This is a genomic window from Halomonas sp., from assembly GCF_029263665.1.
Lineage (GTDB): Bacteria > Pseudomonadota > Gammaproteobacteria > Pseudomonadales > Halomonadaceae > Halomonas.
Window position 1 is genome coordinate 115,344 of sequence record NZ_JAJUFQ010000006.1, and the last position, 114,561, is coordinate 229,904.

100 protein-coding genes (1 of these 100 cut by a window edge) are annotated in these 114,561 nt (G+C 57.7%); 56 read left to right on the forward strand and 44 right to left on the reverse strand.

Annotation, left to right across the window (positions count from 1 at the left end; genetic code table 11):
• Positions 1 to 823, reverse strand: the 5' portion of a protein-coding gene (locus Q1K07_RS08300) for a YeiH family protein (protein ID WP_300309712.1). Its footprint begins 191 nt before the window's first position; 823 of the gene's 1,014 nt are visible here — the first part of the coding sequence; the start codon lies at positions 821 to 823; its stop codon lies off the left edge, out of view.
• Between the two features lie 96 nt (positions 824 to 919).
• Between Q1K07_RS08300 and Q1K07_RS08305 the strand changes: the two genes are divergently transcribed.
• A complete protein-coding gene (locus Q1K07_RS08305) occupies positions 920 to 1,876 on the forward strand; it encodes a LysR substrate-binding domain-containing protein (protein WP_300309714.1) in 957 nt (318 codons plus the stop codon).
• A 48-nt stretch (positions 1,877 to 1,924) separates the two neighbouring features.
• On the opposite strand, the gene Q1K07_RS08310 is transcribed toward Q1K07_RS08305, so the two are convergent.
• Positions 1,925 to 2,725, reverse strand: a complete 801-nt coding sequence (locus Q1K07_RS08310; RefSeq protein WP_300309716.1) for a TraX family protein — start codon at positions 2,723 to 2,725, stop codon at positions 1,925 to 1,927.
• A 143-nt stretch (positions 2,726 to 2,868) separates the two neighbouring features.
• The gene (locus Q1K07_RS08315) at positions 2,869 to 5,043 is read right to left on the reverse strand and encodes a cation-translocating P-type ATPase (protein WP_300309718.1); all 2,175 of its coding nucleotides are present in this window, start codon (positions 5,041 to 5,043) and stop codon (positions 2,869 to 2,871) included.
• A 136-nt stretch (positions 5,044 to 5,179) separates the two neighbouring features.
• Between Q1K07_RS08315 and cadR the strand changes: the two genes are divergently transcribed.
• On the forward strand, positions 5,180 to 5,629 hold the full coding sequence (cadR, locus tag Q1K07_RS08320; protein WP_300309720.1) for a Cd(II)/Pb(II)-responsive transcriptional regulator: 450 nt from the start codon (positions 5,180 to 5,182) through the stop codon (positions 5,627 to 5,629).
• A 43-nt stretch (positions 5,630 to 5,672) separates the two neighbouring features.
• Here cadR and msrA read toward each other — a convergent pair whose 3' ends face one another.
• The 9 genes from msrA to Q1K07_RS08365 all read right to left on the reverse strand — a co-directional run bounded on the left by msrA (position 5,673) and on the right by Q1K07_RS08365 (position 13,313).
• Positions 5,673 to 6,173, reverse strand: a complete 501-nt coding sequence (gene msrA / locus Q1K07_RS08325; RefSeq protein WP_300309722.1) for a peptide-methionine (S)-S-oxide reductase MsrA — start codon at positions 6,171 to 6,173, stop codon at positions 5,673 to 5,675.
• A 2-nt stretch (positions 6,174 to 6,175) separates the two neighbouring features.
• Positions 6,176 to 6,622, reverse strand: a complete 447-nt coding sequence (gene msrB / locus Q1K07_RS08330) for a peptide-methionine (R)-S-oxide reductase MsrB (RefSeq protein ID WP_300309724.1) — start codon at positions 6,620 to 6,622, stop codon at positions 6,176 to 6,178.
• A gap of 335 nt (positions 6,623 to 6,957) precedes the next feature.
• A complete protein-coding gene (locus Q1K07_RS08335; protein ID WP_300309726.1) occupies positions 6,958 to 7,731 on the reverse strand; it encodes a transporter substrate-binding domain-containing protein in 774 nt (257 codons plus the stop codon).
• A 171-nt stretch (positions 7,732 to 7,902) separates the two neighbouring features.
• Positions 7,903 to 8,631 carry an ABC transporter permease gene (locus Q1K07_RS08340; RefSeq protein ID WP_300309728.1) on the reverse strand — a complete coding sequence of 243 codons (729 nt, stop codon included), beginning with the start codon at positions 8,629 to 8,631 and terminating at the stop codon, positions 7,903 to 7,905.
• Positions 8,631 to 9,338 carry an ABC transporter permease gene (locus Q1K07_RS08345; RefSeq protein ID WP_300309730.1) on the reverse strand — a complete coding sequence of 236 codons (708 nt, stop codon included), beginning with the start codon at positions 9,336 to 9,338 and terminating at the stop codon, positions 8,631 to 8,633. The genes Q1K07_RS08340 and Q1K07_RS08345 overlap by 1 nt, the downstream gene beginning before the upstream one ends.
• Positions 9,339 to 9,358: 20 nt before the next feature.
• The gene (locus tag Q1K07_RS08350) at positions 9,359 to 10,129 is read right to left on the reverse strand and encodes an ATP-binding cassette domain-containing protein (protein WP_300309732.1); all 771 of its coding nucleotides are present in this window, start codon (positions 10,127 to 10,129) and stop codon (positions 9,359 to 9,361) included.
• A 259-nt stretch (positions 10,130 to 10,388) separates the two neighbouring features.
• Entirely contained in the window at positions 10,389 to 11,378 is a 990-nt protein-coding gene (locus Q1K07_RS08355) for a succinylglutamate desuccinylase (protein WP_300309734.1), read from the reverse strand.
• 231 nt (positions 11,379 to 11,609) lie between these two features.
• A complete protein-coding gene (locus tag Q1K07_RS08360; RefSeq protein WP_300309736.1) occupies positions 11,610 to 12,629 on the reverse strand; it encodes an SMP-30/gluconolactonase/LRE family protein in 1,020 nt (339 codons plus the stop codon).
• A gap of 99 nt (positions 12,630 to 12,728) precedes the next feature.
• Complete coding sequence (locus Q1K07_RS08365) at positions 12,729 to 13,313, reverse strand: lipocalin family protein (RefSeq protein ID WP_300309737.1); 585 nt, start codon at positions 13,311 to 13,313, stop codon at positions 12,729 to 12,731.
• Positions 13,314 to 13,447: 134 nt separating this feature from the next.
• Here Q1K07_RS08365 and Q1K07_RS08370 point away from each other — a divergent pair, with 134 nt between their 5' ends.
• The gene (locus Q1K07_RS08370) at positions 13,448 to 14,323 is read left to right on the forward strand and encodes a class I SAM-dependent methyltransferase (RefSeq protein WP_300309738.1); all 876 of its coding nucleotides are present in this window, start codon (positions 13,448 to 13,450) and stop codon (positions 14,321 to 14,323) included.
• A gap of 233 nt (positions 14,324 to 14,556) precedes the next feature.
• Here the strand turns inward: Q1K07_RS08370 and Q1K07_RS08375 are convergent, their stop codons facing one another.
• Positions 14,557 to 15,639 carry a tartrate dehydrogenase gene (locus tag Q1K07_RS08375; RefSeq protein ID WP_300309739.1) on the reverse strand — a complete coding sequence of 361 codons (1,083 nt, stop codon included), beginning with the start codon at positions 15,637 to 15,639 and terminating at the stop codon, positions 14,557 to 14,559.
• Between the two features lie 101 nt (positions 15,640 to 15,740).
• Between Q1K07_RS08375 and Q1K07_RS08380 the strand changes: the two genes are divergently transcribed.
• From Q1K07_RS08380 to Q1K07_RS08390, 3 genes are all read left to right on the forward strand, one after another.
• Positions 15,741 to 16,652: a LysR family transcriptional regulator gene (locus Q1K07_RS08380; protein WP_300309741.1), complete on the forward strand. Its 912-nt coding sequence runs from the start codon at positions 15,741 to 15,743 to the stop codon at positions 16,650 to 16,652.
• Between the two features lie 228 nt (positions 16,653 to 16,880).
• The gene (locus Q1K07_RS08385) at positions 16,881 to 18,206 is read left to right on the forward strand and encodes a glycosyltransferase (protein ID WP_300309742.1); all 1,326 of its coding nucleotides are present in this window, start codon (positions 16,881 to 16,883) and stop codon (positions 18,204 to 18,206) included.
• 347 nt (positions 18,207 to 18,553) lie between these two features.
• Positions 18,554 to 19,582 carry a sensor domain-containing diguanylate cyclase gene (locus tag Q1K07_RS08390; protein WP_300309745.1) on the forward strand — a complete coding sequence of 343 codons (1,029 nt, stop codon included), beginning with the start codon at positions 18,554 to 18,556 and terminating at the stop codon, positions 19,580 to 19,582.
• Between the two features lie 15 nt (positions 19,583 to 19,597).
• Here the strand turns inward: Q1K07_RS08390 and Q1K07_RS08395 are convergent, their stop codons facing one another.
• The 8 genes from Q1K07_RS08395 to Q1K07_RS08430 all read right to left on the reverse strand — a co-directional run bounded on the left by Q1K07_RS08395 (position 19,598) and on the right by Q1K07_RS08430 (position 27,441).
• Positions 19,598 to 20,287: a VTT domain-containing protein gene (locus tag Q1K07_RS08395; protein WP_366945051.1), complete on the reverse strand. Its 690-nt coding sequence runs from the start codon at positions 20,285 to 20,287 to the stop codon at positions 19,598 to 19,600.
• A complete protein-coding gene (locus Q1K07_RS08400) occupies positions 20,284 to 21,102 on the reverse strand; it encodes a M90 family metallopeptidase (RefSeq protein ID WP_300309746.1) in 819 nt (272 codons plus the stop codon). The genes Q1K07_RS08395 and Q1K07_RS08400 overlap by 4 nt, the downstream gene beginning before the upstream one ends.
• Positions 21,099 to 22,040 carry a DMT family transporter gene (locus tag Q1K07_RS08405; RefSeq protein WP_300309748.1) on the reverse strand — a complete coding sequence of 314 codons (942 nt, stop codon included), beginning with the start codon at positions 22,038 to 22,040 and terminating at the stop codon, positions 21,099 to 21,101. Before Q1K07_RS08405 ends, Q1K07_RS08400 begins: the two co-directional genes overlap by 4 nt.
• Before the next feature lie 78 nt (positions 22,041 to 22,118).
• The gene (locus Q1K07_RS08410; RefSeq protein WP_300309751.1) at positions 22,119 to 22,544 is read right to left on the reverse strand and encodes a heme-binding protein; all 426 of its coding nucleotides are present in this window, start codon (positions 22,542 to 22,544) and stop codon (positions 22,119 to 22,121) included.
• 108 nt (positions 22,545 to 22,652) lie between these two features.
• Entirely contained in the window at positions 22,653 to 23,897 is a 1,245-nt protein-coding gene (gene glcF, locus Q1K07_RS08415) for a glycolate oxidase subunit GlcF (protein ID WP_300309753.1), read from the reverse strand.
• Positions 23,898 to 23,911: 14 nt separating this feature from the next.
• Entirely contained in the window at positions 23,912 to 25,006 is a 1,095-nt protein-coding gene (gene glcE / locus Q1K07_RS08420; RefSeq protein WP_300309755.1) for a glycolate oxidase subunit GlcE, read from the reverse strand.
• Positions 25,007 to 25,014: 8 nt separating this feature from the next.
• On the reverse strand, positions 25,015 to 26,514 hold the full coding sequence (glcD, locus tag Q1K07_RS08425) for a glycolate oxidase subunit GlcD (RefSeq protein ID WP_300309757.1): 1,500 nt from the start codon (positions 26,512 to 26,514) through the stop codon (positions 25,015 to 25,017).
• A gap of 270 nt (positions 26,515 to 26,784) precedes the next feature.
• Entirely contained in the window at positions 26,785 to 27,441 is a 657-nt protein-coding gene (locus tag Q1K07_RS08430; RefSeq protein WP_300309759.1) for a GntR family transcriptional regulator, read from the reverse strand.
• Between the two features lie 346 nt (positions 27,442 to 27,787).
• Here Q1K07_RS08430 and Q1K07_RS08435 point away from each other — a divergent pair, with 346 nt between their 5' ends.
• The 8 genes from Q1K07_RS08435 (at position 27,788) to Q1K07_RS08470 (ending at position 37,996) form a co-directional block, all read left to right on the forward strand.
• Entirely contained in the window at positions 27,788 to 28,249 is a 462-nt protein-coding gene (locus Q1K07_RS08435) for a heme-binding protein (RefSeq protein ID WP_300309761.1), read from the forward strand.
• 261 nt (positions 28,250 to 28,510) lie between these two features.
• Entirely contained in the window at positions 28,511 to 29,491 is a 981-nt protein-coding gene (locus Q1K07_RS08440) for a TRAP transporter substrate-binding protein (RefSeq protein WP_300309763.1), read from the forward strand.
• 118 nt (positions 29,492 to 29,609) lie between these two features.
• Positions 29,610 to 30,152 (forward strand): TRAP transporter small permease, encoded by a 543-nt coding sequence (locus Q1K07_RS08445; RefSeq protein ID WP_300309765.1) that lies wholly within the window; start codon positions 29,610 to 29,612, stop codon positions 30,150 to 30,152.
• Positions 30,153 to 30,167: 15 nt separating this feature from the next.
• Entirely contained in the window at positions 30,168 to 31,454 is a 1,287-nt protein-coding gene (locus Q1K07_RS08450) for a TRAP transporter large permease (RefSeq protein ID WP_300309766.1), read from the forward strand.
• A gap of 69 nt (positions 31,455 to 31,523) precedes the next feature.
• Positions 31,524 to 32,318 carry an enoyl-CoA hydratase/isomerase family protein gene (locus Q1K07_RS08455; protein ID WP_300309768.1) on the forward strand — a complete coding sequence of 265 codons (795 nt, stop codon included), beginning with the start codon at positions 31,524 to 31,526 and terminating at the stop codon, positions 32,316 to 32,318.
• A 26-nt stretch (positions 32,319 to 32,344) separates the two neighbouring features.
• On the forward strand, positions 32,345 to 33,532 hold the full coding sequence (locus Q1K07_RS08460; RefSeq protein ID WP_300309770.1) for a CoA transferase: 1,188 nt from the start codon (positions 32,345 to 32,347) through the stop codon (positions 33,530 to 33,532).
• Positions 33,533 to 33,728: 196 nt separating this feature from the next.
• Positions 33,729 to 34,943 (forward strand): aminotransferase class V-fold PLP-dependent enzyme, encoded by a 1,215-nt coding sequence (locus Q1K07_RS08465; RefSeq protein WP_300309772.1) that lies wholly within the window; start codon positions 33,729 to 33,731, stop codon positions 34,941 to 34,943.
• An 11-nt stretch (positions 34,944 to 34,954) separates the two neighbouring features.
• On the forward strand, positions 34,955 to 37,996 hold the full coding sequence (locus tag Q1K07_RS08470; protein WP_300309774.1) for an FAD-binding and (Fe-S)-binding domain-containing protein: 3,042 nt from the start codon (positions 34,955 to 34,957) through the stop codon (positions 37,994 to 37,996).
• An 88-nt stretch (positions 37,997 to 38,084) separates the two neighbouring features.
• Here the strand turns inward: Q1K07_RS08470 and Q1K07_RS08475 are convergent, their stop codons facing one another.
• The gene (locus tag Q1K07_RS08475; protein ID WP_300309776.1) at positions 38,085 to 38,909 is read right to left on the reverse strand and encodes a helix-turn-helix domain-containing protein; all 825 of its coding nucleotides are present in this window, start codon (positions 38,907 to 38,909) and stop codon (positions 38,085 to 38,087) included.
• A 154-nt stretch (positions 38,910 to 39,063) separates the two neighbouring features.
• On the opposite strand from Q1K07_RS08475, the gene Q1K07_RS08480 reads away from it, so the two are divergent.
• Together Q1K07_RS08480 and Q1K07_RS08485 are read left to right on the forward strand one after the other, a co-directional pair.
• Positions 39,064 to 40,533 (forward strand): sodium:alanine symporter family protein, encoded by a 1,470-nt coding sequence (locus tag Q1K07_RS08480; RefSeq protein WP_300309778.1) that lies wholly within the window; start codon positions 39,064 to 39,066, stop codon positions 40,531 to 40,533.
• Positions 40,534 to 40,706: 173 nt separating this feature from the next.
• Positions 40,707 to 41,231 carry a gamma carbonic anhydrase family protein gene (locus Q1K07_RS08485; RefSeq protein ID WP_149285966.1) on the forward strand — a complete coding sequence of 175 codons (525 nt, stop codon included), beginning with the start codon at positions 40,707 to 40,709 and terminating at the stop codon, positions 41,229 to 41,231.
• An 89-nt stretch (positions 41,232 to 41,320) separates the two neighbouring features.
• On the opposite strand, the gene Q1K07_RS08490 is transcribed toward Q1K07_RS08485, so the two are convergent.
• Positions 41,321 to 43,024: an L-lactate permease gene (locus Q1K07_RS08490; protein ID WP_300309781.1), complete on the reverse strand. Its 1,704-nt coding sequence runs from the start codon at positions 43,022 to 43,024 to the stop codon at positions 41,321 to 41,323.
• 413 nt (positions 43,025 to 43,437) lie between these two features.
• On the opposite strand from Q1K07_RS08490, the gene Q1K07_RS08495 reads away from it, so the two are divergent.
• Positions 43,438 to 44,148: a glutathione S-transferase N-terminal domain-containing protein gene (locus Q1K07_RS08495; protein ID WP_300309783.1), complete on the forward strand. Its 711-nt coding sequence runs from the start codon at positions 43,438 to 43,440 to the stop codon at positions 44,146 to 44,148.
• Positions 44,149 to 44,253: 105 nt separating this feature from the next.
• Here the strand turns inward: Q1K07_RS08495 and Q1K07_RS08500 are convergent, their stop codons facing one another.
• Together Q1K07_RS08500 and uraD are read right to left on the reverse strand one after the other, a co-directional pair.
• Positions 44,254 to 44,736 carry a PepSY domain-containing protein gene (locus Q1K07_RS08500; protein ID WP_300309786.1) on the reverse strand — a complete coding sequence of 161 codons (483 nt, stop codon included), beginning with the start codon at positions 44,734 to 44,736 and terminating at the stop codon, positions 44,254 to 44,256.
• Positions 44,737 to 45,065: 329 nt separating this feature from the next.
• Positions 45,066 to 45,590, reverse strand: a complete 525-nt coding sequence (gene uraD / locus Q1K07_RS08505) for a 2-oxo-4-hydroxy-4-carboxy-5-ureidoimidazoline decarboxylase (protein WP_300309788.1) — start codon at positions 45,588 to 45,590, stop codon at positions 45,066 to 45,068.
• 181 nt (positions 45,591 to 45,771) lie between these two features.
• Between uraD and uraH the strand changes: the two genes are divergently transcribed.
• From uraH to Q1K07_RS08520, 3 genes are all read left to right on the forward strand, one after another.
• Entirely contained in the window at positions 45,772 to 46,125 is a 354-nt protein-coding gene (uraH, locus tag Q1K07_RS08510; RefSeq protein WP_300309790.1) for a hydroxyisourate hydrolase, read from the forward strand.
• A gap of 63 nt (positions 46,126 to 46,188) precedes the next feature.
• Positions 46,189 to 47,475, forward strand: a complete 1,287-nt coding sequence (locus tag Q1K07_RS08515; protein ID WP_300309792.1) for a urate hydroxylase PuuD — start codon at positions 46,189 to 46,191, stop codon at positions 47,473 to 47,475.
• A 144-nt stretch (positions 47,476 to 47,619) separates the two neighbouring features.
• Positions 47,620 to 48,351 (forward strand): GntR family transcriptional regulator, encoded by a 732-nt coding sequence (locus Q1K07_RS08520; RefSeq protein WP_300309794.1) that lies wholly within the window; start codon positions 47,620 to 47,622, stop codon positions 48,349 to 48,351.
• 190 nt (positions 48,352 to 48,541) lie between these two features.
• On the opposite strand, the gene Q1K07_RS08525 is transcribed toward Q1K07_RS08520, so the two are convergent.
• From Q1K07_RS08525 to Q1K07_RS08535, 3 genes are all read right to left on the reverse strand, one after another.
• Positions 48,542 to 49,996: an NCS1 family nucleobase:cation symporter-1 gene (locus tag Q1K07_RS08525; protein WP_300309796.1), complete on the reverse strand. Its 1,455-nt coding sequence runs from the start codon at positions 49,994 to 49,996 to the stop codon at positions 48,542 to 48,544.
• A gap of 83 nt (positions 49,997 to 50,079) precedes the next feature.
• On the reverse strand, positions 50,080 to 51,438 hold the full coding sequence (locus tag Q1K07_RS08530; protein WP_300309798.1) for an NCS1 family transporter: 1,359 nt from the start codon (positions 51,436 to 51,438) through the stop codon (positions 50,080 to 50,082).
• Between the two features lie 83 nt (positions 51,439 to 51,521).
• A complete protein-coding gene (locus Q1K07_RS08535) occupies positions 51,522 to 52,283 on the reverse strand; it encodes an aspartate/glutamate racemase family protein (protein ID WP_300309800.1) in 762 nt (253 codons plus the stop codon).
• Positions 52,284 to 52,733: 450 nt separating this feature from the next.
• Here Q1K07_RS08535 and puuE point away from each other — a divergent pair, with 450 nt between their 5' ends.
• Positions 52,734 to 53,666, forward strand: a complete 933-nt coding sequence (puuE, locus tag Q1K07_RS08540; RefSeq protein WP_300309802.1) for an allantoinase PuuE — start codon at positions 52,734 to 52,736, stop codon at positions 53,664 to 53,666.
• A gap of 98 nt (positions 53,667 to 53,764) precedes the next feature.
• Here the strand turns inward: puuE and Q1K07_RS08545 are convergent, their stop codons facing one another.
• A complete protein-coding gene (locus Q1K07_RS08545) occupies positions 53,765 to 55,198 on the reverse strand; it encodes a YfcC family protein (protein ID WP_300309804.1) in 1,434 nt (477 codons plus the stop codon).
• A gap of 268 nt (positions 55,199 to 55,466) precedes the next feature.
• On the opposite strand from Q1K07_RS08545, the gene Q1K07_RS08550 reads away from it, so the two are divergent.
• From Q1K07_RS08550 to Q1K07_RS08600, 11 genes are all read left to right on the forward strand, one after another.
• The gene (locus Q1K07_RS08550) at positions 55,467 to 55,955 is read left to right on the forward strand and encodes an ureidoglycolate lyase (protein ID WP_300309806.1); all 489 of its coding nucleotides are present in this window, start codon (positions 55,467 to 55,469) and stop codon (positions 55,953 to 55,955) included.
• Positions 55,956 to 56,068: 113 nt separating this feature from the next.
• On the forward strand, positions 56,069 to 56,917 hold the full coding sequence (locus tag Q1K07_RS08555; RefSeq protein ID WP_300309807.1) for a bifunctional allantoicase/(S)-ureidoglycine aminohydrolase: 849 nt from the start codon (positions 56,069 to 56,071) through the stop codon (positions 56,915 to 56,917).
• Between the two features lie 627 nt (positions 56,918 to 57,544).
• Positions 57,545 to 59,320: a glyoxylate carboligase gene (gene gcl / locus Q1K07_RS08560; protein WP_300309808.1), complete on the forward strand. Its 1,776-nt coding sequence runs from the start codon at positions 57,545 to 57,547 to the stop codon at positions 59,318 to 59,320.
• 258 nt (positions 59,321 to 59,578) lie between these two features.
• Positions 59,579 to 60,355, forward strand: coding sequence for a hydroxypyruvate isomerase (gene hyi, locus Q1K07_RS08565; protein ID WP_300309810.1), 777 nt, complete (start codon positions 59,579 to 59,581; stop codon positions 60,353 to 60,355).
• Between the two features lie 63 nt (positions 60,356 to 60,418).
• A complete protein-coding gene (locus Q1K07_RS08570) occupies positions 60,419 to 61,306 on the forward strand; it encodes a 2-hydroxy-3-oxopropionate reductase (RefSeq protein ID WP_300309812.1) in 888 nt (295 codons plus the stop codon).
• 578 nt (positions 61,307 to 61,884) lie between these two features.
• Positions 61,885 to 63,366 (forward strand): pyruvate kinase, encoded by a 1,482-nt coding sequence (gene pyk / locus Q1K07_RS08575; protein WP_300309814.1) that lies wholly within the window; start codon positions 61,885 to 61,887, stop codon positions 63,364 to 63,366.
• A gap of 165 nt (positions 63,367 to 63,531) precedes the next feature.
• Positions 63,532 to 64,284 carry a GntR family transcriptional regulator gene (locus tag Q1K07_RS08580; protein ID WP_366945053.1) on the forward strand — a complete coding sequence of 251 codons (753 nt, stop codon included), beginning with the start codon at positions 63,532 to 63,534 and terminating at the stop codon, positions 64,282 to 64,284.
• Positions 64,284 to 65,117 (forward strand): molybdate ABC transporter substrate-binding protein, encoded by an 834-nt coding sequence (modA, locus tag Q1K07_RS08585; protein WP_300309816.1) that lies wholly within the window; start codon positions 64,284 to 64,286, stop codon positions 65,115 to 65,117. The genes Q1K07_RS08580 and modA overlap by 1 nt, the downstream gene beginning before the upstream one ends.
• Positions 65,118 to 65,127: 10 nt before the next feature.
• Positions 65,128 to 65,799 carry a molybdate ABC transporter permease subunit gene (gene modB, locus Q1K07_RS08590; protein ID WP_300309818.1) on the forward strand — a complete coding sequence of 224 codons (672 nt, stop codon included), beginning with the start codon at positions 65,128 to 65,130 and terminating at the stop codon, positions 65,797 to 65,799.
• A 2-nt stretch (positions 65,800 to 65,801) separates the two neighbouring features.
• Entirely contained in the window at positions 65,802 to 66,938 is a 1,137-nt protein-coding gene (locus tag Q1K07_RS08595) for an ABC transporter ATP-binding protein (protein ID WP_300309820.1), read from the forward strand.
• Entirely contained in the window at positions 66,929 to 67,444 is a 516-nt protein-coding gene (locus Q1K07_RS08600; protein ID WP_300309822.1) for a DUF192 domain-containing protein, read from the forward strand. Before Q1K07_RS08595 ends, Q1K07_RS08600 begins: the two co-directional genes overlap by 10 nt.
• A gap of 175 nt (positions 67,445 to 67,619) precedes the next feature.
• On the opposite strand, the gene Q1K07_RS08605 is transcribed toward Q1K07_RS08600, so the two are convergent.
• Entirely contained in the window at positions 67,620 to 68,375 is a 756-nt protein-coding gene (locus Q1K07_RS08605) for an outer membrane protein OmpK (RefSeq protein WP_300309824.1), read from the reverse strand.
• A 300-nt stretch (positions 68,376 to 68,675) separates the two neighbouring features.
• On the opposite strand from Q1K07_RS08605, the gene lysM reads away from it, so the two are divergent.
• The 4 genes from lysM to Q1K07_RS08625 all read left to right on the forward strand — a co-directional run bounded on the left by lysM (position 68,676) and on the right by Q1K07_RS08625 (position 72,164).
• Positions 68,676 to 69,134, forward strand: a complete 459-nt coding sequence (gene lysM / locus Q1K07_RS08610) for a peptidoglycan-binding protein LysM (protein ID WP_300309826.1) — start codon at positions 68,676 to 68,678, stop codon at positions 69,132 to 69,134.
• Between the two features lie 242 nt (positions 69,135 to 69,376).
• The gene (locus tag Q1K07_RS08615) at positions 69,377 to 70,399 is read left to right on the forward strand and encodes a DctP family TRAP transporter solute-binding subunit (protein WP_300309828.1); all 1,023 of its coding nucleotides are present in this window, start codon (positions 69,377 to 69,379) and stop codon (positions 70,397 to 70,399) included.
• 3 nt (positions 70,400 to 70,402) lie between these two features.
• Positions 70,403 to 70,879: a TRAP transporter small permease gene (locus Q1K07_RS08620; protein WP_300309830.1), complete on the forward strand. Its 477-nt coding sequence runs from the start codon at positions 70,403 to 70,405 to the stop codon at positions 70,877 to 70,879.
• Complete coding sequence (locus Q1K07_RS08625) at positions 70,869 to 72,164, forward strand: TRAP transporter large permease (RefSeq protein WP_300309832.1); 1,296 nt, start codon at positions 70,869 to 70,871, stop codon at positions 72,162 to 72,164. Before Q1K07_RS08620 ends, Q1K07_RS08625 begins: the two co-directional genes overlap by 11 nt.
• Positions 72,165 to 72,228: 64 nt before the next feature.
• On the opposite strand, the gene Q1K07_RS08630 is transcribed toward Q1K07_RS08625, so the two are convergent.
• Positions 72,229 to 72,759 (reverse strand): macro domain-containing protein, encoded by a 531-nt coding sequence (locus Q1K07_RS08630; RefSeq protein ID WP_300309834.1) that lies wholly within the window; start codon positions 72,757 to 72,759, stop codon positions 72,229 to 72,231.
• A 428-nt stretch (positions 72,760 to 73,187) separates the two neighbouring features.
• Between Q1K07_RS08630 and Q1K07_RS08635 the strand changes: the two genes are divergently transcribed.
• From Q1K07_RS08635 to Q1K07_RS08655, 5 genes are all read left to right on the forward strand, one after another.
• A complete protein-coding gene (locus tag Q1K07_RS08635) occupies positions 73,188 to 74,171 on the forward strand; it encodes a TAXI family TRAP transporter solute-binding subunit (RefSeq protein WP_300309836.1) in 984 nt (327 codons plus the stop codon).
• Between the two features lie 104 nt (positions 74,172 to 74,275).
• A complete protein-coding gene (locus tag Q1K07_RS08640) occupies positions 74,276 to 76,873 on the forward strand; it encodes a TRAP transporter permease (RefSeq protein WP_300309838.1) in 2,598 nt (865 codons plus the stop codon).
• A 12-nt stretch (positions 76,874 to 76,885) separates the two neighbouring features.
• Positions 76,886 to 77,314 carry a universal stress protein gene (locus Q1K07_RS08645; protein ID WP_300309840.1) on the forward strand — a complete coding sequence of 143 codons (429 nt, stop codon included), beginning with the start codon at positions 76,886 to 76,888 and terminating at the stop codon, positions 77,312 to 77,314.
• Between the two features lie 212 nt (positions 77,315 to 77,526).
• Entirely contained in the window at positions 77,527 to 78,069 is a 543-nt protein-coding gene (locus Q1K07_RS08650) for a molybdopterin-dependent oxidoreductase (RefSeq protein WP_300309841.1), read from the forward strand.
• 85 nt (positions 78,070 to 78,154) lie between these two features.
• Positions 78,155 to 80,578: an ATP-binding protein gene (locus Q1K07_RS08655; protein ID WP_300309842.1), complete on the forward strand. Its 2,424-nt coding sequence runs from the start codon at positions 78,155 to 78,157 to the stop codon at positions 80,576 to 80,578.
• Between the two features lie 81 nt (positions 80,579 to 80,659).
• On the opposite strand, the gene cra is transcribed toward Q1K07_RS08655, so the two are convergent.
• Positions 80,660 to 81,664, reverse strand: coding sequence for a catabolite repressor/activator (gene cra, locus Q1K07_RS08660; RefSeq protein WP_300309843.1), 1,005 nt, complete (start codon positions 81,662 to 81,664; stop codon positions 80,660 to 80,662).
• Between the two features lie 289 nt (positions 81,665 to 81,953).
• On the opposite strand from cra, the gene ptsP reads away from it, so the two are divergent.
• The 6 genes from ptsP (at position 81,954) to Q1K07_RS08690 (ending at position 91,133) form a co-directional block, all read left to right on the forward strand.
• The gene (gene ptsP / locus Q1K07_RS08665; protein ID WP_300309844.1) at positions 81,954 to 84,821 is read left to right on the forward strand and encodes a phosphoenolpyruvate--protein phosphotransferase; all 2,868 of its coding nucleotides are present in this window, start codon (positions 81,954 to 81,956) and stop codon (positions 84,819 to 84,821) included.
• Entirely contained in the window at positions 84,818 to 85,783 is a 966-nt protein-coding gene (gene pfkB / locus Q1K07_RS08670; protein WP_300309845.1) for a 1-phosphofructokinase, read from the forward strand. Before ptsP ends, pfkB begins: the two co-directional genes overlap by 4 nt.
• A complete protein-coding gene (locus Q1K07_RS08675) occupies positions 85,780 to 87,555 on the forward strand; it encodes a PTS fructose-like transporter subunit IIB (protein WP_300309846.1) in 1,776 nt (591 codons plus the stop codon). The genes pfkB and Q1K07_RS08675 overlap by 4 nt, the downstream gene beginning before the upstream one ends.
• Before the next feature lie 353 nt (positions 87,556 to 87,908).
• A complete protein-coding gene (locus Q1K07_RS08680) occupies positions 87,909 to 88,475 on the forward strand; it encodes an antibiotic biosynthesis monooxygenase (RefSeq protein WP_300309847.1) in 567 nt (188 codons plus the stop codon).
• A 101-nt stretch (positions 88,476 to 88,576) separates the two neighbouring features.
• Positions 88,577 to 89,749, forward strand: coding sequence for a nitric oxide-sensing protein NosP (gene nosP / locus Q1K07_RS08685; RefSeq protein WP_300309848.1), 1,173 nt, complete (start codon positions 88,577 to 88,579; stop codon positions 89,747 to 89,749).
• Positions 89,733 to 91,133 carry a hybrid sensor histidine kinase/response regulator gene (locus Q1K07_RS08690; RefSeq protein WP_300309849.1) on the forward strand — a complete coding sequence of 467 codons (1,401 nt, stop codon included), beginning with the start codon at positions 89,733 to 89,735 and terminating at the stop codon, positions 91,131 to 91,133. The genes nosP and Q1K07_RS08690 overlap by 17 nt, the downstream gene beginning before the upstream one ends.
• A 35-nt stretch (positions 91,134 to 91,168) precedes the next feature.
• Here the strand turns inward: Q1K07_RS08690 and Q1K07_RS08695 are convergent, their stop codons facing one another.
• A complete protein-coding gene (locus Q1K07_RS08695; RefSeq protein WP_300309851.1) occupies positions 91,169 to 91,480 on the reverse strand; it encodes a DUF2798 domain-containing protein in 312 nt (103 codons plus the stop codon).
• A gap of 223 nt (positions 91,481 to 91,703) precedes the next feature.
• Between Q1K07_RS08695 and Q1K07_RS08700 the strand changes: the two genes are divergently transcribed.
• Entirely contained in the window at positions 91,704 to 92,630 is a 927-nt protein-coding gene (locus tag Q1K07_RS08700) for a LysR family transcriptional regulator (RefSeq protein WP_300309853.1), read from the forward strand.
• A 49-nt stretch (positions 92,631 to 92,679) separates the two neighbouring features.
• On the opposite strand, the gene Q1K07_RS08705 is transcribed toward Q1K07_RS08700, so the two are convergent.
• Positions 92,680 to 93,366 (reverse strand): response regulator transcription factor, encoded by a 687-nt coding sequence (locus Q1K07_RS08705; protein ID WP_300309855.1) that lies wholly within the window; start codon positions 93,364 to 93,366, stop codon positions 92,680 to 92,682.
• Positions 93,367 to 93,569: 203 nt separating this feature from the next.
• On the opposite strand from Q1K07_RS08705, the gene Q1K07_RS08710 reads away from it, so the two are divergent.
• Both Q1K07_RS08710 and adhP read left to right on the forward strand, forming a co-directional pair.
• Positions 93,570 to 95,090 carry an aldehyde dehydrogenase family protein gene (locus tag Q1K07_RS08710; RefSeq protein WP_300309857.1) on the forward strand — a complete coding sequence of 507 codons (1,521 nt, stop codon included), beginning with the start codon at positions 93,570 to 93,572 and terminating at the stop codon, positions 95,088 to 95,090.
• Positions 95,091 to 95,222: 132 nt separating this feature from the next.
• A complete protein-coding gene (gene adhP, locus Q1K07_RS08715; protein WP_300309859.1) occupies positions 95,223 to 96,251 on the forward strand; it encodes an alcohol dehydrogenase AdhP in 1,029 nt (342 codons plus the stop codon).
• An 84-nt stretch (positions 96,252 to 96,335) separates the two neighbouring features.
• Here adhP and ycaC read toward each other — a convergent pair whose 3' ends face one another.
• Complete coding sequence (gene ycaC, locus Q1K07_RS08720; RefSeq protein WP_300309860.1) at positions 96,336 to 96,962, reverse strand: isochorismate family cysteine hydrolase YcaC; 627 nt, start codon at positions 96,960 to 96,962, stop codon at positions 96,336 to 96,338.
• Positions 96,963 to 97,096: 134 nt separating this feature from the next.
• Positions 97,097 to 97,972, reverse strand: coding sequence for a pirin family protein (locus Q1K07_RS08725; protein WP_300309862.1), 876 nt, complete (start codon positions 97,970 to 97,972; stop codon positions 97,097 to 97,099).
• A 129-nt stretch (positions 97,973 to 98,101) separates the two neighbouring features.
• Between Q1K07_RS08725 and Q1K07_RS08730 the strand changes: the two genes are divergently transcribed.
• The gene (locus Q1K07_RS08730) at positions 98,102 to 99,007 is read left to right on the forward strand and encodes a LysR family transcriptional regulator (protein ID WP_300309864.1); all 906 of its coding nucleotides are present in this window, start codon (positions 98,102 to 98,104) and stop codon (positions 99,005 to 99,007) included.
• A gap of 14 nt (positions 99,008 to 99,021) precedes the next feature.
• On the opposite strand, the gene Q1K07_RS08735 is transcribed toward Q1K07_RS08730, so the two are convergent.
• The 7 genes from Q1K07_RS08735 to Q1K07_RS08765 all read right to left on the reverse strand — a co-directional run bounded on the left by Q1K07_RS08735 (position 99,022) and on the right by Q1K07_RS08765 (position 106,962).
• Positions 99,022 to 99,387, reverse strand: coding sequence for a DOPA 4,5-dioxygenase family protein (locus Q1K07_RS08735; RefSeq protein ID WP_300310026.1), 366 nt, complete (start codon positions 99,385 to 99,387; stop codon positions 99,022 to 99,024).
• Positions 99,388 to 99,489: 102 nt separating this feature from the next.
• The gene (locus Q1K07_RS08740) at positions 99,490 to 100,785 is read right to left on the reverse strand and encodes an ABC transporter substrate-binding protein (RefSeq protein WP_300309866.1); all 1,296 of its coding nucleotides are present in this window, start codon (positions 100,783 to 100,785) and stop codon (positions 99,490 to 99,492) included.
• A gap of 111 nt (positions 100,786 to 100,896) precedes the next feature.
• Complete coding sequence (gene ugpC, locus Q1K07_RS08745; protein ID WP_300309868.1) at positions 100,897 to 102,003, reverse strand: sn-glycerol-3-phosphate ABC transporter ATP-binding protein UgpC; 1,107 nt, start codon at positions 102,001 to 102,003, stop codon at positions 100,897 to 100,899.
• A 100-nt stretch (positions 102,004 to 102,103) separates the two neighbouring features.
• The gene (locus tag Q1K07_RS08750; RefSeq protein ID WP_300309870.1) at positions 102,104 to 103,759 is read right to left on the reverse strand and encodes an alpha-glucosidase; all 1,656 of its coding nucleotides are present in this window, start codon (positions 103,757 to 103,759) and stop codon (positions 102,104 to 102,106) included.
• Between the two features lie 34 nt (positions 103,760 to 103,793).
• The gene (locus tag Q1K07_RS08755; protein ID WP_300310028.1) at positions 103,794 to 104,636 is read right to left on the reverse strand and encodes a carbohydrate ABC transporter permease; all 843 of its coding nucleotides are present in this window, start codon (positions 104,634 to 104,636) and stop codon (positions 103,794 to 103,796) included.
• Between the two features lie 41 nt (positions 104,637 to 104,677).
• Positions 104,678 to 105,679, reverse strand: a complete 1,002-nt coding sequence (locus tag Q1K07_RS08760; RefSeq protein WP_300309872.1) for a carbohydrate ABC transporter permease — start codon at positions 105,677 to 105,679, stop codon at positions 104,678 to 104,680.
• A 14-nt stretch (positions 105,680 to 105,693) separates the two neighbouring features.
• Positions 105,694 to 106,962: an ABC transporter substrate-binding protein gene (locus Q1K07_RS08765; protein ID WP_300309874.1), complete on the reverse strand. Its 1,269-nt coding sequence runs from the start codon at positions 106,960 to 106,962 to the stop codon at positions 105,694 to 105,696.
• 511 nt (positions 106,963 to 107,473) lie between these two features.
• Here Q1K07_RS08765 and Q1K07_RS08770 point away from each other — a divergent pair.
• Positions 107,474 to 109,003: a carbohydrate porin gene (locus Q1K07_RS08770; RefSeq protein WP_300309876.1), complete on the forward strand. Its 1,530-nt coding sequence runs from the start codon at positions 107,474 to 107,476 to the stop codon at positions 109,001 to 109,003.
• Positions 109,004 to 109,118: 115 nt separating this feature from the next.
• On the opposite strand, the gene Q1K07_RS08775 is transcribed toward Q1K07_RS08770, so the two are convergent.
• The gene (locus tag Q1K07_RS08775) at positions 109,119 to 110,300 is read right to left on the reverse strand and encodes an alpha-hydroxy acid oxidase (RefSeq protein WP_300309878.1); all 1,182 of its coding nucleotides are present in this window, start codon (positions 110,298 to 110,300) and stop codon (positions 109,119 to 109,121) included.
• A 144-nt stretch (positions 110,301 to 110,444) separates the two neighbouring features.
• Here Q1K07_RS08775 and Q1K07_RS08780 point away from each other — a divergent pair, with 144 nt between their 5' ends.
• The 4 genes from Q1K07_RS08780 (at position 110,445) to Q1K07_RS08795 (ending at position 114,551) form a co-directional block, all read left to right on the forward strand.
• Complete coding sequence (locus Q1K07_RS08780; protein ID WP_300309880.1) at positions 110,445 to 111,182, forward strand: GntR family transcriptional regulator; 738 nt, start codon at positions 110,445 to 110,447, stop codon at positions 111,180 to 111,182.
• A complete protein-coding gene (gene manD, locus Q1K07_RS08785; protein ID WP_300309882.1) occupies positions 111,179 to 112,390 on the forward strand; it encodes a D-mannonate dehydratase ManD in 1,212 nt (403 codons plus the stop codon). The genes Q1K07_RS08780 and manD overlap by 4 nt, the downstream gene beginning before the upstream one ends.
• Before the next feature lie 84 nt (positions 112,391 to 112,474).
• Positions 112,475 to 113,497: a Zn-dependent oxidoreductase gene (locus Q1K07_RS08790; protein ID WP_300309884.1), complete on the forward strand. Its 1,023-nt coding sequence runs from the start codon at positions 112,475 to 112,477 to the stop codon at positions 113,495 to 113,497.
• Positions 113,498 to 113,570: 73 nt separating this feature from the next.
• Positions 113,571 to 114,551: a TRAP transporter substrate-binding protein gene (locus Q1K07_RS08795; RefSeq protein WP_300309886.1), complete on the forward strand. Its 981-nt coding sequence runs from the start codon at positions 113,571 to 113,573 to the stop codon at positions 114,549 to 114,551.
• Positions 114,552 to 114,561: the final 10 nt, after the last annotated feature.

A 114,561-nucleotide genomic window follows, 5' to 3' on the forward strand; every position in this document is an offset into this window, starting at 1 on the left:
GAATCACCTCCAGGCTGTTGACGCCGACCATGACGATGAAGCCCAGGGCAAACCAGGGAATCACCAGTTTTCCCTTCTCGGCTACCTGACCGGCATCTGCAGACGCGCTTGCCGCAGCATGATGACGTAACCACCATTGACCTACGATCAACAGGAAGGGGACCAGCAGCATCACCCGGACCAGCTTGACGATGACGGCATTGGCCAGTGCGGTGGGGCCTACGGCATCACCTGCGGCGACGACCTGGGCAACTTCATGGATGGTGGCACCGATATAGACACCGAACAGGCCTTCATTCATGCCCAGCCACGGGTACATCATCGGGTACAGCAGCATGGCCAGTGAGCCGAACAGAACGACGGTAGCCACTGCCATGGAAGCGGCGGCAGGGCGGGAGCGAATGGTGGATTCTGTGGCCAGGACGGCTGCGGCACCGCAGATGGCGCTGCCGGCACAGGTCAAGAGTGTCGTTTCGCGATCCATGCCCAGCAGACGAGTGCCAATCATGTAACCGGCGATCAGGATGCTGGTGATCACCAGTGCATCGAGCAGCAAGACCTTGGGGCCAAGGTCCAGCACTTGAGTAAAGGTCAGTGACAGACCAAACAGCACGATGCCACCGCGCAATAGCCAGCGAGTGGCAAAGGCCAGTCCTGGCTGCGCGACCTCGAGTGTCTGCTTGAGAGGCAGGTTGCCGACGATGATCCCGAGCAGCAAGGCAAAGACCAGAGGGCTGACACCGCTGGCGGCAATGAACGGCACTTTGGCCAGCCCGAAGCCGAGCAAGGTGAGCAGTGCACAGAACAGCAGCCCTTTTGACATGTTGGTAGCCCCTCGATGATGGATGAGCTCAGTCTAGGGTTGCTTATGCCAAATTATTATCAGTAAATAACGAATCCACTCTTCGGTAAAACCGATATGCGATCTCACATCACTCTGCGTCAACTCGAGATCTTTGTTGCTGTCGCCCGGCTAGGAACCGTCAGCGCCGCGTCTCAACGTCTCAGCCTGTCCCAATCGGCCACCAGCCAGGGGTTATCCGACCTTGAGCATCAACTGGGAGTACCGCTGTTCGAACGTCCAGGGAGACGCTTGTCCCTGAATGACATGGGGCATCGCCTACTGCCTCGTGCCGAGCAACTACTGGATGGACTGGCGGACTTTGTTGCGGCTGCCGAGGAGCCAGGGGATAACCTGCACGGTACCTTGGTGATTTCGGCCAGTGCCACCATCGGCACTTATCTGTTGCCGCCACTGGCAGGTGAGTTCGGTTCTCTGCACCCGGGGGTGGATTTGCGCCTGCGCCTGCGCAATACCGGAGAAGTGATTTCCGATGTGCAGCGTTTCGATGCGGATCTGGGATTGATCGAAGGGCGCTGCCATGAGCCAGGACTGATCAGCGAGCCCTGGTGCGAGGATAGGATGGAAATCGTCTGTGCCCCGGGGCATCCTCTGGCCGGCAAGATGCTTGTCGAAGAGGATGACCTGGCCGCAGAGCAGTGGATTCTGCGTGAACCGGGATCGGGATCCCGCGAGGTACTGGAAGCGGCGGTCCTGCCCAGGCTGATACGTCTCAGGGTGCGTATGGAATTGGGACAGCATGAGGCAATAAAGCAAGCGGTGGCAGCGGGATTGGGGCTGGGGTGTCTGTCGCGCTTGAGTGTACGTGGCGAGCTGGAGAGAGGAGAGCTCAAGGCGCTGCCTCATGATCTGCCCCTGACACGTCATTTTTCCCTAGTGTGGCACTCGGATCGCTATCGCAGTCCGGCGTGGCAGGCGTTCAAGGTGTTTCTGGGAGAACGGCGACCAGGGGCATCTTGTCCAGACGAGGAGCAGGAAGGGAGCAAGAGAAAAGAGAAGGGGAGTGAGGCATGATCCTCACTCCCCTTGCTGGCGTCGTGTCTTGTCTTCTAGAGGCTAGACTCAGGGATACGCAGCGTTGCCGGTCCACAGCAGAATGGCGGCGATGACGGCAAAGTGCCCTGGATACCAGGCCAGCCATAGACGACGGGGCATCTTTATTGTTGCTTCTGGCACCATGCGATGAACGCCGGACGCCATCAGCAGTACACAGAAGGTGGTGGCAACGGTAATGGATTTGGCCATGTCAGAACTGTTCATCATTCCGGCAATGGCAAGTATCGGCAGGCAGGCAGCAACCGCTTCCAGACGTTCCAGCATGCTGTTTCCACCACGGTGAAGCTGGCGCACAGCAAGCATGAAGAATGGCACCAGCAGCAGCCCTTCATGTCCATACTCCACCCAGAAGCCTGCAATATACCAGGCGCAGGCCACGCCCAGGGTTTCCAGTGCCAGGCGTGGATAGCCCAACTGTTGGGCCTCCATGCGACGAGTCAACTGCATCAACCAGGCCCCGGCCAACAAGCCAAGGGTGAGGGTGAAGCAGATATTGAGCTGGAACAATGCTTCCCGTGGCATCAACTGATAGGGCAACTGAGCGATCAGGCCGATCACCAGGGTGCGACGTGCATAGCGAACCGGGTCCCGGGTGTTGAACAGGCCGTGCCAGGCGACCATGCCGGCAAACAGAGGGAAGGCAATGCGTCCGACGCTGCTGTCGACCCACCCCAGACCCCAGCTGTCGGTTGCCAGGTAGCGGGCCACATGGTCCAGGGTCATGGTGATCAATGCCAGCCACTGTCCCCAGCCTGTCCAGGCGGATGAAGGGCGAGCCAGAGAAGAGGCAGCAGCAGTATGGGGCATGAAGGATTCCCTGTAATGGAAGCGGTATTTCTGGAACAAGGTCTTGAGACTACTGTTCGATAGCCAAGTTCCGACTCGGTCAGGAGCCTGCCAGGCCAAGTTCCAATCCACCATTATACGGGAGCTTCTTGCTTTGCGGCGCGCTATGGCACAATACGCAGAATCCTTAGCCCGTTTGCGACCACCAGCAGGCTGGCGCCCATATCGGCGAAGACTGCCATCCACAGCGTAGCGTGGCCGGTGAGAGCGAGGGCCAGGAACACAACCTTGATGCCGATGGCCAGGCTGATGTTCTGTACCAACAGGCGCCGGGTCTCGCGTGACAGCTCCACCAGCCTTGCCAGCTTGCCGAGGTCATCGTCCATCAAGGCCACGTCGGCGGTCTCGATGGCGACATCGCTGCCAGCAACCCCCATGGCGATGCCGAGATCGGCGCGCGCCAGCGCCGGTGCGTCGTTGATGCCATCACCGACCATGGCGGTGGGAGCCTGGCGCGTCAGGTGCTCGAGATGCTGCAGCTTGTCCTCGGGCAGCAGCTCACCATAGGCCTCATCGATGCTCAGCTGTTCGGCGATGGCCTGCACTCGTGGCTTGCTGTCGCCACTCAAGATGCTGACCTTGAGCCCCAGTTCATGCAGACGGTCAATGGCTGCCTGACTGGTGGAACGCAGGCTATCGCTGACCTGGAAGGTGGCCAGTACTTGCTCGCCGCAGCCCAGCCAGAGCGGCGCCTGAGTGGTTTGTTCATCCACCTGTGCGCCATACTCGCGAGCCATACGGGCATTACCCAACCAGATTGTCTGTCCTTCATGGATGGCGGTCATGCCTCGCCCTCCGCGCTCCTCGATTCCTTCAAGGTCGCTCAGCGGTGTGCCCCGCAGATGTTCGGTGACGGCTTTCGATATGGGGTGGTTGGAGCTGCTGGCCAGCGATAGCGCCAGGCTGGCGCACTGCTCGGCGCTCAGGGAGCCGGTAACCTGCCAGTCACTGACCTTGGGCCGTCCGATGGTCAGAGTACCGGTCTTGTCGAGCACCACCTGTTTCAGACGCTGGGCCTGCTCCAGGTGGGCTCCGCCCTTGATCAGAATTCCCTGGCGCGCCGCCGCGGCCAGGCCGCTGACGATGGTGACTGGCGTTGAGATGACCAGTGCACAGGGGCAGGCGATCACCAGCAGCACTAGGGCGCGATAGACTCCATCCAACCAGGGGCCCAGTCCCAGCACGGGCCAGGCGATGGCGGTGGCGAGGGCAAGGATGAAAACACCGGGGGTATAGATGGCCGCGAAGCGGTCGATCATGCGCTGGGTTGGTGCACGGCTCGCCTGGGCCTGTTCCACGGCGTGGATGATGCGCGCCAGGGGGGTATCCGACGCCACACGGGTAGCTCTGTACTCCATATCGCCGTTGAGATTGATGCTGCCGGCATGGACCTGGTCGCCGGGTTGCTTGTCGCGGGGCAGACTTTCCCCGGTGATGGCCGATTCATCCAGAGAGGGATGGCCGCGGGTAATCTCGCCGTCCAGTGCCAGTCGTTCACCGGCGCGAGCGCGCAGTAGGTCGCCGGGCTGAACGAGTTCGGCCTCGACCTCTCGCCATTCACCATCCTGCTGTTGCACTCGGGCGCGCGGTGGCGCCAGGTCGAGTAGTCCGCGAATGGCCTGACGCGCGCGGTGTAGTGAGCGCGCTTCGACATGCTCGGAGATGGTAAACAGCACAATCACCATGGTGGCTTCGGCCCAATGACCGATCAGCAGCGCACCGGTGACGGCAACACTCATTAACGCATTGATATTGAGGCTTCCCTGACGCAGGGCGACGAAGCCCTTGCGCCAGGTGTCGAGCCCGACCAGCGCAATGGCGCAGAGGGCCAGCGCCGCCAGTACCCACTGCGGCACATTTCCACCCCAATTGAGCACTTCAGCGGCCACAGCCATGGCGCCGGCAATGGCTAGCTTGGTCCATGGGATGGAGGACTGTTGCGGTGCTGTCTGCTGGTCGCGTTGTGCGCGCGGGCTCATGCCAAGTTGACGAATACGTGCCATGGCGTCGGCGGTATCAATGCCGTCATGCAGGATATCGAGTCGGCGATCGATGAACTGGAAACGCAGTTCGATGAGGCCGGGCATGTCGTCGAGGGCCTTGCGCAACTGGCGTTCCTCGCTCGGGCAGCAGAGCTCGTCAATGATCAGGACCAGTCGCTGGCTGTTCACCTGGGGTGCCGACTCGGCCGCGGTGGGAGCCTGTGAAGAACAGCATCCACCGCAGGAGCTCACTGCCGAGTCGGTATGCGCCTCGGAATGTGAAGTCTGACTGGCCATGATTTCTCTCCGTTTGCATTGGCTGGGCTGATGAAACACCCTGTAGTAGCTATAGAGTCAAGCCCCGGTGCGAGATCGATGAATAGAGACGAGATGGATAAAAGAAAGACGAGATGGATAAAGCGAGGTGAGACAGATGAAGATTGGAGAGTTGGCCAGTCGTACTGGATGCGCGGTGGAGACCCTGCGCTACTACGAAAGGGAAGGGCTGTTGCCGGAGCCGGCGCGAAGCGCCGGGAATTATCGACTCTACAGTGGCGAGCACGCTGAGCGGGTAGCGTTCATCCGCCATTGCCGTGCCCTCGATATGACGCTGGATGAGGTGCGTACGCTGCTCGAACTGCACGATCGCCCCGATCAGCCCTGTGACGAGGCTAACACTTTGATTGATGCGCACCTCCAGCACGTCGCGTTGCGGATTGACCAGCTTCAGCGCCTCGAGCACCAGCTTATCGCTTTGCGCCAGCGCTGTACGGGAAGGGGAACGACGGCGGAATGCGGCATCCTGCAGGAGCTGGCGCAGCCGGTGAAGGAAGTGGCTGCGCCAGGAGGACATGTGTCGGGGGCTCATGACGTGCGGCGTTGATTTACCGCACCAAGTGGTTCACCACTCCAGGCCCCGACGATTTTCAGTCAGAGGACGGCAACACCCAGTCCTTGCGCGGGAAGTGACAGGTGTAGCCATTGGGCAGACGCTGCAGGTAGTCCTGATGCTCGGGTTCGGCTTCCCAGAAGTCACCTACCGGCTCGATCTCGGTGACGACCTTGCCTGGCCACAGGCCGGAGGCATCGACGTCCCTGATGGTGCGTAGTGCCTCTTCCTTCTGAGCCTCGTCGACATAGTAGATCGCCGAACGGTAGGACATTCCTCGATCATTGCCCTGGCGGTTGACCGTGGTCGGGTCGTGAATCTGGAAGAAGTATTCCAGCAGGCGACGGTAGCTGATGACCTCGGGGTCGAAAATGATCTCGATGCCCTCGGCGTGCGTACCATGATGGCGATAGGTGGCATTGGGCACGTCACCACCGGTATAGCCGACACGGGTTCCCACCACACCGGGCAATTGGCGAATCAGCTCTTGCATGCCCCAGAAGCATCCACCTGCCAGTACTGCTCGCTCGTGTGCCATGGTCAAACCTCCTCGACTTGGTTCAGATACTCGCCGTAGCCTTCAGCTTCCATTTCGTCACGATGGATAAAGCGCAGCGAGGCAGAGTTGATGCAGTAGCGTAAGCCACCCTGCTCACGTGGCCCATCGGGAAACACATGGCCCAGATGGCTGTCCCCATGGGTCGAGCGCACTTCAGTACGCACCATACCATGCGAGGTATCCGTCAATTCGTTGATATGAGCGGGTTCGATGGGCTTGGTGAAGCTTGGCCAGCCACAGCCCGATTCATACTTGTCCGAGGATGCAAACAACGGTTCACCGGAGACGATATCAACGTAGATACCGGGTTCCTTGTTGTCGAGATACTCGCCAGTGCCGGCACGTTCGGTGCCATTCTCCTGGGTGATGTGGTACTGCTCATCATTCAGGCGAGCAATGGCTTCAGGGGACTTGTCGTAGCGTTTCATCGGTTCTCCTCATCCCAATAGTAAGGAATGGCAGTGAGGAAGTATCCCACTGAACAGGTTGTTAGTGTCATATAAAGCGATTTCCTTACAAGCTGGGAGAATATCCTGCTCTGGCATCATGGTTCAGGTTTTTTGAAGGCATCGATAGTAGGTGCCGACGGTACTTTTCGGTGGTGCGAGAAGAAAGTAGAGAAAAAGAACAGAGAGCAAAAGAGAAAGAGCAAGACAAGATGGGCCGACAGCTGAGGATCGCGGGAAGTGAAAAGCGAGTAATCGTGCGTGCGTGGTAGTGGAAAGAGGCCCCTGGTGCACGCAGGCACCAGGGACCGAAAACGCTACTTCTCTTCGAAGTACTTGGCGACGATCTCATCATAGGTCCCGTTTTCCTTCAGCGTCGCGAGGGCGGCGTTAAAGGCATCGGCCAGAACTTGATCGCGCTTGCGGAAGGCGATACCAAAGCCGTCACCAAAATATTTCTTCGGTTCGGTGATCTGTTCACCCACGACCTTGTAGTCACCTTCTTCGCTGTCCAGCAGGGTGGACTTGCCTACCGGATAGTCGAGGAAACCGATATCGACGCGGTCGGCATCCATATCCAGCACCAGGTCGTCGGCAGTGCCGTAGCGCTTCACTTCCTTGGCCACGTCACCATACATATCGGTAACGTAGTTGTCCTGCAGAGTGCCGCGCTGGACACCAATGGTCAGGCCCTTGAGCGTTTCTTCATCGGCCGTATTCATCTCCAGGTCAGCCGGGGCAAACCAGGCAGAAGGAGGAGTGAAATACGGTTCGCTGAACAGAACATGCTCGCGGCGTTCGTCGTTGATGGTCATGGAAGACATGATGGCATCATACTTACGAGCCATCAGGCCCGGGATGATACCGTCCCAGGCTTGTACCACCCATTCACACTCGATGCCGATCTCGGCACACATTGCATTGCCCAGATCGATATCGAAACCAGTCAGTTCACCATCGGCGGTACGGAATTCCATTGGCTCGTAGGGTACGTCGACGGCAATACGGATATCACGCACTTCAGCCTGGGCAGAGGATGCGAAGAGTGCGGCACCGATCAGACCTGCAGTAAATACCTTGCGTAGTGTCATATGGGTAGACCCCTTGTTGTTTGGGAACGTCTTGGCGACGTCACAGATGCACCATAGCGAATGCTGTGGCATTCAGAAAGAGGGGAACTCGAGTAGTGAAACGAGAGTTCCCAACGTTTGTTTGACGTTCCATGTCGACCACGGAAGGCACGCGATAACGCGTGCCTTCTTTCAGCCCTCTACTGGCCTCAAGTGTGCCAGCAGGCGTTTTTCCAGATAACGGAACAGGTAGAGAATGGCGAAGGTCAGGCACAGATAGATCACCGCCACGAACAGATATGGCTGGAAGGCAGCATAGGTGCGGGTGACGATGAATCTGGCTGCGCCGGTCAAGTCCATGATGGTGACGACGCTGGCCACGGCACTGGCATGCAGCATGAAGATGACTTCATTGCCATAGGCGGGCAAGGCACGACGGAAGGCGCTGGGGAGGATAATCCGGCGCATGCGCAGTCCCCAGGACATGCCATAGGCCTTGGCTGCCTCGATCTCGCCACGCGGCGTGGTCTTGATCGCGCCATGGAAGATTTCGGTGGTATAAGCGGCGGTATTCAGGGTGAAGGCAATCAGTGCCCAGATATGTGCTTGATCGACATAATCCCAGTATTTCCAGTCCCTCAGCGCATCGATGCTGGGTAACCCGTAGTAGATCATATACAGCTGCACCAGCAGTGGCGTGCCGCGGAACACATAGGTGTAGGCATAGATCGGCAGCTTGATCCAGCGGCGTTTCGAGCCGCGACCGATGGCCAGCGGTACCGCCAGAATCAGGCCTGCAATCAGTGATAGAAACACCAGTTGTACTGTCGTGGTCAGACCTTCGCCATAACGGGCCAGGTTGGCGGGTGTCAGTACGGTATGGTCGCTCAGCAGCGTCTGTAGAGAAGTCAGCCATTCCATCACTCATCTCCTCCCGTGAAGCCCACGCTGTAACGCTTCTGCAACCTGGCGAAGCCCCATTCGGAAACGCTGGCAATGGCCAGGTAGATCACGGCCACAATCGTCAGAAAGACAAAAGGCTGATGAGTCGCCTTCGAAGCTTCCTCGGCGACTCGCACCATATCGCTCAGGCCAATGATCGAAACCAGAGCCGTGGTCTTGAGCAGCACCATCCAGTTATTGGACAGGCCCGGCAGGGCGTGGCGCATCATCTGCGGGAAGCGGATGCGGCGGAATACCTGGCCATGGGTCATGCCATAGGCACGCCCGGCTTCTATCTGGCCACGATCGACAGCCAGAAAGGCGCCGCGGAAGGTTTCGCCCATGTAAGCACCAAATATCAGGCCGATGGTGATGACGCCGGCGACAAAGGAATTGATCTCGACATATAGATCCCAGCCGAATTGCTCATACATCCAGTCGGTGATCATGTTGAGGCCGACCTGGGCGCCAAAAAACAGCAGAAACATCATCACCAGATCCGGCACACCACGAATGATGGTGGTGTAGAGGGTGCCAATGCGATGCAGAAACCAGTTGCGTGACATCTTGGCACTGGCCGTGAGCAGGCCGAGAATCACCGCCAGAAGCAGTGATAGCCCCGCAACCTCGATGGTCAGGAGCGCGCCTTGGAACAGTCTGGGGCCGTAGCCTTGCAGGTCAATCATCGGATTCTCCTGGGCTGGGCTCAGTGTTTGGGAGCAAGGAATTGCTTCAGGCGATCGGACTTCGGGTTGCCAAGGACGTCCTGCGGAGCGCCTGCTTCCTCGACCAGACCCTGGTGGAGATAGATGACCTGGGAAGAAACATCCCGTGCAAATGCCATTTCGTGTGTCACCACAATCATGGTGCGGCCTTCTTCGGCCAGGTCCCGCATGACCTTGAGTACATCGCCCACCAGTTCAGGGTCGAGTGCCGACGTGGGCTCATCGAACAGCATCACTTCCGGATCCATGGCCAGGGCTCGAGCGATGGCACCACGCTGTTGCTGACCGCCGGAAAGCTGCGATGGATAATAGTCGGCACGTTCTGCCAGCCCTACTCGTTCCAGCAGTTGGCGTGCGTATTCGATGGCCTCGTGCCTGGGTTGCTTGAGGACATGCACGGGTGCCTCGATGACGTTTTCCAGCAGGGTCATGTGTGACCACAGGTTGAAGCTCTGGAAGACCATCGACAGCTTGGCACGCATGCGCACCACCTGCTTCTGATTGGCTGGTTCACGGCCGTGCTTGGTGTCCTTGAACAGAACGGATTCGCCATGAACGATGAGTTCGCCATCGTCGGGTTGTTCGAGCAGGTTCATGCAGCGAAGAAAGGTGCTTTTACCGGAACCTGATGCGCCAATCAGCGTGATGACGTCACCCTTGTGGGCCTGCAGAGACAAGCCCTTGAGTACTTCGTTGTTGCCGAAGCGCTTGCGGATATTGCGCACTTCCAGCGGAATCGGGGTATCAGCCATGAATCGAGCTCCAGATAGGTCGGCACATTGTTATTACCTGGGGAGAGTGCCGAATAGCGCGGACTGGCGCGAAAAGGGGGGGATTCTAACAGGCTCAGGGAAGCTCGCTAGACGATCGCAGACTGAAAGAGATTATACCTTCGTCTATTGTTGGTGTATGTAAATGCATTGTTATGTCTCCAGATTGTTGTTTTTAGAAGTTTTTATGTGAGCGCTGGAAATGAGGCTGCCTGGTGTAAAAATAAATCGATCGTTTGACTTATCTTCGTGAAAGTTCGGTCGGCTTCACCAGTAATACTGCTCGGGCACCAAGCTCAACCTTGGCATTGGGAAACACGATTCGAAGGGGGATCTCGCCAACCTGGGTATCACCCGCCTTGGCATCTCTGGCGACGATTTCCCCAGGAGCGAAAGCAGTGAAATTGGGAGTATCGTCAGCAAAGCATAGTTCGAAGTCTTCACTCTCACGGAACACCTCAACGGCAACCTTGAAACCCGCCATGCGGGATACGTCGCCTTCAATCGGCTGCCGCCCGGCTATCAGAGATTCAAGCAATTGCCCCATGGGCGCCAGAGGAGCCAGATCGTTATTGCCGAAGGGCAAGGCCTTGCCCAGTTCCAGCGTAAATGCCTGGGCGCCATGGTAGTGCTTGCTGTAATGCGAAAAGGTCCAGCTGTGCTGGTGCTGCTGCAGAGCTGCCTGGATATCGGCCCCGGCGAGCCAGCGCCATTGTTCATCGTCGGTCTGGGTATCGGCAAATGGGTCGACCACGAAGCGAGGATACTGGCTGTCACGGATTGCGGTGTGCAAGTCGTAGTGAAGGCGAGGGAGCTGCGCGTAGCGCTGGTAAAAGGTATCCACCGCTGCCATCAGCTCCCGGGCACGGTTGGCCTCATTGCCTTCGAGCTCGAGTTCACGCTTGAACAAGCGATTCAGGTTGGTTTCGACAAAGCGCACACCCAAGCGAATAGCTTCAATATTACCCAGAATCACCAGTACCGGCGCACCCAGCGTGACCAGACCTGCTTCCAGGCGTGCCAGGCACTCACCCAGCAGCTCGATAGGGGCTGTTTCATTGCCATGGATACCTACCGAGATCACCACGGCCCTGGCATCGGCAGAGAGTTCGGCGGGTGTCAGTGTGATGACGCCAGGTGCATCGATATGGTAGCGGCCGTCACCGACGTTGCCTTCAGGAGAGAAGGAGGGGGTGTCATCGAGAGTGGCGGATAACCAATCAGCAAGCATGGTGACCTCTCGAGTGGGACGTCAGTGGCATATCCATCACTTTCATTAATTGTGTCTCCTGATCATGCAGGTGTTGTATAGCACCAACCCTGGATGTTGGAGGATCACCATCCAGCGAGAATAGGTTGGATGCAAGCGGTAGCGTCGGACTGTTGAAAACCACCGGTGAGAAAATGAAAGGCTCGACGGCAGGACCGTCGAGCGCAGTCGGAGGCGGGAGAGGAAGCGCCGTCAGGCGCCACGGGTGTTGGTGTAGAGGGTGTAGATGGACTGGCTGGCTGTCATCAGCAGACGATTGCGGTCCTCGCCGACGAAACACACATTGGCGCAGACTTCCGGCAACAGGATACGTCCGATCAAGGTACCGTCCGGCGAGAATATCGTCACGCCATCGTGACCCTCTCCTCCCGAGGTGCCTGCCCAGATGTTGCCATCCTGGTCGCAGGCGAGCCCGTCATAACCTTCTTCGTGGCTTTCCACGAGACGTGTCGGATCGGTCAGTGACTTACCGTCATCACCAAGGGTGAAGCGAGTAATGGTTGCAGGCTCATCGGGATAATGAGAAGGCGCGGTGTCAGCAATATAGACACTGCGCTTGTCTGGCCCGAGGGCAATGCCATTTGGCTTGAACAGTTCAGTGGTAAGTGGCTGAGGTTCGGCCATGCCATCTTCCCAGTAATAGACAGTGGTATCCAGTTCCAGCTCGCGAACCGCGCCCTCGTACTCGACATGGGCACCATAACCTGGATCAGTGAAGATGATACCGCCGCTCTCCAGACAGATCAGATCATTGGGCGCGTTGAGCGGCTTGCCGTCGTAGCTTTCGGCAAGCACGTTGAGGCTACCGTCCCACTCGTAACGCACGACTCGAGCGGGGGAGTGCTCACAGGCCACCAGGCGCCCCTGGCCATCAAAGGCATTGCCATTGGAATGCCCCACCTTGTGGCGCAGGATGCTGACTTCTCCGCTTGCCTCGTCCCAGCGCATCTGCAGTGCACGGGGGATATCGCTGAATACCGCATAGCGCCCCACGGCGTTCCAGGCGGGGCCTTCGAGCCACAGGCCGCCTGTCCATTGGCGCTCCAGAGGAGTGTTGAACAGCACATACTTCTGGAAACGCTCGTCGATTACCTGCCAGGCGTCATCCGGATAGCGTGATGGCGCACGGGTGTTAGCGAACAGGCTCGGGGCGGCCGCCGCGGCACCCAGGGCGGCAGAAGTGGCGAGGAACTGACGTCTTGCAAGGGACATGACATTATCCTTCTGCTGGTGGAATAACGGATATCGGAACCTCCTTCAAGATATGTGTTATCCACGGCATTGTATGTTGTACATTTTGCCGATGCTTGATCATGTCCCGAGTGACACGTCCTGATCCCGATCCGCCAGTACCGAGCAAGCTTCTCCCTGTTCCACTTTGAGCAGTTGCTGGATAGGGAAGTCGAGGTCACGTGCCATCGCGACCAATTGCCGGTAAGTGCCATCATCAAGTTGCGGGGTGCGGGAAAGAATCCACAGGTAGTCACGATCTGGTCCGCTGACGAGCGACCATTGGCCATGCTCGTCCAGCGCCAGAATGTTGTAACTGGCATAGAAAGGGCCGAAGAAACTCACCTTGAGTCTCCCCTCATTGGCATCGCCCAATGGATAGGCCTTGCCTTCGGCCACATCGATTTCACCGCTGTCCAGGTTGAGACCGCGGTTGATGACGCGAACGCCTCCATCATCGCGCAGGGAATAGTCAGCGGTGACGCAGTCCAGCTCCTCCTCGAAGGAATGGTCGAAGCGTGCGATCTCGTACCAGCGCCCGAGGTAGTCATCAAGCACAAAGTCATTGATCGGTTGAGTACCCTGGGGAATACCGGTGCAGGCTGTTACCAGCATGGCACACAGCAGCATGCCGCCTGAGCGACGGAAGAGATCGAGCCTAGTCATTGGAGGTCCTCGAGGGTGAGCGATTGGCGTGAAGGGAAGACAACCGCGCGGCAATCATGTCGGTTTGTCCATCAATCATGCAGGATACTGATGTACGTGAGTAGTCAGAACAACACAGCCATGGCGGAGAAAGGATGAGGGATCATACGGTGTCAGGCTTGAGCCAGCATTATGCCGGGTATGACCAGATGGCCTTGATCGATCGCCTGCGCGCGGCATTTGTGGAGGCCGGGATCAATCCAGATCAGTTGGCACCTGCGCAGATGGCGGGTCTTGATCAACTGCATCTCGGGGGACGCGGAGCGAGCCAGCGCCTGCTGGAGTTGGGTGAGTTGTCGGGTGTCACGAGGATGCTGGATGTGGGTTGCGGCACCGGTGGAGCCAGCCGCCTGCTGGCACAGGCACTGGGCTGCAAGGTGGTGGGTGTCGATATCACCCCGGCTTTCATTGATGTGGCACGTTGGCTGAGTCAGGCTTGCGGCCTCTCGTCACAAACGGATTTTCTGTGTGCCGACGCTGCCAAACTGCCGTTGGCATCTCACTCCATCCAGGCGCTGTGGTGTCAGCACGCCCTGCTCAACATGCCTGATCGGGATGCCGTACTGAAGGAGTGGCGGCGAGTGCTGGTACCCGGTGGGCTGGTATTGCTGCATGAAGTTGTAGCCGGGGCGAATCCGGAGCCCTTGAGCCTGCCGGTGCCCTGGGCTCGGCGGCCTGAACACAGTCATCTCGAGTCGCGACAGGCACTGGAACAACACCTGCAGCATGCCGGTTTTCGCCAGTTGAGGCTGATCGATGTCACTGAACCGGCCCTGTCCTGGCGACGTCATCATGGACGGCGAGAGCAGCAGGCTGCGGTTATCGAGAAAGTGGCACTGCCCGGCGCCCAGCTGCTGTTCGGAGATGACTTCACCACCATGGGACGCAACCTGCAGGCCAATCTGGCCAATGATCGCGTCCGGGTGATCCAAGGGGTATGGGAAATGAGCGGCGAGCCGCTCGAGCGGTAAGTGATAAGCTGGCGATGTTCGTTCCCGACGAACAAGCGCACTTCCCACGTCCCACGTCCATGTGGGTCGTAAGTAACCCCGAACCTGAATTTCCCCCGAGCCCCGAACTTTTACCTGTGAACCGAGGACTGCTCTGGACAGTTCGTCGTTCGTAGTTCGAGACTCGGCGCTTACGGCTTACGGCTTACGGCTTACGGCTTACGGCTTACGGCTTACGGCTTACGGCTTACGGCTTACGGCTCGCTCTTTTCAATCCGCTCGCTGATGGCCTGCCCGAGACTGGCGGTATTGCCGTGGCCACCGACGTCCGGTGTGAGAATGCTGCTGTCGGCTTCCTCGAGGACGGCTTCGATGGCAGCGAGAATGGCGTCTCCGGCGTTCTTGTGGCCCAGGTGTTCCAGCATCATGGCGCCGGACCAGATCTGGCCGATGGGGTTGGCGATGCCCTTGCCGGCGATATCCGGGGCGCTGCCATGCACCGGCTCGAACAGGCTGGGGAACTTGCCTTCCGGGTTGATGTTGGCCGAGGGCGCTACGCCAATGGTGCCAGTGCAGGCCGGGCCGAGGTCGGAGAGGATGTCGCCGAACAGGTTGCTGGCCACCACCACATCGAACCAGTCAGGGTGCATGACAAAGTTGGCGGTCAGGATGTCGATATGGAACTTGTCGACGCTCACCTCCGGGTACTGTTCGGCCATCTCGGCAACACGCTTGTCCCACCAGGGCATGGTGATGGCGATACCGTTGGATTTGGTTGCCGAGGTCAGCTTCCTGCGGGGACGAGTCTGCGCCAGTTCAAAGGCGTACTTGAGTACCCGGTCGACACCATGGCGGGTCATCACGGTTTCCTGAATCACCACTTCACGCTCGGTACCCTCGAACATGGCGCCGCCGACGCTGGAATATTCCCCTTCGGTGTTCTCGCGCACGACATAGAAATCGATATCGCCGGGAACTCGGCCCGCCAGAGGGCTCTTGATACCCGGCAGCAGGCGGCAGGGCCGCAGATTGACGTACTGGTCGAACTCACGACGGAACTTGAGCAGCGAACCCCACAGCGAGATATGGTCAGGGACCTTTTCCGGCCAGCCGATGGCGCCATAGAAGATGGCGTCGAAGTCGATCAGGATGTCGCGCCAGTCATCCGGCAGCATCTTGCCGTGCTCTAGATAGTAGTCACAGCAGGCGAAATCGAAGGAGGTGAGTTCGATGTCGATATTGAAGCGTTTTGCGGCGGCCTTGAGAGAACGGATTCCCTCCGGCATGACCTCCTTGCCAATACCATCTCCAGCGAGCACTGCGATACGCTTTGTCATCAGGATTCTCCAAGTGATTGGGTACGGGTCAGTGTAGAGGTGAACAGCAGGGAGATAATCAGGCTACAATTCAATCTATTGTTGAATATGGGTGGATGATCATGGCTTCCCTCGACGATCTTGCCTTTTTTCGTCAGCTGGCCCAGGCCGGTAACCTGACAGCAACCGCCCGGGAACTAGGGTTGTCATTGTCCGCCGTGAGCAAGCGCCTCAAGCAGCTCGAAGCACGCCTGGGCGTAGAGCTGGCATCGCGCACCACCAGGCGCCTGACGCTGACGGCAGAAGGTGAACATTACCTGGCCAAGGGGAGTGAGCTGCTTGATGAGCTAGGGGCTCTGGAAGAGAGCCTGGGCGATGGCCGTGAGGCATTGGTCGGTCCACTCAGAATCAACGCCACTTTCGGCTTCGGGCGACGTCACATCGCACCCCTGCTATCGGAGTTCTGCCTCCATCACCCTGGTATTGAAGCGTCGCTGGAACTGTCCAATTTCCCTGCACCATTGGGAGAAACCGTGGATCTTGGTATCCGTGTCGGTGAACCACCTGACTCACGCATGATTGCCCGCAGGCTGCTGGTCAATCGCCGCGTGCCTTGTGCAGCACCGGCATATCTGGAGAAGCATGCTGCTCCACAGGTTCCCCGAGACCTGATGCATCATCAATGCCTTGTATTGAGGGAAAATGATAGTGACTTTTCCCATTGGCGTTTCATGCCGATGGATGGGGGGCGCCCTCAGACGGTCAAGGTGACAGGGCGGTTGACCAGCAATGATGGTGAAGTCGTGAAACGCCTGGCCCTGGAAGGACATGGGATATTGTTGCGCTCGTGGTGGGATGTGCATGCACAACTGTCTGAAGGGCAACTGATACCGCTGTTACCTGGCTGGCAGGGAGTGCGTGCCGACTTCTATGCGATCTACCCTCAGCGCCGCCATGTGCCGGCCCGTTTGCGAGCTTTTGTCGAATTTCTGATCACTCGACTTGGAGAACGCGTACCTGCTCCACCTGCATGACAGCGAAGCCCATTGGCGTAATGCGCGATTTGGTATCTCCTTCTCAGGACAATCAGGCATACACTAGACAGTAATCTGAAAGCATCCTTGTCTTTTGGATAACAAATGTTTCTTGTGTCATGTGTTTCTTATGCCATGCAGTGGAACCGATATTCGAGGAGCCAGTCTGAGGCGATACCTAGATATCAGCCGCGGCGTGTCAGTCGTTACGAGGAGTGTTGACCGAACGTGAATATCCTGATGTTCACCAATACCTATGTACCGATTGTCGGTGGGGTGAGTGAGTCGGTTCAACGTCTCAAGGGACAGTTGCAACAGTTCGGTCACCGGGTGATGGTCGTGGCGCCGCGTTTTCATGGCCAGCCATATCATGAGGAAGGGGTGTTCAGGGTAGCAGCTGTACAGCAATTCAATGGCAGCGACTTTTCCCTGCCTGTGCCTATTCCCAGTCTGCTCTACGATGCCATAGAGGCTTTCGAACCGGACATCGTTCATTCTCATCATCCCTTCCTGTTAGGAGATACCGCCATACGGGTAGCGGAAATCTATGGTCTGCCACTGGTGTTCACTCATCACACGTTATATGAACACTACACCCACTATGTGCCAGGGGATTCACCGCGCATGCGGCGCTTCGTCGTTGCCCTGGCAACGCAGTACACACGCCTGTGTGATGAAGTCATTGCGCCGAGTGAGAGCATCCGGGATCTCTTGATCGAGCGTCAGGCGAATGCCGATATTACGGTGGTTCCTAGTGGCGTGGATATCCATCGATTCGGCAAAGGTGATGGCCAGCATTGGCGTACCATCTTTGGCATTCCTTCCCACAGTACTGTGCTGGGCCATGTGGGGCGCTTGGCCAAGGAAAAGAATCTCGATTTTCTGGCTGAGGGGGTATGTCTTGCGCTGGCCCAGGATAAAGACTGCTGGTGGCTGGTTGTAGGCGATGGAGAGTCACGGGAGACCATGCAGGCATGTGCCCGGCGCCATGGTGTCGAACAACGAGTATGTTTCACCGGCCGCCTGCAGGGGAAAGAACTGATCGATGCCTATCAGGCCATGAACGTGTTCGCTTTCGCTTCCCATAGCGAGACTCAAGGCATGGTCATCGCGGAGGCCATGGCGGCAGGACTGCCAGTGGTCGCGCTGGATGCTCCGGGGGTTCGGGAAGTTGTCGAGGATGGCCGCAACGGTCGTCTATTGCAGGAGGAGGATAGTGGCGCCTTTTCTCAGGCACTGCTGGAGTGTGCTGCACCTGCATGCAGAGAGCGCATGCACAGGGAAGCTCTGGTAACGGCAGAGAGCTATGACGAGTCGCGCTGCGCGCGGCGTTGCCTGGTGGTATACCGGTTGGCGATTGCGAGAGGTGGCGCCTTTACCCATGCCGACGACGGAGGGTGGGAGAAAGTGCGCAGTCGCCTGGGAGCGGAGTGGCAAATGTTACGCTACAGAGGTCGTCTATTGAGGCAACTGATGAAGGAAGAGTGGCGTGAAGAACGTCCTTCCTGGTGGCCAGGAGAAGAGGAAAATGAGACAGACCGGTTACTAAAGTAGCTGAAATATCCTCAATTCATAAGAATACACTTACAGACCCGATCGGCCTTCGAGGTACACTAGCCAAATGCCATTATGCGAATGGGGGACCCCGAGGAGCCAGCCAAGTGAGTGCGCATGAAGATACGAGAACAATAGATCCCAGAACACCGATTTCGAGAACTCAAGTTTCAAGAGCACAAGGGTCGAGAACGCAAGGGTCAAGAGAACTGAGATCGAGAGAACAAGGGCCAAGAGAACTGAGATCGAGAGAACAAGGGCCAAGAGACCAGAGCGTGAAACCCGCAGATGCGAGTGCTATGGAAGCGGGACTCTTGGACATGGATGTGAGCCCCATAGAGAGCAGCATGTCGTCATTCGAGCCAGAAACAAATGAAAACCAGGAGCTGTCGATCGAGCTACCGGTACGTTTCGTTCATGAACTGTCGGCAGCTGTCTCGTTGTTCGATCTCCTCAAGACCGTGGCGCGCTGGTCCCAGACCGTGTTCCTGGCTCATCGTGCCTCCATTACTCTGGTAGAGTCCGACACCCATCTCAAGCTGATTGCCATGGAAGGCAAGGAAGCCATACCCATGGATCAATTGCTGCCCATTGAAGGCACCATGGCGGGGCGGGTGTTTCTTACCCGTCAGGCAGAATATATGGCGGACTTCAGCATGACCAGGGATCTGGACTGCATGCAGCTTTATGAAATGGGACTCAAGTGCTGTCTGGACGTTCCGTTGATCAGCGGTAATCAGTGTTTCGGCACGATGAACGTGGCCCATGAAGACACGAATGCCTTTACTCTTCGTGACCGTCTGCGTATGCAAGCGATGGCGCATTGGTTGGCAGCCTGCATTCGTATCCATCACCAGGTCGAAGAAGTGATGGCGCTGTCGGAAACCGATCCTCTGACAGGGGTCTTCAATCGCCGTGCCTTTTCCAGCCGTTTTGCCTCCATCGCCAAACGATGGCAAAGCGAGGAGGTCTCCCTGGGGGTTGCCCTGATCGACCTTGATCACTTCAAGGTCGTTAATGATACCTATGGCCATGAAGCTGGCGACAAGGTACTGGTTCAGGTTGGCGAGTTACTGGCAAAAAGTTGTCGCAAGACGGACCTGATTGCACGCATGGGAGGCGAGGAGTTCTGTGTGATCATGGTGGACGTGAATGAAAATGGCATCATGGCCATGCTCAATCGCTTTCTTGATACGTTGAGCAAGATGTCCGTGTCCTTCGCAGATACCCACATCAGCGTGACCGCAAGTGTCGGTGCCTTGCTGATCGATGGTGCGCCAAGAGATCTCGACTTCCTGATTGGTCAGGCTGATCGTGCCATGTATCGAGCCAAGAATGCCGGACGCAATCGTATCGAGTTCACCCACATTTATTAAGTTCACCCACATCCATTAGCTGCGGCGCCTGGCTTTCTTGCGGTCGGCCCAGAGCTTCAATCCTACCAGCAGTCCTATTCCAATCAGCAGGCCACCGATAGCATAAAGTGCATCGTTGCGACTGTCGGCATTGACCAGTTGGCCGAGTTGGCTGCCGAGCAAGGTCACCCCGGCAAGACCTGGGATAATGCCCAGGATCGACCCCACCATATAGTCACGAAACTTCAAGTGGAAAGCACCTGCCATCATGTTGGTCAGGGTGAAGGGAGCCAGTGGCAAGAGATTGACGACTACCATGGTTCTGACGCCTCGACCGGCGAGATAGCGAGACAGCCCGTGAAGTCGCTGGCCGCCATGTCGCAGCAGGGCATCGCGACCAATCTTACGTCCTACCCACCAGGTCAGCATGGAGGCACACAAGGTGCCAGCAAGAGCATAACCGAAGCCCCACCATGGCCCAAAGATGAGGCCGGTGGCGGCGACCAGCAGGCTCAGTGGGAACATGATCAGTGACAGTCCGGCATAAAGCGCCAGAATGACAGGGATACCCCAGGGGGATTTCAGCCAGGCCATGCTCGAATGCACTGCGCTCATCAATGTGTCGACGCTCAGCAGTTCTTGCATGGAAAGCCATTGCCACATCAACGCCAGAAGCAACAACAGCATGAACAATATCAGTGGTAATAACCAACGGCGCGTCCTCAACCAGCCTCTCCTTTGCGAATGGCCCAACTATCCGGTGTCTGCTGAAAGTAGCGGGTCAGCAAAGAATACAGCCCCGGGTAAGCCTGGGACAGGCGAACGGGTGCGGTGAAGAAGGTTTCACAACACACGGCGAAGCACTCTCCGGGGTAGGTGGCGGCATACTCATCGATAGGGGTTTCTTGTCCCTTGCTGATGCGTGCATGCAGGTCGTTCCAGGTGGCCATGAACTCTCGGTACCAGTCCTGGGGGGTGATATCGCTGGGCAGCGGGGGAAAACCATCCGCATCGAATGAATTACCCATATCCAGCTTGTGGGCAAATTCATGGATGATGACATTGAAGCCATCCAGTCCCCCGCTCTCCATGACTTCGGGGTAGGCCAGAATCACGGGGCCTTGGTGGAAGGTCTCTCCGGCTCGCTCATCCTCCCACCTGTGGACCACGCCGGCTTCGTCGATTTCCTCCACCTCACGGCGGAAGGCATCGGGAAGAATCAGAACTTCATGAACGTTGGCGAATGCTTCGTGGTGCTCTCGGTCGCTCCAACCCAATGTCAACAGGCAAGCCTGGGCTGCCAGAGCCAACTGCTCGGTAGCATCGAAGGCTGCATTGTCCAGAGCCAGGTCAGGATGCAGGCTGACGCGCTTGTCATGGAGAAATTGCCAGGCCCTCTGGCCGAGACGTTCGGCATGCTCATCTGGCACCAGGCCAAGCAAGGGCAAGCGCTGGCGCGCATCATGCCATTGTTCAACGGGAAAGGGGTGTCGGGCGTTGAAGCGCTCGGCTCTCCATTGTTGCCAACGTTTCAGGATCATCTTGCCGTTGTCCTGGAGTCTTGAAGGGGCTGTACTCGTGAACGCTTGAGTGGGCGCGTGAGCAGTTGGGCCATCAGCACGCCACTCAATACCAGCAGGCCGCCACTGAGATGATACCAGGCAAGTCTCTCACCAAGCAGCAGCATGGCAATGAGAGCGCTGAACACTGGCATCAGGTTGATGAAGATGCTCGAGCGACTGGCTCCGAGGTGACGAATGGCCATCATCCACAGGTAAGTAGTGATGATCGATGCGGGAATGCCTGCGTAGAGGATAAGCCCGACGTTGGCTGAGCTGATCGGCGTCATGGGGCCCAGCAAGTAACCCGGCAGCAGCAGCAGGGTGGCGAAGACGGCCTGGACATAGAGCATGACCCAAGGAGAGATATCCAGCGGCCAGCGTTTGAGCATGACGCCATACAAGGCATAGCAGATTGCAGCGATGATCATGAGAAAATCGCCAGTGGCAATCTCAAGCTCGGCCAGGGCGCTGAAATGTCCGCGACTGAGCAACCACAAGACCCCGACCAACGCCAGGCATCCGCCGACGACACCACCCCAGGTAGGTGTTTCGCGCAGTACCAGTGCACTGAGCAACACGGTCAAAAGAGGTACCATGGCAGCCAGGATGCCCATATTGGTGGCACTGGTGGTTTCGGCTGCCATATAGGCCAACCCTTGCCACAGGGCCATGCCGAGAAGTCCAAGGATCGCCAGTTTAGGCCATGCTCGGCAAATGGCATCGCGCTCTTGCCAGGCCTTGGGAAGCACGAAGGGGGTCAGAACCAGCAGGGCCAATACCCAGCGCAGGAAGGCAATAGTGCTGGGAGCGATGGTACCGACGGTAAGCTGGTTGATGGTCATGTTGCCGGACCAGATCAACACGGCACCGAGGGGGGCCAGGCAGGCCAGGGCAGGGAATGTTGCAGAGCGAGGCATGAAGGGTCCTTGCACAAACTTGGATATCCCACCGAAGCGGGATATCCAAGGTTACTCAATCTTGCCGTGCATTGCAGGTCATGTCGGATAAGTCGTTGCTCGGGAGACAAGCGCTTCAAGTGCTGCCAGTGCAACCTGCCGATCCTGCTCGGGCTTGACGCCGGAAACCCCTACGCTGCCTGCGACCTGTCCATCGATGATCACGGGCACTCCACCAGTCATCAGGCCCTGGAATGGGGCAGAGAGCATGGCACTGCGCCCAGCGTTGATCATGTCCTCGAACACCTGGGTTTCCTTGCGACCGATGGCGGCAGTTCGGGCCTTGGCTGAGGCGACTTCGGCACTGAAGGGACCGGCACCATCGAGTCGGCGCAGGCCAAGCAAGTGTCCTCCATCATCCGCCACCGCAATGGTCACGGCAAAGCCGTTGGTTTCGGCCTCATGCTGAGCTTTATCCAGCAGGGCCTGAACGTGTGTCTGATCCAAGATTGGCTTGGTTGTCATGGTTGTCTCCAGAATCAAGAAGTGGGAATGGGTCGTTGATGTTGTTGTATGGCGACTGCGGTGTTGTCTGTTATTGGCTTGCAGGTTTTGGCAATCAGTCTTTGGCAATCAGGTTTGACGGGCAGAACTCAGCGCTTCATCGACGATTTCGATCCAGTGGCGCACCGGTGTCCGACCGGCAGAAGCCAAATGGGTCTGGCAGCCGATGTTGGCCGTAGCAATTACCTCGGGGTGGCCAGCCTCCAGCATTGCCATCTTGTTGTCGCGAAGCTGATGAGAGAGTTGTGGCTGGGTGATCGAATAGGTGCCTGCAGAACCACAGCACAAGTGTGCGTCCTGTACCGGGGTCAGCTCGAAGCCCAGGCGTTGCAATACCCCTTCTACCGCTCCTCCCAGTTTCTGTGCATGTTGCAGAGTGCAAGGGCAATGGAAGGCTAGTCGCTTGTCGGCACTGATGAGCAGGTCCTCGAGATTGCTGCTGTCGAGTATCTCGACAAGGTCCTTGGCAGCTGCGCTGACGCGCCGAGCCTTGGCAGCGTAGGCAGGATCATCAGCGAGAATGTCGGCATATTCCTTGACGAATGCGCCACAGCCGCTGGCCGTCTGGACAATCGCTTCACAGCCCTGTTCGAGCAGTGGCAGCCAAGCGTCGATATTGCGCCTGGCACGTTCCCGCCCGGCATCCTGGGCATTGAGATGGAAGTCGATGGCACCGCAGCAGCCCGCTTCAGGCGCGGGGGTAAGGCCAATCCCGAGCTGGTCCAGGACACGCGCCGTTGCAGCATTGGTATTGGGCGAAAGCGCAGGCTGTACACAGCCTTCCAGAATCAGCATCTGGCGTGAATGCTTCTTGCCATCGGGGCGCACGCCGGCAGGAGTCGGTTGGACAGGAATCTTGTCCTTGAGTGTACCTGGAGCGAAGGGCCGAAAGGTCTGCCCCAGCGCCAGTAATGCCTTGAATCTGGCTGGTTCGACCATGGCCATGCGCAGGCCCAGGCGGAGCCCCTTGTCCTTGAACGAACGAGGTGCTCGGCGCTCGATTTCTGCTCGTCCAATATCCAGCAACTTGTGGTATTCGACGCCAGAGGGGCAGGTGGTTTCACAGTTGCGGCACGTCAGGCAGCGGTCCAGATGCAGACGGGTTTCTTCCCCTATTTCCTTGTCATCGGGCTTTTCAAGCAACTGCTTCATCAGGTAGATGCGGCCACGCGGACCATCGCGTTCATCACCAAGCAGCAGGTAGGTCGGGCAGGTGGCATTGCAGAAACCGCAATGCACACAGGTGCGCAGCACGCGGTCGGCTTCGCGAATATGCGGTTTCTGGAGGTCTTGTTCGTTGAAGTGGGTCTGCATGTCATCCTTCCTGCTCAGAATTCTGCATAGAGGCGGCCACGATTGAAGATACCCTGAGGATCCAGTTGCTCCTTGAGGCGGTGGTGATACTTGGCGACCATCGGCTCGAGTGGTGTGAATGGACCAGCGGATTCCGGGAGCCTGTCCGGGGTGAAGCAGGTGGCATGGCCTCCAGCCTGGGCACAGACGCTACGTAAGGTTTCGGTGTCGATATCGGCATGTAGCCAGCGTTGGCAGCCAGCCCAGTCATGGATCAGGCTTTCGGCATCGACACCAGGGATCTCCAATGGGGCAGTATTGGCTGGCAAGGACAGTCGCCACAGCGGCATGTTGCTTTGCTGGAAGAAGGGCAATTGCTGCTCACGCAGGTCCTCCCAGTAGGCGTTGTCCAGGCTATCTCCGCCGATCATTCTGCAGGTATCGGCCACAGAGCCAGGACCGCCTTCCAGGCGTAGGTGCAGGGCACCGTCGTGCCAGGCTGCAGCACTTAGCGGCAAGGGTTTCTGGCCCCACTTGGCCAGTTGGCTCAAGGCTTCGTTCAGGGAAATATTCAGGCGCAGGCTATGGCAGGCGCCGGGTCTTGGCAGCACCTTGAGTGAGACCTCGGTGATCAGCCCCAGCGTGCCTTGAGCGCCGACCATCAAGCGTGACAGATCGTAGCCAGCGACGTTCTTCATGACTTCGCCACCAAAGCGGTGCTCCTGGCCTTGGTAGTTGAGCAAGCGCACACCCAACACGAAGTCCCGAGCGGCACCCGACCAGGGGCGGCGAGGCCCAGACAGGCCGGTGGCGATGGTTCCGCCGATGGTGGCACCCGGGCCGTAATGAGGCGGCTCAAAGGGCAGCATCTGACCCTCACTGGCAAGGGCAGCTTCGAGCTCTGCCAGAGGAGTGCCTGCACGGACCGAGACGATCAGTTCCACCGGGTCATAGTGGGTGATACCACGATGTTCGATGGTGGAGATGGTCTCGCCTGCTACTGGGCGGCCATAGAAGGCCTTGGTGTTGCCCCCTTCGATGCGCAGAGACGTACCATTCTCGCTGGCATGCTGGATCTGTGCGCGCAGTGAGTCCAATGCATCCTGTGTGGGGAATCGTTGGTCTGACATGGTAAGCCTCAAAAGCGCGGAATTTCCGGGTGCGGTAGCTGGTTGTCGTGGACATGCATGGCACCGAACTCGGCGCAGCGGGCCAGGGTGGGAATGTTCTTGCCGGGATTGAGCAGGCCTTGCGGGTCGAAGGCTGCCTTCACGGCATGGAATGTCGTAATTTCGAGGCTGTTGAACTGAGCGCACATCTGGTTGATCTTTTCCCGTCCGACACCATGTTCGCCGGTGATGGAGCCGCCGGCTTCCACACACAGTTCGAGTATCTTGCCTCCCAGGGCCTCGGCTGTTTCCAGTTCGCCCTCGCGATTGGCATCGAACAGAATCAACGGGTGCATGTTGCCGTCTCCTGCATGGAACACATTGGCGACGCGCAATCCATAGTGTCTGGAGAGATCACTGATGCCCTTGAGGACGCGAGGCAGTTCGCGGCGGGGGATGGTGCCATCCATGCAGTAGTAATCGGGGGACATCCGGCCCACCGCGGGGAAGGCATTCTTGCGTCCTGCCCAGAAGCGCGCACGTTCGGCTTCGTCCTTGGCGAGCCGAATTTCTGTTGCCCCGGCGTTTTCCAGCACTTCTCGAACGGTAGCGATGTCGTCGTTGACATCGGCTTCGACACCATCCAGTTCACACAGCAGGATGGCCTCGGCCTCCACGGGATACCCCGCCTTGATGAAGTCCTCGGCGGCGCGGATAGCCAGGTTGTCCATCATCTCCAGGCCACCGGGAATGATGCCTGCGGAGATAATTGCGCCTACTGCGGCTCCCGCTTGCTCCACGTCATCAAAGCTGGCCATCAGGACTTTGGCGGTTTCCGGCTTGGGCAACAGTTTGACGGTGATCTCGGTGATCACGCCGAGCATGCCTTCCGATCCCATCATCAAGGCAAGCAGGTCGAAACCTGGAGAGTCCAGCGCCTGAGAGCCAATGGACATGTGCTCGCCTTCGATGGTGAGGATGTCCACGGCGAGAACGTTATGCACGGTCAAGCCATACTTGAGGCAGTGCACACCCCCTGCATTCTCGGCCACATTGCCTCCGATGGAGCAGGCAATCTGGGAAGAGGGGTCTGGCGCATAGTAGAGCCCGTAGTGAGAGGCTGCCTCCGAGATGGCCAGGTTGCGCACTCCGGGCTGGACGCGAGCGATGCGGGCTTCAGGGTCAATGTGCACGATACGATTGAAACGTGACATGACCAGCAGCACCCCCTGTTCCAAGGGTAGTGCGCCACCCGAAAGGCCTGTACCAGCGCCACGTGTCACTACGGGAACCTTGAGCCTGTTGCATTGCTTGAGCAGCGCCTCTACCTGAGACAGGGTCTCTGGCAGGGCCACCAGCATGGGCAGCACCCGGTAGGCAGATAGGCCATCGCATTCGAAAGGGCGCAGGTCTTCTTCGCGATGAAGAAGGGTCAGATCCGGTATGGAACGGGACAGCTCAGCCAATACCTCATCCTTGCTGCGCTGAGGCAACCTGCCGTCCAGGCGTTCATCATAGAGGATGTTCATGGCTCCTCCTGGTTATCGTTATTGGTCTGCTGGGCCCCTAATGTGAGGTGTCTCACTGGGCTTGTCCACTTTTGGTATATTGGTAATACCAATTATCGGATTTATTGTGGAAATTATTTCCAATGTATCAGCTTTGCTGACATTGTGAGGCCTGCAGGGAAAATTAATTTTCCACAGGCAAATGCCGGCCAGGAGCGAACCTGGCATGGCATGACCAAGGAAGGGGGACAGCGCCGAGCGGCGCTGCCGTACGGTGTTCTAAACGTGGCACTAGGCGTCGATGATGCCCGACACCTCCGCTACTTCCAGTTTATGACGCAGATGCTGGCGCAGGATGGCGCCAAGCCGGGGGCCGTCCCGAGCTTCCAGGGCCTCGAGCATTGCCTCGTGATCACTGACAGCCTGAGCCCAGTTGTCCTCGCCCATTTCCACACTGTAGCGAACGCGTTTAACGCGTTGGCTGAGGTTGTTGTACATCTCGATAAGCACATCATTGTGCGAGGCGGCGAGAATGGCTTCGTGGATCTGCTGGTTGACCTCAAAGTACGGTTTGATTTCCTTGCGCCGATAAAACTCGAGCATGCGCTGGTGGAGCTTGCGTACTCTGGCAAGCTCTGCGTCGGTGATATTGGGGCAGGCCAGTTCTCCGGATAGTCCTTCCAGAGCTCCCATGACGTCGTAGGTATTCTGTACGCCAGTGCGCGTCAGGCGCACAACCCGTGAGCCACGATTGGGCAGGTTTTCCACCAGCCCCTCGGAGGTCAGTACCTTGAGGGCTTCGCGTAGTGGAGTTCTCGATACGCCAAAGCTTTCGCAGAGCTGCTTTTCGGCGATTTTCTCGCCAGGAAGTAGCGTTCCCCGCTCGATCAGGTCACGGATCCTGTCGGCCACTTCCAGATACAGGCTGCGCGGCTGAATTTTTTCCATTTCATATTCCCTGAGTCATGGCAGTTCCACGCCGTCACGTTACCTTGCCGCATGTTGCCGTACCGGACAATACGGCCTTCGCAGAGATAACGCCGCGTCATCCTCGTCATGCATCGCTCGTCATGTACAGAAAAGCGTGTACTTCACAGCCGGCATATCAGGCATGCCTGCAGGGCAATGCACTGGCTGAAGCTTCCTGGCAGACAAGCTTGACGTCATCAGCCCTTGAGTATTATGAATTCAAAATGCATTCAGGCCAATCCGCTTTTTCTGCCACGGTCTGTATGCATGCCAGGTACAACGATTAAGCACAACAATCATGCACAGACTGCCAGGAGATCAGGTGATGGCCGGACAGGTTTATATGGCAAAAGTGATGTTGGAGCGCCGCCAGGTCAGGGCGTTGATTGATGCGGGGTTGTCCTTTGCTCGTGAGCAGGCCCTGCCGCCCTTGACGATGGTCGTTCTGGATGCAGGAGGAAACGTGGTGGTGGCCGAGCGAGAAGATGGCTGCAGCGCATTGCGCTATGCGGTGGCGCTTGGCAAGGCCAATGCGGCGCTGGGGATGGGCATTTCCAGTGGCACCATTGGAGCACGCAATGCGGAACGTCCAGCATTTCTTGCCAGCGTGGCCACTGCCGCAGAGGGATGCTTCGTGCCGGTTGCTGGAGGGGTACTGATTCTTGACAGTGATGACTGTGTGATCGGTGCGGTTGGTGTCAGTGGCGCCTCTTCAGAGGAGGACCAGCAAGTCGCATCACACGGCATTGAATCTCTGCGCTGGAAGGTGGGGTTGGCACCTGACTGAACAGCTGCAAGGAATTGATCATCAAAGGGCCTGAGGCCCTTTTTTTTGGCTCCATGGATATGTGTGTTGAGATTTCTTGAATGTAATAGATTGAAAATAGAAGAAAAAACGGCTTTCTGGATCAAGCGTTAAACGACAAAAGTATAATACCTAATTTTGAATTATGTATCCATATTCCAGAAGCCGGTCATCTGTGCGGTATCGACCACTCGTAACGATTCACCAACAACGATTCATAACAACAAGCTCCGGAGAACCGAGATGAAACGACTGCAGCGTGTTCTTGTTCTGGCAGCATCAGTACTGGTACTGGGTGGCGGTAGTGCCCAGGCCAATGAGATTGAAGTCAAGCTTGGCCATGTAGGTGGCCCGGGTTCGTTGTTCGAGATCACTACCAAGGAGTTTGCGCGGCTTGCCAACGAGCGCCTCGAGGGTGAGGCCAACGTCGTGATCTATGGCTCGAGTCAGTTGGGCAACGACTCTCAGATGCTCAGCAAACTGAAGCTAGGCACCATCGACCTGGCCTTGCCTTCATCGGTCATGTCCAGTGTGGCGCCAGAGTTTTCGGTGTTCGAGATGCCTTATTTGATCGAGAACCGCGACCATTTCCGCAAGGTGCGGGATGAGGTGCTTCGCGATGAACTTGGTCAGGCCGCAGAGGAAAAGCGTTATCACCTGATTGGTATCTGGGAAAACGGTTTCCGCCAGATCACCAACAATGTGCGTCCTATCGTGACACCTGAAGACCTGAAGGGCATCAAGCTGCGCACACCAAGCGGTATCTGGCGGGTCGAGATGTTCAAGAGTTATGGCGCCAGCCCTGCTCCGATGGCCTTGTCCGAAGCCTTCGTGGCCCTGCAGACCGGTGCCATGGACGGACAGGAGAATCCACTGGTCCAGACCTTTTCCCAGCGCTTCCAGGAGGTGCAGGACTACCTGTCGATGTCCAACCACGTCTACACCCCGGCCTATGTGATAGCCGGTGCAAGCTGGGATCGCTTGCCCGAGCATGTGCGGGAAGTGCTGGAGCAGACAGCCCGGGAAGTCGAAGACTATGCGCTTGAGCAGGGGCAGGCCCTGGATGACAGCCTGGTACCGGAGTTCGAAGCCGCGGGCATGGAGGTCAATGAGGTTGATACCCAGGCATTCATCGAAGGTTCAGCGCCCATCTACGAGAAGTTCTCGGCCGAAGTGGAAGGCGGCCAGCAGTTGCTCGATCAGATCGAAGCACTGCGCCCATAACAACCGTTGATTGTCCTCCTCAACCAGCCTCCGGTCGTCATTGCGCTTCAGGAGGCGAATATCCCTTCGGGAGGTTCACGCCGTGTCTCTCAAGTCATTATCCAGAGCATACCAACGTATGCTCGAAGTCATCGTCTTTCTCAATGTGTTGGCGCTGACACTGATTATTTCCGTGGGATTTCTGTCGCGCCTGCTGGGGTCGCCCTTTAGCTGGTACGACGAGCTGGCCTCCGTGTGTCTGGCCTGGCTGACCTACTACGGTGCAGCACTGGCTGCCATCAAGGGGGCGCATATTGCCTGTCCCAGCGTGATCAACATGGCCCCGCCATCCATTCGTCTGCCGGTCGCTCTGCTTGGAGAGCTGTTCACCATCGGCTTCTTTGTCCTGCTCGGCATTACGGGCTACCAGGTTGTACAGATTCTCGAGGGATCGACCATGGTCAGCCTGACCAGCGTCTCATTGCAGATTACCCAGTCGGTGATCCCGATCGGTTCGGCATTGTTCATCATCGCCCAGCTGCTGCGCTTGCCTGAGGTGATCAAAAGCGCCCGCGGCGCCGGGTTCATTGACCACGAACTGGAAGAGGCGGGTATCCCGGCGAATCCTGTGGCCGATAGCCGTCACCACGACACTTCCACCATGTCTCGCCAGCCCAGCTGAACAGGAGAACGAACCATGATGATAGCTTCCATGTTCGTCGGCCTGATCGGGCTGATATTGATGAATGTGCCGGTAGCGGTTGCGCTTGGTATCGTCGGGGCACTGGCCACAGTGGTCAGCTATGGCATCTATGCCTTGCCAAATATCGGTATGGTGATGTTTGACGGCGCCACCAACTTTCCTTTGATTGCCATCCCACTGTTCATTCTTGCCGGGGCGATCATGAACGCCTCAAGTATCTCGCGTCGGCTGATCGAACTGGCCTCTGCCATGGTGGGGTTCGTCAAGGGTGGCCTGGCCATGGTGACCATTGGCGCCTCGATCTTCTTCGCCGAGATTTCCGGTTCGGCCGTAGCAGGTGTGTCAGCCATCGGTAGTCTGTTGATTCCGGCCATGCGCAGCAAGGGCTACTCGAAGGAATTTGCGGCGTCCATCACCTCTTCGGCGGCAAGTCTGGCGATTATCCTGCCTCCCTCCATTCCGATGATCCTCTATGCCGTGATGTCGGGGGAGTCGGTGGTCAAGATGTTTGTCGCCGGTATCTTTCCGGGTCTGCTCGGTGCGATTGGTCTGGCAGTGATGTGCTACTTCCTGGCACGCCGCTATAACCTTCCTGCAGAAGAACGCTTTAATGCGGGGCGCCTGTGGAAGGCCTTCAAGGGGGCTGCCTGGGCATTATTGATTCCAGTGATCATTCTCGGCGGTATTTTCGGTGGCATCGTAACCGCCACTGAAGGTGCGGCCCTGGCGGTGATCGTGGCGATCTTCATCAGTGCCGTGGTGTATCGCGAGTTCTCTCTCAAGAACTTCTACAAGGCCTGTCTCGACGCCGGGGTGCAGACGGCAGTGGTGATGCTGCTGGTTGCCAGTTCGGCGGTCGTCGGCCATTACCTGACCGAGACTCAGCTACCCCAGGCATTGGCCAACTCGATTGCCGACATGACCAGCAACAAGTATGTCGTGCTGGCGCTGCTCAACATTGTCTTCCTGATCCTGGGCATCTTCCTGCATTCCGCGGCGGCCATCATTCTGGTGGTGCCGATTGTGCTGCCATTGGTCACTGCGGTGGGTATCGATCCGCTGCACTTTGGTCTGATCGTGACCCTGAACCTGGCCATTGGTCAGCAGACTCCGCCGGTGGCCAGTGTCTTGATTGCTGCATGCTCTATCGCCAAGGCCGATATCTGGGCCACGACACGAACCAATCTGTGGTTCCTCGCCGTGTTGTTCCTGATCTTGTTGATCAACACCTATGTACCTGCCGTGGCTCTGGCGCTGGTCAACCTGATTTACGGTGGCTGATCACTGTCGAGGTCAGATGAGAGAGGAGCATGAGGATGCGAGACATGAAAGCGAGAAGGAGAGAGCGTCGTGAGTGACAACGATCAAGGCCAGGTTCACTACCGTGTCGAGGAAGGCATTGCCTGGCTGACCTTCGACCGAGAGTCCAGCCGCAATGCCATGACCTGGCACATGTATGACCGGCTCGAGGCGCATTGCCAAGCGATCGAGCAGGATCCTGACATCGTGGCGGTAGTGATGCGAGGAGCCGGCGGGGAGGCCTTTGTCGCCGGTACCGACATCAAGCAGTTTGCCAACTTCTCCAGTGGTGACGACGCCATCGCCTATGAGCGACGCATCGATCAACTGGTGGGTCGGGTAGAGCGATTGCCGCTTCCAACACTGGCGCTTCTGGAAGGCTTCTGTGTTGGTGGTGGTGCTGCCATCGCGCTGGCCTGCGATTTCCGTTATGCCACACCTTCGCTGAAGTTCGGCATTCCCATCGCACGCACCCTCGGCAACTGCCTGTCGATCACCAATGTCGCGAGGTTGGTGGAACATGCCGGTGTAGCTCGTGCCAAGCAAGTGATGATGGCCGGTGAGTTGATCAGGGCGGATGAAGCCCTGTCTGCCGGACTGGTGGCTGAGGTCGTGCCGGCCGAGGAGATCGAGGCACTGGTGGCTGAGCGTGCTGCCGCATTCAAGCAACGAGCCCCCTTGACAGTGAAGGCTGCCAAGCAGGTCATCCAGCGCGTGCTGGACGAGAAGCGTGCACCGCACGATGGCAGCGATGACTGGATCACCGCCTGTTATACCAGCGAAGACTTCAGGGCTGCGGTGAACAAGTTTGTCAACAAGACGCCTTTCTCCTGGAAAGGGCGCTGACGCCGAACTTCGGCAAGGAGATTTACATGCTGCCACTTGAAGGCATCAAGGTCCTCGACGTATCCCAGATCATGGCGGGCCCTTACTGCACCATGGTCCTTGGCGACATGGGGGCGGAGGTGGTCAAGGTCGAGAAGGCCAATGGCGGTGATGACAGCCGCCAGATGGGCCCTTACGTGAATGATGAATCGACCTGTTTTGCACAGATCAACCGTAACAAGAAGAGTATTTCACTCAACCTCAAGAACGAGAGCGGGCGTGAGATCTTCTATCGCCTGGCGCGTGAGGCCGATGTGGTGGTGGAGAACTACCGTCCTGGTGTGACTCGCTCGCTGGGAATCGACTATGAAAGCCTGAAGAAGCTCAACCCCGGCATTATCTACTGCTCGATTTCAGGCTATGGGCAGACGGGGCCCTATCATCGCAAGGGTGGGTTTGATCTGGTGGCACAAGGCTTGAGTGGCCTGATGTCGATGACAGGCGAACCGGGCCGGCGTCCGCTGAAGACAGGGGTTGCGGTATATGACATCGGTGCTGGCATCACCGCCATCTACTCGATACTGGCGGCCTATATCCATCGTCAGAAGACGGGAGAGGGGCAGCATCTGGATGTATCCATCGCGGAATGTGGTCTGCCCTGGTTCACCTGGGAAGCCGCTGCCTATTTCGCTGAAGGGCGCGTGCCTTCCGCGACTGGCTGGCGTCATCGGGTTTCTGCACCTTATCAGGCGATGCGGGTACGCGATGGCTACATGGTACTGGGCTGTGCCAACCAGCGTACCTGGGAGCGCTTCTGTTCCGAGGTGATCGAGCGGCCGGATCTGCTGGAAGACCCTCGTTTTCTGACCAATCTGGATCGCGGTACCAATGTCGAGGCTCTCGAGGAAGTGCTGGAGGGGATTCTGGCCGATCACGATCGGGCGTTCTGGCTGCAGCGTTGCGACCAGGCCGGTGTCCCCGCCGGGCCGATTAATGATTTCGACCAGGCAATGCATGACGAGCACTACCTGGCTCGGGGCATGGTGCAGGAGATGGATCACCCTGTGATGGGACGCATGAAGACCATCGGCTTCCCGACCAAATTCTCGGCGACTCCATTGGAAATTCGCATGCCGGCTCCGCTGTTGGCCCAGCATACCGACGAAGTGCTGCAGGATCTTGGGATGTCCGACGCCGAGATTGATGAGCTGCGTCGACAGGGAGGGGTGTGTTGAAGAAGGCGGAAAATTTTTTCTGCTTAGGTGAATTCATAATTACAAGAAGGCTTTCATGATCCCAGCTCATTCATGATGGCAGCGCTTTCTGACAAGCGTTCTTTCATGACAGCCACTCTTTCATAACAACAGTGTTTCCACGACAGGTGCACCTCCACGATTGGAGTGCCTGCGTGGCACTGGCGAGGACAATGACATGCTTAAACTCGACTTCCATCCATCCGGCCGCCACTTCCTGCAGATTCCTGGTCCGTCTCCGGTCCCGGATCGTATCCTGCGTGCCATGAGCCTGCCGACCATTGATCACCGCGGGCCGGAATTCGGTGTGCTTGGCCTTGAACTGCTCGATAAGGTACGCCAAGTGTTCAAGACCCAGGGCCCGGTGATCATCTATCCATCCTCGGGGACCGGGGCCTGGGAAGCGGCACTGGCCAATACGCTGTCGGCGGGTGACACGGTATTGATGTATGAGACGGGGCACTTTGCCACCCTGTGGCAGAAGATGGCACGTCGCCTGGGACTGGAGCCTGAATTTCTCGGGCTACCCGGTAGTGAAGGCTGGCGGCGCGGTGTTCAGGCCGACATGATCGAAGCTCGGCTGCGTGAAGACAATGAGCATCGCATCAAGGCGGTGTGTGTCGTGCACAACGAGACATCCACTGGTGTTACCAGCGATATCGCGGCAGTGCGTCGTGCCATGGATGCTGCCGGGCACCCGGCACTGTTGATGGTCGACACCATCTCTGGACTGGCCAGTGCCGACTATCGTCATGACGAGTGGGGGGTCGATGTCACGATCTCCGGTTCGCAGAAAGGCCTGATGTTGCCTCCGGGTATCAGTTTCAATGCGCTGTCGGACAAGGCCATCGACACCAGCTTGAAGGCCGGGCTGCCGAAGAGCTTCTGGGCCTGGGATGAAATACTCGAGGCCAACCGCACGGGCTATTGGCCCTATACGCCCAGTACCAATCTGCTCTATGGCCTCAATGAGGCGCTCGACATGCTGCTCGAGGAGGGGCTCGACAATGTCTTTGCTCGCCATCAGCGCTGGGCTGCGGGAGTGCGTGCGGCCGTCAATGCCTGGGGGCTGGAGGTTCAGTGTCAGGATCCTGATGTGTACTCCCCGGTGTTGACAGGGGTGGTCATGCCGGAAGGAGTCGATGCCGATGAAGTGCGCAATCTGATCTATCGACGCTTCGATCTGTCGCTGGGCATGGGACTGGGAAAAGCGCGCGGGCGCATGTTCCGTATCGGCCATCTGGGAGATTGCAACGATCTGACGCTGATGGCGACGCTGGCAGGCTGCGAGATGGGCATGAAACTGTCCGGTGTCTCTCTGGCCGCTAGTGGCGTGGAGGCTGCCATGCGCTATTTCGCCGAGAACGCCCCCGCTCATGCCCGTGATTCCTGAGGAGGTGAACCATGACTGCCTTTACCTCCCCAGCCAAACCGGTCCCCCGAGATACCGCCGGTCGTGATGCCGGTGGCAGTCGCCATGCGAAAGTGCTCCCTGTCACCGAGCTGGCGGCACGTCTGCGCAAGGAGCTTGAAGGCGACGTGCTGTTCGACGAGGCGTCTCGTGGGCGCTACTCGACCGACGCGTCGATCTACCAGATTACGCCGGTTGGCGTGGTGATTCCCCGTCACCAGCGCGACCTGGAACTGGCTGTCGATATCGCTCGTGATGCTGGCGTGCCGATGCTGGCGCGCGGGGGAGGTACCAGCCAATGTGGCCAGACGGTAGGGGAGGCATTGGTCATCGATGCTAGCCGCTGGCTCAACCAGGTGGTCGAGTTCGACCCTGAAGCGCGAACGGTCGTGGTCGAGCCGGGCATTGTCCTTGATCACCTCAATGCCTGGCTCAAGCCATACGGTCTCTGGTATCCCGTGGATGTGTCGACTGCCGCCCAGTGCACTCTGGGTGGCATGGCGGGCAACAACTCCTGCGGTTCGCGCTCGATCCATTACGGCAACATGGTGCATAACGTGCTGGGGATCGATGCATTGCTGGCCGATGGTTATCACGCCAGCTTCAGCTTTGTCGATGAACTGGCTCCAGGTTCGCGTGAGAGGCAACTGGCCGACACCGTACGGCGGATCGCCGAGCGCGAGCAGCAGCGCATTCGCGAGCATTTCCCCAAGGTCATGCGCCGGGTGGCGGGCTATAACCTCGATATCTTCGATTGCCAGAATCCGTTGCCCTATGACCGGGATGGTCGGGCCAACCTGGCTCATCTGCTGGTGGGATCGGAAGGCAGCCTGGCGGTCACTCGTCGCCTCAAGCTGAAGCTTTCACCGTTGCCTGAGCACAAGGTTCTGGGGGTGGTGAATTTCCCGACCTTCTACCAGGCCATGGACATGACACAGCACATCGTCACCCTGACGCCTACCGCGGTGGAGCTGGTCGACCACACCATGATCGAACTGGCCCTGGAGAATCCCGCTTTCCGCCCGGTGATCGAGACGGCACTGATCGGGCAGCCCGCCGCTGTGTTGCTGGTGGAATTTTCCGGCACGGATCGTGAGTCGTTGCTTGAGCAACTGGGGCGACTCAGCGAGCTGATGGCAGATCTGGGGTTGCCTGGTTCGGTGGTGGACATGCCGGATGCCAAGGCCCAGAAGGCACTGTGGGATGTGCGCAAGGCTGGACTCAACATCATGATGAGCATGAAGGGCGATGGTAAACCGGTGTCCTTCATCGAAGACTGCGCAGTACCACTGGAGCATCTTGCTGGATATACCGAGCGCCTGACTGAGGTCTTCCATCGTCATGGTACGGAAGGCACCTGGTATGCCCATGCCAGTGTCGGTACCTTGCATGTACGTCCGATTCTCGATCTACGCCGCGGTGGTGCCGCGAAGATGCGTGCCATTGCCGAGGAAGCAGCAGCCCTGGTGCGTGACTACAAAGGTGCCTATTCCGGCGAGCATGGTGATGGCATCTGCCGTGGCGAATGGGTGGCCTGGCAATTCGGTGATGCCATCAATGAGGCCTTCCGTGAGATCAAGGGGCTGTTCGATCCCGACAATCTGATGAATCCCGGCAAGATCGTCGATACACCGAAAATGGACGACGAGCACCTGTTCCGTTTTCCGCCGACATACCAGACCATTCCGCTGACCCCGGTGCTGGACTGGTCACCCTGGAATGTGACGCGTGATCCGTTGACCGGCGAACAGAGTGACCCGGGTACTGGCAGGGATGTCACCGGCGGTCTCGCCAGTGCCGTGGAGATGTGCAACAACAATGGCCATTGTCGCAAGTTCGATGCGGGAACCATGTGTCCCAGCTATCGCATCACTGGCGATGAACAACACCTGACACGCGGGCGTGCCAATACCCTGCGCCTGGTACTGTCGGGGCAGTTGGGGCGTGAAGGACTGGCCAGTGACGAGGTCAAGGAAGCATTGGATCTCTGTGTATCCTGCAAGGGCTGCAAGCGTGATTGTCCGACCGGTGTGGATATGGCGCGGATCAAGATCGAGGCGCGTGCCGCCCGGGTGGCGCGCGATGGTGTGGCATTGCGTGAAAGGCTGATTGCCGATCTGCCGCGCCTGGCGCCAACGCTCAAGTATCTCGCTCCCGTAACGAAGGTGGTCGAACGTCTGCCGTGGCTGGCAGGCGCCATCAAGCGGGGAATCGGGTTGGCAGAGCAGCGGGCACTGCCACTGGTCACCGACAATTATCTGCAACGGGCCAGGTCATGTGCTTCCAGCACTGATACAGGCCAGCGGGAAGTGGTGCTGTTCGTCGATACCTTCAACAACTATATGGAAGGCAGTAACGCTGAAGCGGCGCATCGCGTTCTGGAGGCGGCAGGCTATCGCGTAGTGCTTTCCAAAGGGCCGGACAAGCGTCCACTGTGCTGTGGTCGCACCTACTTGGCTGCTGGTCAGGTGGCGCGTGCCCGTGCCGAGGCCAAGCGCACACTGGAAACCCTCATTCCCTATGTCGAGCGGGGAGTTGCCATTGTAGGCCTTGAGCCGTCCTGCCTGCTGACCATGCGCGATGAGTTCCTCAGCTATGGCATGGGGGAGGCTGCGCAGAAGCTTGCGGAGGCCTGCCTACTGTTCGAGGAGTTTCTGGTCCGTGAGCAGGACGCGGGGCATCTGACGCTGGCACTCAATCCATTGCCTCAGTCCAGAGTCTTGTTGCATGGACATTGCCATCAGAAGGCCTTCGATGCGGTTCGGCCGGTGGAAAAGGTGCTGAGCTGGATTCCAGGGCTCGAGGTGGAAACCATCCCTTCATCCTGTTGTGGCATGGCGGGCAGTTTCGGTTATGAGCGCGAGCATTATGATGCCTCGATAAAGATGGCTGAAGCTGCGCTGCTGCCTGCGGTACGCAAGGCAGGCGATGCCCTGATCGTGGCGGATGGCACCAGTTGCCGACACCAGATTCGCGACGGAACCGAGCGAGAAGCGCTGCATGTGGCAAGAGTCCTGGCCCAGGCCCTGGCATGAGATCGCCAGAGAAGCACATGAAGTGCCAGCACTGGAGGCTGGTGAATGCCAGCGTGCTTCGATGAATATGGAGTTGATGAATATGGAATTAATGCCGGGCTCTGAAATGGTATTCCTCGGGGGCTACATCATTGCGGATGGCCTGCAGGAGCTCGTCATCCAGCTCTGGGGAATCGGCAGATAACCACCCACACTGCGTCAGCGCCTGGCGCAGTGTGATCTGTTCATCGAGACGCTGATAAAGGACCCGAACGCAGCAGGGCATGCGTTCGCTGTTGTCCGCCACGCCAAGCCGGAGTCCCGTCAGCCGAGTCACCTGACTCTGGTAGCTGGGAAAAAGGATGGTCTGGGTGATTTCGTGGCCATTGAGGGTTTCGTGGTCGACCAGGAAGATACGCTCACCCAACTTGACGGCGACTCCCGTATAGCGGTTGTGGCATGGTCGGGACTGGGAGGAGAGCTGCGTGCGTTCAGTGCGTTGATAAACGATCCCGTTATCTCTCGATTCGAGGCAGACCAGGGTACGGATGATCTTGCCCGGACGGGACATGGAATAGTAATACTCGAAGTAATATCCTAGGTAGTGCGTCATTCCCTGCTTGCCGCGCAACACCAGCTCATCCGGCCAGCCAATGCTGCCCGCGAGTGACTCGCTGTCCGAGGACTGCTGGCTGACCGCGATCCTTCCCATCTGCACCAGGTTGCAGAAATCTGCCTGGGGCAGATACAGCTCATGTTCTTCCACACCAAAGAATGCACAGATTCTGCGCATGGCCATATGCCGTGGGCGGTAACGCCCGCTCAGGTAACGATTGAACTGTGTTCGGTTCATCGGCAAGCGGCGACATACTTCAGCAATAGATGGGTAATAGCTGCACAGTAGATGCAGATTAGCCACAAAGTCGTCGTGCATGGAGGTGTCCTGGAGGGTGATGCAGTCTGGTGCAGTTGCTTTAGCCGTTAGTGCGCAGAAGTGCAACGTTCCGCCAAGTTCGCTTTATTCCTGCGGCTGTTTCAATCGTCTCACACTCTCAATACTCCAAACATAAGAACAGTGGAGATTTTCAATGTTGGATTTTCTGAATGACCTCCTCTGGGGTAAGGTCCTCCTGGTGTTGCTGGTGGCCGTGGGGATCGGTTTCACCATTGCCTCACGTTTTGTCCAGTTTCGCTACTTCGGCCGCATGTTCCGCATTCTTGGTGCGGGAGAGGCCTTCAAGCGCGACAGGCACGGACATCTAAGTTCTTTCCAGGCACTGGTGCTGTCCGTTGCCGGACGTGTGGGCGGCGGTAACATCGCAGGCGTCGCTGTCGCCATTACCCTGGGTGGACCCGGTGCCATTTTCTGGATGTGGCTGGTTGGCCTGATGGGCATGGCGACCAGTTTCCTGGAGTGCACCCTGGCCCAGACCTTCAAGCAGGCCGAAGGCGATGGTTCCTATCGTGGCGGCCCGGCCTATTACATTGTCAAGGGACTGGGCAAGGGATGGGGGTGGCTGGCAGGCTTCTATTCCGTACTGCTGCTGATCACTTTCGGTTTTGCCTTTACCGCTCTGCAGTCCTATTCCGTGGCAACTTCCTTTGGCGATGCCTTCGGTGTTCCTGTGCTCTATAGCGGGATTGCCCTGGCCATCGTGGTTGGCTTGATCATCTTTGGCGGCATCAAGCGTATTGCGCGTATTTCTGAAGTCCTGGTGCCGATCATGGCAGTGGGGTATCTGCTGATCACCGTGATCATCGTGGGCATGAACATTGATCGCGTCCCCGACATGTTCGTGCTCATCGCCAAGAGTGCATTTGGCCTCGAGCCAGCCGTGGGCGGTGGTATTGGTGCCGCCATCATGATGGGGCTCAAGCGTGGCTTGTTCTCCAATGAAGCAGGATTGGGCAGCGCCCCGAATGTGGCCGCTGTGGCTTATGTGCCGCACCCCGCCAACCAGGGGATTGTTCAGGCGTTTTCAGTGTTCATCGATACCGTGATCATCTGCTCGGCGACCGCTTTCCTGATCCTGCTCAGCGATGCCTATGTTCCTGGTGCCAGCGGCAACGTCGAGGGCATCGCCCTGACACAGGCGGCGCTGGCGGATCATGTTGGAGAGTGGGGGCGGACCTTCGTCAGCCTGGCGTTACTGCTGTTTGCCTTCAGCACCATTCTCTACAACTACTACCTTGGCGAGAACAGCCTCCACTTCTTCTCGCGTGACAATCAGAAGTTGTTCAATGGCTTCCGTATCGCCATCGTGCTGCTGGTGTGCTGGGGAGCCACCACGGACCTGGGCACCGTGTTTGGCTTTGCCGATGTCACCATGGGCCTGCTGGCGGTGGTCAACCTGATTGCCCTGATCCTGCTGTTCAAGCCTGGCCTGCGTATCCTCAAGGATTTCGATGATCAGTTCCGCAAAGGTATCAAGCAGCCGGTTTTCGATGTCCGACAGCATACCGAGCTCGACCTGGATGCCAAGGCCTGGGAACTGGAGCCGGAAGACCAGGAACGCTTGCAGGACCTGACAGACAGCTCTCCCGCTCGCAGTAGCTGATCCTTTCCAGACGATAATCCCCGCTTTCACATTATGCCGTACCGTCCTTGATGGACAGGTACGGCTTTTTCGTTCGCACGATAAAAGGTCCATCGTCTAGCCTGACTCATAGGAGAACAAGAACCGGGCTCGGTGATTGTGTCAGCAGAGGAAAATGTTGTCGGGAGGACATCATGGCCATCTATCGTTTGGGAAATCATTCCCCTCAGATTCATCGCAGTGCTTATGTTGCCGAAAGTGCAGAAGTGATCGGCCAGGTGCGCATCTTCGAGGATGCCAGTATCTGGTACCAGGCTGTGCTACGTGGAGATACCGACTCGCTGGAAGTGGGACGAGGCAGCAACATCCAGGATGGTGCTGTACTGCATGCCGACCCCGGGACACCACTGGTCGTGGGCGAGGGCGTTACGGTGGGGCATCAGGCCATGTTGCACGGCTGTACCATCGGTGATGGTTCATTGATCGGCATCCAGGCCGTGATACTCAATGGTGCGGTGATTGGCAGGAACTGTCTGGTAGCAGCAGGTGCCGTGGTCAAGGAAAACGCCGAGTTTCCTGAGAATAGCCTGATCGTCGGTGCACCGGCCAAAGTCATTCGTCAGCTCGATGAAAAAGCCGTGGCAGAGCTCCAGGCCAACGCCGAGGGGTATGTGAAGAAGGCTCGGTTACATCGTACGCAACTAGCCCGCATAGGTTAGATGCTGTCTTGAAAGTGCACTGTCAGCGCCGAGACGACACCACCCCAGATGGCTGGGGTGGTGCTGCTTGAGTTCGCCGCAGTCTGCAATCAGCTGCCAAGCCCCATCAGAGGATCACTGATGCCGAGTACGTAGAAGGCTATCAGCCCAATGATACCAGTGAAGATAAGGTAGTAGAGCGTCGGCAGAATGGTCTTGCGGATGGTGATCCCCTCGCGACCCAGTAGACCGACGGTAGCGGACGCAGCCACTACGTTGTGGATCGCAATCATGTTGCCAGCGGCGGCGCCAACTGCCTGCAGGGACACCATGAAAGCGGTGGAGATACCGAGAGTTTGAGCCACATTGAACTGGAAGTCGGCCAGCATCAGGTTGGAAACCGTGTTGGAGCCAGCGATGAATGCTCCAAGGGCGCCGACGGCCGGGGCAAAGAAGGGATATATGTCGCCCACGCTGTTGGCGACGAGCTGGGCCATGGCCACCGGCATGGAGACAAGGTCAGCAGAGTTGACCCCAGAGTTGATCAGGATACGCACCATGGGGATGGTGAAGATCAATACGAAGCCTGCACCGAGCAATGTCTTCGAGGATTCGCTGAAGGCGGCCTTGAGTTCGCTGGCACGCATGCGGTGCAGTATGGCAGTGACCAGTACGACCATGAGCAGAATGCCGCCGGGCAGGTAGAGTAGCTCAATGCTGCCGGAAACACCGGCTTCACCCAGGATATTGCTCCAGCCGAAGCTGAGAGAGTTCAGCGCTGCCTTGAGCGGTTCGATGGTGCGTGAGGCAACCAGAAAGATCGCGAGCAGCACATAGGGTAGCCAGCCCATGAAGGTAGAAATAGGAGCCTTGCCCGCCACCTCATCCAGCTTGATCTCGAACTTTCCATGCCACTCGGCAGGCCAGGACTGGCTCTCGGCGAAATCCCAGGTGTCCTTGGGAATCAGAAAGCCTCGACGAGCGGCTGGCACGACAATGGCCAGGCCGACCATGGCGCCGATCATCGAGGGGAACTCGGGTCCCAGCAGCACGCCCGCCAGTGCATAGGGCACGACGAAGCAGATACCGGCAAAGATGGCGAAAGGAGTGATGGAAAGACCTTCTTTCCATGAGCGGTTGGCACCGAAGAAACGCACCATGATGATGACCATGATCAGAGGCATCAGCGTGCCGACAATAGCGTGGGTGATAGCGACCTCGCCGGCAATCAGGCGGAAATATTCCAGCCAGGAGGAGCCGCCGGCCTCCAGTTGAGCAGTGATGGCCTCCTGGTTGATGCCCCCGCTGACGCCCACCACGATTGGAGTACCTACTGCCCCGAAGGACACGGGAGTGGACTGGATCATCATGCCAACCACCACGGCTGCCAGAGCTGGGAAACCCAGGGCGACCATGAGCGGAGCCGCGACCGCAGCGGGAGTACCAAAACCTGAAGCACCCTCGATAAAGCAGCCGAACAGCCAGGCGACGATGATGGCCTGCACACGGCGATCGGGACTGATGCCGGAGAAGCCATTGCGAATGGCTGTGATACCCCCCGAGTGTTTCAGCGTATTGAGCAGCAGGATCGCGCCGAAGATGATCCACAGGATGGCAACGGTAAGAATCAACCCTTGCAGCGTGGAGGCCAGAACGCGGTTAAAGCTCATTTCCCAGGTAAATAGGGCGATAAGGGCAGTGACGACGAAAACGATCGGCATGGCTATCTTGGCTGCCATGCGTAGTCCAATCAGCAAGACACCGGCCAGTACCAAGGGCACGAAGGCGAGCAATGCAAGGGTGGTATCAATCATGAGACGGGAGTCTCCTCGGTTATTGTTGGTCGCCATGCGGAATCATGGTGTCGTCCTGCATGGGGAACTGCTTCTGCATGGGTATTGTTGCTGTGCAGATGTCGCCTATGCATAGCAGTAGGGGACGGTCGCAAGATAAGACGCCCTTGCGATGATGACTAGTTGTGGGGAATTGGTCTTACCAAAATGCATGATGCTGCCTTGACGCCAAAACTCTTGTGAAATTATTTAAAATCAAAAAGTTATTGTACAGCGATAAAGGTGGGTGCAAGAGTGCTCGATAAAGCAGCTTAGACTAAAGGGCAGTGTCCTGATCGTCAGCCACAGGAGAAATGAGGTATTGGCGGGCCATGGCAAAGCCTGCCACACTCGAGTGCATATCAAGCCGACCAATGAGGATTCGGGGATACACTATGAATCGAGTCTTGTATGAGCTTTGTGGTATCGATGAGAACCTGCGCTTTTCCCCCTATTGCTGGCGAGTCAAGCTGGCCCTGGCGCACAAGGGACTGGATGCTGAGTACCGTCCCTGGCATTTCACTGACAAGGACGCTCTGGAATTTGCCTACTACGACAAGGTTCCAGTGCTGGTGGATGGCGATGAAGTCGTGACCGACAGCTACCAGATCATGGCATACCTTGATCGCGCCTATCCCGACACGCCTGCGCTGCTCGGTTCCGGTGAGGCTGAGGCTCGTGCTCGGTTCTTCAAGTATTTTGGTGAACGGTCACTGGCTCCGGCCATATTGAAGACCGTGATCATGGACCTGATCAATGCCGTGCATCCCAAGGATCGCGAGTATTTCCGTGATAGCCGGGAAAAGCGCTTCGGTCGTACGCTCGAAGAGTTTCATTCGCCTGCCAAGGGATTGGCGCAGCTGGATACGGCTCTGGAACCCATGCGTGGGGCACTCACGGATAACGAGTATCTCGATGGCAAATCCGCCGGGGGAGCCGACTATCTGGTGTTTGGTTTCTTCATGTGGGCGCGCTGTGTTTCATCGGCTGACCTGGTGTCCAATGCCGACCCCGTCTATGACTGGATCGAGCGCATGCTGGACTTGCATGATGGCCTGGGGCGCAAGGCATTGCGCATCACGGACATCGAGGGAGCCTATCGCTGAGTCGCCAAAGACGCTCGGATGAAAAGCAGCAGGTAAAGTGGCTATCAAAAACAAGGATACCGCCAATCGGCGGTATCCTTGTGGATAATGGATGAAAAAAGCGTTTTAGTCGTCCTGCACCACTTTCAGAACTTCGAAGGTCTCACGGTTCATGCGCAGTTCCAGTTCCAGTTCCTGGAACTGGGCGTCGTAGCCTTCGATCTCGATCTGGCCCATGCGGTCGACATCGAGTGAGCCAATGTGCTCCAGGCCGGCTTCCTGAGCGCCGTCCAAGGCCTTGCTGACCTCATCACTGCTCAGGCTCCAGTCAGGTACTTCACTCTGGCGTTTCTGTTTGCGCAACACGCTGCCATCACTCATGGACATGTCGACATCCAGTCGCGAGCCATCTTCTCCCCAGCCCTCGACTTCGAACTGGTCGCCGTCATCGACACCAAATTCATCAAAGTGAGTGAAGCCATAGTCCTGGGCGCTTTTCAGCATGCGATCAATGTCTGCACGAGTAGCACCGTCATCTGCCAGAGCGGTGGTCGCCATGGCGCCGGTCAGGGTCAGAGTGGCAAGGCCGAGAGTCAGAGTCTTTTTCATGCTGTCGCTTCCTGTCTTTGATGATGTTAGTGCACCAATGTCCATACCTGTGCGGTGAGACTCATTGGCGAGTGGGTCCATCATGACAATAGCTGCCTGTCTGTAAGCTGACACAGGAATTCATTTTTTATTCATGTTAGGTATTGATTCACCCGGACAAGACTCAGGTGATATGTGCACGCATGCCATGCGTGCTTTATGTTGATTGAAGGCACGAAGCTATTTAGAAAGATGGTATTCCATCGAAAATATTTTCGTGATCTGCAGATGAATCAAAAAGGCCAGCCGCGATTGCGGCTGGCCTTTTCAGTTGTGCATCAATAAAAGGATCAACGGGCACGATCTTCCAGGCGGAAGCGGGCGATACGGTTGATCTGCAGAACGGCTTCATCACGTTCCTGGTCGATACTGTTGTTCAAGCGCTCTTCGAAGGCGGCGAGGATGGCGTGTCGGTTGCCACCTTTCACTGCCATGATGAAGGGGAAGCCGAAGCGAGCCTTGTAAGCATCATTCAAGCGGGTAAAGCGAGCCAGTTCATCCGCTGTGCACTGGTCAAGCCCTGCCCCTGCCTGCTCTCGGGTGGAGTCTTCTGTTAGCTCTCCGGCTGCTGCTGCCTTGCCGGCGAGGTCCGGGTGGGCGCGAATGACCTGCATCTGGCGTTCTATATCGGCGTCTTCGAGTACCTTGCCCATATGTTCTGCGAGCACGCCGGGCTCATCATGGGCTTCACTCAGACCACGGTCGTAGGCTTCTTCAGCTACCCATGGGGAATGCTCGAAGACGTCTCCATAAGTGGCCACAAAGCTGGCCTTGTCCATCTGGCTGGGGCGATCAGTGAGCAGTAACTTGGCCATGCAACCTCCTGAGAGTCTAGGTGTAGTGTGGTCTTGTACGAAGATATTGATGTCATATACGACAGATTGAGCGTTGTCCGAAGGATTGTACAGCAAAACTGTATACAAAAAATGTGTTGAACTGTACTATCATTTGAAGCAATGATGTTCATCATCAGTATCTGGAGGAGAGGAGAATCCTATGGGCCGCTTGACAACGCATGTGCTGGATACCTCACGGGGCTGTCCGGGCCAGGGCATTCGCATTGAAATCTTTCGTATTGAAGGCGACCAGCGCATCCGCCTTGGCGAGGCCGTGACCAATGACGACGGCCGTTGCGACAACCCGATTCTGGAGGGTGAAGCCTTTGTCAGCGGTGAATACGAATTGTTGTTCCACGCCGGTGACTATCTGCGTGCACAAGGTATCGAGGCCAGTGAACCGCGCTTCCTGGACCGTATTCCCCTGCGCTTCGGAGTAGCTGATGCCAGTGAGCATTATCACGTGCCGCTTCTGGTCTCGCCGTACAGCTATTCCACTTACCGTGGCAGTTGATCAGGGAAATTCTCTGTAGGCTGTAATTGTCATTATTAACAACAAGATAGCTGAGATATCACCATGTCATCGTATCTTCTTGATGTGATCAACTTCATGCTGCGCTGGCTGCATGTCATCGCCGCTATCGCCTGGATTGGCGAATCCATCTATTTCGTCATGCTGGACAATGGACTGAAGACGCCCAAGGCCGAGAGCGACCGCAAGAAGGGTGTCTTCGGGGAAATGTGGGCTGTGCATGGTGGTGGTTTCTACCACAACCAGAAATATGCCACGGCACCAGAGAAGCTGCCGGATGACCTGCATTGGTCTTTCTGGAAGTCCTATACCACCTGGTTGTCGGGCTTTGCCCTGTTCATCATCCTGTACATGGCCAATCCGGGCTTCTATCTGGTCAACCCTGGTAGCCCCTGGGAATGGGCAGCCAACATGAGTGGCTGGCAGGCCAATGTCGTCGCCTTGCTGTTCCTGCTCAGTGGCTGGCTGGTCTATAACGAGATGTGTAAACGGGTCAGCCCCAATATGGAGCGGGATGGCCTGTTGAGTGTGGGTGTCGCCATCATGATGGTGGTGGTGTGCTATCTCAGCGTGCACATTTTCTCGGGTCGAGCGGCTTTCCTGCTTACCGGGGCGGTGATGGCCACGGCAATGTCTGCCAACGTGTTCTTCTGGATCATCCCTGGGCAGCGTCGCATGGTGAAGGCGCTCAAGGCGGGAGAGACGCCGAATCCGCTGGACGGCAAGCGCGGTAAGCAGCGTTCCGTGCATAATACCTATTTCACCCTGCCTGTCGTGTTGTTGATGATCAGCAACCACTACTCCTTCGCATACTCCAATGAGTGGGCATGGGTAATCATGGCGCTGATGATCTTTGCGGGTGCCTTGATTCGTCAGTACTTTGTGCTGATGCATTCCGGCCAGCACAAGCCTGCTTATCCGGCTGCTGGGGTGGCGTTGATTCTGCTGGCCTTTGCCATTGGGTCGCCACTTCTGAAGAGTACTGCCAAACCGGCTCAGGCTTCAGCTCCAGCCCAGGTTCAAGAAAGCACGGCAGCGGATGCAGATAGTCAAGCGGCGTCTCAGGGTGGCTCGGGAGAAGGCGAGGGCGGTTCTGAACTGGCCAGCATCCACTCGGTTATCGAGGAGCGTTGCACGACCTGTCATTCAGCAACGCCGGATCATCCCAGCTTCAGCGCGGCGCCTGCAGGTATCGCTCTGGATACTGAAGCGGAGACCGAGCAGCAGAAAGCCATCATTCAGCAGGTTGTGGCCAGTGGTTACATGCCGCTAGGCAACCTGACCAAGATGACTGACGACGAGCGTGCGCTGATCGCAAACTGGAGCGAGTAGGTCGCCCATTGTCCAAGCGCAGCATGCCAGGGCCCGCTTCCATAGGAAGTGGGCCCTGGCTCGTCCTGCACCTGGATAGTCGTATACAATAGGTCAATGGAAAGCCGTCAGGCCTATTGAGATGAGAACATCAGGAGTGCATCAATGAATCAGCGCGTGAAGGCTTCCCCCGCCACGCCAGCTCTGCGTCAGGGCAAGAACGGTGATGGAGCTGAACGTCATGAAGCGATTCACCGTTCGATCAGTGATGCGATCATTGAACATCGTCTCAAGCCTGGAGCCCGGCTCCGGGAAGATGCCCTGGCTGAGGTCTTTGGTGTCAGCCGTACAGGGATCCGCAAGATCCTCCAGCGTTTGGCACTGGAGCAACTGGTCACGTTGACGCCGAGGCGTGGCGCCAGTGTCACGCGACCTACTGCTGAAGAGGCCAAGGATGTGTTTGATGCACGGCAGATGGTCGAATGTGGCCTGATGCCGGAAATTGCCCGCCGTATTACCAGCAATGACATTGCCAAGCTTCGGGACATGGCCCAGCGTGAGCGCGAGGCGCTGCAGTCCGGTGAGCAGAGTTCCGCCATTCGTCTGTCCGCTGACTTCCATTCTTACCTGGCCGGGATATCCGGCAACCGTACTCTGGCAGACTTCGTTGAGCGTCTATGTTCGCGTTCGTCGCTGATTCTTGCGGTCTATGGCAATACCGGCCATCTGGGATGCGAGTCTCATGATCATCAGGATCTGATCAACTATCTGGCCGAAGGCAAGGGAGAGCGTGCCCAGGCTTTCATGAGCCGGCATCTCAAGGCAATCGAAGCCTCGTTGTCGATCGTGGAAGAAGAGAACGAGGCGCCTGATCTGTTCGATATCTTCGCGAGTTAGGTGCCTGTCCCTGCTCAAAGGGAGATAGCCTAGTCTCCATGCCATCCCGTGGCTGTCATGACAAAGAGCTATCATGACAAAGAGCTGTCATGACAAGGAAAAGCCCCGGCCTGGTAGCCGGGGCTTGAGCATGTAACCTGCTGACAGGAGACGTTTGCTTGTCAGAACCAGTTTCCCTGTCAGAACCTCTTCATTGAGCGGTTGCCGTGACCGCTTGGCTACGCATCAAGGCCAGGTAGAGGATACCGCCCAGGGCTGCGCCCATCATCCAGCCGAAGCCGGCCAGGCTTGCCATTGCAGGCACCACCACCGTCGAAAGAGAAAACATGGCTGCGAAACCGAAGGCAACCAGGCCGCGAATGTTCCAGCCGTTGGTATAGGTATAGGCATCACCTTCACGTGCCGAAAACAGTGCCTGTACATCCAGTTTGCCGCCCTTGATGAGGTAATAGTCAACGACGATGATGCCGTAGAAGGGCGCGACAATGGCACCTACGGCGTTGACGAAACCGGGCACACCGATCTGGCTGATCACTGATACCCAAAGAGCACCGACCACCAGTGCCACCAGGGCGGTAATCAGTCCGCCGGTACGGAAACTGATGTGGCGCGGGAACAGGTTGGCCAGGTCGTAGGCCGGAGGAATGAAGTTGGCTACCAGATTGATGCCGACAGTAGCCGCGAAGAAAGTGACGGCGGCCAGCAGGGTCAAGGGCAGGGCATCGACCCGCTCGACAATGTCGGTCGGATTGGTCAAAGCCTCCCCGAACAGCACCACGGTGCCGGCGGTAATGATCAAGGCAATGAAGGAGAAGAACGCCACATTGAGTGGCAGACCAAGGAGGTTGCCGAGTTTCATCTGACGTTCGGTCCTGACAAAGCGGGTGAAATCACCAAAGTTGATCACCACCGCGGCGAAGTAGGCCACCATGGTACCGACGATGGCTGCAAAGGCTGCGATACCGCCCTGGCCTTCACCTTGCGCAGTGAATATTTCACCGACGGCAGGCAGCAACTGGTCGCCTGCCTCCCACCAGACAATACCCATCAGCACCACCATCACCACATAGACCAGGGGCCCAGCCCAGTTGAGGAAGTGCTTGATGCGCTCGATGCCAGCCCAGAAGATCGCCATCTGGAACAGCCATACCAGCAGGAAAGACAGCCAGGCCACCGGAGACAGCCCAAGCATGCCGCTACCGCCATCACTACCGATCAACGCGGTGATCATCAGGGTCACGGCAGTGGAAGCGAAGTAGGTCTGTACGCCATACCAGAAGATCCCCACGACGGCTCTCAGCAGTGCTGGCAGGTTGGAGCCCCGAACTCCCATGCTGGCACGTATCATCACCGGAAAGGGGATGCCGTAGCGCACACTGGGCGAGCCAGTGAGGTTGACCAGGAACATGACGATCACACCCGCCAGGATGATGGCCGCCATCACGGCCCAGCCGTTGAGGTTGTAGCTGAGGAACAGGGAAGCCGCGAGGGTGTAGCCGAACAGGCTCTGGATATCGTTGGACCACACGTTGAAGATTTCGAAGGCCCCCCAGTTGCGCTTGCTGTGGGGCAGCGGTGCAAGGTCTTCGTTGTACAGCGAAGGATCGGCACGCGATGTGTCGATGGTCAGATCATCTTGGGACATTGTCACCGTCCTTTTGTCATTATCGGTGGCAGCCAGGAAACTCTGAGAGGAGTTCCCTGGCATGTGGTGTCTGGATATGAGTGTTATTCAGTGAACCGGCGGCAGGTCGGCCAGTACTGCATCAGCAGCCAGTAAGTCAGCCCGGCAGGAATCAGGCTGGCATACCAGGACACGGTTGGCATGCTGAAGGCTGCGATCACCCCGACTGCAGTGGCGACCAGAGCGGCCAGATTGATACCACGATAAGGGCCGTTCTCATCGTAGAGCTTGGTCAGGTCCAGAGTCCGGCGACGAATCAGGTAGTAGTCCACGACCAGTACCGCAAAGATCGGGCCAAGGAAGGAAGAGTACGTCTGGACGAAGACCTGCAGGCCAGCCGCTGACTCGTCCTTGACCAGTTCCCAGGGGAAGGTGGCGAAGGCCAGTAGGCCTACAACGACGCTGGCTTTGCGATAGCTCAGCTTGAAGGTGTCCATCAACACATAGGTAGGAGGTACCACGTTGTTGAGTACGTTGGTGGTGACCTGGGCAAAGGCAATGAACAGCAGTGTGGTCATCAGCAGTGGCGTGTTGTCCACCGCGTTGGAGAACACTTTGATAGGATCGGCCACGCCGGTCGCTTCCGAGACCATGAAGCCAATCAGGCCCATGAACAGGGTGCAAGGCAGAATCGACATGGCATAAATCGTGGTCAGCAGGCCCGGGCCAGTGCCTTTCTTGTGCTCACGAGCATAGTCGCTGACATTGAGTATCATGGTCGAATAGATACCCAGGAACAGCATGGTGGCACCCCAGAATGGCAGGCCCCAGGAGCCTTCCATCGTAATCAGGTTGGCCGAGAGGGTGTCTCCGTAGCGCACGACAGTGCTATAGAACATGTAGACAAGGGAAGCGAGGATGAAGGCGCTGCCGATGTTCTCCAACCACTTGATGCCCTGAAAGCCGGTGACCGAGAGAGCAATCTGCAGGAACTGGAAGCCGATGAAGAACACAATCAGATTGTCATAGCCAAACAGCGTCGCCGATACCAGGTTAAGCGCCCCGGCACCGATCCAGCTCTGGAAGCCATACCAGACAATGGCAGGCACCGCACGGACCAGCCCCGGCAGGCGAGTTCCCTGGAAACCGAAGGCACTGCGAGCCTGCACCATGAAGGGGATGCCGTACTTGTAGCCAGCGGCACCATTCAGGGCCAGTGCAATCCCGATGACGAAGCAACCGATAGCAATGGCCAATGTCGCCTGAATCAGATTTAGCGTGCCGACGACACTGGAACCCATGGTAAAGGTACCAATGGATACGCAGCCTCCAAACCAGGCCAGCAGGTAGGAGGTACGCCCCATGATACGGGTTTTCTGGGGAGCCAGAGACTCATCGCCCACCCCCTTGGTACCTACCTCGGCGTTAGCCTCGGGCGATGTTGATGTGTTTGTAGAGGTCATGTTGGGAGCCTCATGTTGTGGTTGTTATGTTGTTGGGTGCCAGAGGGATGGAGAAGGCTCCATGCCCTCGGTGCCGATGTTGTCTAGCTATTCCTGCGATTGAGGTCGAGGTCGGACAAGTGGGCATAGTTGCCGGTAAAGGGCTTTGGGCGCGGGAAAGCCAAGTCTCCGACCTTGGAGGTAGCAAGTTTCAGGCCAACCAGTGCCTCAGCCAGCTTCACCGCTGCAGTGACGCCTTCCACCACCGGGAGGCCGACTTCACGGCTGATGGTGTCCGTCAGGTTGGCCATGCCGCCACAGCCCAGCACAATGGCGCCGATGCCATCTTCATCCCGGGCACGAATGCCTTCCTCGATGATCTTCTCAAGGGCGCTATCACTGTCATCTTCCAGGTCCAGTACGGGAATTTCCGCTGCACGCACGCGGCGGCAGTGGTGACGGAAGCCATACTGATCGAGCAGATGTTCAGCAATGATCACTGTGCGTCCCAACGTGGTGACCACAGAGAATCGTGTGCTGATCAATGTCGCCATATGGAAGGCGGCTTCGGCGATGCCAATGACGGGAGCCCGAGTGGCTTCACGGGCGGCCAGTAGCCCAGGGTCACCGAAGCAGGCCAGGACATAAGCGTCCGGTTGATCCGTCTCCTGGTCCAGGCGCAGGATCTCGTCCAGGACGCCGACGGCGCTGATGGCCTCGTCAAAATGGCCCTCAATGGATACCGGACCGCTGACGGGCTGAGAAGCGGTGATACGAGTGTCTGCCGCAGCGATGGTGATGCCTGCGTTGCGGATGGTCTCGGTCATGCCCGAGGTGGTATTGGGATTGATCAGATGGATGCGCATAGGTAAAAAATCTCGAGTACGGAATTTTTTGTCTTTGTACACAAAATAGACCGGCATCGAATACGGTTCAAGCATGTGAGAGAAAAATATCACAAGGTTTTAAAAAGCATTTAAAAACAGTTGATTATTGATTTTATTCGACTGCTATTGAAATGATTGTCGGGTATGGTCACTCTTATTGTTCATCAATTTTCACAATAATTGTGTCTAGTTTGTATTATATTTTGTATACAAAAATAATTGAAAAAATCACTAACTATTCGTCATTGCTGGATTTAATGTCACTCGATGGCTTCTGAGCCATGAAAAGCGCTTGATGTCACGTTGGATACAGTCTATCTTTTCTTTGTATACATAAGCTGGCGGTGAAAAGCTCAGCGACACCAACAATATATCGGCATGCCGAAGGATCGCGTCTTGACAGGACGCGGTGGCTGACAGGAGATGACCATGAGCACGCTTTCCCCTTCTTCCTACCCGCGCGACTTGATCGGTTATGGGCGCACGCCACCGGAAGCCAACTGGCCGGGCAAGGCCAGGATTGCCGTCCAGTTCGTACTCAACTACGAAGAAGGTGGGGAGAACTGCGTGCTGCATGGAGATGCAGGTTCTGAGCAGTTTCTTTCCGAAATCATCGGGGCAGATGCCTACCCAGACCGTCACCTGAGCATGGAGTCCATTTATGAATACGGCTCGCGTGCAGGTGTCTGGCGTATCTTGCGTGAGTTCGAACGCCGTGACCTGCCGCTGACCGTCTTCGGCGTGGCGATGGCTCTGGAACGTCATCCGGAAGTGGCCCATGCGTTCAAGGAACTTGGCCATGAGATTGCCTGCCATGGGTACCGCTGGATTCACTATCAGCAGGTACCGGAGTCAGTTGAGCGTGACCACATGCGCAAGGCCATCGAAATCTTCGAAAACCTGTACGGCGAGCGTCCGTTGGGCTGGTATACCGGGCGCGACAGCCCCAACACCCGTCGCCTGGTGCTGGATGAAGGCAGCTTCCTTTATGACAGCGATTATTACGGTGACGACCTGCCGTTCTGGACTCGCGAAGCCGACAGTCAGGGTCAGGAGCGCTCCCATCTGATCGTACCCTACACCCTGGACACCAATGACATGCGCTTTGCGGCTCCGCAGGGCTTCAATACGGCAGATCACTTCTTTACTTATCTGCGTGATGCCTTCGATGTGCTTTATGCGGAAGGCGAAGATACGCCGAAGATGTTGTCTATTGGCCTGCATTGCCGCCTGATCGGGCGTCCTGGTCGCTTCCGTGCCCTGCAGCGCTTCCTTGATCACATCGAGGCGCATGATCGTGTCTGGGTGACGCGTCGTGTGGATATCGCCCGGCATTGGGCTGAGCATCACCCGGCTCGCTGAGGCAAGTCACAGGTCGTGATAGAAGAACACCGCCAGCAGGCTCTGCTGGCGGTGTCAGGAAGATGCTCTGTCTCAAGAATCCTGTTTGCGTAGGATGATCAGCCAACCCAGTGGGTGGCCTGGGCCACGATCAGGAAGGCAAGTGAAATCAGGACCCAGACGCAGAACAGCGGAAAGAAGAACTTCACCCAACGTTGCCACGGCACACCGGCCAATGCCAGGGTCGCCATGAAGTAGCCAGAGGTGGGGTAAAGGATATTGCCGATGCCGTCACCGAGCTGATAGGCCAGTACTGCAGTCTGACGAGTGACGCCGATGAGATCGGATAGAGGAGCCATGATGGGCATGGTCACCAGCGCCTGGCCACTGCCGGAAGGTACGACGAAATTGAAGGCAAGCTGGGAGAAATACATGCCAGCGGCAGACAGCAGTGTTGGCAGCTCACCGACCAGGTTACCAAGCCCATATACCATGGTGTCCATGATCTGGCCGTCTTCAAGCACGACGGCGACCCCACGAGCGATACCAGCGATCATGGCACCGACCAGTACATCGCGAAAGCCCTGGTTGAAGCCTTCACAGATGTCTTCAGTGCCAAGTCCGGCAATCAGACCAACGACAATGCCCATGATGATGAACAGACCGGCCATTTCCATCATGAACCAGCCGTGGGCCAGTACGCCGTACACCAGCAGGGCCATGAAGGCGAATGTTGCGAGGCTGGCAAGCTTCTGGCGTTTTGTGGCGGTCAGCTCACCTTCGTCGGCGGCATGCAGGTAATGGTGACGCTTTTCGATTTCCTGGGGATCATCGTGCAGCAGGCTGGTTTCCGGGTTGCGGCTGACACGGTGTGCATAACGCATCACGAAGAAGATGCCAGCTGCCAGAATGGCGACGAAGGCCAAGGCACGAAGCATGAAGCCGGAGTACAGCGGCAGCCCCGAGAGCTGCTGTGCAAGACCGGTGTTGATGGGGTTGAGTACACCGGTAGTGAACCCCGCTGTTGTCGCACAAAGTGCGACGGCCGCCGCCGTGACAGAGTCAAAGCGCAACGCGATCATCAGCGGCAATATGACAGGAACGTAGACCAGCGCCAGTTCCTGGGTACCAATGATGGTGGCGACAAGAGCAAATACCGTCATCAGCACCGGTATCAGCAGCAGGCGTTGGTGGGTGAAACGACGACTGAGCTTGTCGACAGCGAGTTCGATGATACCTGTGCGGCGCAGTACCATGAACATGCCGCCGATCATGAACGTGAAGAACACCACCTCACCGGCGCTCATCAACCCATTGGGAATCGCCTTCATGAACTCGGTGATACCCACCGGCGTGCTATCGACGAACTGGAACGACTCGGCATCGATGGTGATGCGGCCATTGGGGCCAGGAACCCGCTCATACTGCCCGGCTGGCACGAAATAGGTCGCAATCGACGCCAGGGCAATGAAGATGAACAGAATGACATAGATGTGGGGGATGCGCAGCGAGCGTTTCTTGCTGGCTGTTGTACTGTTGGTCGGGGTCTGCATGGGGCCCTCGCATGTTATTGGACTTGATAGGGGCTCTTGTACAAGAGGAGATGCACGGCACCAACGAATGGTCATGGAATCGAGAGGAGCAGGGGGATCCTTCGATGACATTTTTTACCATCTGTCGATTGTGTCGTTTCGCTATTGGATATTAAGATGGAAAATATTTCCACAGTGGCTGGGAATTTTTTTCCATGGACTGGTGCAATACCCACCGCTGCTAGGCGCAGGCTGGGTGGTAGTGGATGCGCTGCAACGGAGAATCTCTATGCTGGAACTTGTCGCTGGGCCATTGACCCAGGAAGCTTTCGCGCCTTTCGGGGACATCATCGATGCCCGTACTTCCGAGCACTTCCCGATCAATGCCGGTCGTACTCAGCGCCATCATGACCTGGCCCAAGTCGAGACGCTGGGGGAAAATGCCAGGTCTTTGATCAGCATCTTTGTCAGCCAACCGATCACGCTGCCGTTGGAGCTGACTTTTCTCGAGCGTCATCCTCTAGGCAGTCAGGCGTTCATGCCCCTGCACGAGGAACGCTTCATCATCGTGGTGGCTCCGCCTGGCGACACTATCGACCCTGCTGATGTGCGGGCCTTTGTCACTGATGGTCGCCAAGGTGTCAATTATCGCGCAGGAACCTGGCATGCCATCCAGTCGGTACTCGAACGCGAAGGGGAATTCCTGGTTGTCGATCGTGGTGGCGATGGCAACAACTGTGACGAGTACCCGCTGGATATTCGTGTCACGCTGGCCTGATGACTCATCGGCAAGAGCCTGAGCCTGCCAGTGAATAGAATGATAATGGCATAAAAACCAATAAGATCAGCGCTAGTCATATAAACGCCAATAAGACATATCCGAGAAAGATTATGAGCACAGCCAAACCGAATCGTACCTATTATGCTCCCCATGGCGGTCATCCCGACCAGAAGGTCATGACCACTGATCGTGCCATGTTCACCGAAGCCTTTGCCGTGATCCCGAAAGGGGTTTACCGCGATATCGTCACCAGCAAGCTGCCGCATTGGGACAATACCCGTCTGTGGGTGCTGTCGCGGCCGTTGTCCGGTTTTGCCGAGACCTTCTCCCAATACATCATGGAAGTCTCTCCGGGTGGTGGTAGTGAACGCCCCGAAAGCGACCCGGGGGCGGAAGGTGTGCTGTTCGTGGTGGAAGGCGAAATGGTGCTGACCATTTCTGGCGAGAAACACCGTATGGCGCCGGGCGGCTACGCATTCATCCCGCCGGGCAGCGACTGGCAGTTGCGCAATGAATCAGATGCAACGGTGCGCTTCCACTGGATTCGCAAGGCGTATGAAAAGGTCGATGGCATTGATGTGCCGGAGGCTTTCGTGGTCAACGAGAATGACATCGAGCCTTCCGTGATGCCTGACTGCAATGAGGTCTGGGCAACCACTCGTTTTGTTGATCCGGAAGACATGCGTCACGACATGCATGTGACGATCGTCACATTCCAGCCGGGCGGGGTGATTCCTTTCGATGAGACTCATGTCATGGAACATGGTCTCTACGTGCTGGAAGGCAAGGCGGTCTACCATCTCAACCAGCAGTGGGTCGAGGTCGAGGCCGGTGATTACATGTGGCTGCGCGCTTTCTGCCCTCAGGCATGCTACGCCGGTGGCCCTGGCCCCTTCCGCTATCTGCTGTACAAGGACGTCAACCGTCATATGGCGCTGCCTTACAGCAAGAGAAGCTGAATTCAGCAAGTCTGGATAGCGAGCTGCCAGACATACAGAAAGCTTTCTGGTTTGGCAGATATCTTTTCATGGCGACCCCGCTCAGGCATCCGATGCCTGAGCGGGGTCGCCGTTTTGGTCATTGCTTTTTTAAAACAGCCTAAGGATCAGGCATTCTTCCGCTGTTGGTGACAGGCCACAACCTGCGCGTCCGCGAGGTATGGCCAAGGGGTTCTGATCATGATCCATGAAGACATCATCGAGCGTGGTGTGGAGCGTCTACTTGCTGCACATAGAGGCAAGGTGAAGACTCCTGTTTTCGATGATATTCCCCTGACCGCCTGACGTTATCCATTTCACTTGGCTTCTTCCTTCCTTCCTTCCTTTCTTCCTCTATCTTCCTGTCAGTCACGCTTTCGTGGCTGGCATTTCTTGATGCGCTGCAAAAGATGATTTGTATTTAAAAACAATCCACTAGACATGGCGTGTCTTTCTTTTTCAGCGTTTTCGGAAATTTTTTTCAAAAAGTTCTGGATAAGCTTTTGCGGGCCTGCTAAAAATATTGGAAAAGATTTTCATAAAATTAATGTGATGATCATTATCACGCTAAAAATGTATACAATCATATAAATCCATAGGAGACGCATCATGGCTCGCATGACCGCTGCCGACGCTGCCGTTCACGTGTTGCGCAAGGAAGGTATCGATGTTGCCTTTGGCTTGCCCGGCGCTGCCATTAACCCCTTCTACGCTGCCATGCGCCGCGTAGGCGGCGTCGATCACGTACTGGCGCGCCATGTGGAAGGCGCCTCTCACATGGCCGAGGGATATACCCGTACCAAGCCGGGCAACATTGGCGTGTGTATCGGGACTTCTGGACCTGCCGGCACTGACATGATTACCGGCCTGTACTCGGCCTCGGCGGACTCCATTCCGATTCTGTGCATCACTGGCCAGGCGCCGACCGGCAAGCTGCACAAGGAAGATTTTCAGGCGGTGGATATCAAGGCCATTGCTGGTCCGGTGACCAAGTGGGCGATTACCGTGATGGAGGCCGCTCAGGTGCCGCGTGCTTTCCAGCAGGCTTTTCATCTGATGCGTTCTGGTCGCCCAGGCCCGGTGCTGATCGACCTGCCGATTGATGTGCAGATGACGGAAATCGAGTTCGACCCGGACACCTATGAGCCGCTGCCGGTGTACAAGCCTGCTGCGACCCGTGTTCAGATCGAGAAGGCCCTGACCATGCTCAACGAGTCCGAGCGGCCGTTGCTGGTCGCCGGTGGCGGCATCATCAATGCTGATGCTGCGGCCGAGCTGCAGGAATTCGCTGAGCTGACTGGTGTGCCGGTCATTCCGACCCTGATGGGGTGGGGGACTGTGCCGGATGATCACCCGCTGATGGCGGGCATGGTGGGCTTGCAGACATCACATCGTTACGGCAACGCCACCATGCTGGAGTCCGATTTTGTGATTGGCATCGGCAACCGTTGGGCCAACCGTCACACGGGCAACCTGGAAACTTACACCGAAGGCCGTACCTTCGTGCATGTGGATATCGAGCCGACTCAGATCGGGCGTATCTTCGGTCCGGATTACGGCATCGTTTCCGACGCCAAGGCAGCACTTGCGTTGTTCATCGAAGTGGCCAAGGAGTGGAAGGCGGCTGGTCGTCTGAAGGACCGTAGTGCCTGGGCAGAATCCTGCCAGGAGCGCAAGCGCACCATGCTGCGCAAGACACATTTCGATGATGTGCCGGTCAAGCCGCAGCGGGTCTACGAAGAGATGAACAAGGTCTTCGGTCGTGACACTCGCTATGTCAGCACCATCGGTCTGTCGCAGATTGCCGGTGCCCAGTTCCTGCATGTCTATGGGGCGCGTCACTGGATCAACTGTGGCCAGGCCGGCCCCTTGGGCTGGACCATTCCTGCGGCGTTGGGCGTGTGTCGTGCCGATCCCGATGCCAACGTTGTGGCGTTGTCCGGTGACTATGACTTCCAGTTCATGATCGAGGAGCTGGCAGTGGGAGCTCAATTCAAGCTGCCCTATATCCATGTGCTGGTGAATAACGCCTACCTTGGCCTGATTCGCCAGGCCCAGCGTGGCTTCGACATGGACTACTGCGTGCAGTTGTCGTTCGAGAACATCAACTGCGAAGAGATCAATGGCTATGGCGTCGACCATGTGTCAGTGGTTGAAGGTCTGGGCTGCAAGGCACTGCGCGTCACCAAGCCCGATGACATCGCGCCGGCCCTGCGCAAGGCCCAGGAACTGGCCCAGGAGCATCGCGTACCGGTCGTTGTCGAGGTGATTCTCGAGCGCGTGACCAACATCGCCATGGGGACTGACCTGGGCGGCATCAACGAATTCGAAGCGTTGGCCGAGAATCTTGAGGACGCGCCCAGTTCCATCGCGGCACTGACCTGATCGCCACTGTAGTCAGTAAGTGCACTGTCGTCATAAGCACACTTTAGCCATTTGGCGAATGGAGGCATCACCTGATCCCGTGATGCCTCTATCAAGGAAACGCTGAATAAATCGACGAGCATGCTCAAGCACAAGGCGTCCGGAGCGCAACAACCGGAGCCTATGCGGTATAGGTGAGGATTGTGAGCACCGCGCAACGTAGTGATTGAGTAGCACAGACATTTATGCAGTGTTTCCCAAAAACAGGGGAGAAACAAAATGCCTAACTTTGCTGCCAACCTCAGCATGCTGTTTACCGAGGTCGATTTCCTCGACCGTTTTGAAGCGGCCGCCAAGGCCGGTTTCAAAGGGGTGGAGTACCTTTTTCCATATGACTACCCGGCTGCCGAGATCAAGGCGCGCCTGGACCAGTTTGGCTTGACCCAGGTGTTGCACAACCTGCCGGCTGGTGACTGGGGTGCGGGTGAGAGGGGTATCGCTTGCCATCCGGATCGCATTGAAGAGTTCCGCACGGGTGTCGATACCGCCATCGAATATGCCACTGCGCTAGGCTGCAGGCAGGTCAACTGTCTGGCCGGTATCGTACCGCAGGGTGTCAGCCAGGCAGATGCCCGTCGCACACTGGTCGAGAACCTGCGCTACGCCGCCGAGCGCTTGAAGCAAGCCGGCATCCTGTTGATCGCCGAACCGATCAACACGCGTGACATTCCTGGTTTCTTTCTCAACCGTACCGAACAGGCGCTGGACATCTTCGACGAGGTCGCTAGCGACAACCTCAAGCTGCAGTACGACATCTATCACATGCAGATCATGGAAGGGGACCTGGCGCCGACCATCGAGAAGCATTTCGCACGCATCGCGCATGTTCAACTGGCTGACAACCCTGGCCGTCATGAGCCAGGAACCGGGGAGATCAACTATCCCTTCCTGTTCGATCACCTCGATCGCCTCGGCTACCAGGGCTGGATTGGTTGTGAATACAAGCCGGCCACGACAACGGAAGCGGGTCTTGGTTGGGCAGAAGGCCGTCTTTAAGACGGCTGCCTTCAAGGCACCGAGCGTGTTGTTGTCACGAATTCATTTGTCAGGAGAATCATTATGAGCAAGATCGGTTTTATTGGTCTGGGCATCATGGGCCGTCCCATGGCAGGTCACCTGCTTGATGCTGGTCACGAGCTGTCGACGGTCAAGCGTGGTGCTCTGGATGCCACCTTAGCCTCCAAGGGGATGCGCGAACTCGCTGACCCCAAGGCTGTGGCCGAGGCCTCCGATATCGTCATCACCATCGTGCCCGATACCCCCGACGTGGAAGAAGTCCTGTTCGGTGAAGGTGGTGTGATCGAAGGGCTCAAGCCCGGCACTCTGGTCATCGACATGAGCTCCATCGCCCCGATTGCCACCCAGAAGTTCGCTGAGCGCATTCATGCTGCCGGTGGTGAGTATGTCGATGCACCGGTTTCCGGTGGTGAGGGCGGTGCCATCAATGCCGCCTTGACCATTATGGTCGGGGCGACACCAGAAGGTTTCGAGCGTGCCAAGCCGGTACTGGACGTGATGGGCAAGACCATCACCCATATCGGTGGGCATGGCGCTGGCCAGACCTGCAAAGTGGCCAACCAGATCGTGGTTGCCCTGACCATCGAAGCGGTTGCCGAAGGCCTGCTGTTTGCTTCAAAGGCGGGGGCAGATGTGGCCAAGGTGCGTGAGTCTCTGCTCGGTGGCCTGGCGCAGTCGAAAATTCTCGATGTACATGGCGAGCGCATGATCAAGCGTACTTTTGATCCTGGATTCCGTATTCGCCTGCACCAGAAAGACCTGAATCTGGCTCTGGAAGGGGCCCGCAGCCTGAATCTGGCACTGCCGGGTACCGCCAACGCGCAGCAGTTGTTCCAGGCTTGTGCAGCCCAGGGCGGAGGCGACTGGGATCACGCAGGTATCCTGCGTGCCCTGGAAAGCCTGGCCAGCCATGAGGTTGGCCAGAAGTAAGGAAACGCGGATTGACTCAGCGTTTCCAATAACGAGAGTCAGCCGTCGGTCATGGTGCGTATGGTCGACGGCGGACGGGGGAGGTGACTGCTCCCTGAAAGGCAGGCGTCGGGTCGTCGTCTGTCAGGATCGCTGTGCGATCCTTGCTCGCTGGCTGGCTTCCCCCTGTTCCTGCCTGTCGGCGAGCTTTTTTTATTTCCGCATCGTATGAAATGAAGCAGCGCTTGAATCCGGCAGTCGCTCAAGACGCTATGCTTTATATTGCCTAGCGTGCTTTGTTTCTCATCCTCTGAGAACTTTTTTGTAGTTAAATTACAGATGCATGATGCCTGAATGATGGGGTGTCGTATGGTCGTCATACTCGTCATGTACGTTGAAAGCTGGCTTGGCTTACCGAGAGTCATGTCAGTTAGAGTTTGAAAAACAATTGGTTAAAGTTATATGCCTGGGTTTTTTACAGTACTCCAGCAGCCTATTCTGGAGTCGCATAGACAATGTTTTTGTAGTAAAATTACAGGAAACGCTGCCCGCTGTGGCGGCACCTGCTTGCGTCATATTCGACATCTATCGAGGACAGCATGAGCCAACTTCCGCATCCCCCCGTTCGCCGTACCAAGATCGTTGCCACCCTCGGGCCCGCCAGTGATCGTGAAGGAGTCCTCGAGGAGATGCTCAAGGCTGGTGTCGATGTCGTGCGTCTCAACTTTTCTCACGGTAGCGCAGACGATCATCGACGCCGTTTGAGCGAAGTGCGCAAGATTGCTGAACAATTGGGACGCAGCGTCGCTGCACTGGGAGACCTGCAGGGCCCCAAGATTCGTATCGCGCGTTTTCAGGAAGGGGCCGTACATCTGGATGAAGGGGCTTCCTTCGTGATCGATATTGCCTTGGATAGCCAAGCCGGTGATACCTCTCGCGTGGGTTGCGACTACAAGGAACTCGCCGATGACGTGACGGCTGGTGATCGACTGTTGCTCGATGACGGTCGTGTCGTGCTGGATGTAGAGCGTGTCGCAGGAAGCGAGATTCATACCCGTGTCGTGGTTGGCGGCAAGCTGTCCAACAACAAGGGCATCAACAAGCAGGGCGGTGGCCTGTCTGCACCTGCATTGACGGACAAGGACAAGGAAGACCTCAAGACGGCCATCGACATCGGCGTCGACTACCTGGCGGTGTCTTTCCCACGTTCTGCAGAAGACATGCGTGAAGCTCGCCGACTGCTCGGAGAAAGCGGCAAGGAAATTGGCTTGGTCGCCAAGCTGGAGCGTGCGGAGGCCGTTGCCAACGATGAGACACTGGATGGCATCATTGAAGCTTCCGAAGCTGTGATGGTGGCCCGTGGTGACCTGGGCGTCGAAATCGGTGATGAGAAGCTGATCGGTACCCAGAAGCGCATCATCAAGCATGCTCGCCAGCATAACCGCGCGGTCATCACTGCCACTCAGATGATGGAGTCGATGATCGAATCACCGTTGCCGACGCGTGCGGAAGTCTTTGATGTAGCCAATGCCGTGCTTGATGCCACGGATGCGGTCATGCTGTCTGCCGAGACCGCTGCAGGCGACTTCCCGGTCGAGACCGTACAAGCGATGCACCGCGTATGTCTCGGCGCCGAGCGCGAGCGTGTGGCCCAGGAATCTGGCCATCGCATCCATGAAGGTTTTACTCGGATTGACGAGACCATCGCCTTGTCGGCCATGTATGCTGCCAATCATCTGTCTGGTGTTGCTGCGATTGCCTGCATGACATCCACGGGATATACCCCCCTCATTGCCTCTCGTATCCGCTCTGGCCTGCCGATCGTCGGCTTGGCTCACAACCCTATAGCGCAGCGTCGCATGGCTCTGTATCGGGGGGTGATCTCGCTACCTTTCGATACCAGCGAGATGAGCGCGACCGAACTCAACGACCGTGCCGTGGAACGTCTGGTCGCTCACGGGGTGGCCAGCCAGGGAGATCATGTCATCCTGACTCGAGGAGACCACATGAACGCCCATGGCGGCACGAACACGATGAAAATTCTCGATATCAGTGAGGAACATGTGAATGGCGCAGGCTGATCTGTGATCTGTTGCTTGGCTGCTGACATGTAAAAAGCCTTCGACCCTTTCATGATATCAACGCCCGAGCCACAAGCTTGGGCGTTTTTGTACACATATTCCGGCATTTATTGTATCCAATTTGACTGGTAGATATGGTGCTATCGCCACAAACATGAGAAGGTCATGATTCCTGTTGGTAAGGTGAACAAGACAATGAGCAATGTCTGGCAGCAAGAGGTTCTGGCTGAGATCAAGCCCGGTGGCCGAGTCAGTGATGGTGATATCGTGCGGCAGGTGCGCCGAGCCGTGTTGATGCAGCGCCTGCCGCCAGGCACTCGTTTGCCGGAAGTGACGCTTGGCGAAGTCTTTGGCGTGAGTCGTTCTGTGGTGCGCAAGGCTCTGACGCGCCTGGCCTCAGAGCATGTGGTGGATCAGCGCCCCAACCAGGTGGCCAGAGTCAGGGCTCCGGATGTGGACGAGACTCGTGAAACCTTTGCGGCACGGCGTCTGGTGGAAGGTGAGGTCGCTGCACTCACTGCCGGGACGCTGGACAAACGCATACTGCTTCAGATCGAAGACCGTTCCAACCGTGAGCGTGAAGCCTTCCTGGCCAATGATGAGGCCGCACGAATCGAGCACTCTCTGGCCATTCATCATCTGCTGGCGGAGCACTCTCCCAATCGGGTGCTCGGTGCCATGCTCACCGATCTGATTCTGCGCACTTCCATCGTCATTGCCCTGTACAAGCGCCAAGGGTTGGCCAGTTGCTACCTTGAAGGCGATCACCCCCGTTTGCTGGAGCATCTGACCAAGGGTGATGGGGCTGGCGCCCGGGGCGATATCGAGCGTCATCTGGACAGCCTCCAGGAATTGCTGGATCTGGGGCCAAGAGATAGCAGCATCGACCTCAAGGCAATCCTGGGTGGAAGTGCGTAATGCGGATAACGGCCGTTTCCCAGGTGCGTTGTTCACGTATTCCTTCCATCCTGGCCGGTATTCTGGCAATGGGGTTGTCCTTGTTGCCGGTGGCGAGCCATGCCCAGGACATCTCCGTTGCAGCGGCATCGTCATTGCGCTTTGCCATGCCAGAACTGATCCAGCGTTTTGAGAGTCAGCAGGGTGTCGAAGTCAGGACCACCTATGGTGCCTCGGGCAATTTTCAGCGCCAGATCGAGCAGGGCGCCCCTTTTGAGGTATTCCTCTCCGCTGATGAGGAGCGAGCCAGGGCGCTGGAGGACAAGGGTCTCACGGAGGGCGAGGGAAGGACCTATGCACTGGGACGGCTGGTCTGGTTACAGCGTGCTGGGCAGCCTTTACCACCTGCAGATACGCCGCTGGAGGCCGTGCACCAGGCCGTCGAACGCTACGAAGCTGATGGAACCAAGGCGCGTATTGCGTTGGCCAACCCCTTGCATGCGCCATATGGTGTAGCGGCTCAGCAGGCGCTTGAACATGCTGGCCTGTGGCAACGTAGCAGACCGTTGCAAGTGGTGGGTGAAAACGTTGCTCAGGCAGTGCAGTTTTCGCTATCGGCGGAAGCAGCGGGCGGCCTGGTGGCATATTCTCTGGTGGTGGCATCACCGGAGCAGGACAAGCAGGGCTATCGGCTGATTCCCAGTGATTGGCATTCGCCGCTGGTGCAACGCATGGTGCTGCTCCAGGGAGCAAGCGAAGATGCGCATGCTTTCTATGAATTCATGAGCAGCCCCGAAGCCGCGGAACTGCTGTCGCGTTATGGCTTTTCAACTCCGAATCCACCGGAGGAATAGGAGCTGAAACATGGATGGAGCAGCATTTGGCGTTTCGCTCAAGCTGGCGATCATGACCAGCTTGTTGCTGTTACCACTGGGGCTGTGGCTGGGTCGGCATCTGGCCCAGATGCGCTCTCGCTGGCGGGCCTTGCCCGAAGCATTGGTCGCGTTGCCCTTGGTGATGCCTCCCACTGTGCTCGGTTTCTATCTCATGCTCTCATTCAGTCGTGAAGCGCCATTTGGCGCTGCCTGGCAATCCTTGACGGGAGGCAGTCTCAATTTCACTTTCAGTGGCATCCTGCTGGCCTCCCTGGTCGTCAATCTGCCCTTTGCCGTTCAGCCGATTCAGCGTGCCTTTGAAGCGCTGCCCGCCCATCTTCGAGAGGCGGCGTGGTGCTCGGGGTTATCTACCTGGCAGACACTGTGGCGTATCGAACTGCCATTGGTCCGGCCTGGCCTGATTTCGGCCTTTGCCTTGACCTTCGCCCATACCCTGGGGGAGTTCGGCGTCATCCTGATGGTGGGCGGTGCCATCGATGGCGAGACGCGGACGCTGGCGATCTCCATCTATGACCATGTGCAGGCCTTTGACGAGACGGCCGCCAGCACCATGTCGGCCATGTTGTTGGCGGTATCCTTTGTCACCATCGGCATCGTCTATGGCCTTGCCGGTAGGCATCGCTGGCAAGGGAGAGGTTGAGCATGTCAGCGAGCCTGGAAGTCAGCCTTCATCAGGACTTGCCAATCCCCCTGGCGGCGGAATTTCAGTGCGCACCGGGAGAACTGCTTGCATTGGTCGGGCCATCCGGCAGTGGCAAGACGACATTGCTGCGCTCCATCGCTGGGTTGTATTTCCCTGCCCAGGGAAGCGTCCGTTGTGCGGGGGAGGTCTGGTATGACAGCGCCAGCGGTATCAGGTTGACGCCTCAGCGCCGTCGTGTCGGTCTGGTGTTCCAGGATTATGCGCTCTTCCCCCATCTGAATGCTCTGGGTAACATCGCAACCGCTCTGGGCCATGTGCCAAAGAGTGAACGTCGCGAGCGAGCACGTACCTGGTTGGCGCGAGTTCGCCTGGAAGGCCTGGAGCATCGTTACCCCAGGCAGCTCTCGGGAGGGCAGCGTCAGCGGGTGGCGCTGGCACGGGCGTTGGCACGCGACCCCCGCGTTCTCTTGCTCGACGAACCATTCTCCGCCGTGGACCAGGTAACGCGACGCCGTTTGCAGATGGAACTTGCCGTGTTGCGGGAACGCTTGAACATTCCCATTGTGCTGGTCACCCATGACCTGGATGAAGCCAGCGCTCTGGCTGATCGTATCTGTGTACTGCATGCCGGTCGCTCCCTTCAGCAAGGCGCGCCACACGATGTCTTTCGCCACCCTGCCAGCCCCGATGTGGCCAGGTTGCTTGATCGTACCAATGTCTTCACTGGTCGAGTCGTGCATGGACCTGAAGGTCCCCGGCTGGCCTGGGGAGATTGGCTTCTGGAAGTTCACCATGGTCTGGAGGGCGTGGCCGAAGGCAGTGAGGTGACCTGGTACTTGCCGGAGTCGGATATTGTCCTGCAGCGTTCAGGCAGTACTTCCCGCGGATTGCGGGAAAACCTGGTCGAAGCCCGGGTCGAGCAACAGATCGTTCTGGGGGGATTCAGTACGCTGACGTTGAGCTTCGCACATGAAACACAGACCATGCGTTTTGATATCACCACTCATGCTGCCCGGCGCAATGGTCTGGAGCCGGGTAGTCAGGTACGTATATCGTTGCTGGCAGCGGGTATCCATATCATGGATGTTTCGCCGCCTTCTTCATCTGCTGTTAACGAGGAACCACCATGCCCCTGAGTCGTCGGCATTTTCTCCAAGGTCTGTCATTGGCTCCGCTGGCCTTGTCCGTGAACTGGGCGAGTGTGGCCTTTGCTGAAGATTCACAGACAGTGTCCCTGGTCATCCATGGTGGGCAAGGGCCGACACGTTTCGATGTGGAAGTGGCCGATGATGACCCGGAACGTAACCGGGGGCTGATGGAGCGCACGGTTCTGGCGGCGGATGCCGGCATGCTGTTTCTTTACGATCGGCCTGTGTTCAATGGCTTCTGGATGTATCGCACGCTGTTGCCACTGGATATCGCCTTCATCGATGAGCAAGGGCATATTCTCGAGATTCAGCATATGCAGCCATGTCCCGGCGAAGCCTCCAGCTGTCCCGCCACACAGCCACGCGAAGCCTATCTGGCGGCTCTGGAAGTCAATGCCGGTACCTTCGACAGGCTTGGCATTCGCGTCGGCGATTGTGTGACCTGGCCTGGTAGCACCGGGACGTGTGAAGGGCCAGCGGGACACTCTTCCTGATGACAGGCGAATAGCTGATCAACTGAGCGGTCGACAAGTGGGCAACCGACAAGAGAGTTGCTCACAAGCAAGCTGCTGACAAGAAAGCTGCTGACAAGAAAGCTGTTCACAACAGTTCGCATACCAGAAAGAAGCGCCGCCGCGGGCGGCGCTTCTTTGTGTGGAATATCCGCTGTCAGAACGTCCAGCGCACCATGGCCTGGGGTAACGACTCGTCAGTGTCCTCAAGGCCGAATTTGTTCTGCCAGTATTGATACTCGATGCCGATGCCCAGGTGATCGTTGGCATGCCATACCAGCTGTGGCTGGGTCAGGATCTGCTTGGCCAGGTCACCTTCCTCGGTAATGTAATCGAGAAAGCCTTCGAAGGAGAAAGGTTGACCAGCAATGTCGAACTGCTTCGACCACACCAGGGTGTATTGCTGAGAGCTTCCTTTCGCAGCACTGCTTTCATCATTGCGGTACAGGGTGTGTACCTTGAAGAAGTCCAGACCTGGCACATCCACATCGAAACTCAGGCCGGCCAGGTGGGCTGTCTTGCGCACGGAGGCGTTACGGTCGAGGTCAAGCTCCCCCGCGACATAGACCGCCTTGATCGGGCCGAATGAAAGATCCGTATCCGTCATGGCGCCAATATTACCGCGCACGATCCACTCGGCGTGGGTGCTGCCGTAATCCTGCTCATCCTCGGCGTTCTGGTCATAGTTGGAAAAGTCGGCGAAGAAATAGCTGTCGCCATAGGTCCAGCCGCTGGCATTGGCGAACGTCAGGATACTGTGTTGCTTGTTGTCGATGCCAAAGCCGGCATCGGCCTGATCTTCATAATCCCAGCCATACAGCGCTTCGACCTTGGTGGTGCTGTAAGCCGCTGAGGCATTCTGGGCTGCCAATGCAGTGAATCCAGCAAGCAGGCAAAGTGAGGCCTTTTTCATTCCTCGTCCCTCTTCGGTTGTGGTTGTTATGAGGTAGTTGTCATTGATTGGCCTGTAGGCCGCTCATATGGGACCCAATCAAGCTAGTTTTTAGTATTCAATATGTCAATTGAATGTATACGCGATAGTGTTTTAATACGACACAGGAAATGTGTCCACCATGAAAGGGTGGGGTAGCCGCAACTGGGGGAGGCAGATAGGGACCTGAAGATGTGCCAAAACGAACTCCTGGCTTATTGGCAGTTGAAAGAGAGGCTTGCGTGGGCCCACTATTTCGGGCCTGAAACAGGAGAAACTGAGATGGGCGTTTTCGATTTCGTTAAGTCAGTAGGCAAGAAGTTGGGTGTAGTGGACGACGCAGCGCCAGATGTCGCCGAGCTGAAAAAGGAGCTCGACTCTCATCAGCTTGGTACTGACAACGTCGAACTGTCGGTAGACGGAGAACAGGTCACCCTGAAGGGAGAAGTGACGGATCAGTCGGCTTTCGAGAAAGTGGTGATCGCTGTCGGCAACACTCTTGGAGTATCCAAGGTACAGGCTGATGAGCTGAAGGTTGCCGGGGCAGGTGTCGCCAGCGAGGCGGTCTTCTATACCGTCAAGGAAGGCGATAATCTATGGAAGATTGCTGAAGAGAACTACGGTAAGGAAAATGGCGCCAAATACACTGTCATTTTCGAGGCTAACAAGCCGATGCTCTCGGATCCGGATAGCATCTACCCCGGCCAGGTCTTGCGTATTCCTGCTTTGGCGGAGAGCTGATTGCATTTTATTTAGGCTTTTGTACTAGATGCATCCCATGAAAAGCGGTGGCGAAAGGCCACCGTTTTTCATGGCTAAACCTTGTAGGGCATCGGGGTTTGCAGGCATATTGGTCCGCTGGTTAGACCAATAAAAACGCTGATTCGATTCACTCGCCCCGGGTGAGGAAATGACCGAACTTGCGGCCTGGATGCTGCGGCAAGTGGACGTTTCCTTCCACAGGTGCAATGCAAGGACACGCCATGTTTTCCTATCTCCCTTCCCGCTCCTTATCACGACTGTCATGCGCGCTGGTAGGCACTGCCTTTGCGGCGCTGTTTGCCACCAACCTTCAGGCCCGGGAACTGTCCGTTTCCACGGTGTTGTCCGATGCCTTCCCTTGGGGACAGGCGGCCCAGAAATGGGCGGATCTGGTGGATGAACGCTCTGGTGGTGAGCTGACGCTGCGAGTGTATCCCAACTCGCAACTGGTCAATGGCGACCAGACTCGGGAATTTTCGGCCATGCGCTCTGGACTGATCGACCTTGCCGTGGGGTCGACCATCAACTGGTCGCCCCAGGTACCAGAACTCAACCTGTTTTCCTTGCCATTCCTGATGCCTGACGAGACAGCAGTCGATGCCGTGACGGGAGGTGAAGCGGGCGACATGGTGTTTGACGCGATCGAGGCCCGTGGCGTTGTCCCTCTGGCCTGGGGGGAAAATGGTTTTCGCCAGCTGTCCAACTCTTCCGGCGTAATTGATGAACCTGCGGATCTCGAAGGGCTCAAGATCCGTGTCGTCGGGTCTCCGCTGTTCCAGGACACTTTCTCCGCGCTGGGCGCCAATCCGACACAGATGAGCTGGGCCGATGCCAAGCCTGCCTTGACCACTGGTGCTGTGGACGGGCAGGAGAATCCCTTGTCGGTTTTCGATGTGGCACGTATCGATCAGGTTGGCCAGAACCATGTGACCCTGTGGAACTACATGAATGATCCACTGATCTTTGCTGCCAACCAGCAAGTGTGGGCGTCGCTCTCTGACGATGAGAAGACGTTGCTAAAGGAAACGGCAGTCGAAGCAGGCGCCTGGGAAGTGGCGATGACCCGCGAACAGGAAGCCAGCAGGCTGGCTGATATCCAGGAGCGCGGCGTCACGGTCACGGAACTGAGCGATGAGCAATACCAGGCCTTCGTGGATGCCACGGCCAGTGTCTATGACAAATGGATACCGCGCATTGGTGAGGAGCTGGTCGAAGCTGCGCGCAATGCGATCGAGGCGCAGTGAGGCGTGAAAGGTCCTGACGCTAGACTCGAGCGCATCCTGGCGACCCTGGCACTGGTGATCATCGGTCTCATCAGCCTGGTCAATGTCGTGGTGCGTTATATCACCGGGGGCTCTTTTGCCTTCACGGAAGAGTTCTCAGTATTTCTGTTGGTGCTGCTGACCTTTGCAGGAGCTTCGGTCGCGTTGCGTTCTCACCGTCATATTCGCATTGGTCTGCTCGAGAGAGCCTTGCCCGAGCGAGGCCGCCGCGTGCTGATCCTGTTTCAAGGCGTGTGCGGGGTCGTGGTGCTGGGCCTGATTACCTGGTTTGGGGGAACCATGACTTGGCAGGAATATCAGTGGCAGACTCTGTCCCCCGGTCTTGGCTTGCCGCAATGGTGGTACTTGATATGGCTACCGTTGATGTCGGCATTGATGCTGCTGCGCCAATGTCAGGTAACCTTCGACCTGTGGCGTGGGAGGCTCTCTGATGACACCTGATCTGTGGATGCTGGTGACCTTCCTCGCTTTTCTGCTGGTCGGGGTACCCGTGGCCTTTTCCCTGGGGCTTTCCGGGGCGGTCGGTATCATTGCCGGACTGCCGCCAGCGATGCTGTCCACCTTGGGCACCAATACCTACAACAGCATCGCCAAGTACCCCTTGATTGCGATTCCACTGTTCATTCTCACGGGACTGATCTTCGAACGCTCCGGTGTGGCGGCACGTCTGGTGCGATTTGCCCAGGCACTGATTGGTCCTCGTCATGGTGGCCTTGCTGTGGTGGCGGTGCTGGTGTGCATGATCATGGGGGGCATGAGCGGTTCCGGTCCTGCCGATGCGGCAGCCGTGGCCATGGTGATGTTGCCCAGCATGGCCAAGGCCGGTTATCCCAAGCCGTTTTCGGCCACGTTGATCGCCGCTTCGGCCTCCACGGCCATCCTGATACCTCCCTCCGTGGCACTGATCCTGTATTCCATCGTGGTGCCCGGGGTGGACTTGCGTGCCCTGTTCGCTGCCGGGTTGTTCCCTGGAATACTGGCAGGCCTGTCGCTGTTGATACCCGCTCTGTGGTTGTCTCGTCGTCGTGGTTGGGAGAAACCGGATGGTGTCGAGCGCCCTCCCTTGGGTGAGAGCTTTCGCCAGGCCATACCGGCTCTCTTTGCTCCGGTGCTGATTCTGGGCGGCTTGCGCAGTGGCCTGTTCACCCCGACAGAAGCGGCGGTGGTGGCAGTGGCCTATGGCGTTGTCATCGGCTTGTGGTGGACCAGGGAGCTGTCGCTAAGGGATCTGTGGGCACTGCTTGGCGAAGCCGCCGTAATCTCCGGCATCGTGATGCTGATCATTGCCTTGGCAGGCATTTTTGCCTGGGCCGGTACTATGTTGGGTACCTTCCGTCATCTGGCGGAATGGGTGATTGGCCTGACGGATAACGGCGCACTGCTTCTGGTGCTGGTCATGCTCGCGGTACTGGCTGCCGGCATGCTGTTGGATGCCATTTCGATCTACTTGATCATGATGCCGATCCTGATTCCGGTGATGCAGCACTTCGACTGGAATCCGGTGTGGTTCGGCATTCTGCTGGCCATGAACATTGCCATCGGCCAGTTTACCCCGCCGGTAGCGGTGAACCTGATGGTGACCGCGGAAGTGGCCAGGATACGTCTGGAACAGACAGTGGGATGGGCGTTGTTGTTCGTCTTTGCCATGGGCTCGGCCCTGGCAGTCGTTGCGCTGTTTCCGGAAATTGCCCTGTGGTTGCCCAGAGTGCTGGGCTATAACGTCTGAATGTGGTGACTGACCGCCGTAGATGAAGCGTGAGGAAGGCCTCCTTCCTCACGCTTATTGCATGTTACTGATGTACCAGGTTCTCCAACCACTGCTGATACAATCTCCAACTGGCATCATCAAACAGGACAAAGCGTACCAGCTGAATGTTGGGGCATGAGGGGAGGGCAGTCAGCACGCTGCCCAGAGCGATTTCTGTCGCTTCCAGCAATGGATAGCCAAAAGCGCCGGTGGAAACAGCCGGGAAGGCGATGCTGGTGACAGCGTTGTCTTCGGCCAGCTTCAGTGCTTCGCGATAGCAACTTGCCAGGAGCTCGTCACTTGGCTCGTCGATACCGTAGACCGGCCCCAGACAGTGGATCACGTAGCGATTGGGAAGTCGAAATGCGGGAGTGATGACCGCCTGACCTGGATGGATAGGCGCCAACGAGCGACCGGCCTCGGCAAGCTCCGGCCCGGCTGCTCGATGCAAGGCGCCAGCAACGCCTCCGCCGCTCAACAATTGAGCGTTAGCGGCATTGACGACCGCATCGATATCCGCTTGTGCGGCGATATCTCCTTGAATGCATTCAATCAGAGGAGGCTGGGTATTCATCTCGATACTTGCTCATGCCGAAGTGCGCCAGCACTCATGGAAGAAATGTGTTCAGGGTAGTCCATTTGTCGGAAAGCCGTGATTGTGCCATCTATCAGGCTGGCGCGTTTCGGGCCAGCCGCTATGCTCTGATAACAGAGATGAGCAAAAGAAGGTGAGCAAAAGGTAATAACTACGAGCAAAAGGTAATAACAACAATAGTGAGCTGCTGTGTCCTTGAGATCACTCTGATTGACTTGGCACAAAAAGAAAAAAATTAACGCCCACTAAACGTTACCCACGGCTAGACTCTCCGCCTTGATGGAAAATCCGTGCGCCATTCCAGTACGTTTTCCGCTAAAGTAGCAGGCTGCGAGTGCCTTGCCGGCCCAGAGAGCGTTCGGTGAGACTCGCTTAATGTCAATGAATAATGTCAGAGAGGTGTGACCATGAAGCGCCATGCTTTCTTCACCGCTGCCGTATCCGGTGCCATTCTGGGAGCTGCGATGTTTGCATCCCCGGCCATGGCTCAGGACGACAATAAGTACATCACCATCGGCACTGGTGGCCAGACCGGCGTTTATTATGTCGTCGGCCAGTCCGTTTGTCGCTTCGTCAACCGCAACGCCGAAGAGACTGGTATTCGTTGTAACGCACCGTCCACCGGTGGCTCCGTTGCCAACGTCAACGGCATCCGTAGTGGCGAACTGACCCTCGGTGTTGCCCAGTCGGATGTGCAGTACCAAGCCTACAACGGCACAGGTGATTTCGAAGGCAAGGCCTACCCGGAACTTCGTTCCATCTTCAAGCTGCATGGTGAACCGCTGACTTTGCTGGCCCGCGCCGATTCAGGCATCGAGACACTGGATGACCTGGAAGGCAAGCGTGTCAACATTGGCAACCCGGGCTCTGGCCAGCGCAACACCATGGAAGTGGTGATGGACGCTAAGGGCTGGACGACCGACACCTTCTCCCTGGCTTCCGAGCTGGATGCTGCCGAGATGGCCTCTGCCCTGGCTGACAACAATATCGATGCCATGGCCTATGTGGTTGGTCACCCCAACGGTGCCATTCAGGAAGCCACGACCACGGTCGATTCCCGTCTCATTCCGCTGAATGATGACACCGTCAAAGGCATTGTCGAGGAGCACCCTTACTACACCATGTCCACGATTCCTGGTGGCCTGTACAAGGGCAACCCGGATGATGTCGAGACCTTTGGTGTAGCGGCGACCCTGGTGACCTCGGAAGATGCTGATGAGGAACTGGTCTATCAAACGGTCAAGGCGGTATTCGAGAACTTTGACCGCTTCAAGAAGCTGCATCCGGCCTTCGCCAATCTGGAACCTGAGGACATGATTTCCGAAGGTCTGTCTGCACCGCTGCATGCCGGTGCCGAGCGCTATTACCGTGAACAGGGCTGGATCGAGTAAGTTATCGAGCTGCCTTTATTCAATGGTTGCGTCATTACTGCGCGGCTTCCCTCTGGGCGGCCGCGCAGTCCGTTCATCCACCCTCACAAGAGCAAGGCACGCTTATGACTGAGGACAACAAACAGGCCGCGAGAGCTGATGTAGACCTCGACGAGATGGTCGCATCAAGTGATTCCGGAGCGCGCAAGCCGGTCGGCGCTCCAGGAAAACTGCTGGTAGGTGTAGCGGCAGTGTGGTCGCTCTTTCAGCTGTGGATTGCATCCCCGCTTCCCTTCATGGCGGGGTTTGGCGTGTTCAATGCCACTGAAGCACGTTCTATCCACCTGGCCTTTGCCCTGTTTCTGGCCTTCATGGCCTACCCGGCAACCAAACGTTCGCCGCGGGACCGCATTCCATTGCAAGACTGGATAATGGCGATCATCGCCGCCAGCGCTGGGGCCTATATGTTCATTTTCTATGAACAACTATCCCATCGCCCTGGTTCACCTATCTTGCAGGACGTCATCGTCGGTGTGATTGGCATCCTGCTGCTGCTCGAGGCGACTCGACGAGCTTTGGGGCCGCCTCTGACGATCATCGCTTCGATCTTTCTGATCTATTCCCTGGCCGGTCCCTGGATGCCGGGCATTCTTGCTCATCGTGGGGTCAGCCTTTATGGCCTGATCAACCACCAGTGGCTGACCACTCAGGGGGTCTTCGGTATTGCCCTTGGGGTGTCGACCAGTTTCGTGTTCCTGTTCGTCCTGTTTGGTGCCATGCTCGACAAGGCTGGCGCGGGCAACTATTTCATCAAAGTGGCCTTTTCGATGCTGGGCCACTATCGCGGCGGCCCTGCCAAGGCGGCTGTCGTGGCTTCCGGCATGACCGGCCTGATTTCCGGTTCTTCCATTGCCAATACGGTGACAACCGGAACCTTTACCATTCCGATGATGAAACGGGTAGGGTTCTCGGCTGAGAAGGCCGGAGCCGTGGAAGTGTCTTCATCGGTCAATGGCCAGATCATGCCTCCTGTCATGGGTGCTGCAGCCTTCCTGATGGTGGAGTATGTCGGCATCTCTTATGTGGAAGTGATCAAGCACGCTTTCATTCCAGCACTGATCTCTTATATCGCTCTGGTCTATATCGTTCACCTCGAGGCGTTGAAGGCCAATATGCAGGGCCTCAAGAGCACCAACCCGCCCAAGCCGCTGGTACGCAAGCTGATCGGCTTCCTTGGTGGCTTGTTGTTGATGATGGTGGCCGCCCTGGTGGTGTATTACGGACTTGGCTGGCTGAAGCCGGTATTGGGCGATGCAATGCCGTGGGTAGCTGCCGTGGTTCTGGCTGCGATTTATGTCGGTTTGCTCAAGCTGGCTTCGCACTATCCTGAGCTGGAGCTCGATGACCCCAACGAGCCAGTGTTCACGCTGCCCCAGACCCGGCCCACGGTACTGGTAGGGCTGCAGTACATTCTGCCGGTGCTGGTGTTGGTGTGGTGCCTGATGGTCGAACGGCTGTCGCCAGGACTCTCCGCTTTCTGGGCGACGGTCCTGATGATCCTCATCATGATCACCCAGCGCCCGATCACGGCATTTTTCCGTGGGCGCAGCAATTTCTCGGCAGATGTACGCGAAGGTTTTCTGGATCTGTGGGAAGGTCTGGTAGCGGGTGCCCGCAACATGATTGGCATCGGTATCGCGACAGCGACAGCGGGCATCATCGTTGGTGCTGTCTCCCAGACGGGGGTCGGCCTGGTATTGGCGGATGTCGTGGAAATCCTGTCCATGGGCAACCTGATGCTGATCCTGCTGTTGACGGCAGTCCTCAGTCTGATTCTTGGCATGGGCCTGCCCACCACCGCCAACTACATTGTCGTGTCGGCCTTGCTGGCACCGGTCATTGTCCAGCTCGGTGAACAGAATGGCCTCTTGGTACCGCTGATTGCCGTGCACCTGTTCGTGTTCTATTTCGGCATCATGGCGGATGTGACACCACCGGTGGGGCTGGCATCGTTCGCTGCGGCGGCGCTATCTGGCGGCGATCCTATTCGCACCGGTTTCCAGGCTTTCTACTACAGCCTGCGTACTGCTGCCTTACCGTTCCTGTTCATTTTCAACACAGACCTGCTGCTGATTGATGTCTCACCATTGCAAGGGGTGCTGATCTTTATTGTGGCGACCATTGCCATGCTGATCTTTGCTGCGGCCACTCAGGGCTTCATGATCACTCGTAACCGCTGGTACGAGAGTATTCTGCTGCTGCTGGTGGCGTTCTCTCTGTTCCGTCCTGGTTTCTGGATGGACATGATCCACGACCCTTACGAAAGCATTCCCCCGGCCCAGTTCGTCCAGGCTCTGGGAGAGGCTGACAGGGAGACACCGTTGCGCCTCAAGGTACGTGGAGAGGATGCCTACGGTGATGAAAAGGTCACCTACATGACGCTGCCGGTGCCAGAGGGCAATACGGGAGAAGAACGTCTGGAAAACCTGGGTCTCGAGCTATTGATCGAAGATGACAAGGCGATCGTGGACATGGTGACGTTCGGCAGTGAAGCGCAGGAAATGGGCTTCGACTTCGATCAGCAGATCGAGGAAGTCCTGGCGCCGGTATCGCGTTGGCCCAAAGAACTGATCTGGTTCCCGGCACTGGCTGTCTTCGGATTGGTGGTGTTGCTGCAACGTCGGCGTCGCAGCCACCAGCAAGCGACAGGCGCCGAGGCCTGAGGAGGGAATGCCATGTACGAGAAGATACTGCTTTCCGTGGATCTCAATGAAAAGGAGTCCTGGGAGAAGGCATTGCCGGTGGCAGTGGCGCTGTGTCGCACCTTTGGTGCGTCACTGCATATTGTCACGGTATTACCGGACTATCGCATGCCGATGGTAGGAGCTTACTTTCCACCGGACTTTGCTGCCAAGGCGCACGAAAGCGCCAAGGAAGCCCAGCAGGTGTTCGTCAAGGACAACGTGCCGGATGATATTGAAGTCAATACCGTGCTGGCGGATGGATCGCCCTGGGAGAGCATTCTCAAGGCCAGCAAGAAGCTGAAAGTTGACCTGATCGTCATGGCCTCCCATACCAAGCGCAAGTTTGTCGATCATGTGATTGGACCCAATGCGGAACACGTGGTCCATCACAGCAAGATCTCCGTAATGATCGTGCGCTGATCCTCCGGTGCTGCCACTGCCCCCAGACTGAGTCATGCCCTCGGCCTGGGGGCTTTCATTTTGTGTTATCACTGTCCTGGACACGATGTTGAGCTTATTGCAGTTCAACTGGGCTGATGACTGTGCGAGCATATTGGCTTTGCTCCCGCCTCGCTGAAACAGGTATTGGCTGGGGATATCAGCGGGTGAGAATCAATGGGACGAGTCACGTCATGTTAAAACGTATACTTCTTTGGAGTGTGGCCTCCGTGCTGATGACGGCAACGCTCCTTGCCTCGGCTCAAATGTCTTCAAAGAGGGAGAACGATCTACTGCCTGTTCCATCAGGGCAAGTGATCCTGAAGGTCACCGGTAATATCGATCATCCCAATGTGGGGGATGAACTATGGCTGGATCGAGCAATGTTGAACTCTCTGGAAGGCCGCACTCTGGTGACGGATACACCCTGGCATCGCAAGGCCAATGTCTTCAAGGGGCCCCTGTTACGCAGCGTGCTGAATGCTGCTGGCATTGAATCCGATTATGTCGTGATACATGCCCTCAATGGGTTTGCCGCCGAGATCCCAGTGACGGATATCGATCACTATGATGTGATTCTGGCCATGACCAGCAATGGTGAACCGATGGCGATCAGGGACTTTGGTCCCTTGTTCGTGCTTTATCCTTTCGATGAGTACCCCGAGTTGAACAACAATGAGGCGATCCGCTTTCGCTCCGTGTGGCAGGTGGACTCTATCGAAGTCCCTGCTCCTTGATAGGGCATGCTGAGAGCGTGGGAATGTCGCCCATGCTCTCAAGGAGCGAGGATAAGTCAGCCATTCCCGGCAGGAGAGAGCACTGGTGCAGAAATATCCGCTGCGATTGAAGATCAGTGCAGTTGCTGCTCTGGCTTTTTTTACCGCTGCCATGGTGCTGATCGGGCTTTCTCTGTGGCGCCACGATAACTTGAAACATGGCCTGGGTGAGAACGTTACCTGGCATGCTTACAAGCTCGATCGGGATACGGTAGTGCTGCGTCACCAGCTTCTCCGTGATGGGCTCGATGAGGCGGCCTTGAAGCGCTTCCGCCTTGGTTTCGAATTACTCTACAGCAAACTCAACCTGTTTCAGGGTGGTGAGAGTCGCAAGATGCTGCGAAGCTCTGCAACGGCAGCACGCTTGCTGGATGAAATCGAGTTTCGTCTCAACGCGATGGACGATGAGATCGAACGACTGGATCATCTGGACGCCAGGACGGTCTCGGTGATTGGGCAGCAATTGGCCGAACTGAGCCAGCCCACTGAACGTCTGATCATTGCCATCAATGAGCATCTGGCCAATACCGCCTATAAAGAGCGTCTGCACCTGCAGCGCATGTACATGTGGTTGATGGCCTTGATTCTTGGCATGAGCCTGGCCGGGGTTGTGATGTTGATGGCCCTGCTGCGCCAGGCGCGCGACAATGAAGCGTCACGCCAAGCATTGGAAATACTCAGTGCCGAACTGCAAGTCAGTGCCCGTCAGGCACAGTCGGCCAGCCAGGCCAAGTCGGACTTTCTGGCTACGGTCAGTCATGAGATACGCACACCGCTCAATGGCGTCATTGGCATGAGTGAATTGATGCGCGAGCAGCCACTGCCAGAGCGAGCTCGTCATTATTCCGACACCATCCACGACAGTGCCTACAAGTTGATGGGCCTGATTGACGACATCCTTGATTTCTCCAAGATCGAGGCCGGGCGCATGGACCTGGATATTCAGGCTGTGGAACTCAAGCCCCTGGTCGATGATGCCATTGCCCTGTTTCTTCCCAGGGCGGAAGCCAAGGGTATTTCCCTCAGTGCCGAGCTGACCCAGGATCTACCACGCTATGTCCGTTGTGACGCAGGGCGCTTGCGTCAGGTTCTTCTCAACCTTCTGACCAATGCCATCAAGTTCACTCAGGTGGGCAGCGTGAGGGTATTGGTCAGGAAAGGATATGATGATCAGGTGCTGTTCGAGGTCATCGATACCGGAAGAGGGATCGATGAAGCGTTGCTGAGTCAATTGTTCGAGCCTTTCCGTCAGGGAGGTCCCAGCATCGTTCGGCGCTACGGTGGCACAGGGCTTGGCCTGGCAATCTGCAAGCGTCTTGTCGAGGCCATGGATGGCAAGATCGGTGTCGAAAGCAGTGAAGGGCAAGGCAGTCGTTTCTGGTTCGAACTACCATTGCAATCATGGGAAGCTCCCTCTGCACAGGGGGAGGTGTATGCACCGGGAGAGCCCTCAGCCGGTGTGAACGAACCCTCAGCCGGTGTGAACGAGCCCTCAGCAGGTGTGAGCGAGCCATCAGCCAGTAGAGAAACACCGGTTAGCTTGGCCAATGCCAAGTCTTCCATGACCCGTGCGGGGAAACCTGTATCCAGCAAACCTGACATCGACAAGGATGATGCGCTACCTACTCATCCCGCCGATGGTGAAGTCACTCACTCCACCGATGGGGAAGCCTCTCTGGCCGCAGGTCTGCCCAGCGCCAGGGAAACGTCACAGCCAAAGGCGCTGGGTGAAGTCGAACTGCTGGTCGTGGAAGATAATATGGTCAATCAGGAAGTGGCTCAGGCCATGCTGGAAAGCCTGGGATGCCGGGTAAGTCTTGCTGCTTCTGGGCAGACAGCGCTATCGCTGTGTGAACAGCGACGCTTCGACCTGATCCTCATGGATATCCAGATGCCGGACCTTGATGGCCGCGAAGTAACGCGGCGGCTGAGAGCACGCGGGGACTGGTGCGCCAGCGTCCCCATCGTGGCCATGACGGCCGGTGGTGCCATGTACGATCAGGCAGAATGCCATGCCTCGGGAATGGACGACTATCTGACCAAGCCGATTCTGAGGCATGACCTGTCGGCGCTGCTTCAGCGTTATCTCTTCGACACGGTAATGGAAGTGCCCGCAACGCCAACCATGGGCTCGGTACTGGACACGGAGACCCTTGATTCCTTGCGTGGTAGCCTGGGGGATGAGCAATGCAAGAGCCTGGTGCAGTTGTTCCAGCAACAGGTGGAAGAGCGATTGCCGATGATTGTCCACGCCGCAGAGCGGCATGATGCTTCCGAACTCGGGCGTCTGGCGCATCAGCTCAAGGGCGAGTCCGCAGGCATTGGTGCCGACGCCATGGCGGCGACTGCAGAACTGCTGGAGCGCCGTGCCCGGGAAGGGCGTTGCGAGGATACGACCGACTGCCTGGAACGATTACCTCGCTTGCTCAAGGAAACCATGGCGGCCTATGAGCGGGCTTTCCAACAGTAAGTTGCGACAGAGCTACGGACCGCCTCTGGCGGTCATGTATTTCCCCAGCCTCATGCCTTCCTGCTCATGCATTCCTGGAGGTCACGCAGTGGCTACCGGTGGCAGGCGCCAACGTGGGTGGCGAGGTATGACCACGCGCTGTGGTCGGTACTCACCATTGATCGCTTCCATGGCCAATGCCAGTGCATGCCGGGCAATCGTTTCATGATCCTGTACGGCCGAGTTCACCGGCAAGGGCAGGAAATCCAGCAAGCGGTTGTCGCCGAAGCTGGCCATGGCCAGGCGAGAGGGCAGACCTCCCTGGGCCAGCAGTGTGTCCAGCACCCCTTCGAGCAGCGTATATGAGGCGGTGATCAGGGCATCGGGCAAGCCGTTATGCTCAAGGTAGTCACGGAAGAGACGGGCTCCTTCCTCGCGAGCATAATGCTCGGCGCTGAGCAGTGTGCACTCCACCTCGTGGCCAGCATTGGCCAGCGCGGCCTCGAAACCGGAACGGCGCTCGCTGGTGATGGACAGGTGTGGTACAGCATCCATCCACAGGACCTGCTTCACTTTCGGCCCGACGACCGAACGGGTCAGCCGTTGTGCAGCTTCTGCGTCGTTGCTGACGACACTGGCGAAGCGCTCTGCTGCCAGGCCTCGGTCCACGGCAATGATGGGTAGACCGCTGTCCATCAGCTCGGAGTAGAACGTATCGGTTTGCGGCAGGCAACTGGCGACGATCAGCGCTTCGCAGCGCTGGGCGCGCAACGACAAGGCCAGTTCTCGCTCACTGTCAGGCCTGTCATCCGAGCCGACGATCAGCAACTGATAGCCTTGCGCACGAGCGCCTCGTTCCAGGTGCTTGGCCAGGCGAGCATAACTGCTGTTTTCCAGATCCGGAACGATCAGACCGAGGATACGGCTGGAACCACGCCGCAAGGCGGCTGCCTGGGCATCCACGCGGTAACCGTGCTCCCTGACCACCGCCATGACCCGGTCGATGGTGTCCTGGCGAATACGTCGCTCCTTGGCCTTGCCATTGACGATATAGCTGGCCGTGGTACGTGAAACACCAGCCAGTCGCGCGATCTCGGCCAATGTCATGACATCTCCTTTATTCAGCGCTTCCTGAAGTTGCCCCTGCGGCGTTAGCGGCATTACTTGCTGCCTGGCAGGCAGTTGCGCCCACTGGCAACGCATTCTACCTGCTTATGGACATGCTGCACCCTGCGAAAGTTGTAGCAAGCTTGCCTTGCCATGATCGGAGAATCGTATCAGCATTTGAATAATAGTAAGTGACACGATTCAGCATTTTGCCAAATACCTTGATACTCAAGAGGCCACTGGGTGAGGAATATCATCTCGCACAGCAAGGTCCGCCGGAGAATCTCTTATGTTGACGCTCAGCTCCAACGATATTGTGCTCGGTTGTCAGGCCGAGACATGGCAGCACGCTCTGGATGCGGCTTTCGATACCCTCAGCGCTGCCGGCCTGGTCGATCAAGGCTATCGCCAGGGCCTGAGTGACCGTGAGGCTCAGTCCTCTACCTGGCTAGGCAATGGGATTGCTATCCCTCACGGTACTCCCGAAAGTCGTGACGCTGTTCTCAGCACCGGTGTCCGGGTGCTTCAGTTCCCCAAGGGGATTGAGTGGCATGACGGTAACCGAGTGCATGTGCTGGTGACCATTGCCGCCCAGAGCGATGAGCATCTGGATATCCTGCGCAGCCTCACTCATGTACTCGATCAGGAAGGCATTGCCGAACGCCTGGCCAGCGCAGAGAGCGCCGAAGCCGTTGCCGAACTGCTGTCCAAGCCTGTGGTTCAGGCTCGTCTGGATCGTGACACCCTGTGTCTGCGTCATGACGCCAAGGACTTGCTCGATCTGGGCCTGGCAGGCGCGCAGCGACTTCGTCGCCTGGGTCTGGTGGATACCTCCTTTGTATCTGCACTGCTCGAACAAAGGCCGACATCTCTGGGAAAGGGGCTGTGGCTCTATGCTGTCGAGCAAGGTGTCCAGGCACCCGGACTTGCCGTGGTGACGCCTTCTACGCCCATCCATGAAAGCGAGGCACCGGTGGAGATGGCGTTGTGCTTTGCGGCACAGGGAGAGGCCAGCCGTTCATTGCTGAATTCAGTGCTGTCGCTGCTGGATGCTGATTCGTCTCCGCGGGAATGGGACGCCGAGCAGGTATTGGCCTGCCTGGCCGGAGAAACCAGTGGCACGACCAGCCGCCGGGTAAGGGTTCTCAATGCCCATGGTCTGCATGCACGCCCGGCCAAGGTCCTGGTGCAGAAGGCTCGGGACACAGGAGTGCCGATACAGGTACGTCTGGCGGAAGGCAATGGCCAGCCGGTCTCGGCATCCTCTCTCACCAAGGTCATTGGCCTTGGTGCCCGTCGTGGTCAAGAACTGGTGTTCTCTGCCCGGGGAGAAGGGGCTGATGCGTCGCTGGATGTGCTGGTTGCCGCTGTCACTGATGGCCTGGGTGAGCAGGTCGTTCCATTCGAGGAAGGCCGTGCCCCCAGAATGCAATCGGACACGGCCCAGGCCGAGCGTCCGAGGGCTCCTGAGCCCAATACTCCCATCATGGCGGTGGCGGCTTCTCCGGGCCTGGCCGTTGCGTCGCTGTTCGTGCTGCGTACGCCTGATTTTTCCTATCCCGAAACGGCCAGTGATGCAGCAGAGCAGCGCCAGCGTCTGCGTTCGGCTGTGGAAGAAGGAATCGCCCAGTTGCAGGCTCTCGTTGCAGGTACCGCTGGCGGAGAAGTGGCAAACATCCTGTCGATGCATCAGGAGATGCTTTCGGATCCTGAGTTGATCCAGGCGGCGGAAGAGGGCATCAACGAAGGGCAGTCGGCAGAGGCGGCCTGGTGGCAGGCGATCGATACGGCAGCCAGGGCCCAGGAGCAACTGGCCGACAGACTGCTGGCGGAACGGGCAGCAGACCTGCGTGATGTGGGCCGACGCGTACTTGGCGTGCTATGCGCCGTAGAGCTACCGCAGCCACCGGATAGCCCATACATTCTGGTGACCGATGACATTGGCCCTTCTGATGTGGCGCGCCTGGACACTCAGCGTGTACGAGGGATTCTCACTGCTCGGGGCGGTGCCACCGCACACAGTGCGATTCTCGCCCGGGCCCTGGGGATTCCGGCTGTCGTAGGAGCGGGTGCCGGGATTCTGTCCCTGGAAGATGGTGGTGAGCTGCTGCTCGATGGTGAAGGTGGGCAGATCGTGATCGCACCATCGGCGCAGCGTCGTGAGCGCTTTCTCAAGCGTATGGCAGAGCGTGAGCAATTGGCGGCCAAGGCATGGGATGCCCGCTACGAGCCAGCTCAGACCCGCGATGGTGTCAGGGTCGAGGTGGCCGCTAACCTCGGCAACACCGCGCATGCTGGAGACGCTGTCTCTCGCGGGGCGGAAGGGGTTGGTCTGCTGCGCACGGAATTCCTGTTCATGTCGCATGCTGACATGCCGGATGTGGAAACCCAGGAGAAGGAATATCGTGTCGCCCTGGATGCCCTCGACGGGCGCCCACTGGTGGCTCGTACCCTCGATGTCGGCGGTGACAAGCCGTTGGCATACTGGCCTCTGCCCCAGGAGGACAACCCTTTCCTTGGCCTGCGTGGCATTCGCTTGGCTCTGACTCGCCCTCAGGTATTGCGTGACCAGTTCACCGCCCTGATCCGTGCTGCCAATGGCAGGCCACTGCGCATCATGCTGCCCATGGTCAAGGATGTCGCCGAATTTCGGGCTGCCAAGGTGATTTTTGACGAGGTGGTTGAAGAGCTAGGCGCCGTGCTCGACGGCGACACTTTGCAGCTGGGAGTGATGATCGAGATTCCTTCCAGTGCGCTCCTGGCCCAGACCCTGGCCCAGGACGTGGACTTCTTTTCCATCGGCACCAACGACCTGACCCAATACACCCTGGCCATCGACCGTGGGCACCCTGAGCTGTCTGCTCAGTCCGATGGCCTGCATCCTGCGGTACTGCGCCTGATCGAGCTGACCGTCAATGCCGCCCATGCCCATGGCAAGTGGGTGGGGGTATGCGGCGAACTGGCCAGCGACCGCCTGGCGCTTCCGGTGTTGCTGGGGCTTGGTGTCGATGAACTCTCTGTCAGTGCTCGTCAGGTCCCCATGGTCAAGGAGCGCATGCGTGGCTTCGACATGCAACAGGCCCGTGAACAGGCTCGTCAGGCACTGGAGCAGTCCACGGCAGAAGCGGTACGCGACATGCTGGAGAGCCTCTCATGAAAGTGATGACGATTTCTCCCAATCCTGCCCTGGATCTTTCGATATCCCTGGACCAGCTTCGTCCCACGGAACTGAACCGGGCGCAGTCCATCGAGCTCCAGGCTGCCGGCAAGGGCGTCAACGCGGCCAGGGTCCTGATAGCTCTGGGCCATCAGGTAACGGTCACTGGCTTTCTTGGTGCTGACAATGATGCCCCTTTTGTCAGGGCATTCGCGGACATGGGGGTAGCAGACAGCTTTCTGCGCATTCCGGGAGCCACTCGGATCAATACCAAGCTGAGCGAAGCGAATGGCAACGTCACCGATATCAATGCACCGGGGCTCAAGGTGGATGAGCATGGTTGGCGGCGCCTGATCGAGCATATCGAAGCCCGCCTGGCCTACGAGCGTCCAGATGTTCTGATGATCGGCGGTAGCTTGCCTCCGGGACTTCCTCCCGCGGCGATGGGCAGCATGGTGAAGCGCCTGCGGGCCTATGGCGTGCCGCTTTGGGTGGATACCAGTGGTGCGGCGCTGAACGCCGCCGTAAGTGCCGGGGCCAGTGCGGTCAAGCCCAACCGAGAAGAGCTGGCTGAATGGGCGGGGCAGCCGATCGATGATGAGGGCGCACTGCACCAGGCAGCGCTCTCATTATATGGTCAAGGCATTGAAGAGGCCGTGATATCCGATGGCGCAAGGGGGGTGACCTGGGTCAGTGCCCGGGGTGTATGGCAGGCCTTGCCGCCCAAGGTGGCTGTCGCCAACACCGTATGCGCTGGCGATACCCTGTTTGCTGCCATGCTGCATGCCGTGTTGTCAGGCATGAGTCCTGACGAGGGATTGCGTCTGGCCACGGCGCTATCTGCCGAAGCTGTTCGCCACGTAGGTGTTGGCGATATGACAGCCAGTGATTTTTCCGACCTTCTTGATGACACCAGGGTGCGTCGTCTCAATGACGTCGTGGCCGGGGGAGCACTCGCATGAATGTGATATTGATCAGCACCTGCCCCAATGGTACTGCCACGAGTTATCTGGCAGTGGAACGTCTCAAGCCGGCTGCCGAGGCGCTGAACTGGCACATTGATGTGGAGCTGCATTCGAGTCTGGCCAAGGTCGAGCCCCTGTCGGCCAGTGCCATCAAGGACGCGGAGCTGGTGATTGCCGTTGGGGAACAGATTCCTGATGCAGGCCGTTTTGCTGGCAAGCGGCTGTATCGAGCTAGCCTCCAGGAGGTGCTGCCCGAACCTGAGGCCTTTCTCCAGCGTGCCAGCCGCGAGGCGGAGGTTTTTACCGGGGATGCTTTTTCCGGGGACGCTTCCCCAGCGGTTGCCAAAGGCTCGCAAGACACTGACAGCAAACTCAACATTGTCGCCGTGACCGCTTGTCCCACCGGTGTTGCACATACCTTCATGGCAGCCGAGGCCCTGGCGGAAGCCGGGCGTAGTCTGGGCCACAAGGTACGAGTGGAAACCCAGGGCTCGGTAGGCGCTCAGGATCAGTTGAGTGACGCAGAGATCACGGCCGCGGATCTGGTCATCCTGGCCTGTGACATTGAAGTCAATGCAGACCGATTTGCTGGCAAGCGCATCTACCGCACGTCCACGGGCAATGCGTTGAAGAAGTCACGTCAGACCATAGAGGCTGCTGCTGCTGAAGCTCAGGTGGAAGATGCGGGCGCCACAGACCAGGCTGGCGGGCGGTCCGAGGCCGCCAAGAGCTTCAAGGAAAAGGGCGTCTACAAGCACTTGTTGACCGGGGTGTCCTTCATGCTGCCCATGGTGGTGGCTGGTGGCCTGCTGATCGCTCTGTCGTTTGTCTTCGGTATCAAGGCTTTCGAGGAAGAGGGCACCTTGGCTGCCGCCTTGATGCAGATCGGTGGAGGCACTGCCTTCAAGTTGATGGTCCCGGTACTGGCTGGTTATATCGCCTATTCCATCGCTGACCGTCCCGGTATTGCTCCCGGCATGATCGGTGGCCTGCTGGCGGCAGATCTCGGTGCGGGGTTCATCGGCGGCATTCTGGCTGGCTTTCTCGCCGGTTACACTGCCAAGGCCATCGTGCGCTATGTCAAACTGCCGCCAAGCGTGGAATCACTCAAGCCGATTCTGATCATTCCTCTATTGGCCAGCCTGGTGACGGGACTGGTGATGATCTACATCGTCGGTACGCCGGTGGCGGGTATCCTGAGCACATTGACCGCATTCCTCAAGAGCATGGGATCCACCAACGCCGTACTGCTGGGCGCATTGCTCGGTGCCATGATGTGCTTCGATCTTGGGGGGCCGGTCAACAAGGCAGCCTATACCTTCGGTGTGGGGCTGCTGGCTTCGGAAACCTATGCTCCCATGGCCGCGATCATGGCGGCGGGCATGGTGCCTGCCATTGGCATGGGCATCGCGACCTTTGTCGCGCGCAGCAAGTTCGCGGTTGCCGAGCGCGAAGCGGGCAAGGCCTCATTCGTCCTTGGTCTTTGCTTTATTACGGAAGGGGCTATTCCCTTTGCGGCCAAGGACCCGCTGCGGGTAATTCCTGCCAGTATGCTGGGTGGCGCTCTGACGGGTGCCTTGTCCATGCTGTTTGGCGCGCAACTGATGGCGCCGCATGGTGGCATATTCGTGCTGCTGATTCCCCATGCCATCACCCCGGTGGTGTGGTACCTGCTGGCTATCGTTGCGGGGTCTGTCGTGACCGGGCTGGGTTATGCCGCGCTCAAGCGCAGCGAAGCCGCACCCATGGCAGTGACCGTCAACAGCTGAGGCATGAGCCCTGGTAAATCAGCATGCCCATGAAAGAGGCATGGGCATGCATTGATGCTCCAGAAAGAAGATGACCCTTATGGCCTGACAGATTTGTCAGGCCTTTTTTTATGCGTAACAACACCGTTACGTAGATGATTTCTCTGCATTTGGCTTATATGTCAGAAAAATATTTGAATATCTTTGTTGCATGGCATAATGGCGCGCATATTGCAGTGCAGTAAATACACAGGGCCATATCTGGTCTACCGAGGCGGTTGGCAGGCGACTGTCAGTCATCTTGCTCCGACATGCCTTGGCAGCATTTCCTATCCGGAAGTGATGCCGGGCCTGGATGCGACGAGGAGATCCCTATGTCGACACAACCCGTTACCTTGATGGTGGCTCGCCGCGTAGCTCGTGGGCGCTACCAGGACTTCATGCACTGGCTGGACGAGGGCAGGGAACTGGCTGCCGATTTCCCCGGCTACCTGGGATCCGGAGTTCTGGCGCCGCCGCCTGGCGACGACCAGTATCAGATCATCTTCCGTTTCCAGGATGACCGGACCCTAGCCCGTTGGGAACACTCGGCATCCCGTCGGGCATGGCTGAACCGTGGAGCAGGGCTGTTCGAGTCGCCTCAGGAACAGCGAGCAACTGGCATCGATGGATGGTTTTCCGCGCCGGGCCCGCGAACGCCTCCGCGCTGGAAACAGGCGATTGCCATCTGGCTGGCATTCTTCCCCGTATCGCTGCTGTTCCAGTTCATATTCGGAGAAGCCCTGGCCAGCTTGCCACTGGTACCGCGAACCCTTGCCAATACCCTGATGCTGACCCCCGTGATGGTGTTCTTCTTCATTCCCTTGGTAACACGCCTGCTGGCTCCCTGGTTGCAGGCCCAGCCTGGACGCAAGTGGCGTCTGCGGGTCAGGAGAGGATGACACAGCAGCCGCAAGGGGGAGTACGCCTACTCAGATGGTCGCGTTGAGGGTCCTTCGCACTCCTGACAGGATGAGCATCATGATCCTTCAGGAGTCCTTGTATGGCGCAATCCCGAGCCAAGGCGCTTTCCCGGTTGCCATTGGAACAAGGTGTCCGTATCGCCGTCAGCCGCAGTCATGATCCACAGCAAGTCGCGCAGGAGCTGCGCCAAGCGCTGATGCATCCCGATCTAGGTTTCGTATTGTTCTTCGTCAGTGCGGAATACCCACTCGACTCCCTCGGTGAGGCCTTGAATGCCGCATTTGGCGAGACCCCGCTGGCGGGCTGTACCACAGCAGGAGAAATTACCCCGGCGGGCTATGAGCGTGGCTGCATCGTGGCCATGGGGTTTGATAGCCATCACTTTGGTGTGGCTGCCACGCTGATCGACGAACTCGATAGTGTGACGCTGGAAGCCGCCCAACGCCGGGTCGATGGCCTGGTGCAGGAAGCCCGCCGACGCTTTTCCGGTAGCGGTGGTGAAACCTTTGCCTTGACCCTGCTCGATGGGCTTTCGGCCAGCGAGGAGCAGGTATTGGCGATCCTGGATGCTGCCCTGGGAGGCATCCCGAGTTTTGGCGGTTCTGCTGGTGACGATAACCACCTGGCGCATACCCATGTCTTTGCCGGTGAACGCTTTCACAGTGATGCTGCCGTGGTCGTGCTGATCACGACCCATCACCCCTTTGAAGTGTTTTCCGCCCACCATCTGGTCTCACGGGGTGAAAAGCTGGTCGTGACCCAGGCAGACCCTTCGGCCCGCCGCGTTGTGGAGCTCAATGCCCTGCCAGCAGTGGAGGAATATGCACGCTTGGTCGGGTTGCCAGTTGAAGCCTTGAACGAAGGGGTGTTTGCCCGTCACCCACTGGCAGTGAAACTGGGCGATGCCTGGTTCGTGCGTTCGATCCAGAGTGTCAATGCCGATGGCAGCCTGAGCTTCTATTGCGCCGTGGAAAACGGCATTGTGCTCACGGCCATGCAGGCTGTCCCGCAGCTTGATGCCCTGGATGAGACCATGGCGGGGTTGGAAGCTCGCCTGGGGCGCCCAGGGCTGATCATTGGTTGCGACTGCTTCCTGCGCCGCCTGGAACTGGAGTCGCTGGGCTTGATCGAGGAAGGTTCTCAGCGTCTGGCCGCTGCCCGAGTGATAGGCTTCAACACCTATGGCGAACAGCATCACGGCATGCATGTGAATCAGACCTTTACCGGAGTGGCGATTGGACTTGCTCAGTGATGTCGCCGATGGCGAACCGAAGACCCCCCTGGAACAGCAACTGTTCGAAGAGAATCGGCGCCTGCGACGTATCTGCCAGGCACTGATGGAGAGAGTGGAGTCCGCAGGAACCGGCCGAGCCCCCTATGGCGCCTTCGAGCATGCGGTGCTGCTTGCCGAGCAGGTGCGTGAGAGAACGGATACCTTGCATCGCACTCTGGATGAGCTGGCCGAGACCAACACACGCCTGGAAGATGCGCGCCGCGAGGCGGAAGCGGCCAATCATTCCAAGACCCGCTTTCTTGCAGCGGTCAGCCACGATCTGCTGCAGCCGCTGAATGCAGCGCGGTTGTTTACCAGTGCACTGGAAGAGCTGTCACTGGACCGAAACGCGGGAACCTTGGTCACCAATATCGGGCGCTCCCTGCGGGATGTAGAGCAGTTACTGGGTACGCTGGTGGATATTTCACGTCTGGACGCTGGCGTCCTGACCCCTGATGTGGCGCCTTTTGCCGTGACTGAGCTGCTCGATGCATTGGCAGAGGAATCACGCCAGATGGCCCAGGCCAAGGGCCTGGCGTTCTCGTATGTGGCCAGCTCTGCGGTGGTGGAATCGGATCTGGCACTGCTGGCGCGAGTGATACGCAACCTGGTTTCCAATGCGGTGCGCTACACCAGCACAGGGCGGGTGTTGCTGGGCTGTCGGCGTCGTGCCGAGGGACTTGAGATAGTGGTTGCCGATACTGGCCCCGGCATTCCAGAGTCTCGCCGTGAGGAAGTCTTTCTCGAATTTCGCCGCGGGCGTGACCAGGTTTCTCGGCAGTCTCCTGGATTGGGGCTTGGTCTGGCCATTGTCGATCGCATTGCGCGTCTGCTCGATCATCCCTTGCGGCTGGCAAGCCAACCAGGACAAGGCACATTGTTTGCCCTGATGTTGCCCTATGCGCGTGTATCTCCGGCCATGGAGCCGACGCTCCCTAGTGCGGTGCCATGGCGGGGTAGTGAGTATCTGAGTGGTGCCCATCTATGGGTACTCGATAATGATGCCCGTATTCTCGATGGCATGAAGGCGTTGCTCGGTGGGTGGGGATGCCATGTCCATGTGTCCACATGTGTTGCCGAACTGGAAGAGCAATTGGCTGAAGCCGACAGAGCATGTCGGGGGATATTGCTGGTCGACTATCACCTGGATGCGGAAGATGGCGATGGCCTGTCGCTGGCGGAGCGGCTCATCCAGCACTATCCCTGGCTCATGCCCATGCTGATCACTGCCAACCGTGACGCTGCGATCAAACGACGCTGTCGTGAGCGTGGTTTTCCCTGTGTGCGCAAGCCGGTCAAGCCGCTACGCTTGCGTCAGGCTCTGGTGCATTTGCTGGAAGGGGCGAGGAACGAGTGCTCCTGAAACATGCGCTCGTGCCATGAGTGGCTAGGCCCCGATCATTCGGGGCTTCGTTCAATGGTCAGCGTGACCAGGCGCACCACGACCGGCCTGACAATCAGTACACAGACAAATGCCACAGGCATGGCAAGCTTGTAGGCGTTCCATGCACTGTCTATGTAGCCTGGGCCGATGCCACTGTTGGCGGCAGTGATGACCAGGCACATCAAGAAAGCCATGATGGCCGACATGTAAAAGGCAAAGACGACAGGGGTGAGGCGGTGAGGCAGCCCCCGTCTTGCCACGGCACGCTTGAAGACGTTCCGAGACATGTCGGAACGGACGGAGGCGACGCTTGAGCGTGAATCCATTGCTGACTCCCTGGTAGGTGATGACTGATCGATAAGTGATGGTTCATCGATAGCCACTGGTTCATCGATAGGTACTGGTTTATCGATAGTTGCTGGCATATGGATGACTACCCTATCCCAGGTGCATGTCCTGCAGTAGACAGCTGAAGCTAATCACTCTATAAACCTATTCTTAATAATAAGCAGTAGAATTCTTTGTAAAACCTATGGATGTACAGCCACCATGGATACCTTGCGTGCCATAGCGTGTTTTGTGCGCGTCGTCGAGGCGGGCAGTATTGCGGAAGGTGCCAGGCAACTCGGTATCAGCTCTGCCGCTGTCAGCCAGAGTATTGCCAGGCTGGAAACTCATCTTGGTGTCAGATTGTTGTCCCGCACCACTCGACGTATGGCGCTGACTGACAGCGGCACGGTGTATTACGAGCGAGTGAAGCACATCGATCGGGACATCGAGCAGGCGCATAATGCGATTGCCTCCCTGCAGGCAGCACCACGTGGGCGTTTGAGAATTGCCTCCACCTCGGCTTTCGGTCGCCACGTGCTGGCTCCCCTGATACCCGATTTCAATGCTGCCTATCCGCACCTTACCCTTGAGTTGCTGACCACGGACCGCAGCGTCAACCATATTCGTGAGACCGTGGATATCAGTATCCGTATTGCGCCCCAGCTGGAAGATGGCCTGGTGGCGCGACATATTGCCTCGATTCCCTTTCTGTTCTGTGCATCCCCTGCATACCTGAGCCGTGCAGGAACCCCGCATGCTCCTGAAGAACTCAAGGAGCATGACTGCCTGGCATTTCGTTTTCCTCTCGATGGACGTTTTCTGAGTTGGGGATTCATTCGTGACGGCATCCGCTTCGAGCCGGATATCAGGGTGGCCATGATCAGCGATGATATCGATGTGCTGGCGCGCATGGCCCTGGCGGATGGTGGCATTACTCGACTGGCAGCCTTCATCGCCCAGCCCTATCTGGAAAGTGGGGAGTTGGTCTCGCTGTTTGAGCCCGGCAGAGATGAACGTGTGCGTGCAGTGTCCGAACCCATGGATATCTACTTGTGTGTTGGCCACAGAAAGGATGTCACGCCCAAGGTTCGGGCATTCATGGACTTTCTGGATGGCCGGTTACCACCGGAGTGGCGCAGCAGGTAAGGGCTGTCTGACGACTGCGCGCCAGCTTATGAGACATACCCCGTCCAGTTCATCGTCTTCTTTGGCGATTAGCCAGCACATTGGCCAGGGTAGCTTCATCCGAGGCGACGATGGCCTGGACTCGACTGGTGACACCAAGTTTCTTGAGAATGGCTGACACATGTGTCTTGACCGTGGTTTCGGCGATATCGAGCTGCCGAGCGATGGCCTTGTTGGATCCACCACGTATCAGCAGCATCAGCACGTTAAGTTCCTTGGCGGTGAGCTGCTCGAGACGCTGCTCGAATTCAGAGCTGGGTGTTTCAGCTGCGGGCTGATGAAGACTTGGTGATGCTGGACGCCTCAGCAGTTCTGCGGGCAGGTAGACCTGGCCATCGAGAATCTGGCGTAGCGCCGCCATCAAGGCCGAGCGTGGTGTCGACTTGGGCACATAACCCACCGCACCAAGATCCAGGGCATCCAACACGATGCGGCGATCACTCTCAGCAGATACCACGGCCACAGGCACCTCGGGAAAGTGCTGGCGCAACCGGGCCAGGCCATCGAGACCTGCCACGTCCGGCAGGTTGAGGTCGAGCAATACCAGATCCACTTCATCGTTCTCACCGAGACGCACCAGCAGGTCAGAGAAGCAGTCCGCTTCGCAAAGTTCGCTTCCCGGCAGCGCGGAGTCCACGACGCCGCTGAGGGCATCGCGAAACAGTGGATGATCGTCGGCCACCAGTAGCCGGTACATGACGGTCGCTCCTTGTATTGGTTGGATGGTGGATGTAACGGGTGATGGATGGAATGGCTGGCATCTCCTACCGAAGGAGGAGGCCGACTCCTGCCTGGGCAGTATGTCGCAACTCGTCTCGCTGACCAAGACTGGGTAGGTACGGATTCGATCACAACCATAACGACGTCGCCATGACGACGAATCAGCTCAGGAGTCACGCCATGATTTATGCCAACCCCGGTCAACCCGGTGCCGTTGTCAGTTTTGAACAGCGCTACGGCAACTATATCGGTGGAGAATTCGTGCCGCCGGTCAAGGGGGAATATTTCGATAATCTTAGTCCGGTCAATGGTGAGGTGTTTTGTCAGATACCTCGCTCCACAGCGGAAGACATCGAGCTGGCACTGGATGCAGCACATAAGGCAGCACCGGCCTGGGGCAGGACCTCCGCGACGGAACGCAGCAACATTCTGCTCAAGATAGCGGATCGTATCGAGGCCAACCTCGAAAGACTTGCTGTTGCCGAAACCTGGGACAATGGCAAGGCGGTACGCGAGACCTTGGCCGCTGACATTCCATTGGCAGTGGACCATTTCCGTTACTTTGCCGGCTGTATTCGTGCCCAGGAAGGCACTGCCGCGGATATCGATGCCAATACCGTGGCTTACCACTTCCATGAGCCTCTGGGCGTGGTGGGGCAGATTATTCCTTGGAACTTCCCGCTATTGATGGCCACCTGGAAGCTGGCTCCTGCCCTGGCAGCCGGTAACTGTGTGGTACTGAAGCCCGCCGAGCAGACGCCGGCCTCAATCCTGGAACTGATCAAGGTCATCGGTGATCTGCTGCCGCCAGGCGTGGTCAACATCGTCAATGGTTATGGTGCTGAAGCTGGCCAGGCCCTGGCCACTAGCAAGCGCATCGCCAAGATTGCGTTCACCGGTTCCACCCCGGTGGGTGCGCATATCCTCAAGTGTGCTGCTGAAAACATCATCCCTTCTACGGTGGAGCTGGGCGGCAAGTCCCCGAACATCTACTTCGCTGACATCATGAACGCCGAACCGGAGTTCATCGAGAAAGCGGCAGAAGGGCTGGTGCTGGCCTTCTTCAACCAGGGCGAAGTGTGTACTTGCCCATCCCGCGCACTGATTCAGGAAAGCATCTATGAGCCTTTCATGGCCAAGGTGATGGAGCGAGTCGCCAAGATCAAGCGTGGCAACCCGCTGGATACCGATGTGCAGGTGGGAGCCCAGGCATCCCAGGAACAGTTCGACAAGATCATGTCGTACATGGAGGTGGCGCGTCAGGAAGGCGCCGAGTTCCTCACCGGTGGTGACAAGGAAAGTGTCGACCCCGCCTATTCCCATGGCTTCTATATCCAGCCAACCCTGCTCAAGGGTAACAACAAGATGCGCGTGTTCCAGGAAGAAATCTTCGGCCCTGTCGTGGCCGTGACCACCTTCAAGGATGAAGCCGAGGCACTGGCGATTGCCAATGATACTGAGTTCGGCCTCGGTGCCGGGGTGTGGAGCCGGGACATCAATGTGGCCTTCCGCATGGGGCGTGGCATACAGGCTGGACGTGTCTGGACCAACTGCTACCACCAGTATCCGGCACATGCTGCCTTCGGCGGCTACAAGAAGTCTGGTGTTGGCCGCGAAACTCACAAGATGATGCTTGAGCACTATCAGCAGACCAAGAACCTGCTGGTCAGCTATGACATCAATCCTCTCGGCTTCTTCTGAGGCTCTCTAAAAAATCTTGGCCTGGTTGTTTGTCCAAGCGGATATTCCCCTGACTTTCAGTGCAGTACTCGATACTCCCGCCACTCATGCGAGTGGCGGGTTCATGCCAACATCTGGTTCGAGGTAATGCTCATGGAAAATACGATGAAAGCAGCGGTAGTGCGTGCGTTCGGCCAACCGTTGAGTATCGAAGAGGCGCCTGTACCACGCCCCGGGCGTGGTGAAATTGTGGTCAAGATTGCGGCATCCGGTGTCTGTCATACCGACTTGCATGCTGCGCATGGTGATTGGCCGGTCAAGCCCAATCCGCCATTCATTCCAGGGCATGAAGGTGTCGGTCATGTGGCCGCCGTGGGTGAAGGAGTCAATCACGTGAAGGAAGGCGACCGGGTCGGGGTTCCCTGGTTGTATAGTGCCTGTGGCCATTGCGAACACTGTCTGGGTGGCTGGGAAACACTATGTGAATCACAGCAGAATACTGGCTATTCCGTGAATGGAGGATTTGCCGAGTACACCTTGGCCGATGCCGGTTATGTGGGGCACCTGCCTGACAATGTCGGCTTTGTCGATATTGCGCCGGTGCTGTGCGCTGGAGTAACGGTGTACAAGGGGCTCAAGGTGACGGATACCCGCCCCGGTCAATGGGTGGTGATCTCAGGCATCGGTGGCCTGGGCCATATGGCGGTCCAGTATGCGCGGGCCATGGGGCTGAACGTTGCCGCGGTTGATATCGACGATACGAAACTTGAGCTTGCCAAACGCCTTGGTGCCAGTGTGACAGTAAATGCCATGCGTGAGGATCCAGCGGCAGTGCTCAAGCGCGATATCGGTGGAGCGCATGGTGTGCTTGTTACTGCGGTGTCTCCCAAGGCGTTCGAGCAAGCGCAGGGGATGGTTCGGCGCGGTGGGACGATCTCCTTGAATGGTCTGCCACCAGGAGACTTTCCATTACCGATCTTTGATACGGTGCTCAATGGCATCACCATCCGCGGGTCCATTGTCGGTACACGCCAGGATCTGCAAGAAGCCCTGGACTTTGCTGGTGAAGGCAAGGTGCATGCCACGGTATCGACGGATCGTCTCGACAACATCAACGAGGTGTTCGGACGCATGCTGGAAGGTAAGATAGAAGGGCGTGTCGTACTCGACCTGAATGCTTGATGCATGGAATCCGACGTCTCTGCAAAAGCAGAGACGTCGGCTTTTCTCTCCTGCGCTACAAGGTGCTGTACAGGATGTGGCGCATCATTGACCGGCTGTCAGCGTGCTGTAGCTGGTGATCAGATTGCGATAGTCAGGAATGTGGTTGGAGAAGAGTTCTCCCAATCCTTCGATATCGTTGCGCCAATCGCGATGCAGTTCACATGCGATGCCAAACCAGGTCATCAACTGCGCGCCGGCCTGAGACATGCGATCCCATGCCGCGTGGCGGGTCATGTCATTGAAGGTGCCCGAGGCGTCGCTGACCACGAATACCTCGAAGCCTTCTTCCAGCGCGGACAGCGCGGGGAAGGCCACACACACTTCAGTGACCACGCCAGCGATGATCAGCTGCTTCTTGCCCGTGGCCTTGATGGCCTGAACGAAGTCCTCGTTATCCCAGGCATTGATCTGGCCAGGGCGGGCGATGTAGGGCGCATCGGGGAACATCTCCTTCAATTCGGGCACCAGAGGACCATTGGGGCCGGTCTCGAAGCTGGTGGTCAGAATGGTCGGCAGGTTGAAATACTTGGCCAGATCCGCGACGGCCAGCACATTGTTCTTGAACTTGTCCGGGTCAATGTCTCGCACCAGTGACAATAGCCCTGCCTGGTGATCCACCAGCAGCACGGCAGCATTGTTCTTGTCGAGGCGTACATATGGCTTGCTCATGACATTCTCCTTTCAGGGGGGCTGGTGCCTGGATGGCACCGGTTTGCCTGACTGCCCAATGGCATGTTTTCGGGCAGCCAGGTCGAGGTAGCTGGCCTGACCTTCATGCCGGCCACCTCGTCAGCGATTGCCGCTTACGAGTCAGACATCTGTCCGAACTGGCCGTTATTGAGGTCGGCAATCGCCTGCACGATTTCCTGCTGGCTGTTCATGACGAATGGCCCATGTCCGACGATGGGTTCATCGATAGGCTCTCCACTCAGCAGCAGGACCTTGGCGTCCGTGTTGGTTTCGATGCTGATGTCCTGGCCGGTGCGATCGAGCGCGATCATCTCTGCCTCGCGGACGACAGCATCTCCATTCACCTGTACGGTGCCGCGCAGCACGACCAGCAATGTGGTCCAGCCCTCAGGCTGTGTCAGAGCACTGAAACTGCCCTGGTTGAGGCTCAGATCCCATACATTCATGGGGGTAAAGGTGTGTGCTGGACCTGTTTGCTCACCAAACTGACCTGCAATGATGCGTATCTGGCCGGCATCGTTGGGCAGCTCCACTGTCGGGATGTCACGCTCGACAATGGCCTGATATCCCGGTGCGGCCATCTTGTCCTTGGCGGGGAGGTTCACCCACAGCTGAACCATTTCCAGCTTGCCACCTGACTGGCTGAAAGCAGGAGAGTGAAACTCTTCATGCAGGATGCCAGCTCCTGCGGTCATCCATTGCACGTCTCCTGGCCCGATGACGCCGCCCTGGCCCGTCGAGTCTCGATGCGCCACTTCGCCGCTGTAGACGATGGTGACGGTCTCAAAGCCACGATGGGGGTGCTGGCCGACACCGCGAGGCTTGTTGGTGGGGACAAAATCCGTCGGGCCTGCATAGTCGAGCAACAGGAAAGGACTGGTCTGCTTGCCGTGGCTGTTGTACGAGAACAGAGAGCGCACCGGAAAGCCGTCACCCACCCAGTGAGGACGAGGGGCGTTGTAGATGCCGAGAGTCTTCTTCATGCTCATGGCAATCTCCTTGAAAGTGTGATGCCAAGATGGTTGAAGAAAGCATAAACGTGGGACGCTGATCCATGTAGACTGCAAAAATTGAACTGATAGTTCTATTTGGTGAACGATGATGTTTGGTGAGCGATGATGCAGGACCTGAACGATCTTTATTATTTCGTCCAGGCGGTGGAGCACGGTGGCTTCGCACCCGCTGGGCGAGTTCTGGGCATGCCCAAGTCGAAGCTCAGCCGCCGTATCGCTCATCTGGAAGAGCGCCTGGGCGTGAGGCTTATCCAGCGTACGACACGTCAATTCGTGGTGACGGACATCGGCCGGACCTACTATGAACACTGCAAGGCCATGCTGGTGGAGGCTGAGGCCGCGCAGGAAGCCATTGACGGGATTCAGGCAGAACCGCGTGGTACCGTGCGTGTCACTTGTCCCATCACTATGCTGCATGTGCATATCGGCTCCATGCTGGCGAACTTCATGGCGCTGTACCCAAAGGTCACACTGCATCTGGAAGCGACCAATCGGCGTGTCGATGTGGTCAGCGAGGGTGTCGATGTAGCGATTCGGGTGCGACCGCCGCCGATCGAGGATAGTGATCTGGTCATGCGGGTGCTGGCGGATCGTGGCCAATGTCTGGTGGCCAGTCCTGCATGGGTTCGCAAGGAAGGCTTCCCCGTGTCGCCGGCTGACTTGAGCGGGTTGTCCAGCCTAGGCCTGGGCGCGCCGCAACAAGCGCATGCATGGGTGCTGTATGGGCCGGAAGATGCACAGGCCAGAGTGCCGCATTCACCACGTTTTGTGACAACGGACATGATCGCGCTGCGCAATGCAGCACTAGCGGGGATAGGTGTTGTCCAGTTGCCTTTGCTGATGGTACGAGAGCAACTGGAGGAAGGTTCTCTGGTCAAGGTCGTGCCGGAGTGGGCACCGCGCCGGGAAATCATCCATGCTGTCTTTCCAAGCCGGCGTGGCATGCTGCCATCCGTACGTGCATTGGTGGATTATCTGGCCGCTCAATTTGCTGTCATTCATGAGGAATGAGATGACAGAAAGGGTCACTGCCTGTCAGTGAACTGGGCAAGATTCAGCTCATGGCTCTTGCCTAGCCACATCACTCCTTGGGTATGGTCGAACAGGTCATCGTCGGTGCCGAGGTGAACGAAAATGTCGAGGTCGCCACGGTTCAGGGCGAGCCAGGGAATGATGTCGCCAAAGGTTTCTGGAGCGAAGGACAGTTGGCAGCTCCAGAGGGGATGTGGCCCTACTGGTTTCTGGTGAAAGCGACCGATCCGAATCGGAAAATGTTCGGCGCATTTTTCTGCCAAGGCCTGTGCCTTGGCCATGCCCGCCTCATCCGTGTAGTAGAGGTGGGCATGGTAGTAGCGGATGGCATCAGGGGAAAAAGGGGCGGTGACGGGCATGATGGCACTCTGCTCTGCAGTGGTGGAACGAAGCATGGTGGAACGAAGCTCCAGCATGCCTGTTGACCCCATTGTTTTCCAGCGCCCTGATGAAGCCCGAGTTCACCAGTTGCGCCGTCCGATACGGGTCAGTTCACCCTGCAGTTGAGCTACCGCGGTGGTGCCATCGATGTCGCCGGAAAGTACCTCATGGACACGGTTGAACAGCGCATTGGACACACGGGGGTAGGCTGCCTTGGTGATCGAGGATGGACGCGGTATGCCGCCGACCAGAGTGTCATAGAGTTCACCCATGGAAGGGTTGCTGGCGAGTACTTCCGGATCCTGGTAGAGCGCTTCGATGGTCGGGTTCATGCCAGCTTCGATGGCATGCTCACGCTGCTGTGGCACTGCCGTGATATAGGCGACCAGTTCGGCGGCCAGTTGCGGGTGTTTGGAGTAACGCGACACTGCCAGGTTCCAGCCCCCCAGGGTCGCTGCCGATGCACCATCGGGGCCGTGTGGAAGCGGGGCCATGCCGATCTTGTCCTGGACGGCACTACCGTCGCCATTGGCCAGGTTCCATACATAGGGCCAATTACGCAGGAAGAGGGCGTTGCCGGACTGGAACACGCCCCGGGTTTCTTCCTCGGTATGGTTGAGTGTACCTTCGGGGGATATCGTGCCGATCCATGCTGCCGCCATGTCCAGGGCAGCCGCCGCTTCAGGATTGTCGATGGTCACTTTGCCCTCGGCATCGACGAGAGTACCGCCGCCATGGCTGGCAATCCATTCCAGGGCATTGCAGCTCAGGCCTTCATAAGCGCGGCCCTGGAACACATAGCCCCAGAAGTCCTTGTTGCCTTCGGCACGTTCTGCGTCCTGAATCTCGTTGGCGGTGGCCGTCAATTCCTCCCAGGTCCGAGGCACCGGCTTGGCGTATTTTTCAAGCAGGTCCTTGCGGTAATAGAGCAACCCGGCATCGGTGTACCACGGCAAGGCGACCAGACGTCCATCGATGGTGTTGTTGTCGATCAGGGCGGGAAAGAAGCCATCGCTAGCCGTATCGGGCAGATATTCGGAGAGATCCGCCAGGTGCTCCGACAGTAGGCCTGGCCAGACGATATCGACAAACAGTACATCGACTTCGTCCGACTCGCTCCCCAACAGCTGCTGATACAGGGACATGCGTTCTGTCGGGTTGTTCGGGGTGGAGACGATATCGACCTGATGGCCGGTTTCCTTGGCCCAGCGCTTGGCCAGGATCGGGCAGTAGTCGTTGGCATCAGCGGAACCGCAGGCAACGGAGATGGTCTCGGCCATGGCCTGGGGAGCAGCCAGTGCGGCGCCTGCAACGGCAAGGCCCAACAGACTGCAGCGCTGAAGTTTGCGTAGTGATGGCATAGTGAACAGGGTCATCGAATCATCTCTTGTCGTTGTCGTTGTCGTTGTCGTTGTCGAGCGTTGATGTCGTGGCTGAAGGCGATTGGTGAACGGGCGTACTTGTCGAAGGCCTGGCGAGTCGTACTGTCAGGCCGCGGCACGTACCCCATGGGCCGACAATGCCTTGTCTTCGTGGTCGAACAGGTGGGCATGGGCAACATCCACGCTCAGGCCCACTCGCTGCCCGATCTGCCAGCGGCTGGGCGCGTCACCTCGATGGATCAGCAAGGTGTCACCAGCCTTGGGTTCCAGGTAGACATAGATCTCGTTACCCAGGTACTCGATATTGACGATCTTGAAGTCGTTGTCGCCGGCTGGTTCCGTCAGGCCCAGGTGTTCCGGGCGTATGCCGAACGTCAGCTTGTCGCCTTGTGTGGTGTTGCGCGCGTCGTGGGGCAGCATCAGGTCGCCGATACCGGGAACATGGACCTGACAGCCTTCTGTACCGTTTCCGGTGAGTTGGGCGGGCATGAAGTTCATGTTCGGCGAGCCAATGAAGCTGGCGACAAAGCGTGTGGCCGGGCGCTGATAAAGGTCCTCGGGACTACCGACCTGTTCCACGCGACCTGCGCGCAGCACCACGATCTTGTTGGCCAGCGTCATGGCTTCGACCTGGTCGTGGGTGACATACACCACGGTGGAACCGCGCTGGTGATGAAGGCGAGCGATTTCGTTGCGCATCTGTACTCGCAGGGAAGCGTCCAGGTTGGACAGAGGCTCGTCGAACAATAGAATGTCCGGGTTACGGGCCATGGCACGACCCATGGCCACACGCTGGCGCTGACCTCCGGACAGCGCCTTGGGCTTGCGCTCGAGCAGTTCCTCCAGCTGGAGCGTGCGTGCGGTTTCCATGACGCGCTGTTCGACCGTCTGGGCGTCCTCCTTGGCCAGCTTGAGGCCGAAGGCCATGTTGTCGTACACCGTCATGTGCGGGTAAAGCGCATAGGACTGGAACACCATGCCGACGCCGCGTTCCCGGGGAGGCAGGTCGTTGACCACACGATTGCCGATCTTGAGTTCGCCGGAGGTGATGGATTCCAGACCGGCGATCAGGCGTAGCAGGGTCGACTTGCCGCAGCCGGAAGGCCCGACGAAGACTACGAAGTCTCCATCGCCGATGGAAAGATCCACATCCTTGATGATGTGAGTACTACCGAAGACCTTGTTGAGTTTTTCCAGTGTCACGCTTGCCATGAGAGGGCTCCTGACGCTCTGTGAAAAGCGCTGGCCAGGCGGGTATTCATGATGGCCGACGCTCTTGTTGATCGAGATATCGCTATGGGGTGATGGAGGGCTATCGTTCGATGGCGATATAGGCCGCCTGGTAAGGCGGCAGGGTCAACTGATCCTGGGCCAGCTCGGCATGGAAGCCATGCCCTTCTCCGCCAGAACCTTCCGCTCCGTCGAGGAGCCTGCCGGATGCCGGCAACTGGCACTGCTGTTTGCGGCCCAGAAGATTGAAGACACACAGCAGGTGCTCGTTTTCAGTTCGGCGGGTGAAGCCGAGCAGGTCCTCTCCCAGGTCGAGCAATTCCAGTTCTCCTTCGATCAAGGCTGGATGAGCGCGGCGGAAGGCCAGTAGACGGCGCACGGCGTGCAGGGTCGAGTTGCTGTCCTTCTCCTGACAGGCGACCGCCAGTGGGCGCTGAGCGTCGGAGACAGGCAACCAGGGAATGATGCTGCTGTCTTTCCCGTTGCTGGAAAAGCCGGCATTTGCCGCAGAGGTCCAGGGCATTGGTGTACGGCAACCGTCGCGGCCCTTGAACTCCGGCCACAAGACCTTGCCATAGGGATCCTGAATCCTGTCGAAAGGTACGTCCGCCTCGGGCAGGCCAAGCTCTTCACCCTGATACAGACAGACACTGCCGCGCAGAGAGAACAGCAAGGCCAGGGCCACCCTGGGATAGGCGCGAGGGTCTTCACCGTCACCCCAGCGGCTGGCGCAGCGCTTGACGTCATGGTTGGACAATGCCCAGCACGGCCAGGCATCACCCGCTAATTGCTGAAAGCGCTCGATCACGCCATGCAGATAGGCAGGCGAATGCGGATCGTTGAGCAGGTCGAAGGTGTAGGCCATGTGCAGCTTGTCGCCGCCAGAGGTGTATTCCGCCATCCGCTCCAGTGGATTGTCGTCTCCGATCTCGCCGACTGTGGTCGTGCCCGGATATTCGTCCATCAGCTTGCGCAGGCGCTGCAGGAAGACCAGATTTTCCGGCTGGCTCAGGTCGTGGACATGACGCTGTCGGCTATAGGGGTTGGTAGCGGGCGCGCCCATGGTCTGCTCGCCGGATTCCACCGCAGGGTTGTCCTTGAGTGATTGGCTGTGGAAGTAGAAGTTGACGGTATCCAGGCGGAAACCATCGACACCAAGATCCAGCCAGAAACGCATGTTATCGAGCTGGGCCTGCTGTACCTCCGGGTGATGGAAGTTCAGGTCGGGCTGGCTGGTCAGGAAGTTATGCAGATAGTACTGGCTGCGCCGAGCATCGAAGGTCCAGGCAGAACCGCCGAAGATGGAGAGCCAGTTATTGGGCGGCGTGCCATCGGCCTTGGGGTCAGCCCACACATACCAGTCCGCGCGTGGGTTATTGCGGTTCTGGCGGCTTTCACTGAACCAGGGATGCTGGTCGGAGGTATGGCTGATGACCTGGTCGATAATGACTTTGAGCCCCAGGGCATGGGCGCGTTCTAGCAGCGCCTTGAAGTCCTCCAGTGTGCCGAACATGGGATCGACATCACGATAATCGGAGATGTCGTAACCAAAGTCGGCCATCGGTGAAGTGAAGAACGGCGATAGCCAGATACCATCGACACCGAGGCTGGCGACATAGTCCAGGCGCTCGATGATGCCACGCAGATCGCCGATGCCGTCTCCGTTGGCATCCATGAAGCTGCGAGGATAGATCTGGTAGATCACGCCGCCACGCCACCAGGTCAGATTGTCTTGCATGAGGTCATTCCTTGTCATTGTAGAGAAAAGAGGCTTAGCCCTTCACTGCACCAGCAGTGAGGCCAGAAACGATACGGCGCTGGAAAATCATCACCAGAATGACCAGGGGCACGGTAACGGTGACCGAGGCCGCCATGATCGGGCCCCAGGGCAGTTCGTGCTGACTGTTACCGGAGATCAGGGCAATGGCCACCGGCACAGTGCGCTGGCTGTCAGTGAGGGTGAAGGTCAGGGCGAACAGGAACTCGTTCCAGGCGGCAATGAACGCCAGCAGCCCGGTGGTCGCCATGGCGGGCCACATCAGGGGCAGGAATACCCGAGTGATGGTGACCCAGGGCGTCGCGCCATCCATGATCGCCGCCTCCTCAAGTTCCATGGGTAACTGGCGCATGAAGGTGGTCAGCACCCAGACCGTGAAGGGCAGGGTGAACACGGTATAGCTGAGGATCAGGCCACCTGGATTGTTGTACAGGCCCAGCGCGCGAATGACCTCGAACATGCCTGACAGCACGGCGACCTGGGGAAACATCGAGACGCCGAGGATGGTCAGCATCACGGTGGTGCGGCCACGGAAGCGCACTCGACCCAGTGCATAGGACGCGGTAATACCCAGCAGTAGCGCGATCAGGACCACAGAGATGGCGACCAGCACCGAGTTGCCGATGGCGCGCACGAAGCTGCTTTCGGAGAAGATGGTGGCGTAGTTGGCCAGGTCGGGAGCCGATGGCCACAGTTCCATGCGGAACAGGTCGCTGGAGGGTTTCAGCGAAGTGATCACGGCGTAGTAGAACGGAAAGACCGCGTAGACCAGCACGATGGCAGTGAGGGCATAGAAGCCAAGGCGCTTTGCGATCTTGAACAGAGTCCGAGAGTTCAGGACCTTGCTGTTCCGAGACTTGCTGTTGAGAACATGAGTATTCATTGCTCGACTCCCAGTTGACGGCGGCCGAGATAGAGGTAGATGACCACGGCGAAGGAGATGATCAGGAACAGCAGCGTCGAGGCCGCACTGCCGTAGCCCACGTCCTGGAATTCCACCAATTGCTGGCGGGCATAGATCGACATGGTCATGGTGCTGGTGGAGTTGGATGTCAGCACATAGATCACATCGAAGACACGCAATGCATCGAGCAGACGGAAGATCACTGCGACCATCAATGCGGGAGTGATCAACGGCAGAGTGACGCGAAAGAACACCTTGAGTGGATGGATGCCATCGACTTCAGCCGCTTCGTAGCAGTCGCTGGGCAGCATCTGCAGCGCTGCCAGCACCAGCAGGGCAACGAAGGGAATGGTCTTCCACACGTCGACCATGATCACTGCCCACATGGAAAGGTCTGCGTCGGCAGTCCAGGCCAGAGGAGCGTCGATGATGCCAAGCAGCATCAGCAGGTGGTTGATGATGCCGAACTGGTCATTGAGCATCCAGGCCCACATCTTGGCGGAGACAATGGTGGGGATGGCCCAGGGGATCAGTACCGCGGCACGCACCAGCATGCGCCCCTTGAACTCGGCATTGAGCAGCAAGGCGACGATGATGCCGAATACGACCTCCAGCGATACCGAAACCACCGCGAAGTAAACGGTATTCCATACCGATGTCCACCAGATCGGGTCGGCGAGAAGGCCGTACCATGCGCCGTCATCGTGGACCAGGTAGTTTTCAAAGCCGATGAACATGCCGCCGGTGGTGTCGGACAATGAGGCATCGGTAAAGCTCAGGTAGAAAGTACGCAGCAAAGGCCAGGCTGCCACGATGAGCAGAGACAGGAGCATCGGGGTAAGGAACAGCCAGGCGGCACGGACCCGCTGACGACGCACCTTGGTGCCGCGATACCCTGTGTGGCTAGTGGATAGTGAGCCAGCACTGTCGGATGCAGGGCGGTCAGATACGCTATTGTCGGACACAGTGGATGTCATGATGGGTTCCTCGCTCACCAACGACGACGCTTGAGGCGCTGGAGTTCGCTGTTGAGCTGGGCCATCGCATCGGCACCGCTCTGTTCACCGGACAGGACCTGGTGAACGCTATTGAAGAAGCCATTGGTCACTCGGCCGTACTTGTCCATCGTGACAGAGGAAGGGCGGGCAACAGCATTCAGGAAGGTGTCGTAAAGCGTACCGAAGAAGGGCACGGCGGCGAGGACTTCTTCATCTTTGTACAGGGCAGGTATGGTCGGATTGTAGGAAGCCTCTATTGCACGGCGCTTCTGCTCATCTTCCGATGTCAGGTAAGCCACCAGGTCAGCGGCAAGCTCAGGGTTCTCGGAATAGCGCGATACCGCCAGGTTCCAGCCGCCGAGCGCTGCGGCACTTGCGCCATCCGGGCCATGGGGCAACTGGCTGACACCGACCTTGTCCTTGACATCACTGCTATCACTCTGGGACAGGGCCCAGGCATAGGGCCAGTTGCGCATGAATACCGCATTGCCAGCCTGGAACATGCCGCGAGCTTCTTCTTCGGTGTAGTTGAGCACGCCATCCGGACTGATGCTGCCGATCCAACTGGCGGCCAGGTCCAGGGCGGCGGCGGCCTGGGGGTTGTCGATGGTGATGTCACCCTCGTCATCGACAATGGTGCCGCCACCGTAGCTGTCTACCCATTCCAGTGCGTTGCAGGTCAGGCCTTCATAGGCTCGCCCCTGGAAGACATAGCCCCACATCTTGCCATTGCCCGCTTCGCGTTCTGCGGCCTGAATCCTGGTTGCGATGTCAGTGAGCTCTTCCCAGGTCTGCGGCACATCGAAGCCATATTGCTCCAGCAGGTCCTTGCGGTAGTAGAGTACGCCAGCATCGGTGAACCAGGGCATTGCCACCAGCCGATCATCCACCGTGTTATTGGCGATGATGGTCTCGAAATGACCTGCTCCAGCATCTTCGCCAAGCAATTCATTGAGATCTGCGAGATGGTTGGCCAGAAGTCCTGGCCACACGACATCAACCTGCATCACGTCGATGTCACCGGACTGGGCAGAAAGGACCTGTTGATAGAGTGACAGGCGCTCAGTAGAGGAATTGGGGGTGGTGACCACATCGACGCGATGGCCGGTGTCTTTTTCCCAGGCGGCCACGGCCTGTTTGCATAAGGTCAACTCGGTACCCACGGCACCGCAGGAAATGGTCAGGTCGGCGTCTTCCTGGGCCTGGGCCAGACCGCAGAGACTGGCTAGTGCAAGAGTGGCGTAGAGTGGCGTTTTGCGCATGAGGGTACCTCGTTTGTTGTTGTACCTGGAGATTTGGCTAGCACCTGGGAATTTGATGAGTACCTGGCGATTTGCTGGCTAAAGTGTTGGAAACGAACTTAATCGTTTAAGATTGTCTAGTCGCTAGTTAAATGACAGATAGGTGCCACTGCAATATCGACTTTGGTGTTAAGAAACTTATTCTTGGCGAAGAAATCGCTGGGAGAGATGTGATTTAATTCTTTTAACAATATGATTTTATTGCATTTTATGGAATGTTGAATAGGTTTTGGAAGTGGTTTGAAAGCTAATTGCTAGTAAGTAAACATACGTAAAAATTTTCTTGGCAGGGGTTCTTCAGGGGAAATAGCGCTCCTTCCATTTAGACATTGGTTGTAATTTTACGACTTTCTTCTGCCTTGTTTGTCTAAATCGTTTAAGTTCTATCTCCGGTGTTCTAACGACAGTTCTAACGACAGTCCTGACAACAGTTCCGATAACCGTTTCGATAACAACAACCGGGATGGAAGCGATGACAGCAAACCCCATGATTCGGCTCAAGACTCCCTTGGCCCTGGCGATTGCCGCAACGGGATTGAGCCTGGCCGGAGTGGCCAATGCCCAGATGACGCCTGAATTGGAAGCACGCTTGGCTGAACTTGAGCAGCGCATCATCAGTGCTGAACAGCGCGCTGCGGCCGCAGAGCAACGCGCTGATGTGGCCGAAGCCAGGTTGGAGCAACGCCAGCAGAATGATGCCGCTCTGGAAGAGCGTTTGACGTCAGTCGAAGAGAAGGCCTCCAGCAGCAGCTTGAATGATGATGAAGGCATAGAATTCTCTGCCTATGCCCGTTCGGGCCTGCTGTTGGGTGATGACGGCAAGAGCCTGCCTGGCGGCCCCTACGTGACGCCTGCCGGGGCAACAGGAGGGGCAGTGGGGCGCCTGGGCAATGAGCCGGATACCTATGTCGAGACCCAGCTCGGTTATCGCCAGACATTCGACAATGGTGCCAAGGCCAATTATCAGGTGATGATCGCCGATGGCGTGACCACCAGTAATGACTGGACTTCCGATGAGTCCGACCTCAACGTGCGCCAGGTCTATGTCGAACTGTCCGATCTGCCCAGCTTCACTGGTGCTTTCGAAGGCACCACGCTGTGGGCGGGCAAGCGCTTCGACCGGGATAATTTCGATATTCACTGGCTCGACAGCGACATCATGTTCCTTGCCGGTACTGGTGCAGGTATCTATGACGTCAAACTGGCGGATAACTGGAAAGCCAACTTCTCCGTTTATGGACGTACCTATTCTGACTTTCCGGTGGATTCCAGCCTCCCCGAGGCCACCGGTGATACCGATAGCCTGATCTACACCATCAACAACCGTATCGGTAACTGGCAGTGGATGCTCAATGGGTTGTCCGCTGCGGACAACGATGAGCGCGTTCTCGACGACCAGAATGTTGAAGCGGCAGACAGCGGTTTCCATACCATGCTGGCTTACCACGGAGATAGCTTCTTTGGTCTGGGTGAAGGCAGCTTCAAGGCGGCACTGCTGTACGGTGAAGGCCTGGGGGCCGAGGTCAAGAGCCTGGGTACCGACGGCAACCTGACTGATGATGCCAAGACGACGCGTCTGGCGTTGTATGGCACCACCTATCTGGCGCCGAAGTGGCGAATTGCGCCGGCAGTGCTGGCGCAGGCCAGTGAGGACCGTTACACCAAGGGTGATGAGTACAACTGGGCGACCTTCAATGCGCGCCTGGCCCATGAAATCACTGACAACTTCGAAATGCAGTACGAAGGCACCTATCAGTGGATGGATCTCGATCAGGCTGCGCTGGGAGATGCGGCAGAAGGGGCTTATACCCGTTTCACCATCGCCCCGACCTTCAAGCCCCAGGTGGGAGGCTTCTGGAATCGTCCTGAAATTCGCCTCTTTGCCAGCTACAGCGACTGGGATGATGAGTTGAACGATTATATGACCAACGACGACTTCGGCAAGGAAGGGTTCGCCGGTGGGCAGTGGGCGTTTGGGGTGCAGGCAGAGACCTGGTTCTAGGCTCTGTATGAAAGAGGCCTATCTGCCTAAAGCGTTTCGCGTGTCATCAACCCTGCATGACAAACCGGCGACCCAAAAAGGTCGCCGGTTTGTCATGTGTTCTTGATATGGCCGCTCAGTCGCGTTGACCCGCCACCAGCATGCTGGCCTTCAGGTCGGCGATGCGTTCGACACCTAACAGGCCGATCGTGCGGTCGATCTCCCGGTGTAGGATATCCAGTGCATGCTCGACCCCTGGCTGGCCTCCAGCCGCCAAGCCATATAATGTGGTGCGTCCTAGCCACACGGCATCAGCCCCCAGCGCCAATGCCTTGACGACATCCGTGCCGCGCCGGAAGCCGCTGTCGACGAACAGCTGGCAACGTTGTCCGATGCGCTGCCTGGCTTCTGGCAGGACTTCGACAGGGGAGCAGGCATGGTCGAGCTGGCGCCCGCCATGGTTGGAAAGTACCAGCGCATCGACGCCCAGGCTGGCAGCCTGCTCGGCTTCATCGGGTGACAGGATGCCCTTGATGATGAGCTTGCCTGGCCAGCGGTCGCGCAGCCAGGCGATGTCATCCCAGTTGAGCGTCGAGTCCAGTTGCTGGCCAATCACTGCCGAGGCCCCCTGTACGCTTTGCTTTCCAGGGGGAAGCAGGTCGTCCAGGTTCTTGAAGGTCGGCATACCGTCGGGAATCAGGACATCGGCGATCCAGCGTGGGCGCATGAGCAGGTGCAGCAGATTGCGCAGGGTCGGTTGCATGGGCTTGCGGAAGTTGCGCAGGTCCCATTCACGGTTACCGTAGATGGCACTGTCGGTGGTGACCACAATGGTCTCGTACTGGGCCGCCTGGCAGCGATCCACCAGTTTTCTGACGTAATCCCGATCCCGATAGAAGTAGATCTGCATCCAGGCATTCAGCCCTTCGAGTGCGGCGATGTCCTCCAGTGAGGTGGTGGCGACATTGCTGAGCACGAAGGGAATGTTGGCCCTGGATGCTGCCGTGGCCAGCTTGATGTCCCCATCTCTGCTCAGCATGCCGTTGTAACCTGTCGGCCCGATCACCAGCGGCAGGGCATGTTGCCTGCCCAACAGTGTGGTCGACAGGTCTCGTGGGCCAACCCGGGTCAGCGTTCTTGGCATGAAGCGGTAATCATCGAATACGGCCCGGTTATGGTGCAGCGCCCGCTCATCATCGGCCCCTCCCTGCAGGTATTCGAAGACAAAGTTGGGCAAGCGGCGTTGGGCAATACGTTCCAGGTCCTGGATATTGAGTGCCTTGCGGTAATCGGTTCCTGCATAGCGGCGGCGCTTCACGTTGTTCTCCTGCTGAGTCCCAGGCGGCAGTCATAGCACCAAAGTCTAAGGCTTGGGTGCTTTTTGTTTTTTCACCATACTACCATACTAGCCATATCAGAAAGAGGCGGCCACGCCTTAAACCGATCGCATCGAGGGGATGGCATGAATACGACACTGCAATCGTTATGGCAGGAGACCCGCGCCAACGATCCGGTCCGTGCGCGGCTCTATCAGGTATTGCGTGAGTCGATCATCAAGATGGTGCTGGTACCGGGGCAGGCGCTGTCGGAGAAGGAACTGGCCGATATCTTCTCGGTGAGCCGTCAGCCGGTTCGTGAAGCCTTCATACGCCTGTCCGAAGCAGGGCTGGTGGAAGTCAGGCCACAGCGAGGCACCTTTGTGGTCAAGATCTCGCAGCAAGCGGTGCTCGAGGCCCGCTTCGTGCGGGAGGCCATCGAGGTGGCCATTGTCAGGCTGGCTGCCAGCAAGGGACTGAGTGCAGAGGTTCTCTTCGAACTCAACGATCTGCTGGCGCGTCAGCGCAGCTGTGTCGAGTTTCAGGATCATGATCGCTTCTACGGCCTGGATGAAGCGTTCCATCGCACTCTGACCCTGGGCGTCAACCAGCAAGCGGCCTGGAAAGTCGTTGAAGAAGTTCGCGCGCATTTCGACCGGGTGCGCTATCTGAGCGTTCCCGACAGTACACCGATCGACAAGCTGATCGAGCAGCACGCGCAGATCGTCGCAGCCATCGAGCAGCGCAATGTCGAGGCAGCAGAGGAGGCCATGTGCACTCACCTGCGTGAGGTGCTCATCTCTCTGCCCGATCTGGTCCAGCGCTTTCCCGAGATGTTCGAAGATCAGCAGACCCAATCACTTATCAAGGAAGCGAGCCAATGAAGATCGAGCAGGCTTATACCATCGTCACTTCGCCAGGGCGCAATTTCGTGACGCTCAAGATTGTCACTGACGAGGGTATCTACGGTATTGGTGATGCCACGCTCAATGGCCGTGAACAGGCGGTGGTCGCTTATCTTGACGAGCATGTGATTCCGGCCTTGATCGGCAAGGACGCCAGTGCCATCGAGGACATCTGGCAATATCTGTATCGCGGTGCCTACTGGCGGCGTGGCCCGGTCACGATGTCGGCCATCGGTGCCGTCGACATGGCGCTGTGGGATATCAAGGCCAAGGCCGCGAACATGCCGCTATACCAGTTGCTGGGTGGTAGAAGTCGCGAGCGGGTCATGACCTATGCCCACTGTACCGGCAAGGATATCGATAGCTGCTTGAGCGAAGTCGAGCGCCACGTTGCGCTGGGCTATCGTGCCGTGCGTGTACAGGCCGGTATCCCCGGTATTCCGACGATCTATGGGGTGGCCAAGCGTGAAGGTGAGCGCTATGAGCCGGCGGATGCTGACATTCCGGCAGAACATGTGTGGAGCAGCGAGAAATACCTCCATCATGTACCGCAGCTGTTTGCTGCCGTGCGTGAGCACTTTGGCCATGACCTGCACCTGCTGCACGATGTCCATCACCGCTTGACGCCCATTGAAGCAGCCCGCCTGGGCAAGGCTGTCGAGCCTTATCACCTGTTCTGGCTGGAAGACTGCGTACCCGCCGAAAACCAGGAAAGTCTGCGCCTGATTCGCGAGCACACCACCACGCCGCTGGCGATCGGTGAAGTGTTCAACTCGATTCACGATTATCGGGAGATGATCCAGAACCAGTGGATCGACTATATCCGTACGCCGCTGACGCACGGCGGTGGCATCACTCATGTGCGCCGTATTGCTGACTTTGCTGCGCTCTATCATATCCGCACTGGCTTCCATGGGCCTACCGACCTGTCGCCTGTATGTCTGGGCGCCGCGATTCATTTCGATACCTGGGTGCCCAATTTCGGCATTCAGGAACACATGCCGCATGACGACCTGACCGATCAGGTCTTCCCGCATGACTATCGCTTCGAAGATGGCCATTTCCTGGTCGGCGAAGCTCCCGGGCATGGTGTCGACATCGATGAAGAGGCGGCGGCCAAGTATCCCTATCGTCGAGCCAGCCTGCCGGTCAATCGGTTGGAGGATGGCACGCTCTGGCATTGGTAGGGGAAAGGAACATTTATTCAGCGCTTCCTTGAGTCATCAATACGGTCACTTCGGCGCACCGAACGATTTTCAGGAGTTGGTTTCATGCAAGCATTTCAAGTCAAGGCCCCGCACGATTACGACGTCAGTGAACAGCCAGAGCCGTCTCCCGGGGCAAGGGAAGTGCTGGTCAATGTCGCTTTCGCCGGTATCTGCGGTTCCGACATGCACATCATTCATGGCGATAACGCTTTTGTGCGTTTTCCGCGCATCACGGGGCATGAGTTTGCCGGTGTCATCAGTGCTGTCGGTGAAGGTGTCGACCCCGTCCGAATCGGGGAGCGGGTGTGCATCGATCCGGTGGTCAACTGTGGCGAGTGCTATCCATGCCGGATAGGGCGGCCCAACGTGTGTACTGCCATGCAGGTCATCGGCGTTCATCGCCATGGCGGTTTTGCCGAGCAGGTCAATGTGCCGGCCGCCAATGCCTACCGTCTGCCGGATACGCTGGACCTGGATGCCGCGGCCCTGGTCGAACCTTATTCCATCGCTGCCAATGTGCTGTCGCGCATGAACCCATATCCAGGGGACCGCCTGCTGATCATCGGTGCAGGCGTCATCGGCCTGACCATTTTGCAGATGGCCCATGCCATGGGGATAGAAGACGTCATTGTCAGTGACATCCTCGACACTCGCCTGGAAACCGCTCGTGCCATGGGTGCCAGCCATGTCATCAACGGCAGTGAGCAGGACCTGGAACAGGCCGTACAGGCCCTGACCTCCGGTGAAGGCATTCCGCTGATTGCCGATGCTGCCTGTGTTCCTGCCATGCTGCCTGCCATGTTGCGCATGGCCTGCCCAGCAGGGCGCATCGGTCTGCTGGGCTTCAACCCGACACCCAGCGACCTGAGCCAGCTGGAAGTCATCAAGAAGGAGCTGACACTTGTCGGTTCCCGCCTCAATAACCGCAAGTTCCCTGAAGTGATAGCGCATATCGAGGCGGGTCGACTGGATCCCAAGGCCTTGATCAGTCATCGGGTTGCGCTTGGCGACATGCCTGAAGCGATCCATATGCTCGACACCACTCCCGAGAAGGCCCGCAAGGTCCTCGTCGACATCGCCTCCTGAGGCGTTCGGCCAATTGCCAGACCTCAACTGTCAGACCCCTAACTGTCAGACCCGATAAGAAAGGAGCTACGCCATGTTAACAACAACGTTCAAGCGCTTCGTAGCAGGAGCATTGCTGGGCACTGCATTACTCGGTAGCCAGTCATTGCTGGCGGCGGATTTCACCCTCAAGTTCGGCCATCTGGCCAACGAGGAGAATATCTGGAACCAGGCAGCGCTCAAGTTCAAGGAACTGGTGGAAGCCAATTCCGATGGGCGCATCAAGGTGCAGGTCTTTCCGAATGAGCAATTGGGCAGCGAGATGGATGTCATCAACAGCATCCAGCTCGGTACGGCCGACATGACCATTACCGGAGAAAGCCTGCAGAACTGGGCGCCCAAGGCCGCCATGATGGCGGTGCCGTACCTGTTCCGTGACGAGGACCATCTGCGCAAGACCGTCGAAAGTGACATTGGCAGCGAGATCGAGGCGCAGATTACCGAACGTGCTGGCCTGGTGCCTCTGGCCTGGTTCGAACGGGGCCCGCGTGAGCTGACATCCAATCGCCCGATCAAGTCTCCGGATGATCTCGATGGCCTGCGCCTGCGGGTCCCCAATGTGCCGTTGTTTGTCGATACCTGGGAAGCCATGGGCGCGCGTCCCACCCCGATGGCGTTCTCTGAAGTGTTCACTTCTCTGCAGCAGAACACCATCGAAGCCCAGGAGAATCCGCTCAGCTTGATCGAGAGCGCCAGCTTCAATGAAGTACAGCAGTACGTGAACATGACCGACCACGTGCGTAGCTGGATCTATGTGGTGATCGGCAAGGACAAGCTGGATGCCATGCCGGAAGACCTGCAGCAGGTGGTGCGTGATGCCGCCAGCGAAATGCAGAGCTACGAAGAGCAGTTGTTCAGTGAAGACCAGCAGCGCCTGGAGGCGTCGTTGAAAGAGAAGGGCATGGAGTTTGTCGAGGTGGATCAGGCCGCCTTTGCTGAGAAGGCCCGTCCTGCGGTGCTTGATGCGCTTGATGATGAACAGCGTGAGATCTACGACGCCATCCAGGACCTGTAATCCCTTTACG

Excerpts from the sequence above, each read along its gene's own strand:
- glcF (WP_300309753.1), bottom strand. The coding sequence starts at position 23,897 with ATGCAGACCCACTTCAACGAACAAGACCTCCAGAAACCGCATATTCGC.
- Q1K07_RS08340 (WP_300309728.1), bottom strand. The coding sequence starts at position 8,631 with ATGGAATGGCTGACTTCTCTACAGACGCTGCTGAGCGACCATACCGTA.
- Q1K07_RS08695 (WP_300309851.1), bottom strand. The coding sequence starts at position 91,480 with ATGGATTCACGCTCAAGCGTCGCCTCCGTCCGTTCCGACATGTCTCGG.
- Q1K07_RS08680 (WP_300309847.1), top strand. The coding sequence starts at position 87,909 with ATGTCGACACAACCCGTTACCTTGATGGTGGCTCGCCGCGTAGCTCGT.
- ugpC (WP_300309868.1), bottom strand. The coding sequence starts at position 102,003 with ATGGCAAGCGTGACACTGGAAAAACTCAACAAGGTCTTCGGTAGTACT.
- Q1K07_RS08445 (WP_300309765.1), top strand. The coding sequence starts at position 29,610 with ATGCTCGAAGTCATCGTCTTTCTCAATGTGTTGGCGCTGACACTGATT.
- uraH (WP_300309790.1), top strand. The coding sequence starts at position 45,772 with ATGGGCCGCTTGACAACGCATGTGCTGGATACCTCACGGGGCTGTCCG.
- Q1K07_RS08705 (WP_300309855.1), bottom strand. The coding sequence starts at position 93,366 with ATGTACCGGCTACTGGTGGCCGACGATCATCCACTGTTTCGCGATGCC.
- Q1K07_RS08630 (WP_300309834.1), bottom strand. The coding sequence starts at position 72,759 with ATGAATACCCAGCCTCCTCTGATTGAATGCATTCAAGGAGATATCGCC.
- Q1K07_RS08480 (WP_300309778.1), top strand. The coding sequence starts at position 39,064 with ATGTTGGATTTTCTGAATGACCTCCTCTGGGGTAAGGTCCTCCTGGTG.
- modA (WP_300309816.1), top strand. The coding sequence starts at position 64,284 with ATGCGGATAACGGCCGTTTCCCAGGTGCGTTGTTCACGTATTCCTTCC.
- Q1K07_RS08545 (WP_300309804.1), bottom strand. The coding sequence starts at position 55,198 with ATGCAGACCCCGACCAACAGTACAACAGCCAGCAAGAAACGCTCGCTG.
- Q1K07_RS08570 (WP_300309812.1), top strand. The coding sequence starts at position 60,419 with ATGAGCAAGATCGGTTTTATTGGTCTGGGCATCATGGGCCGTCCCATG.
- cra (WP_300309843.1), bottom strand. The coding sequence starts at position 81,664 with ATGACATTGGCCGAGATCGCGCGACTGGCTGGTGTTTCACGTACCACG.
- Q1K07_RS08750 (WP_300309870.1), bottom strand. The coding sequence starts at position 103,759 with ATGCAAGACAATCTGACCTGGTGGCGTGGCGGCGTGATCTACCAGATC.
- Q1K07_RS08400 (WP_300309746.1), bottom strand. The coding sequence starts at position 21,102 with ATGATCCTGAAACGTTGGCAACAATGGAGAGCCGAGCGCTTCAACGCC.
- Q1K07_RS08335 (WP_300309726.1), bottom strand. The coding sequence starts at position 7,731 with ATGACACTACGCAAGGTATTTACTGCAGGTCTGATCGGTGCCGCACTC.
- Q1K07_RS08440 (WP_300309763.1), top strand. The coding sequence starts at position 28,511 with ATGAAACGACTGCAGCGTGTTCTTGTTCTGGCAGCATCAGTACTGGTA.
- pyk (WP_300309814.1), top strand. The coding sequence starts at position 61,885 with ATGAGCCAACTTCCGCATCCCCCCGTTCGCCGTACCAAGATCGTTGCC.
- Q1K07_RS08475 (WP_300309776.1), bottom strand. The coding sequence starts at position 38,909 with ATGCACGACGACTTTGTGGCTAATCTGCATCTACTGTGCAGCTATTAC.
- ycaC (WP_300309860.1), bottom strand. The coding sequence starts at position 96,962 with ATGAGCAAGCCATATGTACGCCTCGACAAGAACAATGCTGCCGTGCTG.
- Q1K07_RS08520 (WP_300309794.1), top strand. The coding sequence starts at position 47,620 with ATGAATCAGCGCGTGAAGGCTTCCCCCGCCACGCCAGCTCTGCGTCAG.
- Q1K07_RS08535 (WP_300309800.1), bottom strand. The coding sequence starts at position 52,283 with ATGCGCATCCATCTGATCAATCCCAATACCACCTCGGGCATGACCGAG.
- Q1K07_RS08645 (WP_300309840.1), top strand. The coding sequence starts at position 76,886 with ATGTACGAGAAGATACTGCTTTCCGTGGATCTCAATGAAAAGGAGTCC.
- Q1K07_RS08370 (WP_300309738.1), top strand. The coding sequence starts at position 13,448 with ATGAGGGATCATACGGTGTCAGGCTTGAGCCAGCATTATGCCGGGTAT.
- Q1K07_RS08675 (WP_300309846.1), top strand. The coding sequence starts at position 85,780 with ATGAATGTGATATTGATCAGCACCTGCCCCAATGGTACTGCCACGAGT.
- adhP (WP_300309859.1), top strand. The coding sequence starts at position 95,223 with ATGGAAAATACGATGAAAGCAGCGGTAGTGCGTGCGTTCGGCCAACCG.
- Q1K07_RS08760 (WP_300309872.1), bottom strand. The coding sequence starts at position 105,679 with ATGACATCCACTGTGTCCGACAATAGCGTATCTGACCGCCCTGCATCC.
- Q1K07_RS08790 (WP_300309884.1), top strand. The coding sequence starts at position 112,475 with ATGCAAGCATTTCAAGTCAAGGCCCCGCACGATTACGACGTCAGTGAA.
- Q1K07_RS08500 (WP_300309786.1), bottom strand. The coding sequence starts at position 44,736 with ATGAAAAAGACTCTGACTCTCGGCCTTGCCACTCTGACCCTGACCGGC.
- Q1K07_RS08435 (WP_300309761.1), top strand. The coding sequence starts at position 27,788 with ATGGCCGGACAGGTTTATATGGCAAAAGTGATGTTGGAGCGCCGCCAG.
- Q1K07_RS08430 (WP_300309759.1), bottom strand. The coding sequence starts at position 27,441 with ATGGAAAAAATTCAGCCGCGCAGCCTGTATCTGGAAGTGGCCGACAGG.
- Q1K07_RS08495 (WP_300309783.1), top strand. The coding sequence starts at position 43,438 with ATGAATCGAGTCTTGTATGAGCTTTGTGGTATCGATGAGAACCTGCGC.
- modB (WP_300309818.1), top strand. The coding sequence starts at position 65,128 with ATGGATGGAGCAGCATTTGGCGTTTCGCTCAAGCTGGCGATCATGACC.
- ptsP (WP_300309844.1), top strand. The coding sequence starts at position 81,954 with ATGTTGACGCTCAGCTCCAACGATATTGTGCTCGGTTGTCAGGCCGAG.
- Q1K07_RS08525 (WP_300309796.1), bottom strand. The coding sequence starts at position 49,996 with ATGTCCCAAGATGATCTGACCATCGACACATCGCGTGCCGATCCTTCG.
- Q1K07_RS08710 (WP_300309857.1), top strand. The coding sequence starts at position 93,570 with ATGATTTATGCCAACCCCGGTCAACCCGGTGCCGTTGTCAGTTTTGAA.
- Q1K07_RS08600 (WP_300309822.1), top strand. The coding sequence starts at position 66,929 with ATGCCCCTGAGTCGTCGGCATTTTCTCCAAGGTCTGTCATTGGCTCCG.
- Q1K07_RS08650 (WP_300309841.1), top strand. The coding sequence starts at position 77,527 with ATGTTAAAACGTATACTTCTTTGGAGTGTGGCCTCCGTGCTGATGACG.
- msrB (WP_300309724.1), bottom strand. The coding sequence starts at position 6,622 with ATGAAACGCTACGACAAGTCCCCTGAAGCCATTGCTCGCCTGAATGAT.
- Q1K07_RS08740 (WP_300309866.1), bottom strand. The coding sequence starts at position 100,785 with ATGACCCTGTTCACTATGCCATCACTACGCAAACTTCAGCGCTGCAGT.
- Q1K07_RS08640 (WP_300309838.1), top strand. The coding sequence starts at position 74,276 with ATGACTGAGGACAACAAACAGGCCGCGAGAGCTGATGTAGACCTCGAC.
- Q1K07_RS08615 (WP_300309828.1), top strand. The coding sequence starts at position 69,377 with ATGTTTTCCTATCTCCCTTCCCGCTCCTTATCACGACTGTCATGCGCG.
- Q1K07_RS08380 (WP_300309741.1), top strand. The coding sequence starts at position 15,741 with ATGGCTTCCCTCGACGATCTTGCCTTTTTTCGTCAGCTGGCCCAGGCC.
- Q1K07_RS08605 (WP_300309824.1), bottom strand. The coding sequence starts at position 68,375 with ATGAAAAAGGCCTCACTTTGCCTGCTTGCTGGATTCACTGCATTGGCA.
- Q1K07_RS08730 (WP_300309864.1), top strand. The coding sequence starts at position 98,102 with ATGCAGGACCTGAACGATCTTTATTATTTCGTCCAGGCGGTGGAGCAC.
- msrA (WP_300309722.1), bottom strand. The coding sequence starts at position 6,173 with ATGGCACACGAGCGAGCAGTACTGGCAGGTGGATGCTTCTGGGGCATG.
- hyi (WP_300309810.1), top strand. The coding sequence starts at position 59,579 with ATGCCTAACTTTGCTGCCAACCTCAGCATGCTGTTTACCGAGGTCGAT.
- Q1K07_RS08390 (WP_300309745.1), top strand. The coding sequence starts at position 18,554 with ATGTCGTCATTCGAGCCAGAAACAAATGAAAACCAGGAGCTGTCGATC.
- Q1K07_RS08795 (WP_300309886.1), top strand. The coding sequence starts at position 113,571 with ATGTTAACAACAACGTTCAAGCGCTTCGTAGCAGGAGCATTGCTGGGC.
- Q1K07_RS08580 (WP_366945053.1), top strand. The coding sequence starts at position 63,532 with ATGATTCCTGTTGGTAAGGTGAACAAGACAATGAGCAATGTCTGGCAG.
- Q1K07_RS08490 (WP_300309781.1), bottom strand. The coding sequence starts at position 43,024 with ATGATTGATACCACCCTTGCATTGCTCGCCTTCGTGCCCTTGGTACTG.
- Q1K07_RS08550 (WP_300309806.1), top strand. The coding sequence starts at position 55,467 with ATGCTGGAACTTGTCGCTGGGCCATTGACCCAGGAAGCTTTCGCGCCT.
- Q1K07_RS08770 (WP_300309876.1), top strand. The coding sequence starts at position 107,474 with ATGACAGCAAACCCCATGATTCGGCTCAAGACTCCCTTGGCCCTGGCG.
- Q1K07_RS08485 (WP_149285966.1), top strand. The coding sequence starts at position 40,707 with ATGGCCATCTATCGTTTGGGAAATCATTCCCCTCAGATTCATCGCAGT.
- Q1K07_RS08700 (WP_300309853.1), top strand. The coding sequence starts at position 91,704 with ATGGATACCTTGCGTGCCATAGCGTGTTTTGTGCGCGTCGTCGAGGCG.
- Q1K07_RS08365 (WP_300309737.1), bottom strand. The coding sequence starts at position 13,313 with ATGACTAGGCTCGATCTCTTCCGTCGCTCAGGCGGCATGCTGCTGTGT.
- pfkB (WP_300309845.1), top strand. The coding sequence starts at position 84,818 with ATGAAAGTGATGACGATTTCTCCCAATCCTGCCCTGGATCTTTCGATA.
- lysM (WP_300309826.1), top strand. The coding sequence starts at position 68,676 with ATGGGCGTTTTCGATTTCGTTAAGTCAGTAGGCAAGAAGTTGGGTGTA.
- Q1K07_RS08465 (WP_300309772.1), top strand. The coding sequence starts at position 33,729 with ATGCTTAAACTCGACTTCCATCCATCCGGCCGCCACTTCCTGCAGATT.
- Q1K07_RS08360 (WP_300309736.1), bottom strand. The coding sequence starts at position 12,629 with ATGTCCCTTGCAAGACGTCAGTTCCTCGCCACTTCTGCCGCCCTGGGT.
- Q1K07_RS08470 (WP_300309774.1), top strand. The coding sequence starts at position 34,955 with ATGACTGCCTTTACCTCCCCAGCCAAACCGGTCCCCCGAGATACCGCC.
- Q1K07_RS08345 (WP_300309730.1), bottom strand. The coding sequence starts at position 9,338 with ATGATTGACCTGCAAGGCTACGGCCCCAGACTGTTCCAAGGCGCGCTC.
- glcD (WP_300309757.1), bottom strand. The coding sequence starts at position 26,514 with ATGAACATCCTCTATGATGAACGCCTGGACGGCAGGTTGCCTCAGCGC.
- Q1K07_RS08315 (WP_300309718.1), bottom strand. The coding sequence starts at position 5,043 with ATGGCCAGTCAGACTTCACATTCCGAGGCGCATACCGACTCGGCAGTG.
- cadR (WP_300309720.1), top strand. The coding sequence starts at position 5,180 with ATGAAGATTGGAGAGTTGGCCAGTCGTACTGGATGCGCGGTGGAGACC.
- Q1K07_RS08555 (WP_300309807.1), top strand. The coding sequence starts at position 56,069 with ATGAGCACAGCCAAACCGAATCGTACCTATTATGCTCCCCATGGCGGT.
- Q1K07_RS08635 (WP_300309836.1), top strand. The coding sequence starts at position 73,188 with ATGAAGCGCCATGCTTTCTTCACCGCTGCCGTATCCGGTGCCATTCTG.
- Q1K07_RS08450 (WP_300309766.1), top strand. The coding sequence starts at position 30,168 with ATGATGATAGCTTCCATGTTCGTCGGCCTGATCGGGCTGATATTGATG.
- Q1K07_RS08515 (WP_300309792.1), top strand. The coding sequence starts at position 46,189 with ATGTCATCGTATCTTCTTGATGTGATCAACTTCATGCTGCGCTGGCTG.
- Q1K07_RS08530 (WP_300309798.1), bottom strand. The coding sequence starts at position 51,438 with ATGACCTCTACAAACACATCAACATCGCCCGAGGCTAACGCCGAGGTA.
- Q1K07_RS08460 (WP_300309770.1), top strand. The coding sequence starts at position 32,345 with ATGCTGCCACTTGAAGGCATCAAGGTCCTCGACGTATCCCAGATCATG.
- glcE (WP_300309755.1), bottom strand. The coding sequence starts at position 25,006 with ATGTCAGACCAACGATTCCCCACACAGGATGCATTGGACTCACTGCGC.
- Q1K07_RS08405 (WP_300309748.1), bottom strand. The coding sequence starts at position 22,040 with ATGCCTCGCTCTGCAACATTCCCTGCCCTGGCCTGCCTGGCCCCCCTC.
- nosP (WP_300309848.1), top strand. The coding sequence starts at position 88,577 with ATGGCGCAATCCCGAGCCAAGGCGCTTTCCCGGTTGCCATTGGAACAA.
- Q1K07_RS08725 (WP_300309862.1), bottom strand. The coding sequence starts at position 97,972 with ATGAGCATGAAGAAGACTCTCGGCATCTACAACGCCCCTCGTCCTCAC.
- Q1K07_RS08780 (WP_300309880.1), top strand. The coding sequence starts at position 110,445 with ATGAATACGACACTGCAATCGTTATGGCAGGAGACCCGCGCCAACGAT.
- Q1K07_RS08350 (WP_300309732.1), bottom strand. The coding sequence starts at position 10,129 with ATGGCTGATACCCCGATTCCGCTGGAAGTGCGCAATATCCGCAAGCGC.
- puuE (WP_300309802.1), top strand. The coding sequence starts at position 52,734 with ATGAGCACGCTTTCCCCTTCTTCCTACCCGCGCGACTTGATCGGTTAT.
- Q1K07_RS08310 (WP_300309716.1), bottom strand. The coding sequence starts at position 2,725 with ATGCCCCATACTGCTGCTGCCTCTTCTCTGGCTCGCCCTTCATCCGCC.
- Q1K07_RS08595 (WP_300309820.1), top strand. The coding sequence starts at position 65,802 with ATGTCAGCGAGCCTGGAAGTCAGCCTTCATCAGGACTTGCCAATCCCC.
- manD (WP_300309882.1), top strand. The coding sequence starts at position 111,179 with ATGAAGATCGAGCAGGCTTATACCATCGTCACTTCGCCAGGGCGCAAT.
- Q1K07_RS08735 (WP_300310026.1), bottom strand. The coding sequence starts at position 99,387 with ATGCCCGTCACCGCCCCTTTTTCCCCTGATGCCATCCGCTACTACCAT.
- Q1K07_RS08625 (WP_300309832.1), top strand. The coding sequence starts at position 70,869 with ATGACACCTGATCTGTGGATGCTGGTGACCTTCCTCGCTTTTCTGCTG.
- Q1K07_RS08375 (WP_300309739.1), bottom strand. The coding sequence starts at position 15,639 with ATGACAAAGCGTATCGCAGTGCTCGCTGGAGATGGTATTGGCAAGGAG.
- Q1K07_RS08765 (WP_300309874.1), bottom strand. The coding sequence starts at position 106,962 with ATGCGCAAAACGCCACTCTACGCCACTCTTGCACTAGCCAGTCTCTGC.
- gcl (WP_300309808.1), top strand. The coding sequence starts at position 57,545 with ATGGCTCGCATGACCGCTGCCGACGCTGCCGTTCACGTGTTGCGCAAG.
- Q1K07_RS08305 (WP_300309714.1), top strand. The coding sequence starts at position 920 with ATGCGATCTCACATCACTCTGCGTCAACTCGAGATCTTTGTTGCTGTC.
- Q1K07_RS08410 (WP_300309751.1), bottom strand. The coding sequence starts at position 22,544 with ATGACAACCAAGCCAATCTTGGATCAGACACACGTTCAGGCCCTGCTG.
- uraD (WP_300309788.1), bottom strand. The coding sequence starts at position 45,590 with ATGGCCAAGTTACTGCTCACTGATCGCCCCAGCCAGATGGACAAGGCC.
- Q1K07_RS08355 (WP_300309734.1), bottom strand. The coding sequence starts at position 11,378 with ATGCTTGCTGATTGGTTATCCGCCACTCTCGATGACACCCCCTCCTTC.